Source organism: Geobacter sp. SVR, from assembly GCF_016865365.1.
GTDB lineage: Bacteria > Desulfobacterota > Desulfuromonadia > Geobacterales > Pseudopelobacteraceae > Pelotalea.
Map to the genome: position 1 here is coordinate 2,757,822 of NZ_AP024469.1, position 115,343 is coordinate 2,873,164.

General features: G+C 58.7%; 111 protein-coding genes, 1 pseudogene and 1 riboswitch (2 of these 113 cut by a window edge). Of the genes and pseudogenes, 62 read left to right on the forward strand and 50 right to left on the reverse strand.

Features of this window, described 5'->3' with window-relative positions; genetic code table 11:
- Positions 1-561, reverse strand: partial view of an AAA family ATPase gene (locus GSVR_RS12890; protein WP_305040927.1) — the start only. It extends 1,071 nt beyond the left edge of the window; 561 of the gene's 1,632 nt are visible here — the first part of the coding sequence; it begins with the start codon at positions 559-561; its stop codon lies off the left edge, out of view.
- Positions 562-850: 289 nt separating this feature from the next.
- Here GSVR_RS12890 and GSVR_RS12895 point away from each other — a divergent pair, with 289 nt between their 5' ends.
- The 7 genes from GSVR_RS12895 (at position 851) to GSVR_RS12925 (ending at position 10,115) form a co-directional block, all read left to right on the forward strand.
- Positions 851-2,857, forward strand: coding sequence for an ATP-dependent helicase (locus GSVR_RS12895; RefSeq protein WP_173199789.1), 2,007 nt, complete (start codon positions 851-853; stop codon positions 2,855-2,857).
- Between the two features lie 219 nt (positions 2,858-3,076).
- Positions 3,077-4,495, forward strand: coding sequence for a B12-binding domain-containing radical SAM protein (locus GSVR_RS12900; protein WP_173199787.1), 1,419 nt, complete (start codon positions 3,077-3,079; stop codon positions 4,493-4,495).
- 127 nt (positions 4,496-4,622) lie between these two features.
- Complete coding sequence (locus tag GSVR_RS12905) at positions 4,623-6,233, forward strand: methyl-accepting chemotaxis protein (protein WP_173199785.1); 1,611 nt, start codon at positions 4,623-4,625, stop codon at positions 6,231-6,233.
- A 189-nt stretch (positions 6,234-6,422) separates the two neighbouring features.
- Positions 6,423-8,498: a thioredoxin domain-containing protein gene (locus GSVR_RS12910; protein ID WP_173199783.1), complete on the forward strand. Its 2,076-nt coding sequence runs from the start codon at positions 6,423-6,425 to the stop codon at positions 8,496-8,498.
- A gap of 122 nt (positions 8,499-8,620) precedes the next feature.
- The gene (locus GSVR_RS12915) at positions 8,621-8,815 is read left to right on the forward strand and encodes a ferredoxin (protein ID WP_173199781.1); all 195 of its coding nucleotides are present in this window, start codon (positions 8,621-8,623) and stop codon (positions 8,813-8,815) included.
- Between the two features lie 68 nt (positions 8,816-8,883).
- Positions 8,884-9,246, forward strand: coding sequence for a hypothetical protein (locus tag GSVR_RS12920; protein ID WP_173199780.1), 363 nt, complete (start codon positions 8,884-8,886; stop codon positions 9,244-9,246).
- A 281-nt stretch (positions 9,247-9,527) separates the two neighbouring features.
- Positions 9,528-10,115 (forward strand): acyloxyacyl hydrolase, encoded by a 588-nt coding sequence (locus GSVR_RS12925; protein ID WP_173199778.1) that lies wholly within the window; start codon positions 9,528-9,530, stop codon positions 10,113-10,115.
- Between the two features lie 28 nt (positions 10,116-10,143).
- On the opposite strand, the gene GSVR_RS12930 is transcribed toward GSVR_RS12925, so the two are convergent.
- The 19 genes from GSVR_RS12930 to GSVR_RS13020 all read right to left on the reverse strand — a co-directional run bounded on the left by GSVR_RS12930 (position 10,144) and on the right by GSVR_RS13020 (position 28,295).
- On the reverse strand, positions 10,144-10,839 hold the full coding sequence (locus GSVR_RS12930; protein WP_173199776.1) for a lipoprotein insertase outer membrane protein LolB: 696 nt from the start codon (positions 10,837-10,839) through the stop codon (positions 10,144-10,146).
- Positions 10,840-10,931: 92 nt separating this feature from the next.
- Complete coding sequence (locus tag GSVR_RS12935; protein ID WP_173199774.1) at positions 10,932-11,534, reverse strand: outer membrane lipoprotein carrier protein LolA; 603 nt, start codon at positions 11,532-11,534, stop codon at positions 10,932-10,934.
- A gap of 1 nt (position 11,535) precedes the next feature.
- Complete coding sequence (locus GSVR_RS12940; RefSeq protein WP_239077322.1) at positions 11,536-11,943, reverse strand: 3-hydroxyacyl-ACP dehydratase FabZ family protein; 408 nt, start codon at positions 11,941-11,943, stop codon at positions 11,536-11,538.
- Positions 11,915-12,958 carry a beta-ketoacyl synthase N-terminal-like domain-containing protein gene (locus tag GSVR_RS12945; protein WP_173199772.1) on the reverse strand — a complete coding sequence of 348 codons (1,044 nt, stop codon included), beginning with the start codon at positions 12,956-12,958 and terminating at the stop codon, positions 11,915-11,917. The genes GSVR_RS12940 and GSVR_RS12945 overlap by 29 nt, the downstream gene beginning before the upstream one ends.
- Positions 12,955-14,160 carry a beta-ketoacyl-[acyl-carrier-protein] synthase family protein gene (locus GSVR_RS12950; protein ID WP_173199770.1) on the reverse strand — a complete coding sequence of 402 codons (1,206 nt, stop codon included), beginning with the start codon at positions 14,158-14,160 and terminating at the stop codon, positions 12,955-12,957. The genes GSVR_RS12945 and GSVR_RS12950 overlap by 4 nt, the downstream gene beginning before the upstream one ends.
- Positions 14,157-14,894, reverse strand: coding sequence for a 3-oxoacyl-ACP reductase family protein (locus tag GSVR_RS12955; RefSeq protein WP_173199768.1), 738 nt, complete (start codon positions 14,892-14,894; stop codon positions 14,157-14,159). Before GSVR_RS12955 ends, GSVR_RS12950 begins: the two co-directional genes overlap by 4 nt.
- 224 nt (positions 14,895-15,118) lie before the next feature.
- On the reverse strand, positions 15,119-16,534 hold the full coding sequence (locus GSVR_RS12960) for a lipid biosynthesis B12-binding/radical SAM protein (RefSeq protein WP_173199766.1): 1,416 nt from the start codon (positions 16,532-16,534) through the stop codon (positions 15,119-15,121).
- Positions 16,531-16,959, reverse strand: coding sequence for a thioesterase family protein (locus GSVR_RS12965; protein WP_173199764.1), 429 nt, complete (start codon positions 16,957-16,959; stop codon positions 16,531-16,533). The genes GSVR_RS12960 and GSVR_RS12965 overlap by 4 nt, the downstream gene beginning before the upstream one ends.
- Entirely contained in the window at positions 16,956-17,792 is an 837-nt protein-coding gene (locus GSVR_RS12970) for an ACP S-malonyltransferase (RefSeq protein ID WP_173199762.1), read from the reverse strand. Before GSVR_RS12970 ends, GSVR_RS12965 begins: the two co-directional genes overlap by 4 nt.
- On the reverse strand, positions 17,789-19,075 hold the full coding sequence (locus tag GSVR_RS12975) for a B12-binding domain-containing radical SAM protein (protein ID WP_173199760.1): 1,287 nt from the start codon (positions 19,073-19,075) through the stop codon (positions 17,789-17,791). The genes GSVR_RS12970 and GSVR_RS12975 overlap by 4 nt, the downstream gene beginning before the upstream one ends.
- Positions 19,072-20,508: a B12-binding domain-containing radical SAM protein gene (locus GSVR_RS12980; RefSeq protein ID WP_173199758.1), complete on the reverse strand. Its 1,437-nt coding sequence runs from the start codon at positions 20,506-20,508 to the stop codon at positions 19,072-19,074. The genes GSVR_RS12975 and GSVR_RS12980 overlap by 4 nt, the downstream gene beginning before the upstream one ends.
- A gap of 34 nt (positions 20,509-20,542) precedes the next feature.
- Complete coding sequence (locus GSVR_RS12985) at positions 20,543-20,800, reverse strand: phosphopantetheine-binding protein (protein ID WP_173199756.1); 258 nt, start codon at positions 20,798-20,800, stop codon at positions 20,543-20,545.
- A gap of 58 nt (positions 20,801-20,858) precedes the next feature.
- A complete protein-coding gene (locus tag GSVR_RS12990) occupies positions 20,859-22,238 on the reverse strand; it encodes a radical SAM protein (protein ID WP_173199754.1) in 1,380 nt (459 codons plus the stop codon).
- Between the two features lie 69 nt (positions 22,239-22,307).
- The gene (locus GSVR_RS12995; RefSeq protein ID WP_173199753.1) at positions 22,308-22,970 is read right to left on the reverse strand and encodes a glycosyltransferase family 2 protein; all 663 of its coding nucleotides are present in this window, start codon (positions 22,968-22,970) and stop codon (positions 22,308-22,310) included.
- Positions 22,952-23,785, reverse strand: coding sequence for a polysaccharide deacetylase family protein (locus tag GSVR_RS13000; RefSeq protein ID WP_173199751.1), 834 nt, complete (start codon positions 23,783-23,785; stop codon positions 22,952-22,954). The genes GSVR_RS12995 and GSVR_RS13000 overlap by 19 nt, the downstream gene beginning before the upstream one ends.
- A gap of 106 nt (positions 23,786-23,891) precedes the next feature.
- A complete protein-coding gene (cas6, locus tag GSVR_RS13005) occupies positions 23,892-24,791 on the reverse strand; it encodes a CRISPR system precrRNA processing endoribonuclease RAMP protein Cas6 (protein ID WP_173199749.1) in 900 nt (299 codons plus the stop codon).
- 144 nt (positions 24,792-24,935) lie between these two features.
- A complete protein-coding gene (locus tag GSVR_RS13010) occupies positions 24,936-25,694 on the reverse strand; it encodes a succinate dehydrogenase/fumarate reductase iron-sulfur subunit (protein WP_173199747.1) in 759 nt (252 codons plus the stop codon).
- Positions 25,694-27,607, reverse strand: coding sequence for a fumarate reductase/succinate dehydrogenase flavoprotein subunit (locus tag GSVR_RS13015; protein WP_173199745.1), 1,914 nt, complete (start codon positions 27,605-27,607; stop codon positions 25,694-25,696). The genes GSVR_RS13010 and GSVR_RS13015 overlap by 1 nt, the downstream gene beginning before the upstream one ends.
- A gap of 10 nt (positions 27,608-27,617) precedes the next feature.
- Positions 27,618-28,295: a succinate dehydrogenase cytochrome b subunit gene (locus GSVR_RS13020; RefSeq protein WP_173199743.1), complete on the reverse strand. Its 678-nt coding sequence runs from the start codon at positions 28,293-28,295 to the stop codon at positions 27,618-27,620.
- Between the two features lie 442 nt (positions 28,296-28,737).
- Between GSVR_RS13020 and tgt the strand changes: the two genes are divergently transcribed.
- On the forward strand, positions 28,738-29,859 hold the full coding sequence (tgt, locus tag GSVR_RS13025) for a tRNA guanosine(34) transglycosylase Tgt (protein WP_173199742.1): 1,122 nt from the start codon (positions 28,738-28,740) through the stop codon (positions 29,857-29,859).
- Between the two features lie 16 nt (positions 29,860-29,875).
- Here tgt and GSVR_RS13030 read toward each other — a convergent pair whose 3' ends face one another.
- Both GSVR_RS13030 and GSVR_RS13035 read right to left on the reverse strand, forming a co-directional pair.
- Positions 29,876-30,388, reverse strand: coding sequence for a tetratricopeptide repeat protein (locus GSVR_RS13030; protein ID WP_173199740.1), 513 nt, complete (start codon positions 30,386-30,388; stop codon positions 29,876-29,878).
- A complete protein-coding gene (locus GSVR_RS13035; protein ID WP_173199738.1) occupies positions 30,378-31,697 on the reverse strand; it encodes a diguanylate cyclase in 1,320 nt (439 codons plus the stop codon). The genes GSVR_RS13030 and GSVR_RS13035 overlap by 11 nt, the downstream gene beginning before the upstream one ends.
- 202 nt (positions 31,698-31,899) lie before the next feature.
- Between GSVR_RS13035 and GSVR_RS13040 the strand changes: the two genes are divergently transcribed.
- Both GSVR_RS13040 and mazG read left to right on the forward strand, forming a co-directional pair.
- Positions 31,900-32,808 carry a hypothetical protein gene (locus GSVR_RS13040; protein ID WP_173199736.1) on the forward strand — a complete coding sequence of 303 codons (909 nt, stop codon included), beginning with the start codon at positions 31,900-31,902 and terminating at the stop codon, positions 32,806-32,808.
- A 122-nt stretch (positions 32,809-32,930) separates the two neighbouring features.
- Positions 32,931-33,722 carry a nucleoside triphosphate pyrophosphohydrolase gene (mazG, locus tag GSVR_RS13045; RefSeq protein ID WP_173199734.1) on the forward strand — a complete coding sequence of 264 codons (792 nt, stop codon included), beginning with the start codon at positions 32,931-32,933 and terminating at the stop codon, positions 33,720-33,722.
- 518 nt (positions 33,723-34,240) lie between these two features.
- On the opposite strand, the gene murJ is transcribed toward mazG, so the two are convergent.
- Positions 34,241-35,806 (reverse strand): murein biosynthesis integral membrane protein MurJ, encoded by a 1,566-nt coding sequence (gene murJ / locus GSVR_RS13050; protein ID WP_173199732.1) that lies wholly within the window; start codon positions 35,804-35,806, stop codon positions 34,241-34,243.
- Between the two features lie 425 nt (positions 35,807-36,231).
- Here murJ and GSVR_RS13055 point away from each other — a divergent pair, with 425 nt between their 5' ends.
- Positions 36,232-36,735 carry a MucR family transcriptional regulator gene (locus tag GSVR_RS13055; protein WP_173199730.1) on the forward strand — a complete coding sequence of 168 codons (504 nt, stop codon included), beginning with the start codon at positions 36,232-36,234 and terminating at the stop codon, positions 36,733-36,735.
- 52 nt (positions 36,736-36,787) lie between these two features.
- Here the strand turns inward: GSVR_RS13055 and rsmA are convergent, their stop codons facing one another.
- From rsmA to GSVR_RS13080, 5 genes are all read right to left on the reverse strand, one after another.
- Positions 36,788-37,585, reverse strand: a complete 798-nt coding sequence (gene rsmA, locus GSVR_RS13060) for a 16S rRNA (adenine(1518)-N(6)/adenine(1519)-N(6))-dimethyltransferase RsmA (protein WP_173200005.1) — start codon at positions 37,583-37,585, stop codon at positions 36,788-36,790.
- 5 nt (positions 37,586-37,590) lie between these two features.
- Positions 37,591-38,613, reverse strand: coding sequence for a tRNA (adenosine(37)-N6)-threonylcarbamoyltransferase complex transferase subunit TsaD (gene tsaD / locus GSVR_RS13065; RefSeq protein WP_173199728.1), 1,023 nt, complete (start codon positions 38,611-38,613; stop codon positions 37,591-37,593).
- Positions 38,614-38,716: 103 nt separating this feature from the next.
- Entirely contained in the window at positions 38,717-40,033 is a 1,317-nt protein-coding gene (locus GSVR_RS13070) for a PhoH family protein (protein WP_173199726.1), read from the reverse strand.
- Positions 40,034-40,174: 141 nt separating this feature from the next.
- Positions 40,175-41,326 (reverse strand): aminotransferase class V-fold PLP-dependent enzyme, encoded by a 1,152-nt coding sequence (locus GSVR_RS13075; protein ID WP_173199725.1) that lies wholly within the window; start codon positions 41,324-41,326, stop codon positions 40,175-40,177.
- 20 nt (positions 41,327-41,346) lie between these two features.
- The gene (locus GSVR_RS13080; RefSeq protein ID WP_173199723.1) at positions 41,347-42,600 is read right to left on the reverse strand and encodes a right-handed parallel beta-helix repeat-containing protein; all 1,254 of its coding nucleotides are present in this window, start codon (positions 42,598-42,600) and stop codon (positions 41,347-41,349) included.
- 278 nt (positions 42,601-42,878) lie between these two features.
- Between GSVR_RS13080 and GSVR_RS13085 the strand changes: the two genes are divergently transcribed.
- The 12 genes and pseudogenes from GSVR_RS13085 (at position 42,879) to GSVR_RS13135 (ending at position 54,292) form a co-directional block, all read left to right on the forward strand.
- Complete coding sequence (locus GSVR_RS13085) at positions 42,879-45,110, forward strand: vitamin B12-dependent ribonucleotide reductase (protein WP_173199721.1); 2,232 nt, start codon at positions 42,879-42,881, stop codon at positions 45,108-45,110.
- A 403-nt stretch (positions 45,111-45,513) separates the two neighbouring features.
- Complete coding sequence (locus GSVR_RS13090) at positions 45,514-46,038, forward strand: TIR domain-containing protein (protein WP_173199719.1); 525 nt, start codon at positions 45,514-45,516, stop codon at positions 46,036-46,038.
- Positions 46,039-46,128: 90 nt separating this feature from the next.
- Positions 46,129-46,644, forward strand: a complete 516-nt coding sequence (locus GSVR_RS13095) for a toll/interleukin-1 receptor domain-containing protein (protein WP_173199717.1) — start codon at positions 46,129-46,131, stop codon at positions 46,642-46,644.
- A gap of 39 nt (positions 46,645-46,683) precedes the next feature.
- Positions 46,684-47,244: a TIR domain-containing protein gene (locus tag GSVR_RS13100; protein ID WP_173199715.1), complete on the forward strand. Its 561-nt coding sequence runs from the start codon at positions 46,684-46,686 to the stop codon at positions 47,242-47,244.
- Between the two features lie 314 nt (positions 47,245-47,558).
- The gene (locus tag GSVR_RS13105; protein ID WP_239077323.1) at positions 47,559-49,289 is read left to right on the forward strand and encodes a TIR domain-containing protein; all 1,731 of its coding nucleotides are present in this window, start codon (positions 47,559-47,561) and stop codon (positions 49,287-49,289) included.
- Between the two features lie 93 nt (positions 49,290-49,382).
- Positions 49,383-49,481 (forward strand): annotated as a pseudogene (locus tag GSVR_RS22415) (transposase); the annotation flags it as partial.
- 358 nt (positions 49,482-49,839) lie between these two features.
- Complete coding sequence (locus GSVR_RS13110; protein ID WP_173199712.1) at positions 49,840-50,307, forward strand: GNAT family N-acetyltransferase; 468 nt, start codon at positions 49,840-49,842, stop codon at positions 50,305-50,307.
- Between the two features lie 145 nt (positions 50,308-50,452).
- Positions 50,453-51,055 carry a hypothetical protein gene (locus GSVR_RS13115; protein ID WP_173199710.1) on the forward strand — a complete coding sequence of 201 codons (603 nt, stop codon included), beginning with the start codon at positions 50,453-50,455 and terminating at the stop codon, positions 51,053-51,055.
- Positions 51,030-51,497, forward strand: a complete 468-nt coding sequence (locus GSVR_RS13120; RefSeq protein WP_173199708.1) for a hypothetical protein — start codon at positions 51,030-51,032, stop codon at positions 51,495-51,497. The genes GSVR_RS13115 and GSVR_RS13120 overlap by 26 nt, the downstream gene beginning before the upstream one ends.
- A 198-nt stretch (positions 51,498-51,695) precedes the next feature.
- Entirely contained in the window at positions 51,696-52,646 is a 951-nt protein-coding gene (locus GSVR_RS13125) for a bestrophin family protein (protein WP_173199706.1), read from the forward strand.
- A gap of 349 nt (positions 52,647-52,995) precedes the next feature.
- On the forward strand, positions 52,996-53,598 hold the full coding sequence (locus GSVR_RS13130; protein ID WP_173199704.1) for a DJ-1/PfpI family protein: 603 nt from the start codon (positions 52,996-52,998) through the stop codon (positions 53,596-53,598).
- A 73-nt stretch (positions 53,599-53,671) separates the two neighbouring features.
- Positions 53,672-54,292: a PolC-type DNA polymerase III gene (locus GSVR_RS13135; protein WP_203978664.1), complete on the forward strand. Its 621-nt coding sequence runs from the start codon at positions 53,672-53,674 to the stop codon at positions 54,290-54,292.
- A 163-nt stretch (positions 54,293-54,455) separates the two neighbouring features.
- Here the strand turns inward: GSVR_RS13135 and GSVR_RS13140 are convergent, their stop codons facing one another.
- Positions 54,456-55,229 carry a hypothetical protein gene (locus tag GSVR_RS13140; protein WP_173199702.1) on the reverse strand — a complete coding sequence of 258 codons (774 nt, stop codon included), beginning with the start codon at positions 55,227-55,229 and terminating at the stop codon, positions 54,456-54,458.
- A 462-nt stretch (positions 55,230-55,691) separates the two neighbouring features.
- Between GSVR_RS13140 and GSVR_RS13145 the strand changes: the two genes are divergently transcribed.
- From GSVR_RS13145 to GSVR_RS13175, 7 genes are all read left to right on the forward strand, one after another.
- Positions 55,692-56,438, forward strand: a complete 747-nt coding sequence (locus tag GSVR_RS13145; RefSeq protein ID WP_173199700.1) for an SDR family oxidoreductase — start codon at positions 55,692-55,694, stop codon at positions 56,436-56,438.
- A gap of 214 nt (positions 56,439-56,652) precedes the next feature.
- On the forward strand, positions 56,653-57,459 hold the full coding sequence (locus GSVR_RS13150; protein ID WP_173199698.1) for a transporter substrate-binding domain-containing protein: 807 nt from the start codon (positions 56,653-56,655) through the stop codon (positions 57,457-57,459).
- A gap of 151 nt (positions 57,460-57,610) precedes the next feature.
- Complete coding sequence (locus GSVR_RS13155) at positions 57,611-58,489, forward strand: EamA family transporter (RefSeq protein ID WP_173199696.1); 879 nt, start codon at positions 57,611-57,613, stop codon at positions 58,487-58,489.
- A gap of 154 nt (positions 58,490-58,643) precedes the next feature.
- Positions 58,644-59,540 (forward strand): zinc transporter ZupT, encoded by an 897-nt coding sequence (zupT, locus tag GSVR_RS13160; protein WP_203978665.1) that lies wholly within the window; start codon positions 58,644-58,646, stop codon positions 59,538-59,540.
- A gap of 58 nt (positions 59,541-59,598) precedes the next feature.
- A complete protein-coding gene (locus GSVR_RS13165) occupies positions 59,599-60,504 on the forward strand; it encodes an AEC family transporter (RefSeq protein WP_173202213.1) in 906 nt (301 codons plus the stop codon).
- Positions 60,505-60,600: 96 nt separating this feature from the next.
- A complete protein-coding gene (locus GSVR_RS13170) occupies positions 60,601-60,915 on the forward strand; it encodes a YciI-like protein (RefSeq protein WP_173202212.1) in 315 nt (104 codons plus the stop codon).
- A gap of 54 nt (positions 60,916-60,969) precedes the next feature.
- Positions 60,970-61,563 carry a trans-aconitate 2-methyltransferase gene (locus tag GSVR_RS13175; protein WP_173202211.1) on the forward strand — a complete coding sequence of 198 codons (594 nt, stop codon included), beginning with the start codon at positions 60,970-60,972 and terminating at the stop codon, positions 61,561-61,563.
- A gap of 55 nt (positions 61,564-61,618) precedes the next feature.
- On the opposite strand, the gene GSVR_RS13180 is transcribed toward GSVR_RS13175, so the two are convergent.
- Complete coding sequence (locus GSVR_RS13180) at positions 61,619-62,545, reverse strand: YeiH family protein (RefSeq protein WP_173202210.1); 927 nt, start codon at positions 62,543-62,545, stop codon at positions 61,619-61,621.
- A gap of 108 nt (positions 62,546-62,653) precedes the next feature.
- Between GSVR_RS13180 and GSVR_RS13185 the strand changes: the two genes are divergently transcribed.
- Complete coding sequence (locus GSVR_RS13185) at positions 62,654-63,535, forward strand: LysR substrate-binding domain-containing protein (protein WP_173202209.1); 882 nt, start codon at positions 62,654-62,656, stop codon at positions 63,533-63,535.
- 91 nt (positions 63,536-63,626) lie between these two features.
- Here the strand turns inward: GSVR_RS13185 and GSVR_RS13190 are convergent, their stop codons facing one another.
- Complete coding sequence (locus tag GSVR_RS13190; RefSeq protein ID WP_173202208.1) at positions 63,627-66,101, reverse strand: FAD-dependent oxidoreductase; 2,475 nt, start codon at positions 66,099-66,101, stop codon at positions 63,627-63,629.
- Between the two features lie 180 nt (positions 66,102-66,281).
- The gene (locus GSVR_RS13195; RefSeq protein ID WP_173202207.1) at positions 66,282-66,566 is read right to left on the reverse strand and encodes a helix-turn-helix transcriptional regulator; all 285 of its coding nucleotides are present in this window, start codon (positions 66,564-66,566) and stop codon (positions 66,282-66,284) included.
- A gap of 139 nt (positions 66,567-66,705) precedes the next feature.
- On the opposite strand from GSVR_RS13195, the gene GSVR_RS13200 reads away from it, so the two are divergent.
- Positions 66,706-67,305 carry a transglutaminase family protein gene (locus GSVR_RS13200; protein WP_173202206.1) on the forward strand — a complete coding sequence of 200 codons (600 nt, stop codon included), beginning with the start codon at positions 66,706-66,708 and terminating at the stop codon, positions 67,303-67,305.
- Positions 67,306-67,355: 50 nt separating this feature from the next.
- Here GSVR_RS13200 and GSVR_RS13205 read toward each other — a convergent pair whose 3' ends face one another.
- Positions 67,356-67,913 carry a hypothetical protein gene (locus tag GSVR_RS13205; RefSeq protein WP_239077324.1) on the reverse strand — a complete coding sequence of 186 codons (558 nt, stop codon included), beginning with the start codon at positions 67,911-67,913 and terminating at the stop codon, positions 67,356-67,358.
- 214 nt (positions 67,914-68,127) lie between these two features.
- Here GSVR_RS13205 and GSVR_RS13210 point away from each other — a divergent pair, with 214 nt between their 5' ends.
- Positions 68,128-68,460 (forward strand): DUF3147 family protein, encoded by a 333-nt coding sequence (locus GSVR_RS13210; RefSeq protein ID WP_173202204.1) that lies wholly within the window; start codon positions 68,128-68,130, stop codon positions 68,458-68,460.
- 109 nt (positions 68,461-68,569) lie between these two features.
- Here GSVR_RS13210 and GSVR_RS13215 read toward each other — a convergent pair whose 3' ends face one another.
- Positions 68,570-69,556: an OmpA family protein gene (locus tag GSVR_RS13215; protein ID WP_173202203.1), complete on the reverse strand. Its 987-nt coding sequence runs from the start codon at positions 69,554-69,556 to the stop codon at positions 68,570-68,572.
- A gap of 510 nt (positions 69,557-70,066) precedes the next feature.
- Between GSVR_RS13215 and GSVR_RS13220 the strand changes: the two genes are divergently transcribed.
- The 7 genes from GSVR_RS13220 to GSVR_RS13250 all read left to right on the forward strand — a co-directional run bounded on the left by GSVR_RS13220 (position 70,067) and on the right by GSVR_RS13250 (position 76,237).
- Positions 70,067-70,423: a hypothetical protein gene (locus tag GSVR_RS13220; RefSeq protein ID WP_173202202.1), complete on the forward strand. Its 357-nt coding sequence runs from the start codon at positions 70,067-70,069 to the stop codon at positions 70,421-70,423.
- Positions 70,424-70,507: 84 nt separating this feature from the next.
- A complete protein-coding gene (locus GSVR_RS13225) occupies positions 70,508-70,846 on the forward strand; it encodes a zinc ribbon domain-containing protein YjdM (protein ID WP_173202221.1) in 339 nt (112 codons plus the stop codon).
- Positions 70,847-70,894: 48 nt separating this feature from the next.
- Entirely contained in the window at positions 70,895-71,650 is a 756-nt protein-coding gene (locus tag GSVR_RS13230) for a septal ring lytic transglycosylase RlpA family protein (RefSeq protein ID WP_239077325.1), read from the forward strand.
- A 109-nt stretch (positions 71,651-71,759) separates the two neighbouring features.
- Positions 71,760-72,545, forward strand: coding sequence for a TIGR04219 family outer membrane beta-barrel protein (locus GSVR_RS13235; protein WP_173202201.1), 786 nt, complete (start codon positions 71,760-71,762; stop codon positions 72,543-72,545).
- Positions 72,546-72,603: 58 nt separating this feature from the next.
- A complete protein-coding gene (locus GSVR_RS13240) occupies positions 72,604-72,936 on the forward strand; it encodes a cupin domain-containing protein (protein WP_173202200.1) in 333 nt (110 codons plus the stop codon).
- A gap of 294 nt (positions 72,937-73,230) precedes the next feature.
- Complete coding sequence (locus GSVR_RS13245; RefSeq protein WP_173202199.1) at positions 73,231-74,250, forward strand: sensor domain-containing diguanylate cyclase; 1,020 nt, start codon at positions 73,231-73,233, stop codon at positions 74,248-74,250.
- Positions 74,251-74,635: 385 nt separating this feature from the next.
- Complete coding sequence (locus tag GSVR_RS13250; RefSeq protein ID WP_173202198.1) at positions 74,636-76,237, forward strand: methyl-accepting chemotaxis protein; 1,602 nt, start codon at positions 74,636-74,638, stop codon at positions 76,235-76,237.
- 154 nt (positions 76,238-76,391) lie between these two features.
- On the opposite strand, the gene GSVR_RS13255 is transcribed toward GSVR_RS13250, so the two are convergent.
- Both GSVR_RS13255 and GSVR_RS13260 read right to left on the reverse strand, forming a co-directional pair.
- The gene (locus GSVR_RS13255) at positions 76,392-76,757 is read right to left on the reverse strand and encodes a rhodanese-like domain-containing protein (protein WP_203978667.1); all 366 of its coding nucleotides are present in this window, start codon (positions 76,755-76,757) and stop codon (positions 76,392-76,394) included.
- 79 nt (positions 76,758-76,836) lie between these two features.
- Positions 76,837-77,310 carry a VOC family protein gene (locus tag GSVR_RS13260; protein ID WP_173202197.1) on the reverse strand — a complete coding sequence of 158 codons (474 nt, stop codon included), beginning with the start codon at positions 77,308-77,310 and terminating at the stop codon, positions 76,837-76,839.
- Positions 77,311-77,518: 208 nt separating this feature from the next.
- On the opposite strand from GSVR_RS13260, the gene GSVR_RS13265 reads away from it, so the two are divergent.
- Entirely contained in the window at positions 77,519-78,994 is a 1,476-nt protein-coding gene (locus GSVR_RS13265; RefSeq protein ID WP_173202196.1) for a leucyl aminopeptidase, read from the forward strand.
- 146 nt (positions 78,995-79,140) lie between these two features.
- On the forward strand, positions 79,141-80,013 hold the full coding sequence (locus tag GSVR_RS13270; RefSeq protein ID WP_173202218.1) for an EamA family transporter: 873 nt from the start codon (positions 79,141-79,143) through the stop codon (positions 80,011-80,013).
- 296 nt (positions 80,014-80,309) lie between these two features.
- Here GSVR_RS13270 and GSVR_RS13275 read toward each other — a convergent pair whose 3' ends face one another.
- Positions 80,310-80,990 (reverse strand): response regulator, encoded by a 681-nt coding sequence (locus GSVR_RS13275; RefSeq protein WP_173202195.1) that lies wholly within the window; start codon positions 80,988-80,990, stop codon positions 80,310-80,312.
- Between the two features lie 25 nt (positions 80,991-81,015).
- Positions 81,016-81,309 (reverse strand): hypothetical protein, encoded by a 294-nt coding sequence (locus GSVR_RS13280; protein WP_173202194.1) that lies wholly within the window; start codon positions 81,307-81,309, stop codon positions 81,016-81,018.
- A gap of 87 nt (positions 81,310-81,396) precedes the next feature.
- Here GSVR_RS13280 and GSVR_RS13285 point away from each other — a divergent pair, with 87 nt between their 5' ends.
- Positions 81,397-82,242, forward strand: coding sequence for a hypothetical protein (locus GSVR_RS13285; protein ID WP_173202193.1), 846 nt, complete (start codon positions 81,397-81,399; stop codon positions 82,240-82,242).
- Between the two features lie 55 nt (positions 82,243-82,297).
- Here the strand turns inward: GSVR_RS13285 and GSVR_RS13290 are convergent, their stop codons facing one another.
- Entirely contained in the window at positions 82,298-82,549 is a 252-nt protein-coding gene (locus GSVR_RS13290; protein ID WP_173202192.1) for a hypothetical protein, read from the reverse strand.
- Between the two features lie 229 nt (positions 82,550-82,778).
- On the opposite strand from GSVR_RS13290, the gene GSVR_RS13295 reads away from it, so the two are divergent.
- A complete protein-coding gene (locus tag GSVR_RS13295) occupies positions 82,779-83,936 on the forward strand; it encodes an HD domain-containing protein (protein WP_370552080.1) in 1,158 nt (385 codons plus the stop codon).
- Positions 83,937-84,017: 81 nt separating this feature from the next.
- Here the strand turns inward: GSVR_RS13295 and GSVR_RS13300 are convergent, their stop codons facing one another.
- Both GSVR_RS13300 and GSVR_RS13305 read right to left on the reverse strand, forming a co-directional pair.
- Complete coding sequence (locus GSVR_RS13300) at positions 84,018-84,776, reverse strand: ABC transporter permease (protein ID WP_173202191.1); 759 nt, start codon at positions 84,774-84,776, stop codon at positions 84,018-84,020.
- Positions 84,773-85,699, reverse strand: coding sequence for an ATP-binding cassette domain-containing protein (locus tag GSVR_RS13305; protein ID WP_173202190.1), 927 nt, complete (start codon positions 85,697-85,699; stop codon positions 84,773-84,775). The genes GSVR_RS13300 and GSVR_RS13305 overlap by 4 nt, the downstream gene beginning before the upstream one ends.
- A gap of 208 nt (positions 85,700-85,907) precedes the next feature.
- On the opposite strand from GSVR_RS13305, the gene GSVR_RS13310 reads away from it, so the two are divergent.
- The 3 genes from GSVR_RS13310 to GSVR_RS13320 are packed head-to-tail and all read left to right on the forward strand — an operon-like array spanning position 85,908 to position 88,035.
- Positions 85,908-86,375: a hypothetical protein gene (locus GSVR_RS13310; protein ID WP_173202189.1), complete on the forward strand. Its 468-nt coding sequence runs from the start codon at positions 85,908-85,910 to the stop codon at positions 86,373-86,375.
- Between the two features lie 23 nt (positions 86,376-86,398).
- The gene (rsgA, locus tag GSVR_RS13315; RefSeq protein ID WP_239077327.1) at positions 86,399-87,352 is read left to right on the forward strand and encodes a ribosome small subunit-dependent GTPase A; all 954 of its coding nucleotides are present in this window, start codon (positions 86,399-86,401) and stop codon (positions 87,350-87,352) included.
- A gap of 5 nt (positions 87,353-87,357) precedes the next feature.
- A complete protein-coding gene (locus tag GSVR_RS13320) occupies positions 87,358-88,035 on the forward strand; it encodes a spermidine synthase (protein ID WP_173202188.1) in 678 nt (225 codons plus the stop codon).
- Between the two features lie 182 nt (positions 88,036-88,217).
- Here GSVR_RS13320 and GSVR_RS13325 read toward each other — a convergent pair whose 3' ends face one another.
- Together GSVR_RS13325 and GSVR_RS22420 are read right to left on the reverse strand one after the other, a co-directional pair.
- Positions 88,218-90,395: a Tex family protein gene (locus GSVR_RS13325; protein WP_173202187.1), complete on the reverse strand. Its 2,178-nt coding sequence runs from the start codon at positions 90,393-90,395 to the stop codon at positions 88,218-88,220.
- A gap of 228 nt (positions 90,396-90,623) precedes the next feature.
- Entirely contained in the window at positions 90,624-90,878 is a 255-nt protein-coding gene (locus GSVR_RS22420; RefSeq protein WP_370552036.1) for an FmdB family zinc ribbon protein, read from the reverse strand.
- 83 nt (positions 90,879-90,961) lie between these two features.
- On the opposite strand from GSVR_RS22420, the gene GSVR_RS13335 reads away from it, so the two are divergent.
- The 4 genes from GSVR_RS13335 (at position 90,962) to polX (ending at position 97,005) form a co-directional block, all read left to right on the forward strand.
- The gene (locus GSVR_RS13335) at positions 90,962-91,558 is read left to right on the forward strand and encodes a TetR/AcrR family transcriptional regulator (protein WP_173202185.1); all 597 of its coding nucleotides are present in this window, start codon (positions 90,962-90,964) and stop codon (positions 91,556-91,558) included.
- Positions 91,559-91,880: 322 nt separating this feature from the next.
- Positions 91,881-94,334 carry a multicopper oxidase domain-containing protein gene (locus GSVR_RS13340; RefSeq protein WP_173202184.1) on the forward strand — a complete coding sequence of 818 codons (2,454 nt, stop codon included), beginning with the start codon at positions 91,881-91,883 and terminating at the stop codon, positions 94,332-94,334.
- A 62-nt stretch (positions 94,335-94,396) separates the two neighbouring features.
- Positions 94,397-94,969: a PEP-CTERM sorting domain-containing protein gene (locus GSVR_RS13345; RefSeq protein ID WP_173202183.1), complete on the forward strand. Its 573-nt coding sequence runs from the start codon at positions 94,397-94,399 to the stop codon at positions 94,967-94,969.
- A gap of 302 nt (positions 94,970-95,271) precedes the next feature.
- Complete coding sequence (gene polX, locus GSVR_RS13350; RefSeq protein ID WP_173202182.1) at positions 95,272-97,005, forward strand: DNA polymerase/3'-5' exonuclease PolX; 1,734 nt, start codon at positions 95,272-95,274, stop codon at positions 97,003-97,005.
- An 85-nt stretch (positions 97,006-97,090) separates the two neighbouring features.
- Positions 97,091-97,177, reverse strand: a riboswitch (cyclic di-GMP riboswitch).
- A gap of 158 nt (positions 97,178-97,335) precedes the next feature.
- On the opposite strand, the gene mobB is transcribed toward polX, so the two are convergent.
- Both mobB and GSVR_RS13360 read right to left on the reverse strand, forming a co-directional pair.
- Complete coding sequence (gene mobB / locus GSVR_RS13355; RefSeq protein WP_173202181.1) at positions 97,336-97,836, reverse strand: molybdopterin-guanine dinucleotide biosynthesis protein B; 501 nt, start codon at positions 97,834-97,836, stop codon at positions 97,336-97,338.
- A 31-nt stretch (positions 97,837-97,867) separates the two neighbouring features.
- A complete protein-coding gene (locus GSVR_RS13360) occupies positions 97,868-100,444 on the reverse strand; it encodes a bifunctional diguanylate cyclase/phosphodiesterase (protein WP_173202180.1) in 2,577 nt (858 codons plus the stop codon).
- Between the two features lie 322 nt (positions 100,445-100,766).
- On the opposite strand from GSVR_RS13360, the gene moaA reads away from it, so the two are divergent.
- Positions 100,767-101,747 carry a GTP 3',8-cyclase MoaA gene (gene moaA / locus GSVR_RS13365; protein WP_173202179.1) on the forward strand — a complete coding sequence of 327 codons (981 nt, stop codon included), beginning with the start codon at positions 100,767-100,769 and terminating at the stop codon, positions 101,745-101,747.
- A gap of 97 nt (positions 101,748-101,844) precedes the next feature.
- On the opposite strand, the gene GSVR_RS13370 is transcribed toward moaA, so the two are convergent.
- The 4 genes from GSVR_RS13370 to GSVR_RS13385 form a co-directional block, all read right to left on the reverse strand.
- Positions 101,845-102,225 (reverse strand): desulfoferrodoxin, encoded by a 381-nt coding sequence (locus GSVR_RS13370; RefSeq protein ID WP_173202178.1) that lies wholly within the window; start codon positions 102,223-102,225, stop codon positions 101,845-101,847.
- 45 nt (positions 102,226-102,270) lie between these two features.
- Positions 102,271-102,849 (reverse strand): rubrerythrin, encoded by a 579-nt coding sequence (rbr, locus tag GSVR_RS13375; protein ID WP_173202177.1) that lies wholly within the window; start codon positions 102,847-102,849, stop codon positions 102,271-102,273.
- A 143-nt stretch (positions 102,850-102,992) separates the two neighbouring features.
- Complete coding sequence (locus GSVR_RS13380; protein ID WP_173202176.1) at positions 102,993-104,321, reverse strand: citrate (Si)-synthase; 1,329 nt, start codon at positions 104,319-104,321, stop codon at positions 102,993-102,995.
- Positions 104,322-104,584: 263 nt separating this feature from the next.
- Positions 104,585-105,781, reverse strand: coding sequence for a Xaa-Pro peptidase family protein (locus GSVR_RS13385; protein WP_173202175.1), 1,197 nt, complete (start codon positions 105,779-105,781; stop codon positions 104,585-104,587).
- Between the two features lie 277 nt (positions 105,782-106,058).
- Here GSVR_RS13385 and GSVR_RS13390 point away from each other — a divergent pair, with 277 nt between their 5' ends.
- A complete protein-coding gene (locus tag GSVR_RS13390) occupies positions 106,059-107,624 on the forward strand; it encodes a sensor histidine kinase (protein ID WP_173202174.1) in 1,566 nt (521 codons plus the stop codon).
- Between the two features lie 178 nt (positions 107,625-107,802).
- On the opposite strand, the gene GSVR_RS13395 is transcribed toward GSVR_RS13390, so the two are convergent.
- The gene (locus GSVR_RS13395; protein ID WP_173202173.1) at positions 107,803-109,233 is read right to left on the reverse strand and encodes a sigma-54 dependent transcriptional regulator; all 1,431 of its coding nucleotides are present in this window, start codon (positions 109,231-109,233) and stop codon (positions 107,803-107,805) included.
- Between the two features lie 406 nt (positions 109,234-109,639).
- Here GSVR_RS13395 and GSVR_RS13400 point away from each other — a divergent pair, with 406 nt between their 5' ends.
- From GSVR_RS13400 to GSVR_RS13440, 9 genes are all read left to right on the forward strand, one after another.
- Complete coding sequence (locus GSVR_RS13400) at positions 109,640-109,885, forward strand: hypothetical protein (protein WP_173202172.1); 246 nt, start codon at positions 109,640-109,642, stop codon at positions 109,883-109,885.
- Positions 109,886-109,932: 47 nt separating this feature from the next.
- Positions 109,933-110,319, forward strand: coding sequence for a response regulator (locus GSVR_RS13405; RefSeq protein ID WP_173202171.1), 387 nt, complete (start codon positions 109,933-109,935; stop codon positions 110,317-110,319).
- A gap of 64 nt (positions 110,320-110,383) precedes the next feature.
- Positions 110,384-110,635 (forward strand): hypothetical protein, encoded by a 252-nt coding sequence (locus GSVR_RS13410; RefSeq protein ID WP_173202170.1) that lies wholly within the window; start codon positions 110,384-110,386, stop codon positions 110,633-110,635.
- A 50-nt stretch (positions 110,636-110,685) separates the two neighbouring features.
- On the forward strand, positions 110,686-110,874 hold the full coding sequence (locus tag GSVR_RS13415; protein WP_173202169.1) for a hypothetical protein: 189 nt from the start codon (positions 110,686-110,688) through the stop codon (positions 110,872-110,874).
- Between the two features lie 9 nt (positions 110,875-110,883).
- Positions 110,884-111,438 (forward strand): cytochrome c3 family protein, encoded by a 555-nt coding sequence (locus GSVR_RS13420; protein ID WP_239077329.1) that lies wholly within the window; start codon positions 110,884-110,886, stop codon positions 111,436-111,438.
- Positions 111,439-111,515: 77 nt separating this feature from the next.
- Positions 111,516-112,433 (forward strand): 4Fe-4S dicluster domain-containing protein, encoded by a 918-nt coding sequence (locus GSVR_RS13425; RefSeq protein ID WP_173202168.1) that lies wholly within the window; start codon positions 111,516-111,518, stop codon positions 112,431-112,433.
- Entirely contained in the window at positions 112,430-113,791 is a 1,362-nt protein-coding gene (locus GSVR_RS13430) for a polysulfide reductase (RefSeq protein WP_239077330.1), read from the forward strand. Before GSVR_RS13425 ends, GSVR_RS13430 begins: the two co-directional genes overlap by 4 nt.
- A gap of 73 nt (positions 113,792-113,864) precedes the next feature.
- Positions 113,865-114,647: a cytochrome c3 family protein gene (locus GSVR_RS13435; RefSeq protein ID WP_173202167.1), complete on the forward strand. Its 783-nt coding sequence runs from the start codon at positions 113,865-113,867 to the stop codon at positions 114,645-114,647.
- Between the two features lie 33 nt (positions 114,648-114,680).
- On the forward strand, positions 114,681-115,343 hold the 5' portion of the coding sequence (locus tag GSVR_RS13440; RefSeq protein WP_173202166.1) for a cytochrome C. Its footprint extends 174 nt past the window's final position; only the first 663 of its 837 coding nucleotides appear in the window; it begins with the start codon at positions 114,681-114,683; the stop codon falls past the right edge of the window.

Genomic DNA, 115,343 nt, shown 5'->3' on the forward strand with positions numbered 1-115,343 from the left:
CGTCCGCGACCGCTTCTCGGCGATCATCTTGTTGACCAGGATCGCCCGCACATCGACCCCTTCCTTCTCGAACAGCGCCAGGATCAGGGCCAGTTCGTCGACCACGCTCCCCAGTCCGCCGCCGGTCACCAGCAGCACCGGGGCATCCAGGAGCTGCGCGATCCGCGCATTGGAGAGCTGCATGATCGAGCCGACCCCGGGATGACCGGAGCCTTCGATGACAATGAAATCGCAGCGTTTCTCCAGCTCGGCGCAAGCCTTCACGATTCTTTCCTGCAGATCGTCGGGAGAAACCAGCCCGTCGACCATCTGATGGGTCGTCTCCGGCAGGACCACCACCGGCGACATCAGTTCCAGGTCCCGGGACAGGTCGAACACCTCCGACATCAGCGCAACATCCTTGTCCACCACCATGCCGCGGTAGGTGACCGATTTGGCGCCAAAGGGCTTGATGTATCCGATCCGCGTGTACTTCTGGCGGGCCAGGTGCAGCAAACAGAGACTGGTGGTGGTTTTTCCGCTGTCCTGCCCAACCGCGGCGATGAATACTTTCTTGGCCATCGATCTCCCCTTCTGTGCTTCATAAGGTTTTCAAGGTCTTTTCAGTATAGCAAAAGCGGCGGATAATCGCTCGGCAGCGTGAGAAGGATTTCATTCCGAAATACACGAAACCCGCCAGAAAAAGCAATCGAATTTGCCGCATCGCAGACAGGTTCCTAATGCCGTGATATTTCCGCTCCCTCTCGGGCAGATCTCCCCGAGGCGTGCCGACACCGTTTTCCGGGTTCCGAAACAAATGTTCAAAACATTTTTGCACTCCCTGTCACCTCTGTGATAAAAACGACCCCCTATGAAAAAACTCAACCTGCCGCAGCAACAGGCGGTACAGCATACCGAAGGCGCCCTGCTGATCCTGGCCGGCGCCGGTTCCGGCAAGACCCAGGTCATCACCACCCGCATCGTTCATCTGTTGAGCCACAAACGCATTCCGGCCGAGAACATCCTGGCAGTGACCTTCACCAACAAGGCTGCCCGCGAGATGCGCGAGCGCGTCGCCGCCATGGCCGGCAAGGTGGCGGAAGGGATAGTCATCTCCACCTTCCACTCGCTGGGGGTGCGCATCCTGCGCCGCGAAATCCGCTCCCTGGGGTTCAAGCCCAATTTCTCGATCTACTCCTCCTCGGACCAGGCCGGGGTGCTGCGCCAGGCCATGCGCGACCGCGACATCGACCCCAAGCAGATCGAACCTGACCAGATCCTCTGGAAAATTTCCGGCCTGAAGAACCGCCTGATCGGGCCGCAGGAGTTCAAACCGGAAAGCTCGGACCGCGTCGATCTGGCCACAGCCGCAGTCTATCCCCGCTACCAGGAACTACTCAAAGGCTATAACGCCATCGACTTCGACGACATCATCATGTTGTCGGTCAGGCTCCTGCAGACGAATACCGCCATCCTGAGCTACTGGCAGGAGCGCTTCCGCTACATCATGGTGGATGAATATCAGGACACCAATGCCTCCCAGTACCAGTTGATCTCCCTGCTGGCGCACAAACACGGCAACATCTGCGTGGTCGGCGACGACGACCAGTCGATCTACGGCTGGCGCGGGGCAGAGGTGCAGAACATCCTCAACTTCGAGCACGACTATCGCGGTTGCCGAGTGATCAAGCTGGAACAGAACTACCGTTCCACCAGCTCGATCCTGGACGCGGCCAACAGCGTTATCAGGAACAATTCGGTCCGCACCGACAAATCGCTCTGGACCGCCGTCGGCAAGGGGCGCGAGATCGAGCTGATCGTGGCGGCCGGCGAGGAAGAGGAAGCTGCGCAGGTAGTGAACGGCATGATGCTGGAGCAGTTCAATCACAAGCTCTCCTGGTCGGACATGGCGATACTGTACCGTTCCAACGCCCAGAGCCGCGCCTTTGAAGAGCGGCTGCGCCAGGAACGGATACCCTACGTGGTGGTGGGGGGCCAGCAGTTTTACGAGCGCAAGGAGGTCAAGGATGCCATCGCCTACCTGAAGGTGATCGACAATCCCAGCGACGAAGCCTCCTGGCTGCGGATCATCAACTTCCCGCGCCGGGGGATCGGCGACGGCACCCTGCTGCACCTGAACCAATGGTCCCTGGAGCACGACGTGCCGCTGTTCGAGGCGCTGGGGCGGGTCCGGGAGATCCCGGAGATATCGGAGTCGTCCAAAAAGGCGGTGTCCGGCTTCCATGCGATGATGAAGGGGGTGATCGACGGCTTCGGCCGCACCGATCTGGGCAAGCAGGTCAATGCCCTCTTCAACCGCCTGAGGATCGAGGACGAACTCTACCGTACCCTGAACGATGCCGCCCAGGCCCGGAAAAGGATCGAGAACATCGAGCAGGTGGTCAACTCGCTGGCCTCCTTCGAGGAGCAGAACCCGCGCGCCACCCTGTCCGCCTTTCTGGAGCGGATCTCGCTGATGGACGAGGACAAGCCGTCGGAGGACGGCAAGGAGCACGGCCAGAACGCGGTCACGCTGATGTCGCTGCACTCCAGCAAGGGACTGGAGTTCAGCCATGTCTGGCTGGTGGGCATGGAGGAGGATCTGCTGCCGCACAAACGCTCGATCGAAGAGGACCCGACCGTGGCCGAAGAGCGGCGGCTCTGTTATGTCGGCATTACCCGCGCGCGGCGGCATCTGACCATCTCGCGCTGTCAGACCCGCAGAAAATACGGGGCTCTGGAACAGCGCATCCCCAGCCGCTTTCTGGCCGAAATACCCGAACACCTGCTGGTGAATATCTCAGGCGATGATGGAGACAACGAAACCAAATCGGTTGATATGGCTGCAGATTTTTTTGCACGCATGCTGGGAGAGTGACCCGGTGCACCATGGAACAACCCCCGAAAACGGAGGGCATGAAAACGGAATGGTGTCCTGCCGGATTGAACCATCCGGGACAGCAGCTCCGGCTGAATGGAGACAGGGAGAGCTCGCAGCTGCGGTTTTTTTTCTGGCTTCCCCCTCCCGTTTCTGCAAAAATGCGCCTGCATCGTGCAGCGTCAATGCCGTAGCTGCACGCATGGCAGGAGACTGACAGTGAAAATCCTCTTCCTACATCCCCATGGCAGCAACTGGCTCGGAACCCAGAAAGACATCAGCACGATCTTCAACCTGATGCCCCCCCTGGGCATGATGAGCATTGCAGCAGTGCTGGAGCGGGAAGGATTCGCCGTCGAGCTGATCGACTGCTACGGCGCCCCTGCCGAAGCGCCGGCACTGGCTGGGGAAATACTGCGCCGCAATCCCGATCTGGTCGCCTTTTCATGCACGACATCCTCATTCCTGGAAGGCAACCGGATCGCCGAACTGATCAAGGAACGCCGCCCGCAGGTGGCTACCGTGGTGGGGGGCGCCCATGCCTGCACCATCGGGCCTTCCCTGCTGGACTCCTTCCCGGCCATCGATTACCTGGTCATCGGCGAAGGGGAACGGACCATGCTGGAGCTGGTACGCTCCGGCCTCAGGAACCCGGAAGCCATCCCCGGAATCGCCTGCCGGATCGACGGCAAGGGCACCCTGACGTCACCACGGGAACTGATCGGGAACCTGGATGAGCTCCCTTTTCCGGCCTACCACCTGCTGCCGCGTTTTCCCGGGCGCTACAACCTGCCGCTGTTCAGCTATCCCAAGGCTCCCAATACCAGCATCATTTCCAGCCGGGGCTGCCCCTACCGCTGCTCCTATTGCGACCGCTCGGTATTCTCCCAGGGCTTCCGCTTCAATTCCCCCGAATACATCGTGGAACATGTGGCCATGCTCAACCGCGACTACGGCATCCGGCACGTATTCTTCTACGACGACCTGTTCACCTTCGACCGCAGCCGGGTGGCCGAGTTCTGCGACCTGAAGGAACGCCGCGGCCTGAAGGTCGGCTACAACTGCATCGCCAGGCTGGAACATATCGATGCGGAACTGCTGGCACTCCTGAAGCGCTCCGGCTGCTGGCAGGTCAACTTCGGCATTGAATCGGGGGATCCGGAGGTGCTCAGAAAGCATCGCAAGTTCTTCGGTCTGGATGAAGTCGGCCGGAAGCTGCAGATGGTCAGGGAGGCCGGCATGCGCGTCAAGGGGCTCTTCATGATCGGCTTGCCGGGCGAAGACGAGACCGCCATCCGCCGCACCATCGAATACGGACTTTCGCTGCCGCTGGACGAGATCAACATCACCAAGTTCACCCCCTTTCCCGGCGCCCCGATTTACCGGACCATCGGCGATTACGGCACCTTCCGGGAGGACTGGGACCTGATGAACTGCCTGAACTTCGTGTTCATTCCCACGGGCATGACGGAAGATCGGCTGCAGAGTCTCTACGACGAGTTCATCCGCCGCTTCTACCACCGCCGCCAGATCCAGCTCGGATACGCCTCCATGCTCTGGAAATCGCCCCATAGTTTCCTGATCTTCATGCGCAATCTTCCGGAAATCCTGACCTTCGCGCTCAGACAGGGATGGTAATGCCCCTGGTCACTGTTTCTGGTATCATTTTTTCCATAGATTGAGTGGTTGCCCGATTTCGACGGGCAGACCAAATCACCACAGTACTGCTGTAATGCTGTGCAATCCAAACAAGAGGTGCGTCGTCATGAAGATCAGAACCAAGCTGGTTATCGCCTTTCTGGTGGTAAACTTCCTCACTCTGCTGGTCGGTCTGTTTTCGATCCAGAAGATTTCCCAACTGCTGACAATCTCCACGGATATTGCATCCGCCCAGGTGCCGACCATCAGCGCCATCAAGGAGATAGACTCGCTGGTTGGCGGCTATCGGCGGTCGGAACTGTTGATGGTTTTGGCAAAAGAGCAGCAGGATATCGACAAATACGTCAAACGGGCCGATGAAGCGGCCGGGAAGCTGAAGACCAAGATGGCCGGCTACGAAAAACTGATCGACAGCGAGGAGGAACGCACCGCATTCGAGGTGTTCAAGAAGGAACTGGCGGAGTGGCAGGCCGTGCACCCGAAGATAGTGGCATTGGCTCTCCAGGGCCAGGATGGTGAAGCAACGTCATTGATCCTGGGTGATTCCAGCCGCCACTTCAATGCCGCCATCAAAAGCCTCGACGACAGCCTCAACGCCAACATCAAGCAGATCGGCACGGAAAGCAGCGAGAGCCTCCGGATCAATTCATCCGCCCGCCTGTGGATCGTGATCGCCCTGATCGTGACGATCATCCTCGGACTGGTAATCGCCCTGTCGACGGCCCGCAAGATCAGCACGCCGATTGCGGATCTGGCCCACCAGGCACGGCAGGTGGCGGACGGCAATCTGGCGGTGACGATCGAACAGAGCTCCAACGACGAGGTCGGCAGCCTGGCTGCATCGTTCGGACAGATGATCGGCAACCTGCGGGACATCATCGCCAATGTCGCCGCGACCTCCGGCCAGGTGGCCAGCGCTGCCAACCAGCTGAACAGCACTGCCGAACAGATCGCCACCGGGGCGGAACAGGTGGTGGGACAGACCAGCACCGTGGCAACTGCCACGGAAGAGATGGCCGCCACCTCGGGCGATATTGCCCGCAACTGTTCCATGGCCGCCCACAGTGCCCAGCAGGCCAATGTCTCCGCACTGGCAGGCTCATCGGTAATCCGCGGCACCGTGGAAGGCATGAATCGCATCGCCACCCAGGTGAAGGGCACGGCTGCATCGGTCGAGGGACTGGGGGCCCGTTCGGACCAGATCGGCGCCATTGTCGGCACCATCGAGGATATTGCCGACCAGACCAACCTGCTGGCGCTGAATGCGGCTATCGAGGCTGCCCGGGCAGGTGAACAGGGACGGGGCTTCGCCGTTGTGGCCGATGAGGTCCGGGCGCTGGCCGAGCGGACCACACGGGCCACGCGGGAAATCGGAGAAATGATCAAGGCCATTCAGCAGGAAACTAGAAGTGCGGTGGCCGCCATGAACGAGGGGGTCAGGGAGGTGGTGCGCGGCACCGAAGAAGCGTCCCAATCGGATGAAGCGCTGCAGTCGATCCTGGACCAGATCGCCACCGTGAACATGCAGGTGAATCAGATTGCCACAGCCGCCGAGGAACAGACGGCAACGACAAACCAGATCAGCAGCAATGTCCTGCAGATCACGGAGGTTGTCACCCACACCGCCGCAGGCGCCCAGGAATCGGCGGCGGCATCGGCGCAGCTGGCATCGCTGGCCGGAAACCTCCAATCCCTGATCAGCAGATTCAGACTGTAAACCGGGTGGGGCAGCTATCGCCCGAACAGGGAATACGCTGCCCCGCCCGTTTGAGACAGCCTGGCTGCCTCGCACAGGACACTGCAAGAACTGCTGCTGCCAGGCGGCGCAACCAATTGCTTCCCGCAGTGCGCGTCGCGGATTCAGAAATATGCACCGGACCGGCTCTTTCTACCTGAGGAGGTGGATATGATGAAAACACAAGACAGTGGCGCCTATATCGCCAATCTGATGCGCATCGACAAGACCACCCTGCCTGCCGACGGCGGCGAACGTTTCAACCGCCTGATCTTCGCCCGCAGTCCCTATCTGCTGCAGCATGCCGAAAATCCGGTGGACTGGTACGAATGGGGCCAGGAGGCATTCGACAAGGCCCGTACCGAAAACCTGCCGATCCTGCTGTCCATCGGCTATGCCACCTGCCACTGGTGCCATGTCATGGCCCACGAATCCTTCGAGGATGCCGAGGTCGCCGCACTGCTCAACGGCCGCTATGTCTGCATCAAGGTCGACCGCGAGGAACGCCCCGATGTCGACGACTTCTATATGACCGTTTCGCAGGTGCTGACCGGCAGTGGCGGCTGGCCTCTCAACATCTTTCTGACACCGGACCGGCGCCCGTTCTTTGCCATGACCTATCTGCCCAAGCTTGGGCGCAGCGGCACCGGCGGACTGATGGAACTTCTGGCGAATATATCGATTCTCTGGGAACAACAGCCCGACAGAATCGAGAAAAACTGCCGCGGGATCATGGAAGCCCTGGGACAGCTTTCACAGCAACCGGCCCAGGAAACCATCGAAATAACGGAAACCGTGGAACTGGCCTTTGAACAGCTGTCGCGAAGCTACGACCGCGACTATGGCGGTTTCGGCACTGCTCCCAAATTCCCGATGGCCGTCAATCTCGACTGGCTCATCGCACAGGGCACCGAGGGGAACAAGGAAGCACTGAAAATGGCGCTGCATACGCTGCGCAGCATACGCCAGGGGGGCATCTGGGATCAGCTCGACGGCGGTCTGCACCGCTATTCCGTCGATCAGGAGTGGCTCGTGCCGCACTTCGAGAAGATGCTGTACGACCAGGCCCAGATTGCCATGTCAGCCATCAGTGCCTACCAGGCCAGCCGCGACCCGTTCTTCAGGGAGATGGCGGACACGATCTTCGGATTTGTGGCCCGGGAGATGACATCCCCGGAAGGGGGCTTTTATTCGGCCCTGGACGCCGATAGCGAAGGAATGGAAGGGAAGTTCTACCTGTGGGACAAATCCGACGTGGACCGGATTCTGGGGGCTGACGCGGACCTGTTCTGTTCCTATTTCGACATCACCGCGGAGGGCAACTTCGAGGGGCGCTCCATACCGAACATTCCGGTCCCCCTGGAGGAATTCTGCCGCCAGGAAGACCGGAGCATGGCTGCAACGGAGCGCGCACTGGAGCGGTGCCGGACGACCCTGCTGGAACAGCGGGAGGGTCGCATCCGGCCGTTGCGGGACGAAAAGATCATTACCGCCTGGAACGGCCTGATGATCGCGGCCCTGGCCAGGGGGGGCGTGGTCCTCGACACTCCCGCCTATACCGAGCGCGCCGCCCGCGCCGCGGACTTCATCCAGCAGCGCCTGCAACGGCCCGACGGCAGGCTGCTGCGCAGTTACCTGAACGGGCCCGCAGATATCCCCGCCTTTCTGGAAGACTATGCCTTCCTGTGCCACGGGCTGATCGAGCTATTCGAAGCGACGCTGGACAATGCCTGGCTGGACCGTGCGCTGGGACTGGCCGACCAGATGGCGCGGCTGTTCTATGATCCTTCGGCACAAACATTCTCCAAGACCGGCCATGATGCAGAACAGATGCCGGTGCGTGCCTCCCTGGAGCATGACGGCGTCATGCCGTCCGCCTATTCCCTGGCTGCCGGCTGCCTGGTACGCCTGGGGCACGCAGCCGAACGTCCCGACCTGCACGACCTGGCTCACGTGCTGCTGGCCGGCACCCTTTCCGAAGCCGGTCGGCAGCCTGCGGTACATCTGGGGACCCTGGCAGCCTACCTGAGGCTGGAAAGCGAGCCGGTCATCGTACGACTGCAGGGGCGCCGCGATTCTCCGCAGGTGCGGGAGCTGCTGCGCACGACCAAGAGCAGCAGCGTGCCCCACCTGGTCATCCAGTTCTCCGAAGACGACCACCAGGGGCGAGCCTCTGTCTGCGCCCATGGCGCCTGCCATGCGCCTACCTCCGATTGCGGTACCCTTGAAAGACTGCTGGCGTCCTGAATGAATCGACCGTGCCGGAATCGGCTCCATCCTCGCCGATCCGTTCCGCTTGCGGGATTGCATTTGTGCGATAAACTATCGACAGGCATGCAGTCTGATCACTTCTCCAAAGGAGCACACATATGGCAAGGGAACCGTGGGTCGATGAGGATATCTGCATCAGTTGCGGGCTCTGCATCAGCAATCTTCCGGACGTCTTCAGATTTGCCGACAACGGCAAGGCCGAGTGTTTTGATCCGGAAGGAGCCTCGGAAGACGAGATTCAGAGCGAAGCGATCGACATCTGCCCGGTTTCGTGCATTCAGTGGAAAGACTGAAGGCTGGTTTTCCCCCTTTGCCCTTCCCATACCGCGCTACACCACCTTGAGATCAGGAGGTAAGGCAAATGAAAAAACCGTTTATCGCCATTCTTGCAGTATGCACGTTGTTCGCAGCGGCTCCGCTCATGGCAGATGAGGTGCCGGCCTCGCAAATGGGAGGAGCGCCGGGTTCGCAGGTCCAGACACCCGAATCGCAACCGGAGGGAGCGCCGGGGTCCCAGGTACAGTCACCCGAGCAGAAGGATGAATGCCTGCTTTACTCCAAGAGATGCCTGCAGACCGCAGAATCGCTGCAGCAAAAGATGAGGAGGCTGGACACCGAGATCAAGAAGGGCACCAAAGTCTACACGCCCGAGGAACTCAAACGACTGCAGGATAAATTGAAAGATCTGAACGACCTCATGGACAGAATGCTCGACAATCCGTAACTCGCCTGCCTCGGTATTCTGCCTGACATACTCCCCGCATGGTCTGAGACAAAAGCTTCTCGCCTGCAAAAAAGGGTGATCCTCCGGGATCGCCTTTTTTTTGCGCTCGCAGTACCGGTGATCGAAGATGATTGCAAATGTGGCTGCCAGTCATTAAGATACCTGCGCCTTGTGCCTACTCTGCTGCACGGATGTGCGGCGCAGGGCTCTCGCACGTACGCCATGGCAGCCCGGGCTGCGGCTGCCTCCCGGATCCAACGACAACCGTTAGAGGAAAAAACATGAAAACGATAGCAACGCTTGCAACTGTTGTCATGCTGCTGATCGCCATCCCGCAGGACTCGTCGGCCGGCAACCCGGTTTCCCTCGCCGACGGGGAATATGGATTTCTCACGGGCTACGGCATCTCGCACATCGGATTCGGCGCCACACAGCACCAGGTGCAGACCTGGGATGCGATCGCGCGGGCAGGTTTTTTCATGTCCGGGGAACTGGGGCAGGGGCACTGGTATCAGGGGCGGCACGAGACGGTTTTCGAACTGCCGTACCACATGGCAGTCGATCATGGGGGACGATCGATGGTAGGGTTCTACGTGTTGGGGCACTGGCGGTTCACCGGCCTGGAAAGCATGGCACCCTATGTGTTCGCCGGAGGAGGGCCGGTGTATGTCGACCTGGGGCTGCCGACCATGGGGACAAAGCTCTGTTTCAGCTATCAGGGGGGCACCGGGCTGCAGTATTTCCTCGATAGTTCAAAGGCACTGGACCTGCAGTACCGTTACCACCATATCTCCAACGCCGGCACCGCCGAACCGAACGAGCCGCTCAACTCCAGCAAAATCCTGATGGGAATTTCGGTGTTCTACTGAAATCCGCTCCCCGTTTTTCAACAACCTTCTAGGGAACTTTGATTTCGGACAGGGGCACTACCTTCATGCCCTCCAGCCGCGGCAGGAGCACCGAATCTTCGAGGGGCATATTGACCTCGGGCTCGTCGAGCACCAGCCGGAAGCGATCTTCGCGGGTGTTGCGCATCTCAACGACGGTGGCCACCGGCACACCGTTGAAAACCTTGTATTTTTCGTAATATACCTGGTCTCCGTCAGGCGAGACCTTGGAGGTCACCAGGCCGTTCTCGAAGGTGACCTTTTCCACAAAACCGAGCTTTCCGACCCGTTCCACCGTGCCGTTCAACTGCCGGTCAACAGGCGCATCCACCTCCATCACCCAGCGCATCAGGCGCCACCCCTGCAGCCCCCCCTGAGCGGGCAATTCGTCAAAATTTCCCACATAAGCCGTCATCTGGGAAGGATAGACCAACGTAATTTTGTTTCCCAGGCTGAAGGCCTCCATCAGGGTCGTGCCAAAGGGGGACAGCACCACCAGGTGGAGCTGGTCGGGCTTGCGGAAAACAAGGTACCCATGGCCGGACATGCCGCGCTCGGAGGACTGGATCGACAGGGACACCGATGATGAGAGCGTGTCCACCGTCGCGCCCGGCTGAAAATCGAGCAGCACCAGCGGCGTCGTGGCGCAGGCGGCGGTCAGAAGCACCGTTGTCAGCAACAGGAGTTTAAGTATGAGAGTTTTCATGGGAGTATGATGTTCTCCTGAGTCCTGAGATCACAACTACCGGAGCTCCTGAAAGGCGCCGGCTCCAGTGGTGGCGATCCGGAGGTCGGACTCTAATCCAGCTTGAAGTCTTTTTCGGTCAGGCCGGTGTTCCGGCGCATATTGCGAAAGGTCATCACCGCCCGGTCGCCGTTCTGTTCGACAATCACGAGCCGCTTCACCGTGCCGTCCTCCTGAAAGGATATCACCAATTCCCTGACTTGCCCCTTGCCCTGGGGCAGAATCGTGACGGTATAGGTCTGTCCGGTCCGGTCGGCCTGCACCGCTATCCCCTCCGGCACCGTAGTGACCGGAGTGGCGATTTTATCGAACCAGCGCTTGAGTCCCTGTTCCGGCGGCAGGACGATCCGGTTCCGGTCACCGTCGTTGCCCATGACCTGTTCTATCACGGTATCACGCAGCACAATGCGGCTGGCATAGGGGGCCGCGATCTGAAGATAGAACAGATCCGGCTTGCGGAAACGCACGCTGCCGGTCATGGTGATGGTGCGCTTCATCATCGACAGCCGTTTTTCCTGGGTCATCTCGGCGGAAAAATCGTTGGTGCCGGCAAAGGCCTTGCGCAGAGCCTCCAGCCCTTCAACCGGAGTGATCTGGCGGGCGTGGCCCGTCAATGGACACAACAGCATGATAATGATCAGAATCAGACGACGCATGTTACAGCCTCCCGATACCAAGTGTCATTCGGGCCTGAGCGAGGATGTTCCCCCCACAGGTGACCTCCCCTTCGATCAGGGCCAGCCTTCCGAACGATTTGACGACGCGGGCCGCAATCGTCAGTGTATCCCCTGCCAGAACCTGCCCACCGAACTCGGCATGGTCAACGGTCGCCAGGAATCCCCCCTCCCCCTGCTCTTGGGCCGCCAGGATGCCCCCCAGTTGCGCGATCGACTCGATCAGGTAGACCTGCGGAAATGCTTCGGGTGCATCGGTAACGCGGCGTTCGGCCCGGGCACTGACTCCCGGCTCAAGGGCCAGCAGCCGGTCAAGCATCAGGAAGGGATAGCGATGCGGCAGATATGCGGCAGGATCGGGGTTAAACAGGGCTGCCTCCCAGAATATCAATGGAGAAGCAGGGGCCTTCCGGTGAAGTAGCCATGTGCAGACCGCGGGCGCCTGCCGGCAGAGAAGCGATCAGCGTTGCCAGGGCCGTGCCCCCCATGGCCAGCGACCTGCCGATGGCGCGCCCCACATCCATGGTCGGGATACCGCCGACGGCGGCCATGACGCCCGGCATATCCGCGGCATTGCCGGAAAGCGAAACCAGCGAGCAATTCCTTTCAGGCCCGCACAGCAGCTCAAGCCCTTCCTGCTCATGCCCCGGTATCAGCATTCCGATGGTCCGCAGGTGGTCCACTGCTGCGCGTATGACCGCACCGCGCCGCCGGGCATGGTCGGCGCTTTCCAGCACGATCATTCCGCAGCCCTCGCCGAACGGCGCCGATGTTCCTCTTACTTGCCCCAGGGCGGCAAATCCTCTGACCAGAATCGGAATCAGCTCATCGGCCCCTCCGGTCAGCATGACATCGGCCCGCCCCTCCTCGATGTGACGGCAGGCCAGGAGAAAGGCAGATTCAGCCGAGCAGAAGCGCTGCACAACCGTGACGTTGGGACCGGTGAAGCCGTGTTCGATGGAAGCATTGCTGGCCGGGGCGTTGGGAACGGTATTGGGGAACAGCATCGGCATCAGCCCTTCCACCCCTCCGGTAAAATAACCGCTCAGGAATTCAGCCGAATTGGCCAAGCCGCAGAAACCGCTTCCCAGGGCAATTCCGACCCGTTCCGGAGCGGTTGCCTTCAGGTCGATGCCCGCCTCCTTGAGAGCCATCCCGGCCGCGGCAACGGCAAACTGGCTGCAGCGGTCCATTTTGCGCGCCTTGAGGGGGGGCATGAAATCGGAAACCTTGAAGGTGGTGGTCTTGCCCCAGGCAAGCCCCTTCCTGCCCAGCACTTCCGCCGGCATGGGGGTCAGGGCGTTCCCGCCGGTGCGGACCAGCTCCTGTATGGCGGCCGTACCGATGCCGGCCGCCGAAATGACCGCGGACCCGGTGATAACGATGTCTGAAATCGGAATGTTCATAGGGACAGGACCAGTGAGGTGATGTTGCCGCCGAAAGCGAAGGAATTGGACATGGCGATGCGGCAATCGCTGATTTTGCTGCCGGCATGGCAGTATTCCAGGTCACATTCGGGATCGAAGCCGCGAAAATTGAGGGTCTGGGGTATCAGCCCCTTATTGAGGGAGATCACCGTAGCCACCGCCTCGATGGCACCGGCCGCACCCAGGCAGTGTCCGGTCACCGATTTGGTGGAAACCAGCGGGACCTGGGGAGCGCGCTGGCCGAAAACCAGCTTCATGGCATTGGACTCCACCACATCGTTGAGCGGCGTGCCGGTGCCATGGGCATTGACCCAGCCGACCAACAGCGGGTCAACCGCAGCGAGTTCCAGCGCCCGGCGCATCACCCTGGCCGCCATGGCGCCGGTCGGCTCGGGAGCGGTCATGTGGTGCGCCTCGCCGGCCAGGGCATAGCCGAGGACAGCACCATAGATACGGGCACCGCGGGCCAGGGCATCGGCCTCATCCTCCAGCACCATGAAGGCAGCCCCCTCCCCCAATGAAATGCCCTGGCGGCCGAGGCTGAAAGGTGCGCACGGCTCCGGATCGACCACCTTGAGGGAATTGAAGCCGGCAAAGGTCAGCAGCGAAAGCGTATCGACACCGCCGGCCACCACCACTTTCTGGCGGCCGCAGGCGATCAGGTCGGCTCCCCAGCCGATGGCAGTGGCAGAGGACGAGCAGGCGGTGGTAATGGTGCCCTGGTAGCCCCCAAGGCGATAAATACGGGCAATATCGGTGGTGGTCTGGTCCGGCAGGATGCCGCGCAGCAGCGAAGGGCGTTCCTCTCTGCCTTCCAGCGCGGCCTTGAGCCAGGCTTCACCCTGGAACATGCCGGCAGCGCCGCCGCCGATGGAAACTCCCATATCGTAGGGAGAGTACAGCCCCAGCACGCCGCTGTCGCGCAATGCCTCTCCGGCGGCGATCACACCGAACTGGTCGGAACGGGACAGACGGCGTGACTCGCGCCGGCTGAAATGGTCGAGCGGATCATACCTCTTGACCTGCGAGCCGATCCGGGCCGGAAAGGGGGAGACATCGAACAGGTCCAGGGACCCGATACCGCTTCGTCCGCTGCTCAGCACCTCGCCGAATTCGGCGGCACTTTTGGCGGCTCCGCAGAAGACACCCAGACCGGTAATGACTACCCGCCGGGCGCTCACAGGATTCCTCCATCCACGACCAGCGACTGTCCCGTGACATAGGAGGCACGCTGCGAAGCCAGGAACAGCACTGCCGAGGCGACCTCCTCCGGTTTTCCGATCCTGCCCAGGGCGGCCCCTTTGACCACCCGGTCGACCACCTCCTGCTTGAGGCCGGCGGTCATGTCGGTATCGATCATCCCGGCCGCGACTGCATTGACCCGGATGCCCATGGGTCCGGCTTCGCGGGCCAGCGACCTGGTGAAACTGATGGCTGCCCCCTTGGAGGCGGCGTAGTTGGCCTGGCCCGAGGTGCCGAGCAGGGCGGAAACGGACGAGATATTGATTATGCAGCCTGAACGGCGGCCCATCATCTTGCGCAGCCCCCACTTGCAGCAGTGAAAGAGCGGGTTGACATTGGAGCGGATGACTGCATCCCAGTCCTCATCGGACATCATCGCCAGGTAGCAGTCGCGGATAATGCCGGCGTTGTTGACCAGCACGTCGATATGACCGGTGCCTGCAGCGGCATTGATCACCTCCTGGGCCCCGGCCGAGGTGGCGACATCGGCCCTGATCACCTCGACCGTCCCGGGAAGCTCGCCGGCATCCCGTACCAGCGCCCCGGCAGCTTCGTCATTGCTGAGATACGCCGCAACCACCCGGGCTCCTTCACGTGCGAACGCCAGCGTGATCGCACGGCCGATGCCGCGTGTACCGCCGGTTACAACCACCACTGAATCCTTGAACTCCATGAAAACCCCGGAAATAAAATAACACGCAGTATAACCGTGGCCCGCTGAAATGTCCAGAATTGGCGAGGCTTCGAATCCGGGGCTCCGGCCAGACCGGGTGACGAAAGAGCCGGGGGCTTCTCGTAATCGTCATATTGGCCGGCCCTTCCATAAACATTGGCACGGCCAGAAGGCCTTTCAGTCGCTCTGAAGGAAGCTCCAGGGATTCGGGATATGAGGCGGCATCAAGGTACGGATGGATCTGCAGGACCGTCAGGAAGATTGAGCGGCCGGTGGTGGCTGCGCCCCAGCTTCTTGATCAGTTTCCACAGGGGACCCTTGACCTGGAACAACCGAATGGCATCCAGCATGGCGGAACTGGTATTGACCTCCAGGCCGGGCACGACCCAGTTCCTGCGCTGCATGGCCTCGGTTGTGATCAGCTCGGAGAAGAAGCCGCGCACCTGCGGTGCAATGTAGAAGACCGGCTCCAGCATATCGGTCGCAGGCGTGACCACCCCTTCGGCCAGGGCGGTTTCATACAGGCGGGTATTGGGATAGATGCGGATGCCGGTCATGGCGATCACGGCGGTCGGCTCAAGTTCATCCATCAGGTGAAAGCTCTCCATGATCGTTTCGCGGGTTTCGCCGGGGCCGCCGAACAGGAGATAATGGGCGAAGTCGAGCTCCCTTTCGCTGCAAAGCTGCGAAGCACGCCGCAGGTCGTCGGCGGTGAAGGACTTGTGCAGATTGCGGAGCATGGCCGGTGAGCCGGAATCGCTGCCGAATTCGATCGCGTCGCATCCTGCTGCCAGCATGTGGTCCAGCAGTTCCGGCGTGATGAAGTCGGGATTGATGAAGGCCGACCAGTTGACCGGCAGGTGCGCCGCGGTCATGGCGCGGCAGAGCTGGGCGGCAAAATCGGGAGGGTAGTTGAAGATGTCGTCCACGAAGTACAGGTAGGAAACGCCGCAGTCATCCACCAGGGCGCGGATTTCGGCCACGATCTCGCCCACTGGGCGCAGCCGTACACGATGTCCCTCCAGCAGCGGATAGGTACAGTAGGTGCAGGAAAAGGGGCAGCCCCGCTTTGTCTGCACATTGGCCATCCCTCCGATACGATGGTAGTGGCCGACATTGAACAGCGTGCGCAGCGGCGTGCCGATCCGCTCGACCGGGCGGGGGGGAACGAACGAGCCGCTCCTCGGCAGGACTAAACCCGGTATCCCGGCGGGATCCCTCCCCTGCTCCAGACGCTCCAGCAACAGCGGCAAAGCCTCCTCACCCTCCCCTACCAGCCCGTAATCTGCGCCTGCCGCTTCCAAAACCTCCTGCGGCATCAGCGAGAATCCCGAGCCACCGACGATCACGGTGCTGTGCGGGCGGCAGATCGCCACGAGGTCGGCCAAGTCCGGCAGATAGCTGCGGCTGGCGGGCCAGGTGACGTTATCCAGGTTGCGCAGGGAAATCAGAACCGCCTGCGGACGATGCTCGGTCAGAGCCGCGGCCACGGCGGCCTTCGGTTCCTGCTCCAGGCAGAGGTCGATCGCAGCCAGGTTGTGGCCTGCCCGGATCAGGGGACTGGCCAGGAAAGCCAGCCCGATCGGAAAGACCGGATAGGGGTCGCGCTCGCGATTGGCCGAGATCAGCAGGATCTTCACGACACTTCGGCCTCCAGCCAGTCGGTCATGGCCCTGACGCGTTCTTCGACCTCCGGCGGCATCCGGAACTGCAGCACGCCGTTCAGGTCGGTCAGGACATGGGTGGTTACGCCACTGGCCAGTCTGCGGCCGGTGCCGGTAACGATCTCGTTGACGAAGATCAGTGTGGCGGTGTCACTGGGACGCAGACTGGTGCGCACGATGATCTCGTCCTTGAAGCGGGCCGGGCTGTGATATTTCACCTCCAGGCCGACGACCGGGCCAAGATACCCTGCCTCCGACAGTTGGGCTGCGTCAAGCCCGAAACGCCCCGCCAGATCGTTGCGCCCCACCTCCATCCAGGCCACATAGTGCCCGTGCCAGGCGACCTGATAAGCGTCGACTTCGTTGAAACGCACGGTGAGAAGGGTCTCGTGATATCTCATGATTGACTGTCGATCCATCGGTTGAATTTGCTGAGGGCGGCTCCCTGCCCGACCTCATGAAAATCGGTGGCGCCGAGGCGGCGCAGGGAGCGGTAGCTGCGTTCCCAGAAAACCGGGCGGCAGAGTTCTTCCAGCAGGAACTGCGGGATCTCTTCCGCCGAGAGCAGACGCTGCCGCAGGTGGTCCACCAGCGGGATCACCGGTTCGCTGAAGCCATAGTCGCCGATGATGACGCGCAGGTCCCCGGCGATCTGTTCGATCAGCGGGGTATGCAGCGGGGCATCGCAGGGGAAGACACCAACCGAGAAGGCCCCGGCTTCCCCGGCCTCGGCCGTTGCCGCCTCGATCCTGCGGCGTTCGCCCGCCAGCAGAAAATGGCGGGAGGTGTTATGGTTGGCGACATGCACGCCGTTGCGGCCGGCAATGTCTTCCAACGGATCCAGGGGCAGGCCGATCACGCTTCCCAAGGCATAGTCGCAGTGCGTTCCCATGCCTGCCAGGCAGCGGCCGATCCTGCCGGTCAGCTCCAGGGCATCGCCGCTGTCGATCGATCCGCAGGCAGCCAGGGCGGGATAGATGCCGAGGCTGTGCTCGGCCACGATATCCGGAAGTCTTCCCTGGCTCAGCAGGTGCTTGAAGCGATACAGGCTGACCGTAACGCCGAACAGCTGCAGCCGGACACTTTCCTTCAGCGCCGGATCGGCAAGGCTGTCATGGCGAGGATCGAAACCGGTACGGGTATGGCAGCACGCTGCCAGCTCGTCGAACAACAGGGAGTCCAGGGGCAGATCGGTGCGCGCCATGGGCTGCCCGGGAAACATGAAGCAGGTCATGCGCCCGGCACCTTGCGGCGGAGCGCACCACGGAACCCGAAATTCATCGGGCCAAAGACCTGTACCGAACGGTGCAGCTTGAAAATACGGCGGTACATGGAAGGGAAGGAGTAAAAGTCGCGGCAGAGCTGCTCGTAGCCCTGCTGCAACTGTTCCACGGTCATGCCGGACGGCCGGAAGGTGACATGCTCCATGTCGTAATCGCGCCAGTCGTTGGATAAAATGCGCCCCTCCTGTTCCAGGCGGCGCCGCACACTGGTGCCGGGATACGGGGTGAGAATCGGGAAGATGGCCGACTCCAAACGAGCCTGTTCGCAGAAGCGCAGGGTCTTCTCGAACACCTCCGGGGTATCGCCGTCGTAACCCAACACGAACGAGCCAAGGATACCGATGCCATGGTCGCGGAAGGCCCGGGCGTCCTCCAGGTATGATTGGGCGCTGTTGGTGGTCTTGCCCATGGCCGAGAGTCGGTCCTGGTCAAGGGATTCGAAACCGATGAACATGCCCAGGCAGCCCGATTCCCCGGCCGCCTTCATCAGTTCCGGATCGCGGGCAAAATCGATGGGAGAATGGGACAGCCATTTCAGGCCCATCCCTTTCATGCCCTGGAACAGCGCCAGCGAATAGCGGCGGTCGGCCACGATGTTGTCGTCCACGAAAAAGGCAAAGGAATTGCGGGCGCGCATCTGCTCCAGTTCGCTCAGAACCAGCTCGATCGGGCGTTTGCGGTATTTGCGGCCGTAGAAGGCGGTCACCGAGCAGAACTCGCAGTCGTGCGGACAGCCGCGGGTGGTCTGGAGGGTATTGGTCAGCAGATATTTCTTGTGGGTATAGATCTCGCGCCGGGCTGCCGGGACCTGGACCATGTCCATCAGTTGGCCTGCCTGATACCGCGGCTTGAGCCGACCCGCCGCCCAATCGGACAGCAGTTGGGGCCAGACCAGCTCCCCCTCACCGACCACCACCGCATCGGCATGCTCCAGGGCCTCGTCCGGCATGGTGCTGACATGGTACCCCCCCATCACCACGGTAGTACCCCGAGCGCGGAAGGCATCGGCGATCTCGTAGGCGCGATTGATCTGGGCGGTCATGGCGGTCAAGGCCACGATATCGGCACCGCAGGAATAATCGAGTTTCTCGAAGCTGTCGTCGCAGAAGTCGAGCTGCCACTCGGGCGGAGTTACGGCGGCGATGGCGGCCAGGGAAAGGGAGGGGAACTTGAAGGAAAGCTCACCCCACAGCCTGCCCTTGGGCCATCCGGGGGAGACGAACAACAGTTTCATAACGCGGAAGACTCCTTGGCAGTGGCGATGGGACGGGTGGAGCAATGCTCGCGCAGGTACTCGGCGGGCTTCATCATGCGCTGGGTCCGCCACAGCACCCGGATGATGTAGGGGATCTGGGCCGGCCGCACCTGGCGGATCCAGTCCATGATGCCCTTATCACCGGCGGTGTTGAGGATCGAGCGGCGCCAGGTTTCGGCGTACAGGTCGAAGAAGCGCTCCGCCCCCAGACGGGGCTCCCACAGCAGATGGTGCATATCGAAATTCGACCATTGCTGACCGGCGGTGCGGCTGCGAACCTGGTCAAAGTATTCCGTGCCCGGCAGCGGGGTCAGGATGGTGAAACCGGCCCGCTGCAGGCTGTACTGTTCTACAAATTGCCATAGCTGCTGAAAATCGGTCTCGTCCCAATCGGGGTCCACCAGAAAATTGCCGTTGATCCCGTATTTGAGGGAGCGCGCAATGCGGACCGCCTCGATGCTGTCCTCAAGACCGGCTTCCTTGTCGAGGTTGTTCAAGCCCTTGTCGCTGGCTGCCTCCAGCCCCAGGAAAATGTCGAAATCCTTGGCCAGCGGGCGCCAGGCCTCCATCAGGTCGGCGCTCTTGCGGATCAGGTCGGTACGGGTCTGCACCAGAATCCAGCGTTTGTAGATGCCGCGCCGTTTCAGGGCCCGGGCCAGCTCCAGGCTGCGGGGGGCGTTGTACCAGAACAGGTCGTCAGCCACGAACACGGCGTCACCGCTAGCGGCAAAATCATCAACCACCGCATCCAGGCTGCGTTCACGGCAGGAACGCCCGTACAACTGCCAGACCGAGCAGAAGGAACAGTGATGGGGACAGCCGCGGGCGGTTTCAATCAGCCAGACCGGCTTGAAGAGCAGGCAATGGTAGCCGGAGCGGTGCCGCTCCACCAGATCGCGGGCCGGCAGCGGTACCAGATCCAGGCTGGTGCGCTGCAGAAGGGGGGGAGTACTGATCCAGCCCTCTGCGGTTCTCAGCCGCAGGGCCGGCACCTGGTCGAGCCGCTGCCCCTTGTCGACCGCGACGGCAAGGGCCGGCACGACCTCTTCGCCGTCATCAACAACAATGGCGTCGATGGCGTCGCATTCCAGAGCAGCAGGATAGGCGGCAGCCGCATGCCCCCCTACCACGATGAATACCTCGGGGCTGGCACGCCGGACCTCGCGGGCGGTTTCGATCACCCGGTCAAACTCCAGGGCGTGCAGACAGCCGATGCCGACCATCCGGGGGCGGGTGCGCCGGACCCAGGTGGCGACTCCGGGGCGGAAGCGCAGATCGGCAAGCGTGACGGTGTGCCCCCCCGAGCGGAGTGCGCTGCCGAGATATTCCATTCCCAGCGGCTCCACGCAAAAGAACGGCCCCAGACCGAAGCGGTCGTTGCCGGGATGGGGACGCAGGAGCAGAATGTTCATGCGCGACACCCGTTCGCGTGGCCGCCCGAAAAACTCACGCCTGCTTTTCCCGGATGTAGGCCGCCATGCTACGGACCGAGGCAAAGACCTTGCTGCCGGTGGCAGCATCCGGCACAACAGTGCCGAACTCCTTTTCCATGGCTACCACCAGCTGAAGCGCGTCGATCGAGTCGAGTCCAAGCCCTTCCCCGAACAGCGGCGCGTCGCTGTCGATCTCTTCGGGAGCCATGCCCTCGATCCGCAGGCTGTCGATAATCATCTGCTTTACTTTCGGAATCAGCTCGTCTGACATTACGACCTCTCAGTGTGAAGATAGTGAATCGGCCCATCCGGATCCTGCGAAAAATGCATCATCCCCGGGTGCCGCGTTTTTTGGACTGGGCCGGGTGGTCCTTGAATTCGTTCTCCCAGGCTGCATCGGCGATCTCGGCATAGGCCCCGGCATAGGCATCCATTGTGTCGGACAGACCGGAAAAGATCTCCTCCGCCCCGTCATGGGTGGCATAGGCGCCTTCGCTGGCAAACAGCTCCCGTCCGGTTTCGGGATGGTCGATCAGCATGCAGGGGCGCAGTAGATTGTCATGCTCCCCCTGCTTCTGCCGGATCTTCCTGAAGAGCGGCGAACCGAGGGCCTCACGAATGGTGGTACGGCGGATGTTGTCCACAGCAAAGTGACAGAAGACGCACGGCTCGATGTCGCCGTTGGCGTTGACATGGAAGTACTTCCGTCCCCCGGCCAGACAGCCCGACACCATGGGGCCGTCGTTCCAGAAGTCGATGAACAGCATCGGCTTCTGGTCGCGGAAAGCGGCCACGCTCCGGCGCAGATGATCGCGCTGTTCAGGGGTCGGCATCAGTTCCGGGTCGGGTTTTCTGCCCACCGGTACGTAGGAAAACAGCCACAGGGCGAATACCCCTTTGGAAACCAGCATATCAATGTAGGCGGGATCGGTGATCAGGGCGCTGTTTTTGCGCGAATGGGTAAAGGAGCCGCAGAAGGAGAGCCCTGCTTCCCGCAGCAGATCCATGGCGTGCATGACCTTGTCGAAATGCCCTGCTCCGCGCCGTTCGTCGGTCTCCTGCTGGTACCCCTCCAGCGAGAAGGCCGGCATGACGTTGCCCACCTCGATCAGCTGGCGCACCATCTGTTCGTCGATCAGGCCGCCGTGGGTAAAGACCAGAAAAGCCATGTCGCTGTGCTTCCTGAAGATCTCGAAGATGCCCTCCATGTAGAAGGGTTCTCCGCCGGAAATGACGGCGAAGTAGATCCCCATCTCCTTGATCTGCATCAGGATCGAGTCCAGTTCGTCCAGGGACAGTTCCAGGGATTTGTTGTAATCGCCGGCATAGCAGCCGTAACAGGCCAGGTTGCAGCGCATGGTGGGACTGATCACCACCGTCGAAGGGGGGTAGAAGCCGTTCTGATCGCCCCACTCCTTGCGGCGGTTGGTGCCGTTCAGCAGATGGTTGACTGCCAGGTTGCTGATCCACTTGTCACGTTGGCCCGGATGCAACTCTCGCAGGATGCGGCGTGGAAACTCGATGGCGGGATGTTTGTCACGAATCAGCCCCCTGATCCAGCGGATGCGTTCCTTGTAGTAATCCTTCTTGGGGATCATCTCCATCAGATGCGTCATCCTGATCAGGGTTTCATCGGACGAACCGGTGGCCATCTCCAGGAGGTAGCTCAGGATTTTTTCCTTGGTATAGTTCTTCAACGACTGGATCATCGTGACTCCCTGTTTTCTGTTCCCACCCTGCCCCGCTCTCCGCAATTCCGGAACGTGGCGCGCCACATTCTACATGTGACGCAGAAATACCTTGCAAATACTCCAGGTGTCGCGAACCGGACGAAAATGGCTGGTGGCGCGGCCGTCTGCCACGCGGGCGGCCACCGGAAGCGAGGCGACCGTGAAACCGCTGCGCCAGGCTTTCATCAGCAGCTCCATTTCGAGATCATACCCCTCGGCCGACAGACTGACCGATCTGAGCAGCCGGCTGGAATAACACCGAAAGCCGGACTGGCTGTCGGTGATCTCGAATCCCGTCCGTTTGCGCATGCACCAGACCCCGAAACGGTTCCAGACCTTTCTCAACCCGGCCATCTCCTCGAACTGGCGGAAGCGCGATGCGATCAATACATCGGTGCCTGACTCCCTGGCAGCCAGGGCAAGCCGCGGGATGGCCGAGACATCGTGCTGTCCGTCGGCATCCACGGTAACGACCGCTTCGTACCCTTTTTCCAGGGCCCAGGTGAAACCGGTCATGAGAGCCCGCCCCTTGCCGCGGTTGCGATCATGTGACAACAGGGTGACCGGCAAGCCGGCGACGATACGGGCAGTGGCATCGGTGGAACCGTCGTCCACCACCACGACCGGCAATCCGAGCTCCTGGCACTCCCGTGTCACCTCAGCCACGCTCTTTTCGGCATTGAAAGCCGGAATCAGGATACAGGTTGCCACGATTCGACCAGGTCCAGCAGGGTTGTGAAGCGGAAACGCTCCAGCAGGGCCGCGATCCGTCCGGCAGCGTCGCTGCGGGGACCGTAGGTGGCAAAACTCCTCAGGGGATGCAGTTTGACCCGCGGACTTTCCGGATCAACCTCCCGCGGATGCAGATACAGAACCGCCGGCTGCTTCACGTCGTGGTAGCGCGCCACCGTTGCTGCGATCATCCGGAAGGGAAACAGGCGAAATCCCCAGCCTCCGCCGGTCGGGAGGTTGAAAAGGGGCATCGGCGTCACCATTGGTGGCACTTCCCACAGTTCCCCTGCTCCGGCCCGCACGCGTGAGGGATGAAGGGCCGAACCGCTGCCCGCCAGAAAGGGGAGCGGATTGCGGCTTGAATCATACAGATAGCCCCTCCGGACAAGAACGGCATCCACCCAGGGTGTCCGCATCGACACCGACCAGCGCGGCGCACGGAATCCGAAGGGTCGTTTTCCGGTCTGGTCCAGCAGTATCGCTTCGGTCCGCTCCAACTCGCATTCGAATTCTTCAACGGTCAGGTCATGCAGCAGGCGATGGGACCAGCCATGGGAAGCCACCTCGTGCCCCTGCCGTTCGATCATCGGCGCCAGCTCCGGTTCTGCCTCAGCCACGCATCCGAGCATGAAAAAAGTGGCTTTTGCACCGTGGCTGTCAAGCAGCGTCAGGATACGCTCGGTGGCCTGCCGCACCCGCCAGGCCGAGCGCGGAATTTCCGGCTGCTGCCCGGCGCACACATGAAACCAGTCCTCCACATCTACCGTCAGTGCATGTATCTGATTATCGGGCACTCACCCCTGCCTCAAAATAATTTAAAATAACAGCTCGCCGGTCTTTCCGTCAATAGCTGTTGTACCCCTTCTGCCGCACCAGGCGGGCTCAGAGGGGCTGTTCCTGCTATGCCAGGGTAAAGTTGCCCAGGCCGAAGGCAGCGGTCTTTCCGGCATTCAGGTAGGTGCCGAGCGCCAGAAAGGGCAGCAGTCCACTGAAGTCGCCGCTGAAACAGCCGTGGCCCGCGATGCCCGACAGGCGCCTTCCCCCGCCAGGCAGGCATGCGGTGACGAAATGATCCTCGCAGAGCGCGATCGCATCGGCCTGGCGGGACAGGTCCCGGAAATCGCAATCCGCCTGACAACCTCCGTAATAGTAGGCCAGGGATGAAATCCTCCGCAGCAGTGAACGGGCGAACAAAGCAAAACTGAAATGTGTCAGCTGCCGCCCCTCAGACAGGAGCTTGAGCGGGGTCAGCAGGCGGATTTCCTGCCACTCCAGGTTCCAGGCGCGGCTTTCCAGGATACCGACCGATGACAACACCACCAGGTTCTCCGGCCGGCTCAAACGGCTCCCATGCCCCAGCTGCAGTCGCGTCCCCTGGTAATCGCACGATTCGATCGACAGGATCTGGCACCGTCGCTGCTCCTCATCACCGGAGAGCAGGCTTGAAAAGCCCTCCAGCAACATGTCGAGACAGGCAATTGCCGATCCGGCCACCACCAGCCGGCACTCGATGGTGCCGGCCTGCCCCCCTGATACCGGAAATGAGAAGGCAAAAGGGAGTGGCGGCTTCTGATGACGTTTGAGCGCATCCGGATCCGGCGCAAGCTCCTGCCCGAATACCATATGCCAAGCGCATGCGCCCCTGCCGGAACAGCTCTGACAGCTCCGCGACGGCAATCGGCAGCCTGCCGGGCGGCAGACCGCCGCAAAGTCCGCACCCCTGCCGGTCAGCCAAAGGACAAATGCTGCCGGATTGCCGGCCCGGATAGTTATGCGAATGTCGATGAGATTGAATTCCATGATCTGCCGTAAACGCTTTACGATGAGACGCAGAGCCCGAAACGGGAGCCCTCAAAACCTGGACAGCTTCACCCATACGACAAAAAAAGGGCAGCCGGAGGGCTGCCCTGATTCTACCGCATTATAATCGAAAAACAATAGCCGTTAGCCGAATTGTGCCTTGAGGAATTCGCGGTTCATCCGGGCGATGAACTTGACGTTGATTCCCTTGGGACAGGAGGCCTGGCACTCGTAGTGGTTGGTGCAGTTGCCGAACCCGCAGTCGGCCATGGCCTGGGTCATGCTCCTGACACGCTGCTTGGCCTCGACCTTGCCTTGCGGCAACAGTGCCAGCTGTGAGACCTTGGCGCCGGTGAACAGCATTGCGGCGCCGTTGGGGCAGCCGGCAACGCAGGCACCGCACTGGATGCATTCGGCTGCGTCCATGGCCTCATCGGCAATGGGCTTGGGAATCAGGATGGCATTCCCGTCGGCAATACCACCGGTATGGCAGGAGGTGTAGCCGCCGGCCTGCTGGATCTTGTCCAAAGCGCTGCGGTCGACGATCAGGTCCTTGATGATCGGGAAGGCGCGCGCCCTCCAGGGCTCGATGTAGATGGTGTCGCCATCCTTGAACTTACGCATGTGCAGCTGGCAGACGGTGGTGCGCTCCTGGCCGCCGTGGGGGGCGCCGTTGATAACCTGGGAGCACATGCCGCAGATCCCCTCGCGGCAATCGTGGTCGAACACGATCGGTTCCTTGCCGGCCAGGATCAGGTCCTCGTTGACGCAGTCGAGCATTTCCAGGAAGGAGTGGTGCTCGGTGATGTTTTTGGCGGCATAGGTCTCGAACTTGCCCGGATCGTTGGCATTCTTTTGGCGCCACACGATCAGCGTCAGTGTCATGGTCTTGTGATCGCTCATTATTTGTAGCTCCTTACGGCGAGATGTACGTTATCGAACTTCAACGGCTCCTTGTGCAGCTCGGGCTCCTTGTCGACCCCCTTGAATTCCCAGGCGCCTACGTAGCAGTAGTTGGCGTCGTCGCGCTGAGCTTCGCCCTCGTCCTGGTATTCCACACGGAAGTGGCCGCCGCAGGACTCGTTGCGGTGATGGGCGTCGCGGCACATGAGTTCGGCGAACTCGAGGAAGTCGGCAGTGCGGCCGGCGTTTTCCAGCTGCTGGTTCAGTTCGGCGCCGGAACCGGACACTTTGACGTTCTTCCAGAATTCCTCGCGCAGGGCCGGGATCTTCTTGAGGTTGGTCTCCAGGGACTCCTTGGAACGGGCCATGCCGCAGTTTTCCCACATCAGGCCACCCAGCTCGCGCATGAAGTCGGAGACGGTGCGTTTGCCGTTGATGGAGAGGAACTTCTCGGTCGATTTGTTGACATCTTCTTCGCACTTCTTGAACTCGGCGTGATCGGTGTTGACCTGACCCGGCTTGACGGTGGCCAGGTAGCCGCCGATGGTGTAGGGAATGACGAAATAGCCGTCGGCCAGACCCTGCATGAGGGCCGAAGCGCCGAGACGGTTGGCGCCGTGGACCGAGAAGTTGGCCTCACCCAGTACGAAAAGGCCGGGGATATTGCTCATCAGGTTGTAGTCGACCCACAGGCCGCCCATGGAGTAGTGCGGGGCAGGATACATGCGCATCGGACGCTTGTAGGCGTCTTCGTCGGTGATCTTCTCGTACATCTCGAACAGGTTGCCGTAGCGCTCCTTGATGGTATCGGCACCAACGCGCTTGATGGAGGTGGAGAAATCCAGGTACACGCCGCGGCCGCCGGGGCCGACGCCACGGCCGTCGTCGCACTGTTCCTTGGCGGCGCGGGAGGCGATATCGCGCGGAGCCAGGTTGCCGAAGCTCGGGTACTTGCGCTCCAGATAGTAGTCGCGGGCCTCTTCCGGGATCTCGTTGGGGTGTTTGCCCAGGTCGGCCTTGTTCTTGGGAACCCAGCAGCGGCCGTCGTTGCGCAGCGACTCGGACATCAGGGTCAGCTTGGACTGGTAGTCGCCTGCCTGCGGAATACAGGTCGGGTGGATCTGGGTGTAGCAGGGGTTGGCGAAGTAGGCGCCCTTCTTGTGCGCTTTCCAGTTGGCGGTAACCGAGCAGCCCATGGCGTTGGTGGAAAGGTAGAACACGTTGACGTAGCCGCCTGTGGCCAGGCAGACCGCATCGGCCGCATAGGATTCGATCTGGCCGGTGACCAGGTTGCGAACCGTGATGCCGCGCGCTACGCCGTCAACGACAACCAGATCGAGCATTTCGCGGCGGTCGTACATCTTGACCGTGCCGGCCTTGATCTGACGGGACAGGGCCGAATAGGCACCCAGGAGCAGCTGCTGACCGGTCTGGCCGCGGGCATAGAAGGTACGGGAAACCTGGGCGCCGCCGAAGGAGCGGTTGTCCAGGTAGCCGGCGTAGTCGCGGGCAAAGGGGACGCCCTGGGCCACGCACTGGTCGATGATGTTATTGGATACCTGGGCCAGACGCCACACATCCGCCTCACGGGCACGGAAGTCGCCCCCCTTGATGGTGTCGTAGAACAGACGGTAGATCGAGTCGCCGTCGTTAGGGTAATTCTTGGCGGCGTTGATGCCCCCCTGGGCGGCGATGGAGTGGGCGCGGCGGGCGGAATCCTGATAGCAGAAGGCCTGTACGTTGTATCCCAGCTCACCCAGCGAAGCGGCGGCAGCGCCACCGGCCAGGCCGGTTCCGACCACAATGATGTTGTATTTACGCTTGTTGGCAGGGTTAACCAGCTTCAGGTCGAAGCGGTGTTTGTCCCAGGTCTGCTGAATTGGTCCGGTAGGACATTTTCCGTCTAGTATCACAATAACCCCCTTATTTCAGTATGTGGACGAGAATGGTGAATGGCACGGCAACATAGCCGAAGAACATGATCAGGGCGAGCAGCGTGCTCCCCTTGGTCAGGCACGGCTGGGTGCGATCATTGTTCCAGCCCATGGTCTGGAACGAGCTCTGGATGCCATGGGAGAGGTGCAGAAACAGTACGATCATCGCAACGGCATACAGGAGGGCAATGCCGACGTTCTGGAAGCCGGCCACAACCATGCCGAGAACATTGGGGTTGCCCAGGGCATCCGGATGGGCAAGGGCGGCGGTCGAAGGGTCGATCACCTGGAAGGTGAAGTGCAGCAAGTGATAGATGATGAAAGCGAGGATCAGCAGACCGGTCCAGATCATGGTCTCGCTGGCAAAGGTCGTTTTCTGGGTCGACTTGACCGCATAGGCCTTGGAACGGCCGCTGCGGTTCTCGATGGTCACCTGGATGCCGTACCAGATATGGAGGCAGGCGAATATCAGCAGGCCGAACCGGAATCCCATGATGATGGGAAGCGGCATGCTGTGGAGGTGATGGGCATAGGCGTTGAGGCCGCCTGTCAGCCATCCGAAGATGGTGGAGTTCCCGAGCAGATGAATGATGGCGAACAGGATCATGCACTGTCCTGTTATGGCCATCACGATCTTTCTGCCAATAGATGAGCTAAACAGTTGCATAGATTTCCTTCCTTTTCTGAAATTTTGTACTGGCATGGAATTGAAGTGCCGTTGGAGCCGGGGAAACAACCGTTGAAACCGAAGGGGGACCACGCCAGCGCATTCTGATAACAATCTGCATATCATCCTCCTCAAGTTTTATTGAGATGCGGCAGCCGTAAAAAACCGGCCATAAATTGCATGTGAAGCGCCTAAATTACTGGACACGAGATATTAAACGCCGTTGTATAAAAATGCAACTATTTTGTATACAGGATACAAAATGAGAGCCCTCCAAAAGCGTTCTACAGCGGGATTGCAATCAGGAAGGCAATCATGGTATTGATTGACGGGGAGTTCGATTCCGTTCCCCCGGCAAGGGTCCGGGCGAACGGTTTTTGTATTTCTCCCCTGACTGCCCCGGACACATCCGAATCCGCCCGATACTGAAAGGCATCGCAGTATGGAATTTACTCTGCTTAAAAAAGACCGCAATTGCTCCGCCCGCCTCGGCATCCTCAGCACGTCGCGCGGAGAGATCCAGACTCCGATCTTCATGCCGGTGGCGACCCATGGCGCCATGAAGCCGCTGACACCCGCCCAGATCGAGGAAACCGGCGCACAGATCATCCTCAGCAACACCTATCATCTGCACCTCCAGCCGGGCGAAGGGCTGGTGAAAAAAGCTGGGGGGCTGCATACGTTCATGGCATGGAACAAGCCGATTCTGACCGATTCCGGCGGATTCCAGGTCTTTTCACTGCCCAACAAGCGCATCACCGAGAATGGTGTTTTCTTCAGGCACGAGATCACCGGGGAGGAAATCTACCTCGACCCGGCCACGGCCACCCGCATCCAGCAGGATCTGGGGGCGGACATCATCATGGCCTTCGACGAATGCATCCCCTACCCCTGCGAGCGCAGCTATGCCGAACAATCCACCCGGAAAACCATCCGCTGGCTCAAGGAGTGCCAAAAGGCCATGGTCGACAACGGCCAGGCGCTGTTCGGCATTGTGCAGGGCAGCGTCTATGAGGATCTGCGGGCCATGTGCGCCAAAGAGATGCGTAAACTGGACCTGCCCGGGTACGCCATCGGCGGGGTTAGCGTCGGGGAAGGGCTGGAGCTGCTCAAAAAGGTGGTGGCCTGGACCGCGCCCCACCTGCCCGAGAACAAGCCGCGCTACCTGATGGGGGTCGGCCTGCCGGAGGACATTCTGGAGAGCGTCGAGCGCGGCATCGACATGTTCGACTGCGTGATCCCGACCCGCTATGCCCGCAGCGCCACGCTCTTTACCCGGAGAGGCAAGATCCGATTGACCAACAAGAACTACAAGCGCGACTTCTACCCGGTTGATCCCAGCTGCAGCTGCTACACCTGCCGAAACTTCAGCCGGGCCTACCTGCACCACCTGTTCGTGGCCAACGAGGTGGTATCGGCGGTACTGTCCGCCATTCACAACGTCCATTTTTACCTGACCATGATGGCCGAGATCAGGGAGGCCATTGCCGAAGGGCGCTTCATGGAATACAAAGGGAAATTCCTGGAGGGATACCGCCAGGGAGAACGGCGGAAGGAGCGCTGATTGCCTGCCCGGTGACTCAGCGCCTGATTTTCTGTTCCAGTTCGAGATCGAGGCTTTTCAGACGCTCCAGGGTCTGGCGCAGTTCCCGGTTGTCGCGGGTCAGGGAGAGATTCTGGTCCCGCAGGGACTTCAGTTCGCGTTGATAGCTCCGCGCACTCCTGCTGCCGGCCAGATAAGAGACCAGCGGTGCAGCCTGATACGTCCACATGCTGCGGGGAAACTCGTTCCGCAGCTGATCCAGCAGTGCCTGCGTTCTGCCCACCCCCTTGTTCCCATCTTCCCTCAGACTGAGCAGTGCCAGGCGGAACAGGGCCTCATCGGTCACCCCCTTCAGCGGCGGAGCTCCCACGACCCGCTCCAGCAGGAGGCGCGCCTCCTTTTCGCGTCCGTTCCCCAGTTGCTCCAGCGCCGCGCGAAAATTGCGTTCCTGCTCGCCCGCGCTGCTCGACATGGTCGTGATGCCGGAGAACGTGCTGCAACCCGTCAGAAGCATCGCGAAAAGCATGACAATCCCCAGCTCATGTCTCACCGGAATGCTCCTCCCGCACGATGATGTAATTGCTCCCCGACGTTTCCTTGACGCGATCCTTGACCTTGGCCGCTGCCGTGGCTATTTCCGCTGCCGTGGCATACCTGCCGGGCTGGCAGGTGAGCACGGCAATCGATATCGTGAGCAGCGGAAACACCCGCTTCACGCCGTAGCGGTCCAAACCTTCGATGGCCCCTGCGGCACGGTCTTCTTCGGAATAATATGAGGGGATCATGCCGTCGAAATCGCGGATGATCTCCTGACAGGCGGCCTTGGCGTGCCGGGCATCGATGATTACCACGAAATCGTCCCCTCCGATGTGGCCGACAAAGGCATCCGGGTCGTTCTGCCGCTTGACCGCTTCGTGAATCACTTCTCCGGTTTTCTTCAGGATATCGCTGGCCCGGATGTAACCGTAACGGTCGTTGTAGGATTTGAAGTTGTCCAGATCGATGTAGCACATGGCAAAGGAACTCTGTTCGCGCAGCCGCCTGTTGATGGAGCGCTCGATGGCGATGTTCCCCGGCAGGCGCGTCAGGGGGCTGGCATCCAGGCTCAATTGTTCCAGTTCCTTGAGCCGCACCGCCATTCTTATGAAATCCTGGGAAAGAGCGCCGACCTCATCCCCCGGCGGAATGAGGGGGTCGTGATCGAAATCGCCGGCCGCGATGCGATGGGTTGCCCTCTGCAGCTTGCCGATGGAGGTTGAAAAGGAATAGATCAGCAGCGCCGCCACCAGCAGCGACAGGGCGATACCGACCAGCGCCAGCCCCACCGCCCAGGCAGCGGTACGGGCTTCACGCTCTTCGGCCGCCGCCAGCTTCGACTCCAGCAGTTTCTGCTGTTCCGCCCGCACCTTCTCAAGGGCAATTTCGACCCGCTCCACGGCACGCCTGACCAGGGCGTCCTCCACTGTCCCACCTGCGAACATGCGATCGCACAGCTTCGTATAGGAGGCATAGGCGCCCTGCACCTCTGCCAGGCCGACTCCACCCGGTTGCCGCTGCAGCATGGACAGCGTCTGCCGGAACGAGGCCGCCTGCCGCAGATACAATTCCTTGAACTCCGGCTGCCTGAAGATGCGATACCGCCCTTCGGCCCGGTGCTGGGCCAGTATCGAATCCCTCAGGGCAATCGTCGCGGTGGCGGCGGTAAGATCATGGCGGGCGATATCGGCTGCCATGCGGTGCATGCTGTTCAATCCGACCACCGCATACACCAGGGCAGATATCAGGCAGACCCCGATAATGGAAAAGGTGACGATCAGTCTCTGGATCAGTGTCAGCCGGAGAGGTCCGGGGAAAGCCATAGTTTCATTCCAGGTGGCGGTTATCCGCGGTTGCAATAGGTTCGGGAACGATTCTCCATTGCATGGTAAAACAGGAAGACGAGGATTGCAAACTATCAGGGCCGGCCTCCGGGCACGGCACCGAAAAGCGTTGCATTTGTGCCGACGGCAGCGTTATATCAAAAGGCGTACATCACATCCCTACGCCAGAAGGTGCGTTCACATGACTCTTTCACATATCGCCATCACATCTGCAACGGCAATACTCGCCGCCTCCGTCCTTCTGGCGGTCTCAGCCGGACCGGGGCATGCCGAAGACGCCTGCAGCCCTGCAACGGCAGCCGCGGAACAGGTCGTGAAGCTGCGGCAGGAAAATGAAATACTGAACCTGAGAATCAGGCAGTCCGAAGCGAATGTGTTTCCCGAAGAACGTCTCCGCCGGAGAAAGGCCCTGCGGCTCAAGGAGATGGCTGCCGACGTCAGGACCCAGCGACAGATCACCGCTGATTTCGAGAAATTCGCTGCCTGGATGTGCACCAACCTGGCCGGCTACAACCGCTATATCCAGGCCGGCTCCCACGCCGCGGTCCTGGCGCGGTTCCTGCCGATTCCCTATGCCGGACAGGCCTCGGTTTTCACCAAATTTGTCTCGCAGTTCACGGTGGCGCTCAACTCGGCCTCGCTCTCGGTCAACGCCTACATGGCCTCATCGCAGAAACTGATTGCCATGAGCGACGCAATCGATCCGGCAGCGCCCAATGAGAAAAGTATAGCAGATACGGCCCAATTCGCTGACCGGCAGTTTCTGAAGGACATGCATGAAGCCCAGTCCAGGCTGGCGGCTGTGTCCGATCTTTCCTCCGGCGCCCTCTCCTTCCTGGTGGCGCTGAACAACTACGTCAGCGGCACGGACGAATACCTGAACAAGCTGAAGGGGATCATCAAGAAGGACGTTGACCCCAAGGAGAAGAGCTTCCTGAGCGAAAACATCGGCAGCCTCAAAGGCCAGGCCGACCGCTTCAACGGCAGGCTGCGCACTTTTGAGGAGCTGAACAACAAGGAGACAGCCGCTGTCAGGTCGCTGGCAGTGTACGACGAACTGCTGGTCGAACTCAAAAACACCAGCCTGTAACTCCTCAGCTTCCTTCGTAACTCCCTGTTCCCTTTAGGCCCTCTAGGGCCTCTTATCCCAAGAGGGAACGCATGATCGGATTTTTTCGATTACCTTATCCATTACAGAGAGGAACCTAATACATGAAAAACGCTGCTGCAGGCTTTGAAAAACTGCTGAACATCATGCACACGCTGAGGGCTCCGGGAGGCTGCCCCTGGGATGCGGAACAGACCCATGAAAGCCTTACGCGTTACCTGCTGGAAGAGACCTACGAGGTGATCGAGGCCATCGACAGCGGTTCCACGGAGCTGCTCCGGGAGGAGTTGGGGGACCTGCTGCTGCAGCCGGTGTTCCATGCCGCCATTGCCGAGGAGCAGGGACGCTTCGACATGGCGGATGTCATCCAGACCCTGTGCGAAAAGCTGATCCGCCGCCATCCGCACGTATTCGGCGATGCGGTGGTCCGCGACAGCTCCGCCCAGATAGAAAACTGGGAAAAAATCAAAAAGCTGGAGAAAGGGGAGGAGCGGCGCTCAGCCCTGTCCGGTGTGCCCGCGCATCTGCCGGCCCTGCTCAGGGCGCACAAAATCACCGAAAAAGCGGCGCGGGTGGGCTTCGACTGGGAACATACGGATCAGGTTGTTGCCAAGGTGCTGGAGGAGCTGCACGAATTCCAGGAGGCCATGGCCGAGGGGAAGAGCGAACGGATGGAAGCGGAACTCGGCGACCTGCTCTTCGCTATCGTCAATCTGGGCCGATTCCTGTCCATCGACCCGGAGGATGCGCTCCGGAAAACCATTGGCCGGTTCCAGTACCGTTTCCAGTACGTGGAGGACCAACTCCATGCCCAGGGCAAAAACTTGAGCAACACTTCATTAAACGAAATGGACCTTTTGTGGGAAGAAGCGAAAAAGCGGGAGGTTGCCGAATGATTACAGGCACATGTCGAGGAGGTTACATATTTATCAACAAAAGCTGTGGAAAAACTGTGCACAACCATGTTGATGAAAATCAAAAGTAATATTTTTACAAGAGATTTTTACATTTTGCCTGATTTTTATACACCAAGTTTTCATTGAAAAAACAACAACTTACATAACAACACCGGTATACTGCATATTTAAGAGAGCTACTCAGCGCAAACGTGTTAAATATTTTTTCATGCCAAATCGGATGTGAAAAAAATCTTTTTCGGCCCGTACCGGGTTTCCAGCCAATTCAGCATCTTTGCCTGCCGCATTAACGCTTCATTCTTATAAAACAGCGTTTAAACCACATTAAATTACACATACATTATTATTTTCAAAATGGGCGGCCGGACCACAGGTACTGCATATGGGCGGCAGCCGCCGCCAGGAATGTGGGTCGCGGGCATGGCGACCCTGCCGGGATATGCACAGAAAGACGAGAAAAGGGATACGAGCTGGCCGCTGATTCCTTAGGGGAAACTCTAGAACCGCAGCTTTTTTCTGACCATCCTGATCGCTTCAGCGGCCTCTTCGGAACCCAACAGGCCGACGAACAGCAGGTATACCGCAATTCCCGCCACGATCGTCCCCCCCAGAACGGCTCCCTTGATGAATTTATGCCCAACCAGGGACCAGTCGGCAAACCCGCTCAAAAACCACACGGCGGCCGCCATGGGCACTGAGGCTGCCAGAGACTTCAAGCCGGAGGAGACGATGCCCCTGCCGCCGAAGGGGCCGATCTTGCGGCGCAGGAACCAGAGCAGCAGCAGCATGTTTCCCAGGGCCGAAATGGTAGTGGCCAGGGCCAGGCCGCCGTGCTTGAGCGGCCCCATCAGGGCCAGGCTGAAGCCGAGATTGATCAGAAAGGCGCACAGGGCTGTCCAGACCGGTGTGACGGTGTCCTTGAGCGAATAAAAAGCGGGCGCCAGAACACGTGTCATGGCAACGAACGACAACCCCAGCGAGTAATACAGCAGCGCCTGGGCGGAGTTGACCGCCTTGGCATAGTCAAAGGCTCCCCCCATGAAGATCAGGCTGAAGATGGGGGTCGCACAGACCATCAGCCCCACCATGGCCGGTATGGTGATGAACAGCGTCAGACGCAGCCCGAATGCCAGCGATTCCTTCATGCCAGCCATATCCCCCTCGGCTGCCTGCTTGCTCATGGAAGGCAGTACGGCCTGGGCGACCGATACGGTGAAGATCCCCTGGGGAAACTCGAACAGCCTTTGGGCATAGTAGAGATACGAGACGCTTCCCTGCGGCAGCAACGAGGCCAGAATTGCGCCGACAGTGATGTTGAGGTAGTAGACCCCCACCCCGAAGACTGCCGGGACCATCAGCATGGCTATGCGCCGTACCTCCGGGTCATTGAAGGCGAAGCGGGGACGAACGGGAAAACCCATGCGCCACAGCACCGGCAATTGCAGCACAAGCTGTAAAATCCCGCCGATCAGCACGCCGGCCGCCAGGGCCGTAATGGGCACTTCGAAATAGTTTCTCAACAGGAGAGCAGCCAGGATCATGGCGATGTTCAGAAACACGGTTGAGATGGCCGGGGTGAAAAAATGGCGCAGCGTATTGAGAATGCCCATGCAGAGCGCCACCAGGCTGATGAAGAAGATGTAGGGGAACATCATGCGGTTGAGCAGTACGGTCAGCTCGAACTTGCCCGGCACGGCGCGGAATCCGGGAAACATCAGACCGACGATCCAGGGAGAAAAGAGGATACCGGCCAAGGTAACGGCGGCCATGACGATGGTCAGCAGCGTAAAGCAGGCGTTGGCAAGCTGTCGGGCTTCATCCTTGCCTCTCGTGGTCAGGGTTCCGGAAAAGATCGGCACGAACGCGGAGGTCAAGGCCCCTTCCGCAAAGAAGCGGCGCAGCATGTTGGGGACCTGGAAGGCCGCAAAGAAGGCATCGGTGGCGAATCCGGCGCCGAACAGCCGAGAAACCACCATGTCCCGCACCATGCCCATGATGCGGGAGAGTATCGTGGCACTGCCCAAAACGCCGGCTGCCCGGGCTATGTTACGTTTTTCAGACATCAGGTACGCATCCTCCGTCGGTGCAGAACTTATGCTCAGGATTCGAGAACAAAGTTTTTCAGTTTGTCAAGCTGCGACAACAAAATAAACCGGAACAGCCCAGGAGCAGCGGCTGGACAGTACATTCGATCCCGGTCACTCTCGTCAAAACCAATACTGTTTCAAGATCGGCAGTCGAGGCGATGAAGGCCACCACAGGGCTGCACTAGAAAGAACATTCATCGGCAGAACTAGTTGCTAGTTCCCTGGTATTACAGCTACAGCCGGACCGTAAATTATATCGTCAGACACAAGAAGAAAGCGCGATCAGTACTGAATCGGCTGATAAATATTCAGCCTGGAACAGTAAGGAAACCGATTATTCCCTTGATTTATAGATTAAAATGAGGTTTAATTCTATAAATTTAAATTCACAAGGAGGGTTTATGACCGCAACACTCGTAGAACTGACGGCAAGCATCGTTTCTGCCCATGCTGCAGGCAATGAACTGTCTAGCGACGATCTGATCCTGGAGATCAACAAGGTCTATACCACCCTGAAGAAGCTGGAAACCGAGGGTGTTGTCGAAGAGGCCGGCGCTGCCCCTGCGGTACCTGCCATCACACTGAAAAAAGCCTTTCAGAATGACCAGGTCACCTGCATGATCTGCGGCAAGAGCGGCTTCAAAACGCTGACCAGACACCTTAAGCAGGCCCATGACCTGAAACCGGGCCAGTATCGCAAGCAGTTCAACATCCCTGCCAGCCAGTCGCTGACCGCCAAGAACTACTCCGAGGCACGCCGCCAGGCAGCCAACGAAAACAATCTGGCCGCCAATCTGGAAAAGGCCCGGGCAGCCAGGGCCGCCAAAAAAAGCGCGCCTGCCAAAGCTGCCAAGCCGGCCAAACCGGCCGTGAAAGCCGCCAGAGGCGCGAAGGCCAGGGCATAAGCTTCGCATCACCACAGTAAAAAAAACCGCCAACGGCGGTTTTTTTTTGTGCCTACACCCCTGACAGTTGTCGTGAGAGACGGGCAAATTCGTCCAGCGACAGGGTCTCTCCCCGGCGCCGGCCGTCGATGCCGCACTGTTCAAGCAGTCTGTCGATTCCTTCCGGTACGGGCAAGTCGGCGTGTTTCAGGCAGTTTGCCAGGGTCTTGCGACGCATGGCAAAAGCGGCCTTGACCACCCGCCTGAACAACGCCTCATCCCCCACCTCGACCCGTGCCTGCGGCAAAGGCACGAATCTCATCACCGCCGAATCGACCTTTGGCCGGGGATGGAAGCAGCCCGGGGGAACGATGAACTCCCGCCTGATATCGAACCAGAGACCGAGCAGGACCGTGGTGATGCCGTAATCGCCGCAGTCGGGGGGAGCCACCAGCCGGTCCCCCACCTCTTTCTGCAGCATCAACACCATCTGCGACAGGCGCTCACGCACCTCCAGCAGCCGGAACAACACCTGGGTCGAGATGTTGTACGGCAGATTGGCGATGACCTTCCATCCCGACTGCCCTGCCAGAAGAGCGGACAGATCGACTGCCAGGATATCGCCATCCACTACCGTTACCGCCGGATTTTCCCGATACAGTTCGCTGTGCGCGGCAGCCAGGGCATGATCGTATTCGATCAGCAGCAGCCGTCCGGCCTGGCGGATCAACTGCTCGGTCAGGGCTCCCCGGCCGGGGCCGATCTCGAGTACGGCATCGCCCGGCACCAGGGCCGCGCTGCGCACGATCCTGTCCACGATGTTCTGGTCGACCAGGAAGTTCTGGCCCAGGGACTTGAGCGGTCCGCGCATGGTCTTCACGGTGCGGCCTCCCCGATGGAATCCATATCCCAGGTAGCGGTCACGTCGAGCGTCATGGGCGAGGCGGCCCCCTTTTCCAGGTAATAATTGCCTGCCACGGCCAGCATGGCGGCATTGTCGCCGCACAGCGACCGGTCCGGGATGTGCAGCTCCAGCCCCAGCGACTGGGCCAGATCGCGCATGCGCGCCCTCAGGCCGCTGTTGCAAGCCACCCCCCCTGCCACCACCAGCCGTCGGGCTCCTGTTTCGCGAAGCGCCGCCTCGGTTTTGGCTGCCAGCACATCACAGACCGCCCGCTGGAATGAGGCGCACAGGTCGTCGGCCGCTGCGCTGGGGATGCTGACCGGATGCTGGGCAACATGCTGCAGCACGGCGGTCTTGAGTCCGCTGAAGCTGAAATTGAGACTGCCGTCCCTCATGAGCGGCCGCGGCAACTTGACGGCATCAGGATTGCCATCCTGGGCCATGCGGTCGATCCTGACACCGCCGGGATACTCGAACCCCATGATCTTGGCCGACTTGTCAAAGGCCTCGCCGGCGGCGTCGTCCAGGGTTCTCCCCAGGGTCCGGTAGCGGCCGAAGCCCTCCACGAGATAGAGGTGAGTATGGCCGCCGGAAACCACCAGGGCCAGGAAGGGAAACTCCACCGGCTGTTCCAGGAACGCGGCAAAGATATGCCCTTCGATATGATGCACCCCTACAAAGGGGATCGCACGGGCGCAGGCAATGGCCTTGGCAGCGGACAGGCCGACCAGCAGCGCTCCTGAAAGTCCCGGCCCGCGGGTGACGGCAATACCCTCGATGGCGGACATGGCGACGCCGGCCTGTTGCAGGGCCTGGCCGATTACCGGCGAGATCATCTCCAGATGCTTGCGCGAGGCGATCTCTGGTACGACGCCGCCGTATTCGGCATGGACAGCCACCTGCGACGAGACCACCGAGGAGAGTATCCGGCGGCCGTCAGCCACCACCGCGGCAGCGGTTTCGTCACAGGATGTTTCGATAGCTAAAAGGAGCATAGTTTCTCACTCTAAAAAAGGACATAAGGGACTCAAACGACCCACAGGACAAAAGTCCTTGAAGTCCTTGACGTCCCTTATGTCCTTTGCAATTCAAATAAATCTACAGCAGGTTTGCAGCCAGCTCCGCCAGCTCCGACCGCTCCCCTTTGGTCAGGGTCACGTGGGCGGCGATCTTCTCCCCTTTGAACTTTTCCACCAGATAGGTCAGACCGTTGCTGGACGCGTCCACATAAGGGTTGTCGATCTGGTAGGGGTCGCCGGTCAGGATGATCTTGGTGCCGTCCCCCACCCTGGTCACGATGGTCTTGATCTCATGGGGCGAGAGGTTCTGGGCCTCGTCCACGATCAGGTACTGGTTGGGAATCGAGCGGCCGCGGATGTAGGTCAAGGGCTCAATGTCCAACAGCCCCATGGCCATCAGCTCCTTGTAGCCCTTGCTGTGGCGTTTTTCCGATTCGTGCCCTGAGATCAGCAGCTCCACGTTGTCGAAGATCGGCTGCATCCAGGGGGTCAGTTTTTCCTCGATGTCACCCGGCAGAAAACCCAGGTCCTTGCCCATGGGGAAGACCGGCCGCGAAACCAGCAGGCGATTGTAGACGCTCTCCTCGGCCACCTTGTGCAGACCGGCGGCAATGGCCAGCAGCGTCTTACCGGTGCCGGCCTTGCCAACCAGGGTTACCAGCTTGATGGAATCGTCCATCAGCACGTCCAGGGCAAAGGACTGTTCGCGGTTGCGGGGATACAGGCTCCAGATGCCCTCCTTGGGCACCTTCCTGACCGGCACGATGCGGCCGCTGGCGACATCGTTGCGGCAGATGGCAGTATGGGAGGGATTGACGCTATCGGCGATGGTGATGAACTCGTTGGGGGAAAGATCGGCCGGAGCATCCAGCCAGCCCTGCCCGTAGAAGCGGTCGACCTCGTCGGCGGCCATGGCAACGGTGCGCGTACCGGAATAGAGGTCCTGGATATCGATCTTGTCGGACTCGTAGTCCTCGGCGGTCAGGCCGATGACGTCGGCCTTGATGCGCAGGTTGGTGTCCTTGGTGACGAACACCAGCGGAATGTCGGCCTGGCGCTCGCGCACCTCCAGCGCCACCGCCAGGATGCGGTTGTCGCCGCTGTCCACCCGCAGGTCCACCGGCAGGTGTTTGAGATGCTTCTCGGAGAACATCTCGACCTGCAGCAGCCCCTGACCCGGCAGGGGCACGCCGCCGGAAAGCGAGCCCTTTTCCCGCATCGTGTCGAGGATACGCGAAATCTGGCGGGCATTGCGGCCGGTTTCGTTCATATCCTTCTTGAAGCGGTCGATCTCTTCGATCACTGTGATCGGGATGATGATGTTGTTTTCGTGGAATTTGAAAATGGCCTGGGGATCGTGCAGCAGAACGTTGGTATCGAGGATGAAATTTTTCACTGGAACCTTTCCGGTCTGGGAGATGGTCAGCCTGAGGCTGGTGGGGACAGTCTTTCAGAATCCGTGACGCTGTGAGCCTCCGTACGCCGGAAGCGTGTGCGGATTTCAATTCGGTTTTCGATGTTCCTCACGGGGGGGTGTTTACTGTCCAGCCGTTCGGATGCATTCTACAACGGCATCGCAGAAAAATGCAATCTCCGCGGTGGTGGAGAACCAGCCGGGGCTGAGACGGACCGTGCCCCCGGGGAACGTGCCCAGGGCGCGGTGGGCCAGCGGCGCGCAGTGCAGTCCCGCCCGCACGGCAATATCGAAGCGCTGGTCCAGTGCAAAGGCCAGGGCTGCCGAATCGAACCCTGCCACAGTGAAGGAGAGCACTCCCCCTCTCAGCAGGGGATCCGGGGGGCCGCAGATGGTCAGGCCGGGGATGTTGCCCAATCCCTGCCGGGCGGATTCGGCCAGGGACCGCTCCTTGCCCCCCACGACGCTCACCCCCTGATCGAGCACAAAGTCGATGCCCGCCGCGAGTCCGGCAATACCCGGCATATTATGGGTGCCGACCTCGAATCCTTCGGGGATGGCTGCCGGTTGCTCCTCCAGGGTGGAATGTCCGCCGGTCCCGCCGGCCATGAACGGCCTGAGCGCCACCCTGGGGGCCACATACAGAAAGCCGGTCCCCTGCGGCCCCAACAGTCCCTTGTGTCCCGGGGCAGCGAGAAGATCGATCCCGCTGCCAGACACGTCGATCGGCAAGCTCCCTGCCGACTGGGCCGCGTCGAGCAAAAACAGGGCACCCGCCTTGCGGGCAACGGTAATCATCTCCTCCACCGGCTGGATCGTGCCGGAGACATTGGAGACATGCCCCACGGCAACCAGACGGGTGTTGGGCCGCACGGCGCGGCGAACATCGGCCGGGTCGACCAGGCCGTCGCTGCCGGCATTCACGATGGTCAGCTCCACCCCCTGCCCGCGCAGGAGATACAGCGGTCGCAACAGGGAGTTATGCTCCATAGCGGTGGTGACGACATGGTCGCCGGCGGCCAGGGTGCCGCGTAGCGCCAGGTTGAGCGCCTCGGTGGCGCTGTGGGTGAAGATCACCCGCGACGAGTCGCGCGCCGACAGAAGCCGCGCCACCGCTTCCCGGGCCCGGAACAGCAGGCGCCCCGCCTCCAGCGAACGGCGGTGTCCTCCGCGCCCGGCAGAGGCCCCCACCTCGCGCATGGTCTGCATCACCGCCTGATAGACCGACTCGGGCTTAGGAAAGGAGGTTGCGGCATTGTCGAGATACAAGGACATGGATGGCACCTATAGCATGGTCAGGGGAGCGCCGCAGGGGTCTCACTCAGCCAGGGAAAATTCATCACCCTGCCCGAGCGCGGCTCAAGGGCTGCATCGAAAATCTTGGCGCTAATGGCTGCCTCGCGGAAACTGCCCCACCAGTTCAACACCGCGCTGACCTCTTCGCTGCCGGCATTGGCCAGGTGGTAGCCGGCGTTTCCGGTAAAAGCACTCTCCCAGACCGTCACGCGGCCGTCTCTCACCCGCAGGCCGTCCCCGGCGTTGTCGGCGATCAAACAGCGCTGCACCTTCAGCCGGGCATCAATGAGCCTCAGTCCCACTTCACGGTTGCGGACAAAGCGGGTCGTGGACACCCGGCCCTCGCCTCCCTGCAGAGACGCCCCGATAGCATTGCCGGAGAAGTCGCAGGCAGTGAATTTGAGCCGGCAATCCTCGGTGGTGATCCCCTCCCGTTCGCTGCCGGTAACCGATACCGACGACAGGGCCAGGCCGGAACGGTATGCCGCCAGCCCCTGCCGGTTGTCGGCCAGGGTGCTTTCCCGCAGGTCGAGTTCGCTGTCGTGCACCTCCAGAGCTGTCCCGCAGCCGCTGACACGCATCCCGGAAAGGGTCACGGTGCTGTCCTGCAACAGCAGCCCGGTTCCGGCGCCGCTGATCGCGCCCCCTTTCATGGTCAGGTTGGAAAACCGGGCCTCGAGCCCGGTCCCGGCCCCTTCGATGCGCACATGCTCCAGGTGGTTGCGCTTTTCGCTGGACAGAAGCAGAATGCCCCCCCAGCCACCCTTTTCGGGGGCCTGTGCAGCAGGGGCAAACAGAATCGGACGCTCGGGGATGCCGTTAGCCTGAATCCGGCCCATGACCACCAGGCGCGGCACCTGGAGGCCGGCGGACGGTTTCAGGAAGCGCACCGTGGTGCCCGGCTCGATCCGAACGGTCGCCTGTGGGGCAATCACCAGAAAGCCCCTGATCAGCACGGTTCCGCGCCAGGTGGTATCCTCGGTCAGGGTTGCGTTTTCATAGGCGGTTTCGCTGCGGAGGGTGTCCACTCCGGATTCATCGGAGCGGAAAGGCACGGCACCAGCCCCGGATGATGCTGATGGAACCACAGCCGGTGGCGGGCCTGCCTGCAGGGACAAGGGGCTGAACATGCTGCAGACCAGGATGGCAACGAGGGCGGCCTTGCGGATGGCTCCGCTTAAGGGAGTCGCCTGCCCGCACCTGCGTCTTGGATCGGAATACATGGTATAAAGGGCCTTGAAGATATCGGTCATCGTGTCACACTCCCACCTGCGTCCTACTGATTAGCATACTTTTCCCAGCGCTGCAAATTCGATTGCTGCGCCCATTTTTCCTCCTGCACTGATGTTGTCGGACATCTTCCCAAGTTCTTTCAAGAAGTTAGACCTGTCTTAAATATTTTATTGACACGGCATATATGTTGTGGTTAAGTCACGACCGCCACACAAAATGTAGTGGTCGCCATTAAAAACTCCAATTCCTTCCAATATATCGATTTGTCGAGACATTTCAAAAGCCAGGGAGAAACATCATGAAAAAAGACTCTGCCAACGACACCATTCCCGGTCTGTCCAAAAACGCCCTGACCGTGCTGGAAAAGCGCTATCTCCGGCGCGATACCCAGGGAAAGGCACTGGAAACACCGGCCGACATGTTCCGCCGCGTGGCCGACACCATTGCCGCTCCGGACAAGATATACGACAAAAAAGCCGATCTCAAGGCGATATCCGATAACTTCTACCGCATGCTGACCACCTTCGAGTTCCTGCCCAACTCCCCTACCCTGATGAACGCCGGCCGTGAATTGGGCCAGCTCTCGGCCTGCTTCGTGCTGCCGGTGGGGGATTCCATGGAAGATATCTTCGATGCGGTCAAGTTCACCGCCCTGATTCACAAATCCGGCGGCGGAACCGGCTTTTCCTTCTCGCGCCTGCGTCCGGCCAACGATGTGGTCAGCTCCACCACCGGCATATCCAGCGGTCCGCTCTCTTTCATGCGGGTATTCGACACCGCCACGGAAACCATCAAGCAGGGGGGCACGCGCCGCGGCGCCAACATGGGCATCCTGCGGGTGGACCACCCCAACATCATGGATTTCATCATGTGCAAGGCGGACCAGAAGCAGCTCAACAACTTTAACATCTCCGTCGGCCTGACCGAAAAGTTCATGCAGGCCGTCGAGCGCGACGACGAGTACGAGCTGATCAACCCGCGCGACAAGAAGGTAGTCGGCACCCACAACGCCCGCAAAGTCTTCCAGCGCATCGTCAAACAGGCCTGGGAAAACGGCGAGCCGGGCATCATCTTCCTGGACCGCCTGAACCGCGACAATCCCACTCCGCAGGTCGGCGAGATCGAATCCACCAACCCCTGCGGCGAGCAGCCGTTGCTGCCCTATGAGTCCTGCAACCTGGGCTCCATCAACCTGGGCAAGTTCGTCAAGGACGGCGTCATCGACTGGAACAAGCTTAAAAAAGTGGTGCACGACGCCGTGCACTTCCTGGACAACGTCATCGAGGCCAACAACTATCCCCTGCAGCAGATCCACGACATGACCCACGGCAACCGCAAGATCGGCCTGGGGGTCATGGGCTGGGCCGACATGCTGATTCTGCTGGGTGTGCCCTACAATTCCGAAGAAGCGGTCAAGCTGGGCAAAAAGGTGATGAAGTTCATCAACGACGAGGGGCATCTCGCCTCCCAGGAACTGGGCACAAAGCGCGGCTCGTTCCCTAACTTCAAGGGTTCGATCTTCGACAAGAACAGCGACTCTTCACCCATGCGCAACGCCACGGTCACCACCATCGCTCCCACCGGCACGATCTCGATCATCTCCAACGCCTCCTCAGGCGTTGAGCCGCTGTTCGCCGTGTCCTACATCCGCACGGTCATGGACAAGAACGTGCTGGTGGAGGTCAACCCGATGTTCGAGCAGATCGCCAAGGAGCGCGGCTTCTACTCGGAAGAGTTGATGAAGAAGATCGCTGAGCACGGCACGGTGCAGGATCTGCCCGAGGTGCCGGCCGATGTGCGCAAGGTATTCGTCACCGCCCACGACATCGAGCCCGAGGACCACATCCAGATGCAGGCGGCCTTCCAGCTCTACACCGACAACGCCGTCAGCAAGACGGTCAACTTCCCCAACACCGCCACCATCGACGATGTTGAGAAGGTCTACATGCTGGCCTACGAAACCGGCTGCAAAGGGGTCACCATTTACCGCGACGGTTCCCGCGACGAGCAGGTGCTTTCCACCGCCAAGAAGGAGGAAAAGGTCGAGGCGGTTGTGGTGGCCGAAGAAAAGACTATCAAGCGCGAGCGCCCCAAGGCACTGAAGGGCTGTACCCACCAGATGCAGACCGGCTGCGGCCCGCTCTACGTCACCATCAACGAGGACAGCACCGGGCTGTTCGAACTGTTCACCACCATGGGCAAGGCTGGCGGTTGTGCCGCCTCCCAGGCCGAAGCCATCGGCCGCATGGTATCGCTGGCCTGGCGCAGCGGCATCCAGGCCCGTCAGGTGGTCAAGCAGTTGCTCGGCATTTCCTGCCACTGCCCATCAGGCTTTGGCGACAACCGGGTGCTCTCCTGCGCCGATGCGGTGGCCAAGGCGATTCAGGCCCACATGCTGGCCAACGGTTATGACATCAACGCCGAGGCCGCCCGCCAGGACCGCGGCGCCTGCCCGGAATGCGGGGGGATTGTGGAACATGAAGGGGGATGTTCGGTGTGCCATGTGTGCGGGTATAGTGAGTGCGCGTAAGGGAATGTACCTTAATCGCATCGAATAGACGCTGAATGAACCGGCGCCACGGAGATACTCCGGGCGCCGGTTTGCGTTTGAGCGGCCAGGAAACAAGCCTGTAGGGTCCACGCTCCGGCTCTTGGTTTAACAGCTTCAATCTTAAGTTTTCGGTGTACGCTTACTGCCCATTCTCCTGAGTCGTCTGTACAACCCAAGAGTGTCTATAGAACTGAGGGCGATTTAGTAGTATGCCTGCAAAGTCGAGAACAAAAAATTCATTTGTCACTGTGGTCCATTGATGCTGACGAATGCTGAGAATATTCCTGAACTGGAAAGATGGCTAACAACGTGGCGGAACACGGACTTCGCTTCGCTCAGCGGTGCGCCTTGTGACGTTGGACTAAAATTAAGGAGACTCAAAATGGCTGAAATAAAACGAAAGGTTTTTATCAGTTACTACCACCATGATGATGAAGAATATCGTGACGAATTTGAGGAACTGTTTGGACACCTGTTCATCAACAAATCCGTCAATGACGGAGATATTGATTCCGATCTAGGTGCTAAATATATCAAGCGCTTGATTCAGGCTGGGTATCTTACTGACACCTCAGTGCAGGTCGTACTAATTGGGGAGAACACTTGGAAGCGTAAGTATGTTGACTGGGAAATATCCGCAGCTATTTCCACCAGGGTTGGCGGTGTTTCCGGCCTCTTGGGACTTTTACTCCCGACTTATCCTGGCTACAAAGAAAACAAGTATACAAGCAGCACCTTGCCACCTCGGTTCCATGACAATCTGGAGAGCGGCTATGCAAAACTTTACAAGTGGACTGAAAGTGAAACAAACATAACCAAATATATAAATGATGCTTTTGACCGGAAAAGCAAAAATTCTGATTTGATAAAAAACGGCCGGTTGCAGTTTGAAAGGAACCGTTCATGACGGATCTTGTACAGCGCACCCAGAATGCGGTGAAATTGCACTACAAATAAGCGACGTAACAATGTCAACTCAATCAAAAGGACGGTAACCATGCCAATCTTCATCTCGCATACTACTCAAGACGATGCACTGGCCAGGAGAGTTTACAGCCGCTTAAAAATCAACCACAACATTGACTGCTACATAGATGATATGGATAAAGAATTGGCAAGCAAACGAGGGACTTCACAGCTTACTCAATTGCTCGTAGACCGTTTGCGGCGTTGCGATACGGTTCTGGCAGTGGTCTCAAGTAATACAAAGAACTCATGGTGGGTTCCATTTGAAATTGGAACTGCACGTGAAATGCCTAGAATTATTACGAGTTTCACATCACTTCCTGATCGACTATCTTATACAGCTCAAGAATGTTTGCCTGAATATTTGTTGGAGTGGCCTCGATTTAGGTCAGATAGTGACATTGATTTGTTTGCCCGCCAGTACAAACAAAAATCGCTTATTCTCGAATCGGGACGTGTGAAAATTGCTGGCGCACATGCAGGCCTCCAGGATGTGAGAAATTTTGAGGCAAACGTTATGAAATCCCTTGGCCAACGGAATTTTTAATATTTATATGTTTCTATTCTGAGCAGGAGGAGATCGTCAATGCTTAACGTTACCCGCCGGAAGGTATTCATTTCTCACTACAAAGGTGATCGCGACGAAGTCGATGAATTCATCGACCATTTCGCCAACAGGCATCGAGTCTTTATCCCAAAAGTCTTAGGGGCGAATGATAACGACGACTTCATCAACAGCACCGATACAGATTACGTCATGCGCCGCATTCGCGAAAAGTATTTGGAAGACAGTACGGTAACTATTATACTCCTTGGTAGTTGTACACATAGTAGACGTTATATTGACTGGGAGATCAAAAGCTCTCTCCGACAAGGCCAATACACGCCCAATGGGCTTCTGGGAATCGTCCTTCCAAGTAGAAACAATACTGCCTTTTTGCCTCCAAGACTTGAAGAAAACTGGAACGCTGAGCACCGCGATTGTTATGCAAAATACTGGTCCTATCCCGGTTCGGCTAGCCAGCTTTCCGAGTGGATTGAAGATGCCTACTTGGCGCGAACAGCACGAGCGCATCTGATTTCTAATTCAAAAGAGATGGTGAAATACAACGCTCGCTGCAAAATGTGCGGAGTGACACACTTATGAGTGATCGATATCAGCCGCCATTAGCTGTCCATTTAGTATGGCATCCATCAGACAAGGATTCAGTCGATCCAATTCTAGAGACTATCTCAACCCATCTTACGAGAAATGTTGACCGGCCGTTTTCGCGGAATTTGAATATCCCCCTTTTTCTGTACAGTTCCAACAGTCCCAATATTGTGCCAGGCGCCGTCTCTCAGGAACTTGCGGCACGAAATGTCCTATTCGTTTTCACAAGCATCAACACCAGAGGCCGCGCCTCGTGGAATGACTACATTCGATCTCTTCCGTGTACAGGCTCGATGAGAGTTATCCCAGTGGCTTTGAGTCGCGAAGGACTTGGCCATGGTGAAGATGGTAGCCTCAAGAACCTCAACTTTCTCCGAGCATACCAATGGCCCAAAGGTGCTATACAGCAACATGCAATCCTTGCCATGGTTCATGAGATTTACCGCCATGGATTTGTTGAAATAATAGAGAGTGACAAAGGCAAGTCTTCGTCCATAAAAATGTTCCTAAGCCATGCGAAAAGTGGGGATACTGGTCGACTTCATGCTGAATCCATAAAGCGTTTTATTGAAAACACAAATATGTCGCACTTTTTCGACGCTACGGAAATTTCTCCGGGATTCAAATTTGACGATGAAATAATTACAAACATCAGAGAGTCAACAATGGTCGCAATTGTTAGCGACGCTTACTCTTCTCGCTATTGGTGCCAGCGGGAAATTTTGTGTTCCAAAGAACATAACAGACCAATGATTGCTGTTGATTGCTTGGATGATTATGAAGACCGAATTTTCCCTGCCGGATCCAATGTACCATGTGTTCACGTTTCGCCTAAGTCACCGCTGAGTGAGGCAGACATTCTAAGGATACTTATTGCCGCAATATTAGAAACAGTACGTTACCATCATGCATTAAAGTCGCTTGAGTACTACCAATCACAGGGGTGGGTAGACGCAGATTGCGTTTTATCACCTCGGCCACCTGAGATACGTCAGATGCTCACATTTAAGGATCTGGGCAAAACTAAGATTTGCTACCCTGAACCCCCGATTTACTCTGAGGAGGCGTGTTGGCATAGCCAAATTGGAATGGATTCTTTCACTCCTCTTTGGAGTTTAACGGAATCTTCCTTGCTTGATGGCCTGCGGATTGGTATTTCCATCTCAGATGTTCCTAGTAGTGGATTCAGTGAAAACCATATTCCAGAAAGCCAATCTGCAAGATTCGCTCAGGATCTAGCTCGTCATCTTCTTGCCAGATCAGCCACGCTTGTCTATGGGGGAGACTTGCGCAAGGATGGGTTTACTGAATTTATTCTTGATGAAGCAGTTGCACTGAAAAGTCGTTTAAACGCTGATCAAATTCATGTGGAAAACCACCTAGCTTGGCCAATTCATAAGACCAATATGGAAATCGTGGTATGGCGCGCCAGTTACAGTGGGGTCATGAAAACTATCGAACATAGCATTCCAGATGATATTGCGTGTGCGGTAGACAGAGACAATTTCCTCCCTCCATCAACGCCCCAGAACAAGTACTTTTGGTCACGCTGCTTAACAGAAATGAGGTTAAAATCTATAGATTCTTCACATGCACGCATTTGTGTTGGGGGAAAGCTTTTCGGATACAATGGCAAAATGCCAGGTGTCTTAGAAGAAATTCTCATTGCAATTGACAAGAACAAGCCTATCTACTTGATGGGAGCGTTTGGTGGTGTTGTTGGCGATATTTGTAAGGCGCTTCGTGGTAAGGCCTATCCCGACGCTCTCACTGAAACCTGGCAATTAACGCACAATGATGGATATGTTGATCTGCAAGAAATCGCACGTACGCATGATATGCATGCAGATTATGACGCAGTCAAAACAACCCTTGTAAACATCAATGTCCCAATACTAGCTGCAACTGCTGGTCTAGAAGAAGAATCCTATATACGGCTGATGGAAACCCCTTTTGTTGATGAATGTATTCACCTTATAATCCAGGGATTGAAGAATCTTTCGTCCAAAATGGTCAAAAAAGAGAGAGCGGGGTCTTAATTCTAAGGAGACCTATGGGGCCAGGCTTTGCATTTGGTGATTTAAGGTAAATAGTCACCGCCATGGCGCGCAAACCACGCATACATGCTCCCCGCCGACATTCCGCTTTCCCGAATCGTGCAAAACATCTCCTTCCGGTACACCCGCTGGGTCAACTGGCGACACAACCGGACCGGCCACATCTTCCAGGGAGGGTAGGAATCAATGAACTACTGGCGGCGATACTTAAGGAATATGGAATTTCTGCTGAAGACCTCACCAGACCCGGAAAAGACAATCACCGGGGAGAAGCGCGAGCAATGGCAGCATAGGTTATTCAGGATCTGCCGACGATCACGCTGACACAGCTTGGTAGGATCGCCGGTCGCGATATTTCCTCCCTGAGTGCAGCAGCCCGGCGTATGCAAAAGCGGGCGGGCTCGGAGCCTGAATTATCCAAAAGAAAAGCAGCATTGGCCTCAGAAATCACCAAATACAAAGCCTGACCCCGTACTTGTACAAAAGACGGCGGGTCCACGCCGACCCGTTAGGCTCAATAGGAAATTTAATTATGATAGTCGAAATAGTTGATAAAGAATCGGCTGATGAAATCGCAAAATTGGCAGTGTGCCTTACTAATGAAATAATAGAGCGCACTGGTATTAAACATTTTGACGTTGATGTGCCACTGGCAATTAAGCTCTGTGAAGAATATATGAAGAGTGGTCAATATTGCGTCGTGGCGGCAACTGATGAAGGCAGGATCATTGGTTTCGGCGCGTTATGTGAAAGCCATTCATTATATGCAGAAGGTACTTTCGGCATAATTCAGGAGTTTTATGTCATGCCGGAATATCGGTCGCACAAGGTAGGTCAGCAGTTGATTGACAAGATTGTAGATGTAGCAAAGAACAAAAGATGGAAACGATTGGAACTTTGCACTCCACCTATACCTGAATTCAATCGAACTGTTTCGTTTTATCAGGCAAACGGCTTTGAAATTACCGGCGGCTATAAAATGAAAAGGGTATTAGCCTAACACTCGGCGGCACACGGGCTTCGCTGGCACTCCGCCGGTGCGCCTCGGCCGTTGGGCAAAAGAAGAACAACTTGGAATGAACACCAATTTACAGCCTGCCTCGCACGCACGGATACCCAGACTTACCGGGAGAAATGGAGATATTATGAGATTGCTCAGAAAGCCGATTCTGCTCGTTTTTATCCTGCTCTTGACCGGATGCGCATCCCGTTTCACCAGGATTGAGCAGCCGAATACCGCCTTCGAGCGTCCGGGGTATACCGTCCACTCTCCGAAGCAAGATGGGTGGGTGTACGCGAAGTACGAAAACCCGGGTGAGCATGTCATCCTGTTCGGCAAGCCACAAAAAGAGGTCGACCATACCCTCTACGCCAGTGTCAAAGAGATTCCCTCGTTCGCGAAGTTCGAAAAACCGGAAGATTTTCTCGACTTTCAGAAGAAAGCATCCAAGATTGGGAATGACCCTCGGCGCTACAATTACCTAGATGAACAACTTACCCTCGAGCACACCTTCGGAGACTATACCGTTGCGTACTACGTGAAAGCGGAGGACCATGGGGCCGTCCAGAGTAGCGGCGCACCCTTCCTGGTCATGGAAACCTACGCTTACTATTTCATCCATCCGAGCATTCCGAATCTCATGGTCAATATTATTTACAGTGAAAGAGCAAAAAACGGCGAGTTACCCGACAATTTCAAAAGCACTGCACTGGAGTTTGTCAATGGCATCACGCTCAAGAACAAATAAATTCAGGAGATTCTTTTGGTACGGAATCTTAGTGGCGTCCCTGTGCAGTTGCACATTCCGCCACACCGATGTGTTCGACCCCGGCGTCTTGAAACGGAAGAAAGCCGTCTTCATTTATGGCATAGAAGATGATCTCAAGATTAAGGAGACCGTGCGGAAGGGAATGATACGCCGGGGATACACCGTGACAGAGGACAAGTCAAAGGCAGAGCTGACAGTAGACTTCAATTACCAGTGCCGTTGGGATGTCTTCCACTATACCTGTAGAAGGTTCAACTTTTACATTACCGATGCCATTTCCGAGAAAGTTCTTGTCCATTCGCGGTTTTGGGCTGACACGCCATTCGGAGTGGAAGAACAGGTTAATAACTTGCTCGAAAATGTCGATGGTGAATTGGACAAAACACAGGACAGTGGCAGCAGCCCGATCCGCCCAGATTAACCAGAAAGTAACGTCAAGCTTGAAGCGCCTTTCTGGGGCTTCATTTTCCATGTATGTGAGGAGAATTACGAGATGTCCCAGCCAGAAAGTTAGACACCGCCCGCCCGAAAAGACTGGGCTGGCGGGTCAACTGCCGAATCGTTATGCGCAAATGGATATGAAAACAGTGGATTCGAATTATGTAGAAAGGAGATTGCGATGATTATCAGGGAGCGCCCTTCAGGGTTGCGCCTTTTTTTCATAATCAAGGGATCGATATTGCCGAGGATTATCCGGCCGCTTGGGGCCACCGTGCTGCTTGCGATTATTGTAACGCTGACTCGCGGGATATTCTTCGGGCTGAAGATAACCATGACACCCACTCCGTTCAGCCTGATCGGGCTTGCGTTGGCCATCTTCATCGGGTTTCGCAACAGTGCGAGCTACGACCGCTACTGGGAAGGAAGGAAGCTTTGGGGGGAACTCATAATCATATGCCGGAATCTGACGCGGCAACTTTTTACCTTTGTTTCGCATGAGCAGAGATCGCCGTTAGCTCGCCCGCCGTTCGAGCGTCCCGCCCCCAGGTTCCGCATAGTCTATCTGCTCATAGCGTTTGCCCACGCCCTGCGCCATCATCTGCGGGATTCCGACTCATGGGAAGATGTGCGGGAGTATCTCCCTGATAGTGCTGAAGCTCCGTTCAAAACGGCTCACAGCAAGCCGAACTTCCTTCTTCTGATGCTGGCGCAGGAGCTGCGGTCCTGCCTGGAGAATGATCAGGTCGGTGAATACGTTGCCGTCAACCTTGATAGGAATCTCACGGCTCTTACCACCGTTCTTACCGGCTGTGAACGGATCAAAAATACCCCCATACCGTTTAGCTACAACCTGCTCCTCCACCGTACGGCTTATCTCTATTGCTTTCTCCTGCCATTCGGCTTGATCGATTCGATCGGGTTCATGACCCCCTTTGTCGTCGGTATCGTCTCGTACACCTTTTTCGGGCTCGACGCATTGGGAGACGAGATCGAAGAGCCGTTTGGCGTGCTTCAAAACGACCTTGCCCTGTCATCGATGTGCCGAACAATCGAACTGGATCTTCGTGCAGCGCTGGGAGAAAAGAATCTTCCGGAACCGTTGCGACCGGAGAATTATTGTATTCTGTGATGTCCACACAAAGAGCCGAGCAAATGACTGACGCCAACTTGCGGCACGACCAGCCGCCCGAAAAAAGATTGGGCTGGCCCGTTGGGCATCCCCCTGGAAGCCTCGCCTCGGACAGTTTACTGCGTACCATGTTCCCAACACCCCATTACCTTGACTAACGCATGACTTTACCCTACCCTCCTCTCATGCCAATGACACCCCACCAGCTCAAGTCCTGACCATTAAAAACGTGTGGATCACACTCGGAAGGACGCTGTTTGCCGGGTCCTGGGAGATCACCTCGGGCGGCTTAATGCGTATTCTGCCCGCATGTCTGTTATCATAACTCATGAACAAAGAGTATCGACCAATGCACATTGCCATTCTTACATTCCAAGGCTTCAATGAACTCGACTCGCTTATTGCTCTCGGCGTCCTGAACCGCATCAAGAAACCGGACTGGCGGGTGACGATCTGTTGCCCTGAGCCAGAGGTTACGTCCATGAACGGTGTAACCATACGCGCTCAGTCAACGCTTGAGGATGCCGCTTCAGCTGACGCCGTGATTATTGGGAGCGGGAGGCAGACACGACAGATTGTCAGCAGTCCCGAGTTGATGAGCCGACTCTCCCTCCAGCCCGAACGTCAACTTATTGCCGCGCAATGCTCAGGCACGCTGATTTTAGCCAAGCTTGGATTGTTAGGTGCCGTGGCGTGTACGGATCTGACAACAAAGCCGTGGGTAGAAGAAGCAGGCGTGGAGGTTCTGAACCAACCGTTCTTTGCTCAGGGCAACGTTGCGACCGCAGGCGGATGCCTCGCTTCATCGTACGTTGCTGGCTGGCTCATTGCGAGAACCGAGGGACTGGAAGCGGCTTCCAAGGCGCTTCATTACGTCGCCCCGATTGGAGAGAAAGAAGCTTTTGTTGCCAATGCACTCAAGCACATTGAGCCTTACTTACCCCACAGGTAGAATTCGGGAAGGTGAGTTGCCGGACAAAAGAAAAAATCAAACTGCCGAAGAGCAAGAAAGATTGGTAGGGCTTGTGGGAAATTTTACTGCCGTAGTCATTGACTTTGAAACAACAGGACTCTCTCCGGGATATGGAGACAGGACCATCGAAGTCGGTGCCGTCCTGGTTTCGGGCAACCGGATCGTCGACAGGTTTCAAAGTCTTATGAATCCGGGAATGCGGGTATCCGGTTTCATCGAAGAATACACCGGTATCACCAACACGATGCTCTCCACGGCCCCTGCCATCAAGGAAGTCATGGCTCAGCTCAAATCATTCATCGGGCAACACCACCTGGTTGCCCACAATGCATCCTTTGACTCACGCTTCCTGGATGCGGAGTTCAAGCGCATCGACCATCGGAGAACCAACGAGTTTGCCTGCTCCATGCTGGCATCCCGGAGATTGTACCCCGAAGCCCCCAATCACCGACTTGAGACCCTGGTTCACTACAAGAAGCTGAAGACTGATGGCGTTCATCATAGAGCCTTGGCAGATGCCGAAATGACCGCTCATCTGTGGCTGAATATGATAGCGGATATAAAAGCCACATATGGGGTACGGGATGTACCCTTCAAGCTGATGCAGCAGGTGACAAAGGTTCCCAAGAAAGGACTGCATGATTTTCTGTTGAAAAAGGCCACCCAATATTAGATGAATAATCAGCCCTCCAGAGACAGTGCCCTTCCAGCAAAAAGCAGCCTATCCCCTTATTCCCATACGTATTATGTTCCCCGAACAATCTTGTTGATGTAGTTAATAATCTCACCGGAATATATAGGTTTAAAATTGGTACTGACAATGGCATGCCGTGAATTCATGGGAAGGAAGTCATGTCTCCGCTTTTACCTGGAGAACTGAACCGTATTGAACTATTACCCATATAATCATTGCTCCCTACATGGATGAGCTGACTTTTGAGATCAAGCCAGATCTCGCCTCCGAGCCTTCTCCACCGCGTACAAAATGCGTAGTCTTCACTGATGTATTCACCGGTTCTCTCATCAATGAATGGGTCAAACAGAGCAAACAGATGCCGTTCGCTTGGAGCATCTTTTGTATTCGAGTGGATTCTCTGATATTTCAAGTGCGGATAGGCGAACATCAGCGTTTCAATTACACTGCGCTTGATCAATTGGAAACCACCACCTGCATATCGCGCCGTAGCAAAGCTGTCTTCAACTTTCAATTCACTGCCTTCGCACAATGTCCCTACATAATTCAACCCCGCGCTGACAATAGATTCTCCACGTGAATGACGCTCCGTAAACTGGTGCCAATCGAACTCCTTTATCGGATACATTGCAGCCACAAAATCCCTGTTTGCACAGAATAGCCGTGCAAATTGCGCAGGATTGAATCCGATATCACTATCGATAAACAGCAAATGAGTGGCTGACTCGTCATCCATAAATTTACCTATAAGCGTAGAACGAGCCCTGGTAATCAGCGCATCATTGCCAAGTAAGGCCAGAGATAAATCTACCTGTGTGCCATAGCTCGTCATCATGCTGATGATGGACTGCATATACGATTGGGTGAGTTGGCCACCAAAGCATGGTGTTGCAATAAATATTTTGGCTTTATTCATGGCAGGTGCCTTTCAGGTTATTGGTCCGGTAGTCAAAACATATGCATCAGCGACCGTAGATCTTGAAGTATCCACGTATGTAATAGCGTCGCATTTGCATGTTATGCGTTTTCTTGATGAGGTCTTCTCTTGACCCCGCCGGAATTTCGGAACTCCAGCCAAGCTATGACATCCTTGCCAGATGCACTGTGGTTATCCGGTATCAGAAAGGCCTTTGCTGCCGGCATTCTTTGCACTCAACGTGATGAACGCCTCTGAAGCCATGGTTTCTGAATATTCAGTTTATCGAGCAAAATTAAGGAAGAAATGTGGAAGAAATAAGAAAATGAAGCCATCCGGTATGATAGATGTTATTTTGCCATGCAAACCTGAACGTGGGCGGTCGCCCGGATGGACTCGCCTTTGTGGAAGTGCCCGAAAGGTAATATGACTCTCCAACCGTGGGAACAGGGGACAAGCGCTATGAAAAAAGTAATCCTCATAACCGGTGGCAGCAGGGGAATTGGCGCGGCAACCGCCCGCATGGCGGCAGCGAATGGCTATGCCGTCTGCATTGGCTATCACGCCAACAGAGAGGCGGCTGAAGGCGTTCTGGAAGACATTGTTGCCGCCGGTGGCGAGGCCATTGCAGTACAGGTCGATGTGGGCTGCGAACAGGAGGTCGTCCGTCTGTTCGACCGGCTGGACAATGAACTGGGACGCGTTTCCGCGCTGGTCAACAATGCCGGCATCCTGGAGGTCCAGGCACGGGTCGAGGACATGGATGCAGCCAGAATCCAGCGGATTTTCACCACCAATGTCAGCGGCAGCTTTCTCTGTGCCCGGGAAGCGGTGCGGCGCATGTCCACGAAGCACGGCGGCCGGGGTGGAGCAATCGTCAATGTTTCGTCAGGGGCCGCCCGCCTGGGTGCTCCGGGAGAATACGTCGATTATGCCGCCTCGAAAGGGGCCATAGACACGTTCACCGTCGGCCTGGCAAAGGAAGTGGCTGCCGAAGGAATTCGCGTCAATGCAGTTCGCCCCGGCATCATCTACACCGACATTCACGGCAGCGGCGGCGAACCCAACCGGGTGGAGCGTCTGAAGGATTCGGTTCCGCTGAAGCGGGGAGGCCACCCCGAAGAGGTTGCCAAGGCAATCCTCTGGCTGCTGTCCGACGACGCATCGTATTCGACCGGAAGCTTCATCGATGTAACAGGAGGACGATAAAACTTCAGCAGACTGCCGCAGGCCCACACCGGGAATCACTGATAATGAATTGCTCCTTGACTTGTGGGTGAAGCTTCAATTAATTTCCGCACATGGCCAAAATGATCGTGTATCGTGTATGGCCTCCGGTATTCCGGAATCTCGAAGTGAAGACAAAACAGCCGACATTCAATGATTTGTGGCACCACTACCGCGGTATTGAAGGAGGAAAACCATGAAGCTGCTGCTGACGTTGCTGACCATGATCCTGTTCCTGACGAGTGGTGCCGCTGCCGAATCGGGTAGTGACACGCTGGCATCCATCACCCGCAAGGGAGTGCTGGTCGCAGGGGTGAGGGAGTCGCTGCCCCCCTTCGGAAGCATTGACAAGAAGACCGGAACGTACAGCGGGTACGACATCGATTATGTCAACGCCCTTGCCCAGAAACTCGCGGTAAAGGTGAAATTCGTGCCGACAACGCCGGAAACCCGTATTACCATGCTGCAGAACGGCACGATCGACCTGATTGCGGCATGCATGACCCAGACCCGGGAGCGGGCAAAACAGGTGGATTTCAGCCATGTCTATTTCATAACCGGGCAACGGTTCATCGCACGGAAAGGGCAGTTCAAAAATCCCCGTGACTTCGCCGGCACGACCGTGGGGGTCGTCCAGGGCACTACTGCCGGAGAGACGCTGAAAAAGGAGCTGCCCACCACCGTTGCCAGGAACTACGGGAACTATCGGCAGGCGCTCGATGCGCTGCGCAAGGGTGAGGTCCAGGCCGTTTCGACCGATGAAGTCCTGCTGCTGGGGCTCTACCTGGACATGCCGGACAAGGAACAGTACGAGATCCCGCGGGCGCAGATATCCGGCGATGCCTTGGGGATTGCCGTCCGCAAGGGGGACCGCCGCCTGCACGCCTTCATAAACACGACCCTGCTGGAGATGGAAAAGAGCGGCCAGGCAGATGAAATTTTCAATAGATGGTTCGGCCCCGGCACCCCGTTCGAACGTCCCAAGAATTTCAATCGCCGGTAAGGTTTGAGCCAATCACGTGGGTGCCTTCGGAATTCCAGGGGAGGCACCCACGGGCGACTTTGATGCGTATTATGTGACTTCCTCGGCGGCTGAAATCCCACCAACGGAACACATCTGATTCTCCATCGCACATTGACTCAAAGGGGTAGTGATGCGTTTAGCTCACATTGCATTGGCGATGATGGTGGTTGCCATTTGGGGTTTCAACTTTGTTGTCATCAAGGTTGGCCTTAAAGAGGTCCCACCGATTTTCCTCTGCGCACTCCGCTTCTTTTTCGCCGCGTTTCCAGCGATCTTTTTCATCAAGCGCCCCGCTGTTCCCTTGCGCATGGTGATCGGCTTCGGGCTGGTGATGTTCGCACTTCAATTCACCCTGCTGTTTTCGGGCATGCACGCCGGTACGACGGCGGGGCTGGCATCTCTGATACTGCAGGTTCACGTGTTCTTCACCGTCTTGCTGGCTGTAGTGTTTCTGGCTGAAAAGCCGTCGATCTGGCAAATCGCGGGTGCCCTGGTTTCATTTTCGGGATTGGGCCTTGTTGCAGCACATCTTGGCGGCGAAATCTCGGCTCACGGCCTGATGTTGATCGTCGCTGCCGCTGCCTCGTGGGGGCTCGGCAATCTGATTGCAAAAAAACTCGGCACAATCGACATGCTTGCTCTTGTCGTGTGGGGAAGCCTCGTTGCCTGGCCGCCGCTTCTGGTTCTGTCGTATATTCTGGAGCAAAGCCGCTGGAGCGCTGGGGTCGTTTCGCATATTTCGTGGATCACGATAGGTGCCATCGGCTATATCGTGTATCCGGTCACCCTGCTTGGATTTGCCGTATGGAGTTGGTTATTGAGCCGCTATCCCGCTGCGACAGTGGCTCCGTTCACATTGCTCGTGCCGGTCTTCGGATTTACGGCGTCGGCATTGACCTTGGGGGAGCCTCTCTCGCACTGGAAGGTAAATGCCGCTGGCCTGATCGTTTCAGGATTATGCATCAATCTATTCGGTCCCCGCATTGGTGCCCGCATTCGTCCGACCTAGTCACACATCTGTGCCTTTCAGGGGCTCTCCCTTGGGAGGCAACTGCGGACGGCTTACTGTGTGTCATGTTCCCCTGCCCCCATTACCTTGACTATCGCATGACTTTACCCTACCCTCCTCTCATGCTTACGACACCCCGGACCAACTGCTGATCATGAAAAACGTATGGATTGCACTCGGGCTGACGCTGTTCGCCGGCATGGCCACTGCGATCGGCAGCGTCATCGCCTTTACCGCCAAGAGGACCAACTATCGCTTCCTCTCGGTAGCAACCGGTTTTTCCGCCGGGGTGATGCTCTATGTCTCGTTTGTCGAGATTTTCTTCAAGGGACTCCATGCCCTTACCCAACGTTACGGCGACTATTGGGGCAACTGGATCAACGTGGCCTCCTTCTTCGGCGGCATGCTGGTGATCGGCCTGATCGACAACCTTGTGCCGGCCGCCGAAAATCCTCACGAGACGCATTCGGAGGCGGAAACGATGCCGCTGCATAACCCGGCGGCCCCTCTCCCCGATTTCCGCGCCGTTCATAATGGCAGGGCAGCCACTGAAGGTCGCCACGATCACGGCCTCCACGACCGCAAGCTGATGCGAATGGGGCTGTTCACCGCCCTGGCCATCGGCATCCACAACTTTCCCGAGGGATTGGCCACCTTCCTGGCCGCCCTTCAGGACCCCAGCCTGGGGGTGGCCATTGCCCTGGCGATCGCCCTGCACAATATCCCCGAGGGGATCAGCGTGTCGGTGCCGATCTTCTATGCCACCGGCGACCGCAAAAAGGCCTTTGCCTATTCGGTGCTCAGTGGACTCGCCGAACCGGTAGGGGCCGGCATTGCCTACCTGGGCATGCGGCTGGTGTTGGGTGAGCACGGGGTGGTCCCTCCCCAGGTGATGGGCTTTCTCTTCAGCGGAGTGGCCGGCATCATGGTATACATCAGTCTGGATGAACTGCTGCCGACCAGCAGGGCCTATGGCAAGGGGCACGACAGCCTGTTCGGCCTTGTGGCCGGCATGGTGGTGATGGCGTTGAGCCTGCTGCTGATGAAGTAGCTCGCCCCTTGCTCACTACAAAAAGAGCACACTAAGACCATTCAGGAATAAACTACCGATGGAAAACTTCGTCATTATTGGGGTGTTCGTACTGCTGGGAATCCTTTTCCGCCACCTTGAGGCCTTTCCGAAAGACTCGGCCCAGGTCCTCAACATGTTCGCCCTGTACGTCTCGCTGCCGGCGCTGATACTTCTCAAGGCGCCACAGATCGCCTTTTCCCGCGAAATCGCCATTGCCGCCATCATTCCCTGGGGAATGCTGCTGCTTTCGGCATTGCTGGTGCTGGCCGGGGCGCGGCTGTGGCACTGGCAGCGGTCAACCGTCGGCGTGCTGCTGCTTGTCGTACCTCTGGGAAATACGTCATTCCTGGGGATACCGATGATCCAGGCCTTTTTCGGGGCAGCCGGGCTTTCCTACCTCATTATCTACGACCAGATCGGTACCATGATGATCATGGTAACCTACGGTTCCTTCATTCTCGCGACCTATGGCAAGAACGGCTCCACAAGACTGGCCCAGATCGTCAGGCGGGTACTCCTGTTTCCGCCGACGATTGCCTTGCTGATAGGCCTTGCCGTCCGTGCCTGGCCGTATCCGGAAAAACTGGCGCAGGCGCTGCAGAATGTTTCCCTCACCCTTGTCCCTGTCGTAATGACGGCAATAGGCATGCAGATGCGGTTTCGTCTGCCTTACAGGGTGCTGCCCCCCCTTGGGTTCGGCTTGGGAATCAAGTTGCTGGTTGCCCCTCTGCTGGCGCTGCTGGTGTGCAGGGTGGCGGGCCAGACCGGCATGGTGGCCGATGTTTCCATTCTCGAAGCGGCCATGCCCCCCATGGTCACCGCCGGTGCGCTGGCTGTCGTCGCCGGCATGGATGCCGATCTCGCCGTAGCAATGATCGGCATCGGGATTATCCTGGCCTTCGGCACTCTGCCGGCGATATTCTGGCTGACGAAGCTCGTATGATCCCTCTTGAAGATGACCGCAGACCTGAGCAGGAATGAGAGTGAGAGGAAGAAGGAGCTGTAGATCATTATTGCCTACGGGTAATCGGGAGGGTTCATGCACTATCTCATGTTTTACGACTTTGCAGCGGACTACCTTGAACGCAGAGGCCAGTTCCGGGCCGACCATCTCAGGCTTGCCTGGCAGGCACAGGAACGTGGCGAACTCGTTCTTGGCGGCGCATTGGCCGATCCGGCCGACCGTGGCATATTGCTGTTCCAGTGCGATTCGCCCGAGATTCCCGCACGGTTCGCAGAAACCGATCCGTATGTGATGAACGGTCTCGTGACACACTACGAGATTCGCCCCTGGAATACGGTAGTGGGAAATGACGCATTCTCGCCGATCAGACCCGATGCCATTTCCGGCTGAGCGGGAGACAATTATCGCGCTACCGGGCAATCAACGCTTCTCAAGATACCTGACATGAACCCTGAAGAACTCGGTAAAAAATACGACAAGATCGCCCAGTGGTGGCACGAGCGGCATCACGATTCCCGATATGGGATGAACCAGCTCGGCATGGCGCTCAAATTTGTGCCGAACGGAGAATCGGCACTCGATGTCGGCTGCGGCGCAGGTGGGAGAATCATTCGCGCATTGGAAGATCGGGGATTTGCCGTAACCGGCATCGACGTTTCCGAAGAGATGATAAAGCTGGCGCTTCGCAATCACCCGAAGGCATCTTTTCTCGTGCAGGATATCTGCACCTGGGAAACCGACCGGAAATTCGACCTTATCGTCGCCTGGGACAGCGTCTTTCATCTGCCACTGCAGATGCAGCGGCCGGTCATAGACAAGCTGTGCGGGTTGCTGAAAAAGAACGGTGTCCTCATGTACACCTTCGGCAATGCGACCGGTGAACACACCGACCGGTGGCATGAGGACGAGTTCTACTACAGTTCGATCGGCATCAACGGCAACCTGGCTGCGCTGATAGACAACGGCCTGACCGTAGTGCACCTGGAATTGGACCAGTTCCCGGAAAAGCATGTATATGTCATTGCCCAAAAGCCGTGAAAACAGGTTAGTGTAACTCAGGCCATTGCCGATAATGCCGATTCGCAGCAGCCGGTCAGTGTATGCCGACAAAGGTCAAGGCAACAAGGGTGAGCCCGCTCACCATCAGCCACAGCGTGATCCCTTGCAACAAAGGTCGTACTCCAACCCTTCCCAACACGTCCCTGTTCAATCCCGCGCCAACCAGAAAGAGCGTCACGACCAGGCACTCTTTTGCCAGAGCCGATAATTCACCCCAGTAACGTCCGTACTGCGGCAGGCATGTTCTTGCGGTGGCGGCCAGGACAAACCCGATGATGAACAGGGGAATCCCGGCTTTCTGCCCCGTTTTCCTGAGCACTGCCGTTCCCATGACCACAGGTGTTATCCAGATGGCCCGCGTAAGTTTCACGGTTGTCCCGATGGCCAATGCCCGTGCTCCGTAGAGGGACGTGGCGCCCACAACGCTGCTCGTATCATGGATGGCAAGTCCGGCCCAGGTTCCGAAAACAGCCTGATCGAGCCGCAACAGGTGTCCTATGACCGGGAACAGCAGCAAGGCCACTGAATTCAGGGTAAAAACGGTCGCCAGGGCAACGGCCGTCTCATCGTCCTGTGCATTCAGAACCGGTGCCATGGCGGCAATGGCGCTGCCGCCGCAGATGGCGGTTCCGAAGGTGATAAGCAGGGACGTATTCCTGTCGGTCTTGAACACTCTGCCGAGAAAATGCCCCAGCATCAGGGTGGAGCCTATGCCGACAACCGTGTACACGACAGAATCTCGGCCGGTGCGGATCACCTCATCAAGTCCGAGACCGAATCCAAGCCCGACAACGGAGAGTTGCAGGATGATTTTACTGAAACGCGCGGTCTTCCGCGGCCAGGGGTTACCGATGAGGAGGCTGAAGAACACCCCCATGACCAACGCTGTCGCAGTGCCAATCCAGGGTATGGCGCACAGGCATGCTGCGAACGCAATCCTCTGCCACCTCTTGCTGTTCATTGCAACCCCCTTTACCGATATTTGGGTTGCATGATACGGATTTCAGGGTATAAATAAAATTGAGTAATATTTATAAATTACACCAATACTACTTATGAAAGAGTCGCTATGACCATTACCCTGAGACAACTGGAAATTTTCGCGAATGTAGCGGAAGGTGGGCATGTAACACAGGCGAGCACCCGGTTGCTGCTGACGCAATCTGCGGTCAGCATGGCCATTGCCGAACTGGAACGACTGGCAGGCGCACCGCTTTTTGAACGGCAGGGCAGGCGTCTGTTTCTGAATGACCGGGGGCGACACATTCTCCCGGACGTTCAGGACGTGCTCACGAAAGTCCGGACCATAGAACGGTTCCTGGAGGAATCTGTCGGAGAGCCGAGCGGAGTTCTGCATGTGGGGGCCAGCACCACTATCGGCAACTATATGCTTCCTGCCATTATCGGAGAATTCTCGCGGCTCTATCCCCGGGCACAAGCGCTGCTTCATATCGGCAATGCCCAGCAGATGGAAAAAGCGGTGGAAAGTGGAGAATTGGACCTTGGACTTATCGAAGGGCTCCCCCACATCGGTTCGCTCAGCGTGACACCCTGGAAGCCCGATGAACTTGTCATCGTTGTCGGGAAAGAGCATGAATGGGCAGCGGGGAAACAGGCGTCTCCCGAGATGCTGGAAAATGGGCTCTGGATAATGCGGGAAAAAGGTTCCGGCACACGGGAGATATTCGAGGCAGCCATGGGCAGACAGGGGATCACCTTCTCTGTTGCCCTGGAGCTGGGGCATACCGAGGCAATCAAGAAGGCGGTGGAGGCTGGCCTGGGTAGTGGGTGCCTGTCGAGAATGGCTGTTCAGAGAGAGTTGGATAATGGCTGGCTCGTTGAAATCGCAAGCCCGCTCGACCTGCAGAGAACCCTCATAATCCTGACAAGAAAGAGTGAACACCAGACAACACTGTTGAAGGCATTTCTCGCGCTGTTGCTCCCCCGGTAACCGGTGAGGAGTTCCGGGGACTCCATCCTGTCCCCGGAATCTTAAGGTTGAACCTGAATCGGTAAGGCCTTCCTGGCTCACGGATTCAGGTTTAAATGAACAGGTTCGTATTCCCTTCCTCGGCAGCCGCGAGATAAGAGGCCACGCCGCCGCTCTCCACCCCTTCCACCAGTTCCTCCTGCTTGATCCCCATCAGGTCCATGGACATCTGGCAGGCCACCAGCTCGATCCCCATCGTCCGGGCCTGGGCGATCATGCTCTCCAGGGAAGCGACGTTCTTCTGTCCCATGATCATGCGGATCATTCGGGGGCCGATACCTGCCATATTCATCCGTGACAGGCCGAGCTTCGCCGCACCGCGCGGCATCATCATGCCGAACATTCTATCCATCAGTCCTTTACTGACCGTCACCCGCTCGGGCCGGCGCAGCACGTTCAATCCCCAGAAGGTGAAGAACATGGTGACCTTCCGTCCCATGGCAGCGGCCCCGGTGGCAATGATGAACGAGGCGATGGCTTTGTCGAGATCTCCGCTGAAGACCACGATCGTCTTGGAAGTCCCGGCCCGATGGGGGCCCCTTTCTACCGGCACCGCGGTGGCGGGCACCCCACACCGTATCCGGGCCATGATCCTGCCCGGTTCGCGCTCAAGGGCGAGCAGCGTATTGCCAGTCTTGGAGCACCACGCCTGCACATCGTTGGCAAAGCCGGGGTCGGAGGCGGTAATCTCCAGCACCTCCCCATCGTTCAACTGCTGCATGCTGTTATGCAGTTGCAGAATCGGCCCCGGACACTGGAGTCCGCAGGCATTGACCTTCACCATCTCCGCCGTCGGTATCCCCTCCCCCGCTTCGTTTTTCGGCGCGGCAGCGACTACACCCTTGTCCGCCGGAGCCTGCGACCGCAGTTCCTGCTCCTTGAGCACCGTTTGAAAGACCCGATACCCGCCGCTCAGGTTCTTTACGGATCGGAATCCGTTCTGCAGTAAAATCCGGGATGCAAGGTACGCCCGCAACCCGACTTGGCAATAGACGACGATTTGCCTGTCCCGCGGCAGTTCCTGCAAGCGCCCCCGCAACTCATTGAGCGGAATGTTCACCGCACCGGGAATGGCGCCCAGTTGGAACTCGACCGGCTCGCGGATGTCGAGCAGAAACCGTGCACTCGCTTCCTGCTCTCGCAACTGGTCCCAGGTGATGACTGCCATGTCGTCGTTGATGATGTTCGTGGCGGTGTAACCCGCGATATTGACCGGGTCCTTGGCTGAAGAAAAGGGAGGAGCATAGGCCAGTTCCAGGTCGGTCAGGTCGAAGACCGTCTTTTCGAATCGGATGGCTGTTGCCAGCACGTCGAGACGCTTGTCGACCCCTTCATGACCGGCCGCCTGAGCCCCCAGGAGCCGTCCCGTATCCGGGGCGAACAGGAGCTTGATGGTCAGGGTCGATGCCCCCGGATAATAGGATGCATGGGAGTTGGAATGGGTGATCGAAACCGCGTAGTCGATTCCCCGCTTCTTCAAGGCTTTTTCGCTCAATCCGGTCGAGCCGGCATGCAGGTCAAAGACCTTGACGATCGAGGTGCCCTGGGCGCCGCGATAAACGGCATCCCGCCCTGCCAGGATATCGGCCAGGAGCCGCCCCTGGCGATTGGCAGGCCCGGCCAACGGCACCCAACCCGGTGTTCCGGATACGATCTCCCGGATCTCCACGGCATCGCCCACGGCGTAAATATCGGGGTCGGAGGTCTGCAGCCGTTCATCGACCCGGATCGCTCCGCTGCTTCCCAGGCTTAAGCCCGCGTCTACAGCCAGCGTGGTTTCCGGGCGTACCCCTATCGCTAAAACAACCATTTCGGCGACGATTTTTGTGCCGTCATTCAGGAGTATTTCCAGGTTTTTTCCGTTTTCATGGATGGCCGCCAGTCCGTTCCCCAGTATCAGGTTGATTCCCCTGCCGCGCAGTTCCTGATGGACCAGGGTCGCCATTTCGTAATCGAGATTGTTCAGAACCTGATCGGACATCTCGACGATCGTCACCTTTTTACCGGCTTCTGCCAGGTTTTCCGCCATTTCGATGCCGATAAACCCTCCGCCGACAACCACGGCGGAATGCACTTCTTGTTCCGTCAGATACCCTTTGATGCGGTCGGTGTCGGGAACGGTACGCAAGGTAAAGACATTCGGCAAGCGGCTGCCCGGAACGTTCGGAACGATGGGGGACGAACCGGGTGACAAAACCAGTTTGTCATAGGCTACGGTATAGGTATTTCCCTGTTCCAGGTCCCTGACGACCACTTCCTTTTTATCACGATCGATCCTCACCACTTCACTTCTCACTTTGACATCGATGTTGAAGCGCTTTTTCATGGCTTCGGGAGTCTGCAGGAAGAGCGCGTCCCGGTCGCTGATGATGCCCCCGATATAATACGGCAGTCCACAGTTGGCGTACGAGATGGCATCCCCTCTTTCCAGGATGACGATTTCCAGACTTTCATCCAGGCGCCGCAGCCTGGCCGCTGTGCTTGCCCCCCCGGCGACTCCGCCGACGATCACGATTTTCTTTTTCATACTGTGTCACTCCTTTGCGAATATCGATCGACCGGCGAGAAGGATGCCGGCTCTTTCAAAACCATCTATCCATATATTACAATATAAGGATAAAATAGATTTAAAAAAAACTTCAAAACACCGGGAATCTGGTAAAACCGGATTCAAACCGCGCTTTGAAGCAGAATCTAAAATTCGTGGTTACCAAAAAAGAGCTGCAATCACCTTTTTCAGATCTTCGTTGACCACCTTGTAAAAAATCTCGACTCCCTGGCGGTTTCCTTTAATAATGCCGGCATCGCGCAGTTTTCCGAGATGCTGGGAAATGGTTGACTGAGGGATCTGGAGGCAGGACTGTATGGTATTGACATTGCACTCACCCTGTTCCAGAAGCCCCCGTACAATGCACAGTCTGACCGGATGGGCAACAGCTTTCAGAAGTTCGGCTTTGGATGTCAGCAATTCAAAATCGCCAGGATGTTCCATGGACCCGCTCCTTGTGTAACTAAACAATTATCATATTTCAATATTACGATATATGCAATTGGAAAAATCATCGTTAAGATACGCTGCGCTTGATACATCATCCCGAAACGAAATCAGAAATGAAATTGGAGAGCCCCCCATGTACCCTGAATCCGATGAATTGAACGACTACCTGGCTTCCGATGCCGTCATCGACTGGCAGACCCCCGCTATCCGGGAAAAGGCTCTGGAGCTTACCCGCTCCCTCCCGGACGAAATCGCAAAGGCCCGCTGCCTGTACGAATGGGTACGGGATGTTATCACCCACACCCATGATGCCGGCCTCGACGTCGTGACCTGCGCAGCCAGCGACGTGCTCCGTCACGGCACCGGGATCTGTTTCGCCAAGAGCCACCTTCTGGCCGCTCTGCTGCGGGCGGCCGGTATCCCGGCCGGTTTCTGTTACCAGGTATTGCGCAAGGATCCCCCCACTGATAACAGCCCGGTCCTGCACGGGTTCAACGCCATCTACCTTGCCGAACTCGACCGGTGGATCCGCGTGGATGCGCGGGGCAATACCGGGGGGATCGACGCCCAGTTCAGCCTCGCGAAAGAACGGCTCGCCTTTGCCATGGACCCTGCGGCGGACGAATTCATCTATGAGGCGATCTTTGCCGCACCGGTAGGCAGCGTGGTCGAGAGGCTGCAGATGTACGACACCCTGAACGAGCTATGGTGGGATCTGCCGGAGTGCCTTTGAGCCCCCCGAATTGCCCTCAAGGAAGTCCGGGCGCCAGGCATGACATTCTGTCACTTTACCAGCGACGCCTGAACCTCATCGCCAGCCTTCTGTGGAGACCGGAAATACCGCACCGCCATCGGCACCAGCAGCATCGCACCAAGCACGATCAGCATCGTGGTATTCGGGTCGCGGATGTATGAATTCAGTTGCAATGTCGAAACCGCGATGACGGCAAAATAGAGCATGTCACCGGTGATGGCAATGGCCCAGCCGGTCAGGAATCCATGCCCGACAGCAAGCGCCGAGGCGCGCCCGGTCATGGGATCGACGCCAAAGGCGATCATGATCAGCGCAACGGGACCGGCGCCGGTTCCGCTGAAATGAGACACACTGCGGGCGGTGGCTGCCCTCATGACCGCATTGATACGGGCCAGAAACGGGACTTTGCTGCAGATACGTGCCATAAGGCGGAGGAGCGGTTCGAAAACGATGGCCAGAATCACATCCGAAACCAGGTACAGACAGGCCATGACAAGCCAGGACAGGCCGCTGGAATGGGCGAGCATGACGCCGGCCGGGATGCCACCACCTACCGGAAGGAGGAACAGCTTCAGCACCGCAATCATTGCCGATGCTGATTGAGGCAAGCCGGAATACGGGCTAAAAATTGAGGAGAGGGCCATGTGGCTCCGATTGCGTCAGAGGTAGGTTTTTAACGTCACTCCAAAGCTGTCATGATGTGCTGAAGGTGTCAAGCAGGCTTTACCGTGACTCTCCCCCGATGCATTATCTCCCCCCACCCTGCATTATATCCGGAACCGGCATGGGAGCGGCCTGCGGATGCATATTCTTCTCAAAACGATAATCAGCATGGCGATCATTTTTTCTGCCACGGCAATCGGGAAGAGACTTCTCGCCACCGCCGGCCTCATTGGGGTCATGCCTCTGGCCGGTGCCCTTGTGCTTGTCTGGCTGCGCCTGGAAAGCAAGGGTGATGCGGCGATCGTGCAGGAGTTCACCAGAAGTGCCTTGTGGGGGATCGTGCTGAGCATTCTTTTTTACCTGGTAGCGTTCGTCTGCTTCAAGAAGCACTTGCCGCTACCTGTCGTCCTCGTATCGAGTTTCGGGGCATGGTCTGGGGCGGCGTTCGTTCATCAATGGCTATTGAAATAGGAAGTGGCGTCAATCAAATAGAGGGGGTAAAACAGAACCGGCGCCGCGGAATCATTCCGGGCGCCGGTTTGCTGCTGCTTCATCCCAGGTTTCATTTCACGGGTTGGCTTTATTCACAGATGAAATTACCCTGGATCCTTCTGTTCTGCTGCCTCCCGGCAGCGGTCTTGTTGCTGGCGATCGGTTGATCCTCGCCGAACCCTTTGGCGCTGATCCGATCCGGATCTATCCCGAATTTATCGACGAGATAGGTACGCACGTTTTCGGCACGTTGCTGTGAAAGCTTCATGTTGTGTGCACGAGTTCCGACATTGTCGGTATACCCTTCCACCGTCCCTTTGGCCTTCGGGAACTCTTTAAGGGCTTCGCCCCATTTATCCAGCTCGTCATAATACTGAGGCTTTATATCCGCCTTATCGAAGTCGAACTGAATGTCAATCACCGAGGGGGAACAGAGTTTTTCGGGCGAAAGCTTCTGCCGGACAACGGGAGCGGCAACCTCGACCTTCGCACTGCTCTGGGTGGTACCGCCGGCACCGCTGCAGCTCAGCGTATACGTCGTGTTTTCTTCAGGAACGACGGACATCGAGCCCTGCGGCTCCACAACGCCGATGCCGGGCTGAATGTCACAACGGGAGGCGTTCTGCGATGACCAGACAAGGGTAACCGGTTCCCCCTTGGTGACGGTTGCCCGGGTTACGGTAAAGCTGCTGATAGGTGGCGGAGGCGGAGGAACAGGTTTGGGCGCCGGAGCGACCACGGGCGGCGGAGTCGGTTTAGGCGGACAGAGCGCATTCGCTTTTGCCGTTGCCTGTTTCGCCAACGCGACCCCCTCTTCGGTGTGGCATGCCCTGAAGACGTCATAGGCATGATTTTTTGCATCTTCCGCTGCCTTGAATTCAGCCGGGCAGGCATCCGCCTTGCCTGACCGGCGTGCATTTTCGACAGCTCGATCCGCTTCCTGCATTTCAGAACGGATGTAGTAGCCGGGGATATCGCCGCGTCCCGTATTGACCTCGTAATGGGCGCAGCCGGATATGCCGCCAAATACCACTGTCAGCCAAAGAATAGGCACGAGCCGTGATAGTGGTTTCATAACACTCTCCTTCTGTCTTTTAATACCATCTGACACCTTAAAGCGTATCCAAACGGCAGTCAATGTCAAGTAACAGTGTTTCAACCATTTGGATGGTATATAACTTCTTGTCACCGGATTGCAAATAGTACTGTGTTCGGATAAATGCCGATACTCTTACCGGTAACTGTTCCTAGTTGGTATTCAGACACTACGCCACATGGTGTATCGGGAATTGCCATGTTTCGTTTGATTCTGCCCGGCATGCGGTCAGCCGCATTCTTCAGCAGCACCTTTGGAGGGGGCACTGGTTTTGGACCGCCAGCGCGAGGTTCGGGTACATGTTCCTGTTTCTGGTCTCCTATACCCTCTTCGCCAAAGGATGGCAGCATACAAGACAGCACTATACCGGCACTTAATCCCTTGACTACCGGACGGAAGTTACACTAACCTCCTGAGAGGCTGCGGTCCGTGCTGCAGCTGCCGGCTGTGCCGGTTCAAAACTACATCCACTACAGAAGGAGCAGATCAATGAACGTTTCGATTACTTACAGAGCACATATCGAAGACGGCGTGCTGGACGAGCTTGCCGGCCAACTGCCGGTAATCATCGCAAAGGTTCTGGAGGTGCCCGGGGGGAACCTGGCACGGCTCAAGCCGGACCAGATTTCCCTCTCCTTTTCCCAGGCCAGCCCCCGCGATACCGGAGCGGACATTCGAATCATAGCGTTCGCCAAGAGCAATTTCGCCCGCAAATCGACGGAAAACGACCTGGCACATCAAATACTGGAAAAGGTCACCGATGTGACCGGCACGAGCGCCCAAAAGTGCTCGGTCAACATCCGTCTGTACCTCATGGAGATCGGAACGGCAGAACAATCGGCCTGATGGCCGTAGATCGGTTTCCGGCGGGGCATTCACCACGCCCTGCGCCCCTCCGGTCACCGGTAACCACACATGACAAGGACACCAATGACCAGCCTGCCCAAATGCCCCACATGCAGCTCCGAATACACCTACGAAGACGGAGAACTGTACGTCTGCCCCGAATGCGCCCACGAGTGGGCAATAACGCCATCGGAGTCCGCCGAAGCCGACAGCGTGGTACGTGACGCCTTCGGCAACGTGCTCAGTGACGGCGACACGGTCACCGTCATCAAGGACCTGAAGATCAAGGGGTCGTCATCAGTTGTCAAGGTGGGCACCAAGGTCAGGAACATCCGCATCGTCTCGGGAGACCATGACATCGACTGCAAGATCGACGGCATCGGCGCCATGCAGTTGAAATCCGGGTTCGTCAAGAAGGCGTGATCCGCGGAATCTCTACCGCTTTGTAAATCCCCAGGACATGGTATTATTTTGATTAACGGCGAACGCATGTTCATCCTGGCGCTGGTTCTTGCCCTGCTGGCCTCCTGCGGCGCCCATGACCGGCAGGCCTACCGGGCAGAGCCCCCTTACCCCCGCACGGTCGGACAGAAGCCCTACACCATAAACGGCGAGCGCTACGAGCCACTTTCCAGCCATGCCGGTTTCGTGCAATCGGGCATTGCCAGTTGGTACGGCAGCGACTTCCACGGCAAGACGACCAGCAATGGCGATACGTACGACATGTACGCCATGACCGCTGCCCACAAGACACTCCCCCTGGGAGTGTACGTGAAAGTGCGCCGCCGCGATGACGGCCGTGAAACCGTGGTGCGGATAAATGACCGCGGCCCTTTCGTGGCCGGCCGGGTCATCGACCTCTCCTATTCCGCTGCCAAGGCCCTCGGCATCCTCGGGCGCGGGACCGCCCCGGTGACGGTCGAAGCGCTCGGCTATCTCGACGAAACCGTCAAAGGCCAGGTGGTCTATCGCGGACCTGCCAGCTACGACAGAGGCTCCTTCGGCATCCAGGTAGGCGCCTTCGGGAACTATGACAATGCCCGCAAGATGGCCGAGACGGTGAAGCAGCGTTACGGCACCTCATCCATCCGGGAAGCGGTTGTCAACGGTACCCGCTACTACCGAGTCAGGGCAGGAAACTATGCGTCTCTGAAGGAAGCGGAACAGGTGCGGGAACGGTCACCGGACAAAATGATTGCAGGAGGATTTGTGGTGGCTTTGGACTGAAATGGCGTGATGCATGGCGTGAATATCCCCTGCGGCAGCCCCTTTTTCATTGAACGGTAGAATTGTGAGAGCAGGACATCGAACACTACCCCATGGTAAGGAGGATTCCATGAAAACGCTGAAGAGCTGGATTGCGGGAGGTTTGCTGATGCTTGTCCTGACGCCTGCGGCCGCGTCCGCCATGGGGCTCGAGCTGTCGCTGGGGGCCTGGAACCAGACTCCATCAGGAGATGTCTCCTTCAACGGTTCCTCGGGAAACGACAACCTGAGCATCAAGGACAACCTGAGATACGATGAGCGAAGCCGGATCCTCGGCCGCGTTAAGTTCACCACCCCCCTGTTCCTGCCCAACATCTATTTCCTGGCCACACCGTCCAACTTCAGCGACAGTACCGGCAGCAAAGATACCTCCTTCCATTTCGGCGACTCTACCTTTGCCGCCAATGTTCCCTTTTCCTCGGAACTTAGGCTCGATCACTATGACCTGGATCTGTACTACGGCATACCGGGGCTCAAAACCGTGACAGCCCAGATACTCAACATCGACGTGGGGTTCGGAACGAGGATCTTCGACTTCAAGGTACGCCTGACCGGCCAGTCGACCAATGGCACGACTGTCACCGAGTCCCGGAGCCAACTCATCGCCATTCCGATGGCCTATGTCGGCCTCCAGATACGACCGCTGAAGTGGCTTGCCATCGAGGGAGAGGGGCGCGGGATCCTCTACCAGAAAAACCACTACTACGATGCCATCGGACGCCTGAAGCTCAAGCCGCTGGGCCCCCTCTTCGTTGCCGGCGGCTACCGCTACGAACGGTTCGAGACCGATGTGGACAATGTCAAGGCCAAGGCGATTTTCGATGGTCCCTTCGCCGAACTGGGACTGGAATTCTGAGGGGGCGCCCTCTTGAAACCGGGTAGCACCGGTGCCCCCGCGAACACAAGGAGAAACCATGACCGATCTTTTTCCACCGCCGATCCGGAATCTTCCGGCAGCGGACATTCCGCTCGAAGGGCTCAGGGCGTATCTTTCTCAGTCCGAATCACACCAGATAATCTTCATGGAGTTCGAGAAAGAGGTGGATCTGCCCGAGCATGCGCACGCCGCACAGGTCGGGATCGTTCTGGAGGGAGCGATCGAACTGACGATCGGGGGGCAAACGAAAACCTATGCCAAAGGCGACAGGTACTTCATCCCCGCAGGAGTGCCCCATTCGGGAAAGATCCATGCAGGCTACGCGGATATCACCTTCTTCGACGAGCCGTACCGCTACGCCAGAAAGTAGTCCTCCTACCCTGCAGCGTGGATGCCGGGGCTCCGGAGCAGACTCGGAGCGCGGCGCACTATCCTTCCCGGCGTACATAACCCCGTCATCGTAAACATCCCGACACAAGCCCCTCCACCACGGAGGGGCTTTCGCGCGCCGGTGCCGGCATGGTGCGAATTCTACCACTGCCGTCGAAATAGCTTTAATGAAAACGAAAAGTATGCTATTGAGCGTAGCTATTTTTAGACACGAGCCTGCAATGCCGATCCCGGCACCATGCAGCAACACTTCGCCCTTACACAGAGGTATCCCATGCTCGACCAGATCGGAAAATCGTCGGTACGTTCTCACCGGCTCCTCGAAGTCATCAGTTTCCAGACCGAAGTTGTACAGTTGGGCATAGACCTGGGCGCGGTCATGGCACTGGTGGCCGAACGCTCCCAGCTGATAACGGGCGCACATGGTGCGGTGGTTGAACTGGCGGAAGGAGAGGACATGGTCTATCGTGCCGCGGCCGGCATTGCCGCCCCCCAGCTCGGACTCCGGCTGAAGCGCAACACCAGTCTCTCCGGGTATTGCATCGGAGTGGGTCATTCGGTTTTCTGTGAAGATTCGGAGAACGACCCGCGCGTTGACCGCGAAGCCTGTCGCCGGGTCGGCCTACGCTCGATGATCGTGGTGCCGCTGAAACACCACGACGATGTGGTCGGCGTACTGAAAGTGATGTCGCCCGACACCAACGTATTCAACGATGAGGATGTTCAGGTGCTGGAACTGATGTCGGGGCTGATAGCCGCTTCCATGTCCAATGCCTCCAAATACGAATCCGGCGAATCCGGCGAATTGTTCTATCGAGCAACGCACGACCCCTTGACCGACCTGTCCAACCGGGCCCTGTTCTTCGATCATCTGCGTCAGCGCTTCGCCCAATCGCACCGTTCCTCCGAGCAGTTCGGTCTCCTTATTCTGGATATGGACGGTCTCAAATATATCAACGACACCTATGGGCACCGGGCCGGGGATGCGGCCATCAAGGAATTTGCAACACGCATCAGGCATGCATCGAGGGATGCCGACACGGTGGCGCGCCTTGGTGGCGACGAGTTCGGCATCATCCAGCACCGTATCAAAAGCCGGGAAGAAGCGGGTGCCGCGATTCCCCGGCTCATGCAGCGGGTCCGCCTGCCGTTCGAGTTCGAATGCAGGCCGCTCCCCCTGGCGGCAAGCATCGGATCGGCCTACTTTCCGGAGGACGGCATCGACATGAACCTGCTCGTGGAAAAAGCCGACCAGGCGATGTATGCGATGAAGCGCAGCCGTAAGGGAGCCTGACCGCGAAGGTCCCCCTCTTCCACCCGCCCCCGATCACCGGGGGCAATGAGCAGAAATTAGGCATCCTCCCTCTCCAAACCGTTTCCACCCCGGATAAATAACGGTCTGATTTACAACGACAAGCCCCTCCGCAGGCGCCGGCCGCTTTTAGGCCTGTCCGAAAAATGACCAGCAGCCGGCACTTTTACTCGTCGAAAACCTCCTGGAAGCCCCTGCAGACGCCATCCGCGGTCGACTCGCCCCCTGAATGAGATCATATCCCCCTAAAAACACAGGCTTTGTGCAGCATGGCACTCAGATTGCTAAACGAGACACATGCGGCCTTTAAAGCAGCGGCCGAATGCCATCGACTCAAGAGGGAGCTATGCGGAAGACGGGAATTTCGATGCGGACGCGATTGGTGTGGTTTTTGGCTGCAGGCATGGCCGCGGGTATCACCATAATGGTCGTTGCCACCGGCGGCATGATCGGCAGTAAAGTGCCGGGGGAAACGCTCGGCCGGCTGTACGCCTTTTATGCCCTGTTCGGTCTGACCTGGCTGTCAATCACGGTCATGGCCGGTTGTATCCTGCTGCGCCGCCCGATGAAAGCACTGGCCGAGATGACGGGGGAGATCGACAGGATGGCCGAGGGGCATTTCAACACCACCGCTGTCGTTACAGGCGCGGGGGAGATCGGTGCACTGGGGGAATCGCTGCAGCGCATGTGCCGATCCCTTGACAGGAGCCTGGGGGGGATCATCGTCACCTCGAACCGTCTGTTTGCATCGGGAGCGACACTTGACGGCAATGCGGAGCGCTTCGCCGCCAATGCCGCCGTGCAGACCGAACGGGCGCACCAGATCGCGACCGCGGCCGAAGAGATGTCGCAGACCATCGCCGACATCGCCAGAAACGCGGCCAATGTCTCGGATACTTCCCGGGATGCGGTGGAGATCGTCAGGGAAGGGAAAACGATCGCCGCCGGCGCCGTGGAAACGGCCGACCGTGTCCACACGGCAACGACCCAGCTTTCGGCCGCCATCACCACCCTCAACGCCAGCATTCTCGAAATCGGCACCTTTGTGACGGTGATCGAGGAGATCGCGGACCAGACCAACCTGCTGGCACTGAATGCCGCCATCGAGGCGGCCCGTTCCGGCGAGCACGGACGCGGATTCGCGGTAGTGGCCGACGAGGTGCGCAAACTGGCCGCACGGACCATACAGGCTACTGCCGAAATATCGAGCAAGATCCGGGCGGTCCAGAACGAGTCCACCCGCACCGCCACATCCATGCAGGACGCCTCCAGCGAGGTGGTCAGGACCTCTCAGGGAATCAGGCAGGTGGAGGTGTCGCTGGACCGGATCGTGGAGGCCTTTGACACGGTCAACGACAAGATCATCGGCATGGCGTCCGCAGTGGAACAGCAGTCCGCCACCACCCAGCAGGTTACGACCGGCATCGAGGACTGTTCCAAGCTGTCGGAGCAGATGGGATACATGGCCGGCGAGGTGGCCCAGGAGGTCAAGGTTCTGGGGGGGATCACCGACGAACTGCTGCTGGTGCTCGGAAAGCAACGATTGGCGGCCCATTTCAGGAGCGGGGAGATCATAGCCGAGATATCCGCGAACCGTGAACTGCTCAGCATGGAGCGCCGGCGCCAGGAGATCTGCCTGCGCCAGATGCTGCACACCCACCCTTTCATCGAACTGCTGTACGTCACCGATGCCCACGGCAGGCAGATCACCTCGAACATCGGCGGCGACAGCGACGGCTCGGCATCCTACGGCTCCGACGGATTCGGCATGGACTGGTCGAACCGGCCGTGGTTCACCGGCGCCAAGGGCAGCATGGGCAGCCACATCACAGACCTGTACCGCTCCATGGCTACCGACACCTTCTGCTTCACGGCAGCGACCATTCTGAAGGATGGACAGGACCGCTTCCTGGGGGTGCTGGGGGCTGACATCAATTTTCAGCGTTTCGTTCAGTCACAGGGGCTGTAGGGACACGGCAGTTCCCATTCTCTTTCGAAGCGGATACCGGCTCAGGCCGTCAGGCAGATCGCTTCGGACCATCGGCAATGCCTGCGGAATTGACGGGAGATTGTCACCGATGGTGGGGCAGATAGTGAAGCGGCTGAAGTTGGCCTGCAGGGGCTTACTTCACCACGTGCCGCTTCAACTCCTGGGAGGCCTTCTCCATGGTCTGCAGGTTGACCAGGTCCTGATACCCGGCCTTCTTCAACGCCTCCAATGCCAGCCCGGTTCTGCGGCCGGTGCGACAGTAAAGGTAGATACGGGTCTTCTTGTCCGGTGCAACGCCCGTGATCCCCTGCTCGATCCTGTCGTGCGGAATCAGTACCGCCCCTTCCAGATGGCCGGCCTTCCATTCCGCTTCAGTACGGACGTCGATCACAACCGTCTGGGGGGCCGCGACGCGCTGCTGCTCCCCGGCGGACGCGCCGAAAGCGATCTGCAGCAGAAGTGAGACAGACAGTGCCAGCATTGCAAGAATCTTTCTCATAGTTGCCCTTTCCCTCGTTGAATAGTGCAAGGGGACGGCTGCCGTATCAGCCATCCCCTTGCAGTTGCCGGCGTTTTTATCATTTCCCGGCCATTTTTGCAAAGGCCTCCTTGGCCCCTTCCCGGATCTCTTCCGGCGTCAGGTCCCGCGTATGCGTGGCCAGCATCCAGTTGTAGCCAAAGGGATCGTTCACCGAACCGGCGCGGTCACCCCAGAACATTTCCTCAACCGGCATCTGGACCGTGGCCCCCGATTCGACCGCCCTCCTGAAAGCCGCATCCACATTCTCCACATACAGGTAAAAGCCGACCGGCGAGCTGCCCAGGGTTTCCGCGCTTTTGCAGGCCTGTTGCGGATGTTCTTCGCCCATCATGATGATCGAATCGCCGACTTTGAGTTCGGCGTGCATTATGCCTGTGCCCTCCGGGCCCGGCATAACGAACCGTTCCTCGGCGCCAAAAGCGCGTTTGTAGAAATCGATGGCTTTGCGCGCATCCTTGAACACAAAGATCGGTGTGACACTGTGATAGCCTTCCGGAATTGGATGTGCCATGATCGTCCTCCCTGCGGGAGCCGGGCCGTCTCCCGTTCGTGTCGTTTCCGGCCTGTTCGATGATGTGCCCGTTACTGTATAATTATACAACTTCTTTTTTCCGGATGCCCCTGTTTATGACAGGTGAATTCCGTCGTGAATCTCCCCTGTTGGATGGTATTATTAGACCAGGCTGACCGCACTGCGACTCCGGCCGGAAAGGCACCCCATGAAAATCGACGTCATCTCCACTTCCCCGCTGAAATATGCCACTCCTGCCCTGGTGATCGGTTGTTTCGAAGACGGGAGCGACGAACTGTTTACCGCCTGCGATGCCGCCCTGGACGGCTGCCTCAGTCGTCTGGCCGCCACCAGGGAGTTTAGCGGCAAGCTCAACAGCACCCGCCTGATCCATACCCTGGGCAGACTGCCGGCCGAACGCCTGCTGTTGGTCGGGCTCGGAAAAAGGGATGCGCTGAACGACGAGCGGCTGCGCCAGGCTGCCGGTAATGCCGTCCAGGCGCTGCGTGCGGCGCGCGTGGCGAATTTCGCCTCGGCGCTGCCTCTGGCGGGGGCTGACACGGCCCTGGAGGCGGCCTGCGAGGGGGCTTTGCTGGGCAGCTACAGCTTCGACGAATATAAGACCAAGGACCGCGCAGAGCGCTTCCTGTTCGAAGGTATGACCCTGCTGCTGCCCGAGGGGATCGCCGGAGAGGGGCGCACCCGCATCGAAAAGGTCCGGGCCGTCTGCCGGGGCGTGAGCCTGGCCCGCGATCTGGTGTCACATCCGGGCAACGTGGCCACGACCGGGTATCTGGCTGCGACGGCCCGCGAACTGGCAGCGCGCCATTCGCTATCCTGCACGGTGTTGGAGATGCAGGAGCTGGAAAAGCTCGGGATGAATGCCCTGGTGATGGTCGGCAAGGGCTCAGTCGAGCCGCCGCGCCTGATCGTGCTGGAGTATCGCGGCAGCGACGACAGAAGCAAACCGCAGGTGCTGATCGGCAAGGGGATCACCTTTGACGCCGGGGGCATCTCGCTCAAGCCGGGGCCCGGGATGGAAGCGATGAAAACCGATATGGCCGGAGCAGCCGCAGTGCTGGGAACCCTGGAAGCGGCAGCCCTGCTGAAGCTGCCGGTCAACCTGATCGGAATCATTCCCACGGCCGAGAACATGCCCGACGCCAAGGCCTTCAAGCCGGGGGATGTGATCACCTCCCTGTCCGGGCAGACCATCGAAGTCACCAACACCGATGCCGAGGGTCGCCTGATCCTGTGCGACGCGCTGCACTACGCCCGGACCCACTACAAGCCCTCGGTGATGGTCGATCTGGCGACCCTGACCGGTGCCTGCGTAGTGGCTCTCGGGCATGAGGCCAGCGGACTGATGGGGAACGATCGTCGGCTGATCGAAAGCCTCAAACGGGCGGGCGAGCGCTGCGGCGAACGGGTATGGGAACTGCCGCTGTGGGACGAATACGGCGAAACCATGAAAAGCGACATAGCCGACCTGAAGAATGCCGGCAGCCGTGACGGCGGCAGCATTACCGCCGCCTGGTTCCTGAAACAGTTCGTGGGGAGGACTCGCTGGGCCCATCTGGACATCGCCGGCACTGCCTGGAGCGACAAGACCCGCCCCTGCTCGCCCAAGGGGGCCACCGGCGTGGGAGTGCGCCTGCTGATCGAATACCTGCGGGGACGGTGACAAATGCATCCCCGTTGCCGGTGCCGGAGATGCTTTCCGGCATCGGCAGAGGGGCATTCCGGCAGGTCTGGCGCCCTCGGCAGGAAAAAGGGGGCGCCTGTCAGAAATCGCTCTCAATCCCCTGCAAGCTCGTCTATAATCCCCCCATGTCGACCCTCGCCTTCACCCTGATCGTTATCTCGGCCGTAATGCACGCACTCTGGAACATGATGGTCAAGAGAAGCCGGCACAAGACCGTCTTCATCTGGTGGATGTTCGTTGCCTCGGCCGGCCTGTTTACCGTGATGCTGCCGCTGGCACCGGAACCGTTCGGGTGGCCCGCTCCCCGCACGCTGGCGCTGATCGCCACGGCAGCCGTCTGCTTTGTGCTGTATCACCTCTTCAACGGACGCGCCTACCGGACCGGGGATCTGTCGGTGGTGTATCCCCTCTGCCAGACCTCGATGGTCTACGTCCCGATCTGGGGAGCCGTGCTGCTGAGCGAACGCCTGACCCTGGCGGGACTGTGCGGCATCCTACTGGTGATCTTCGGCACCTACACGGTGCAGTTGCAGCGCTTGTCCGCACTCGAGCTGACGCGTCCCTTCCGCGATCTGCGCACCACCTCGGTTCAGGCCGCCCTGGCAGCCGGTTTCATCTATTCAATCGGGTCCATTGCCGAAAAAACCGGCGTTGGAAACTACTCTCCGCTCTACTTTACCTACCTGCTGGTACTGGCGATGCTGGCTCTGATGAGCTTCAACCTGCTGCGGCCCAAATACCGGGCGTTGATCATGGAGGAGTGGCGCGAACACTGGCGCCTCATCCTGTGCAGCGGACCGGTCATGATGGCCTCCTTTCTCACCTTCCGCTACGGCCTCAACCGGGCGCCGGTCAGCTATGCCGTGCCGGTGCGCCAGGTCAGCATCCTGGTGGGGGTGCTGATCGGCATCCTGTTTCTGGGGGAGTCGTTCGGCAGAATCAGACTGATGGCAGCCGCGCTGATTCTGGCGGGTGCCGTCCTGATCCGGCTGGGATGATTCCGAAGATTTTCGGGCCTGCCAGTGTACTCTTTTCAGGCCAGCACTGCTTTGAACGCGATGACGCCGTGAGGGTTATCCGACTGCCGGCAAGGGAAACGGGACTCTGTCGAGGATCCGACGCTGATTTTGGAAGCATTGCGCAACGGCATGACAAAGGAGAAACTCGGAAACGGGGGTGCGGGGTAAATCCGGGTGGGAGCTTGGCTTGGAGTTGCTTCTGGACATCTGCGGAAGCTGACATACGGAATCCGTATGGTACGCTCCGGATATGCCGAACCGGCGATGGCGCCGGCTCACGAATCGAGGGTATGCCTGATCTTTTTGAGAAGTTCGAGGGGTGACATCGGTTTCTGGATGAAGTTGAATTTTTCGACCCCACCCAGGCAATCGGCGGCATAGGCGCTCATCAGCACCACCTGGGCATCCGGCTGCAGTTCGAGTATCTCCTTGTAGGCCTTGACGCCATCTTTGCGCGGCATCATCACATCCATCAGAATCATGCTGATGCTCTGCATGTTGTTTTTGAAGGTTTCGACCGCCTCCTGGCCATCTTCGGCCAGCAGGATGTGGTATCCGAATTCTCTCAGCAGTTGGGACAGCATTTCGCGAAGCTGGATTTCGTCGTCCACCAGAAGAATCGTCTCATTTCCCCCGTAATCGGTACACTGGCTCAACATGCCCTCCCCCTGGTCGCTTATCCAATTGCCGTACACCAGTTTCTGATCGAGCTTCTGCAGCCTGGCGCTGTTGTACTTCAGCAGCAACTCGATCTCCGCAAGTATCCGCGATGCAGAGACATTCAGGGCGCTGGCCAGTTCGAAAATGGTGACAAGAGTCGGCTGCTGTTTTCCGCGCTCCAGCTGCGAGATAAACGCACGCCCGAGAGAACTTGATATGGACAGTTTCTCCTGGGAAAAATTGCGTTCCTTTCGCAGCCTGCGGATCACCAGGCCGAATGCTTCTTCAATGGTCAAAAAATCCTCCCGAAATTTATCTTTTTTAAATATCAAAAAAAATTGAAACAATCTGTTGTCTTTCAACAACATTCATTCGGAAAGCGTCACGAAATCCGCCCCGGATGATCGGCACCAGCCCCTTCTTCGGCCGTTGCAGAAGGTTGACTTCCGGGATTATGGAATTAAAATTTATAAATGCCTGACGATAACCCAGATACCGAACATTGGCAAAGAGTGGGGGATGGAAGGGCACAGGGCTCGCCTGGATGCCTGGTTGCCGGAAATCGTTGGAGTACCGGCAGCCCGGCATTTTTGCATCTGCGGAAAAGCCCGCCATTCCCGGGCACCATGAACCATGGACGGCGAAGCCGCGCCGGAGCGTCGGGTGTCGCCGGTTCAGCGGTGATTATTATCGGAGGATAGCATGAATAAAAAATTTCACAACGTGGCGGTTTTGGTGGAGTTCATTGCCGGTTCGGGACTTGCCATCTTCTTTCATTGGGTGCTGCACTACAAGGAAGCTGCCTACACAATCTTCGGCATCGGCATTCTCCTGTCCCTGGTCACCTACCTGATCAGGGAGGAGATCGAAAAGACGCGCGAGGACGTGCTGGAGAGCTATACCCATGCCCATGAGATCACGTTCGCCATAGCCAGAATCGAGGACCCGGAATGCCAGATCAGGGCGCGCGAACTCCTGTCTTCGTCCATGCGCACCATTTCGCTGCTTGAGCAGGGCTTCATCCCGCTGGAGGAAATGGAATATCATCTGGAAGGGGCAAAGCAGATGGAGCAGGCCTTTCACAGCGTCAAAACCGTTGACCCCCTGTCGAGCGGTCTGGATTTGCGGGGAGCGCTGGTCAATTTTTACCAGGCCGAGCAGCGCGCCAGGGAACGCGGAATCAGGGTCAGTCGCATCTTCATCGGCAGCCGCGAAGAACTGGCCATGCCGGAATTCCAGAAGATTCTTACTGCCCTGCATCATGAGAACGTCGGCGTGCGGATAGCATTTCGCGACGAGTTGCCGCCGATCGGCGCCATCGGGAAGAACGACACGGTGAATTCACTCGATTTCGCCATCTACGACGACCGCGTGGTGGTCGATGTCTACGGCAAAACCGGGAAGTATTTTGGCAAGAAGACCGCCCGCACCAGCGAAGTGGCCAAGTATCTCCATCTCTACGACCTGATCGAACACAGTTCCCACGCCGTCACCCTGGAGCAGGACAGGATCGTGCCGGCCAACGACTTCATGCCGATAGCCGCCTGAAGTCCGGACAAAAAAAAGACCGGCTGGTAGCCGGTCTTTTTTTTTTGCTGTTCGTCTAGCGACGCGTAATGGTCTTTTGAGCGGTCTGTTTCTCCGGCTTGGCCCGGCTCTTTTCGTTTTTTTCGGAACCCTTGGCCTTGTTCAGCGCTTCTTTTGAAATGGTCACCGTATCGGTCGTGGCCGTAAGAATCGCCTGACCGGCCCTCATGGAGGCCTGCGCCGATGCCTGCTGCTGGGTGGGGGGCGTCACCTGGTCCAATTCTCGCAGGCTTGTGGCCAGATTACTGCCGGAAACTACTGACACCATGGTATCCGCCTCCTTGCAAAGATTCAGACACAGGTCACTATAGTTTTATAAGTACCGTTTTCGCAAGCAAAATTTGGTATACTCCTCCGGGCGCCGTGGCCGAAACTCCCCCTGAACGCTTCGACGATGCCGGCATGGCTGCCTGCATTCCAAAGGGAGGACTATCCTGAATTCAACCATCGAAATCATACGGCAAGTATTCCCACCCCACTGTCACCGGCTGGTATTCCTGGTCGGCGGCAGCGTCCGCGACCATTTGCTGGGGCGCGAGATCAGGGACATCGACCTGGCCGCCGCACTGGCGCCTGCGCAGCTTCGTGCCGCCGGTTTCCGGCTGGTGGAGGGCAAAAGCACCGATCCGATCTGGTTCGCGAGCAACCCATCCTTCGGCACGATCGAACTGACGGCGTTGGCTGATACCCCTCTCCTCGATGCCGATCTCGTCCGCCGCGACTTCACCGTCAATGCCATGGCCATGGACCTGTCCGGCAGGCTGATCGATCCCCTGGGAGGACGCGGCGACCTGGAGGCCGGCCTGTTGCGGGCATGTACAAAACGCACCTTTGCGGACGATCCGTTGCGCATCTTCCGGGCCTTCCGCTTCGAGGCGGACGGTTGGCGCCTGAGCGACGATACGGGGGAGCTGATCCGCTCGCAGGACTGGTCCGGCAGCTTTGAAACGATTCCTGTAGAACGCTTCAGCCGGGAAATGGTAAAGGCGCTGTCAGCCCCCCATCCGGAGCGTTTTTTCCGGGACATGCTCGAATACGGTGTCGGCCGGCAGTACCTGCCCGAACTCTTCCGTATGGGCGGAGTCCCGGCCGGCCCGCTTGCCCACCATCCCGAAGGGGATCTCTGCACCCATTCGCTCCAGGTGCTCGAGCGGCTGTCGTCCCATTCCGACAGCCCTCTGGCCCGTTTCTGCGCCCTGTTCCATGACATTGGCAAACTCGCCACCGATCCGTCCGAATACCCTGCCCATCACCGGCACTGCCTGAGCGGCTTCGACATGGCCCGTCCCTTCAACCACCGTCTGCGGCTGCCGGCCGCTTTCGGCACGGCCCTGGCCTGGACCAGCCTGCTGCACGGGCACCTCAACAGATGGAGCGAACTCAGGGATTCGACCAGGATAACGACCGTTGAAAAGGCTGTGAAAGGGGGTATCGCCGGAATCCTGCCGTTGGTCTCGGCCGCGGACAAGGGGGCGGAGGGAGAACCGGCGGACTGGACTGAAATCATGCGGATCGTCCGGATGAACACAACCCGGCTCGGCATCGAGCCGGACCGGTTGACGAGCATACCGGCTCCCCAACGTCCGGACCTGATCCTGCAGAGGCGGATCGAGTACCTGCGCCGGCACCGCTGCGCGAACCAACCGGAGGGTTAATTCTGGGAACAGGGCGGAAAGCCGGGATCGACAGGGGTCCTCTCAGGCCGGCAGGATGAAGGTCCGGGGGGCGGTTGCCGGCTATTCCGACATCTTGCGACGGAAGATCCGCACGGCGGCAATGAACGTGATCAGGGCCATGACAGCCACCTGGGCTCCGAAGGCAGCCGAGAAGTCGCCATGCACCAAGGCATGGCGGGAGCCTTCGAACAGGGCGGTGGTCGGCAGCGCCTTGATCCAGGGCACCAGCGTGGACGGGTAGGAAGAGAGGGGGAAGAACAGCCCGGACATGAAGATCAGCGGCATGATCAGGATCGCTTCGACCCTGCCGATGGTTTCGGGCTTGTCCATGATCGTGCCGGAGATGACGCCGGCACAGGAGAACAGGGCTGAGCCGGGGATCAGGAAAGCCAGGTAGGCCAGCAGATTGGCGGGAGCAAACCTGAAGGGGGTGATGGCGAAGATCACCAGCGCAACGCTGAGCCCCTTGATGAGACCATGGGTGAAACCGGAGAAGATCTTCGCCACCACGATCTCGGATACGCTGATCGGGGTGACCCGGTAGGATTCGATGGTGAACTGCACCCTGCGGTGGAACCAGAGGCTCCAGACGCTTTCGCTGTAGGCGGCGTTGACCGCTGTCATCGTGATCAGGCCGGGGGCGATGAACAGACTGTAGGGCACCCCCTCCACCTCACCGATATAGCCCTTCATGCCAATGCCGAAGGCCAGGTAGATGGTGAGCGGATACGCCACCACCGCCACCAGCTCCGACAGGATACTGCGCCGGAGCACCAGCATGTCGCGCCGCCAGATTGCCACGGAACCCTGCAGCTTCATTCGCGCACCCCCGCGCCGGTCAGGCTGATGAACACATCCTCCAAGGTCCGCTCGCGCAATGAAATGCGCCTCAGCGGCGCCCCGTTCAGGGCAGTCACCACTTCGGACAGGCATTCCCAACTCTCCAGCGCCACCTGGACCGTCCGGCCAACTGCGCTGACGCCGCGCACGCAGGCCATGCCCCGCAACAGGTCCCTGTAGCGATCACCTTCCTCGCCGAACTCGATCTCGTACACCGTATCGCCGGTCAGGCGTTCCTTCAGTTCCTGGGTAGTACCCTGGACGATCAGGCGGCCGTGGTCCATGATGGCGATCCGGTCGCAGAGCTGCTCGGCCTCTTCCAGATAATGGGTGGTCAGGAAAATGGTCATGCTGCCGGCAATCGAGCGGATATACTCCCAGACCGCCCGCCGCGACTGCGGGTCCAGCCCGGTGGTCGGCTCGTCCAGGAACAGTACCTGCGGCTGGTGCACCAGTGCCCGTGCCACCACCAGCCGGCGCTGCATGCCGCCGGAGTAGGTATCGGGAAAATCCTTCTGACGATTGGCCAGCCCCATCAATTCCAGCAGCTCGTCGATCCGCTGGCGGTAGAGCCGTGCCTCCATGCCGTGCAGACGCGCGTGCAGTTCCAGATTCTCGCGGGCAGTCAGGTACCGGTCCAGGCTGTTCTCCTGGGGCACCACGCCGATCAGGCGCCGGATCTCGCGCCCCTGACAGCGGATGTCGAGCCCCTGAATCAGGGCCGTTCCGCTGGTCTGGCGCATCAGGGTGGTCAGGATGCGGATCAGGGTGGTCTTGCCGGCGCCGTTGGGGCCAAGCAGGCCGAAGATCGACCCCTGTGCCACCGTGAGGTCGAAATCCTCCAGGGCGGTCAGGCTGCCGTAGCGTTTGGTCAGCGACTGGGTAATGATAGCGGCGTGCATGAGAACCATACTAGCACACAAAACGCCGGAAATGAACCGCATCAGGGCCCCCCGCGGCTGCCCGGAAAATATCGGGACCCTGCCGAACAGCTTTGACACCGGCCTTCGAGTTCGGGTATACTGGCTCCAATCTGAAACGCACTCCGCACGGCCCGCGGCATTTCGGCGCGGGCTTTTTTTTTGGAAAATCCCCACGACAAGGAAAAGCATGAGAACCACCACGTTATCTGCAGGAGACATCATCGAGGCCCGCTGCACGCGGTGCCGTGACATATTGAATCATCGCATTGTCGCCATGGTCGGCGAAAAGGTGGTGCGGGTGGAGTGCAACACCTGCGGAGGAGTGCACAACTACTATCCACCCCCATCGGCCAAATCGGCCTCCTCCCCCCGGCAGGCTTCCCCGCGCACCGGTGCAACTGCCCGCGCAACCTCGACCGGTACGCGTTCCGTCAAAAAGGACCCGGTCGAGGCCGAGCAGGAAGAGTGGAGCGCGCTTCGTCCTGCCATGCAGGTCGAGCGGGCGCTTGCCTATGACCTGAACGGCAGATTTACAGCCAACACGCTGCTGAATCATCCCGCGTTCGGACTCGGCATCGTGAAACAGGTCATCCCCCCCAACAAGATGCAGGTGTTGTTCGAGGACGGAATCAAGCTGTTGCGTTGCCAGGCCTGAGGCGGTCCGGCACGGAGTGAGGCGTGAAAGACAAGCCCTTCAGAAGCGGAAGCACCAGGCCCACGAGCGGCGTATCCGGTAACGGTACGGAATGTGAGGGGCTGATCGTTGCCCACCACGGCGTCGCGGTGGAGGTGCGACTCGCGGACGGGTCCCGTCGCATGGTCCGCATCAAGCGCAACTCCGGGCATGTGGTCGGCGACAGGGTTACGGTCACGGGCGAAACGCTGCAGCGATTGCCGCGCAGCACCGAGCTACGCCGCGGTGATGCCCGGGGCGGCGTACATCTGGTGGCAGCCAACCTGGATGTGCTTGGCATAGTGGCTGCCCAGCTGACGCCGGCCGGATTCATCGACCGGGCCATCGTGGCGGCGCGTGCCGCAGGACTCGCCCCGTTCCTGGTGATCAACAAATGCGATCTGGAAGAAATGAGCCAGGTCAGCGCCGCTCTGTACAGTCTCTATACCGGCTCACTCCCGATCTTCCCCCTGAGCGCCCTCACCCGCACCGGACTTGCCCCTTTGCAGGAGTTCCTCAGCTCCGGGCACCGCGGAGCCTTCGTCGGTACGACCGGCGTCGGCAAAAGCGCGCTTCTGAACGCCCTCTGCCCCGACATCGACCTCAAGGTCGGCTCTGCCAGCGAATACAAGCACATGGGACGCCACACCACCACCGTTGCCACCCTGCACGCACTGGCCGGCGGCGGCGAACTGGTGGACACCCCCGGTTTCCGCGACTTCGGTCTGGTGGACATCACCGTGGACGATCTGGCAGCCTACTATGCCGGTTTCGAGGAACATGAAGGCTTCGCCTGCCGCTTCCGCAACTGCCGGCACCGTTCGGAGCCCGGCTGCGCTGTGGCCGCCCTGCTGGAGCAGGGGCGCATTCCGGCCGAGCGCTATGCCACCTATCTGGATCTCCTGAGCGAAGTGGAAGCCGGCGAGGAAGAGTCCCGCAGCAGGAACTGGAGGAACTGAGCACCATGGCACAACCCTGGAAGATCATCGACAGGATAGAAACGGACGAAGGTGCTTTGGAGCTGCGTCAACGGGGCGAACGCGACTTCCTGATCATGATCGGCAATCAGGTTCTGATGAACAGCCTGGCCAACCGCTCCGAGGTAGAACTGGGACGACTCGGTTGCCGCGGCCTGCAGGAGCGGGAGCGTCCGCGGGTGCTGGTGGGCGGGCTGGGGATGGGCTGCACGTTGCGGGGGGTGCTCGACAGTCTGCCCGCTGCGGCCGGCATTGTGGTGGCGGAACTCAACCCGGTGGTGCTGGAATGGTGCCGGGGACCGCTGGCGGAGCTGACCGGCAATGCCGTGGCCGACCCGCGCGTCGAGGTGCGGATCGGGGATGTGGCCGATCTGATCCGCCGCAGCGCCGCCGAGGGGGGAGAAGCGCGCTTCGATGCTCTCGTGCTGGACCTCTACCGGGGACCCCACGCGAAAACAGATCCTGTCGGCGACCCCCTTTACGGCAGCCGGGCCATCGAGAACATGCGGCGGGCACTCAGACCGGGAGGAACGGTGGCAGTGTGGGGCGAGCAGTACGACGAAGGCTTTGACCGGCGCCTGCAAAAGGCCGGATTTACGGTCAGCACCACCCGCCCCGGCCGGGGCGGGCTGCGTCACGCGGTTTTTCTGGGACAATTGAAATAACAACGGCAAACTATCGCTCACAGGGATGAACAGGATAAGACCTGAAAGGCCTGTGACCCCAAATTCTTCCGGTCCTGATTTTTACAATCCTTTCAACTCCTGTCTATCCCTTGATTTTTTTTTGAAAAGTTTTTCCTCTGTGCCCTCTGTGCCAGAGGCCTCTTAACGTCCCCTTCCCTGCTTCAACTCTCCCCCTGCGGTGCCTCCTTGATGGAAAGCGAGATCCGTTTGCGCTGCGGTTCCACTGCCAGCACCTTGACCTTGACCACCTGCCCGGTCTTGACGGCATCGTTGGGATCCTTGACGAAGCGCTTGGCCAGATGGCTCACGTGCACCAGCCCGTCCTGGTGGACGCCGATGTCCACAAAAGCGCCGAAAGCGGTCACATTGGTCACCACACCCTGCAACACCATATCGACCTTCAGGTCGCCGATCTCGCGGATGTCCTCCCTGAAGGCGGCGCTCTGGAACTGACTGCGCGGGTCGCGCCCCGGTTTCTTCAGTTCCGCGATGATGTCGTTCAGGGTCGGCAGGCCGATCTCCTCCGTCACGTAGCGCCGGGGATCGATGCGGGCGATCAGCGCCTGATCCGAAGCCAGCTGCGTCAGGGACACCCCCAGGTCGGCGGCCATGGCCTCCACCAGCGGGTAACGCTCCGGATGCACGGCGGTGTTATCCAGCGGATGCTCCCCTCCCCTGATGCGCAGGAAGCCGGCCGACTGTTCAAAGGCCTTGGCCCCGAAGCGCGCTACCTTCAACAGTGCCTGCCGCGAGGGGAACGGGCCGTTTTCGTCGCGATGACGGGTAATCGCCTTGGCCAGTGACGGTCCCAGACCGGAGACATAGGACAACAGCGCCCAGGAAGCGGTGTTCAGGTCGACCCCCACGTAGTTGACGCACGACTCCACCACACCGTCCAGGGACTTCTTGAGCAGGGACTGGTTGACATCGTGCTGGTACTGCCCCACGCCGATGCTTTTCGGATCGACCTTGACCAGTTCCCCCAGCGGGTCCTGCAGCCTGCGGGCGATCGAAATGGCCCCCCGCACGGTCAGGTCCAGATCAGGGAATTCCTCCCGGGCGATGTCCGAGGCCGAATAAACGCTGGCGCCCGCCTCGCTGACCGAAACCACCGGCAGGTGTCGTCCCGCACCGGCCAGGGTCTCCCGGGAAAAAATCTCCATCTCCCGTCCGGCAGTACCGTTGCCCACCGCAATCATCTCGATGCCGTGCGTCTCCACCAGGCGCAGGAAGTCCTGCCGGGCCTGGGGAATACGCCCCTCGCCGATGTGCGGATAGACCGTCACATGCTCCAGAAAGCGTCCGGTGGCATCCACTGCCGCCAGTTTGGAGCCGGTGCGGAAGCCGGGATCTATACCCAATACCCGTTTGCCTCCGGCCGGCGGGGCCAGCAGCAGGTCGCGCAGGTTGCGGGCAAAGATCGCGATGGCTTCCTGGTCCGCCCGCTCCTTTGCCTCCAGGCGCAGTTCCACCTCGATGGAGGGAGAGATCAGCCGCTTGTAGGCATCTTCCGCAACCCGTTCCAGCAATGGTGTGAAAACGCTCTCCTGCCGGATCAGGCGCGCCTTCAGGCCTGACAGGATCTGCTCGGCCGGCGCATCGATCGACAGATAGAGCACCTCCTCCTTCTCGCCGCGGCGCATGGCCAGCATGCGGTGGGAGGGGATCGCAGTCAGCGGTTCCCGGTAATCGTAATACATCTCGAACTTGGTGACCTGCCCCTGCTTGTCGGACGCCACCCGCGAGACCATCACCCCCTGCTCGCCGGTCAGGCGGCGCGCCACGGCGCGGCTATCGATATCTTCGGCCAGCCGTTCGGCCAGAATATGGCCAGCCCCTTCCAGGGCCGCAGCCGCATCGGGCACCTCCTGTTCCGGATCGACAAATGGCTGGGCTGCCTGCTCCGGGCTGCCCTCCCGCAGTTCCTGGGCCGCGATGATGTCGGCCAGCGGCTCCAGCCCCCGCTCGCGGGCAATGGTCGCCTTGGTGCGGCGCTTGGGCTTGTAGGGGAGGTACAGGTCCTCGACTTCGTTTTTCTGGCGCGAATTCTCGATGCGCTGCCTGAGCTCCGGAGTCAGCTTGCCCTGCTCTTCAATCGAGCGCAGCACGGTTGCCTTGCGCTCCTGCAGCTCGCCGAAATAGCACAGCTGCTCCTCCACGAGGCGGATCTGCACCTCGTCGAGTTCCCCGGTACGTTCCTTGCGATACCGGGCAATAAAAGGGGCTGTGGCACCTTCCTGCAGCAGTTCGACGGTATGTTCGACCTGAAACGGTTTCAGTCCGGTCGCTTCGATGATATACGGGACAACGATGCATGCCTGTTCTGCGGTCAATTTCATTACGGCTCCTGTATCGGTGATGTAAGGGAGCGGCATACTACTACAGATCCGCAAAAAAGACAAAAGGACGCAGGGGCAGTGCTGCCTGAAAGGTGGGAGTCAACGGGGAATTGGCGGGATGGACTGAGGAGCGCGCGCCCGATGGAAAATGAACGCAAAAAGGCCGGCACGCGTGGGGCCGGCCCGGGCGTTAGCGGGACAGGTATTGCCGGTTTCTCGACCGCTGCTTCAGATGCGGGGCTGTGGCAGACGCCGGTTCTCCCAGGCATGGGCTTCGCGATACTGCAGCAGCGCAAATCCCTTGTTGCACTGAGGACACACAACTCCACCGCGGCGGTGTTCACTGATCGTGGACACAACCTGGAACTTTTTGCCGCACCCTTCACAGCGGTATTCATAAATCGGCATGGCGATTATCTCCTTTTCCGGCCGGTGTGCCGTGACACGTCCCATTCTAACGAACGTTTGATTTATATGTACCATATCCCCGGCAGAATGCAATGAAACTTTGAAGCCCGATCATTTTTTTGTCGCGCATTCCGGGGGAGGTCTGATAGGGTACGCCCATGGACCGACAGGATTACCGCACCAGATTGGTTTCAACCGCTACCGCCCTCTTTGCGGAGCGGGGACTGCATGGCGTCAGCATCAGGGAACTCTCCACCGCCGCCGGCGTCAGTATATCGATGGTTTCGTACTACTTCGACGGCAAGGAGGGGCTGTACTGGTCGGTCCTGCAGGAACAGTTCGCCTGTTTCGATTACATCGACGACATCCGGGAAAAGGATGCCACCCCGCTGGAGAAGATCGAAGAATACATCCGCTGGTCGATCAAACGGCACCGCAGCAACCCTCTGCTGCTGCGTTTCTACACCAGCGAACTCACCACCCCTACCCGCGGCTTCGCCACCATCGTTCAACCCGCCATCCGCAAGGTGCTGCAGATCCTGATCGAGATTATCGAGCAGGGTATCGCGCAGCAGCAGTTCCGCCAGGGGCTGAACCCCGAGGACACCGCCCTTGCCATGGCCGGCATGGTCAACTATTACTTTCTCAGCACCCTGGCCACCCAGGAGTTCATCAACCACTCCCCCGAGCGGGACGAAGAGCTGATCCGACACTACATGGACATATTCACCACCGGCATCGTGCAACGCAGCTGAACGCCCGTAACGGGCTCGCTTTCCCCACCTTTGCGGTTCCATTTCCGCCCGCTGTCCTGCCCCTTTTTAGTGTAAACACAATCCGGCGAAGCGTCGGAACACTTTACACTCTCCGCCACCCTCAAACCAAATTACACAACAACATTAAATAATTAAAATTAGGCACCCTTATTGCTGTGATACGTCTCATTGCGGTTAGTCCAAACGCCGATGTCTCGGTCCGATTACAGCCGAGGCATCATGCGGCCATACTCCAGTGATGCCTTGGTGCTTGTCCTAAAATCAAGCGGCTAATCTCCAAAGAGAAAGGAGCACACACGACATGCATGACGGAACGGGATTCAAACGAAGGGCTGTCGCCCTGGGAGCGGGGCTGGTCCTGTTGACCCAGGGGCACATGACTGTTGTATCGGCCGCGCCGGTGCCGGGAGGCACGCTTGATCCGACCACCATCCCCAAATTTGCGACCCCCCTGGTCATACCGCCGGTAATGCCGAAAAGTACCGTCCAACCCGGCAATCCTGCAGCGGACTACAACATTGCCGTGCGCCAGTTCAGGCAGCAGATCCTGCCATCCGGTTTCCCGTCCACCACGGTCTGGAGCTACGGCCGAGCCCAAGATGTCCTGCCGGCGAATTTCGTGGCTCCGGCCCCGCTTTCCAGCGGCATTTCCTTCAACTACCCCGCCTTTACGGTGGAGAATACCTCCGGCAGCCAGACAAAAGTACGCTGGATCAATGACCTGAAAGATGCCAGCGGTAATTTCCTGCCCCACCTCCTGACCGTCGATCAGACCCTGCACTGGGCCAATCCGCCTGCCACCGGCTGCGCCGACGGCGGCAACCACACCGACTGCATGACCATGAATCCGGCTCCCTATACCGGTCCGGTTCCGCTCGTGACGCATGTCCACGGCTCCCATGTCAACCCCCAGAGCGACGGATATCCGGAGGCATGGTGGCTGCCGGCGGCGAACAACATTCCGGCCGGCTATGCCAAACGGGGGTCCAAGTTCGACCAGTTCGACAACACCAACACGGTTCCGGGATCGGCGTATTACGGGTACGAGAACAACCAGCCTGCCGCAACGCTCTGGTACCACGACCATGCCCTGGGCATGACCCGCAACAATGTCTATGCCGGACCAGCCGGATTCTGGCTGATCCGCGGAGGAATCAACGGCGACGGCCATGTCAGGGACAACCAGGGCAACATGGCCTATCTACCCGGCCCTGCTCCCAAGACAGCGGGGGGGGATCCCAACTTTACCCCCTCGGTGCGCGCCAAGATCCGCGAGATCCCCCTCGCGATCCAGGACAGATCCTTCAATGCCGATGGTTCCCTGTTCTACCCCGGCAACCGCGCCTTCTTCGAAGAGCTGAACGTTCCGGCGCAGCCCGAGCAGTTCCCCGGGGCCGGGGTACTGGACATTCCTTTTGTACCCGGCTCCGACATCGCCCCTATCTGGAATCCGGAGGCCTTTTTCAATACCATGGTGGTCAATGGCAACACCTGGCCGCAGCTGGAAGTGGCACCCGCCCTGTATCGCCTGCGCCTGCTGGACGGCTGCAACTCCCGTACACTCAACCTGGCCCTGTTTCAGGTTCTGAATCCCGGTACAGCCAACGAGACCCTCGGAGCGGAGCTACCCTTCTTCCAGATCGGGGCCGAGCAGGGCTTCCTGCCCAAGGTGGCCATGATACAGACCGGTTTTGCCGCCCAGCTGCCGGGCAACGGGACCCTGCCGACGGTTACCCCTGATCCCGCCAATCCGAGGGCGCTGTTGATGGGGCCGGCCGAACGGGCCGACGTGATCGTCGACTTCCGCAATCTTCCCACTGGTACCGTAGTCCGCATGATCAATACCGCGCCGGATGCCCCCTTCGGCGGTTTCCCGGATGATCCCTCCGATCCCGGCACCACCGGTCAGGTGATGCAGTTTGTGGTCAACAGCACCCTCACGCAGGCAACGGACGCCACTGCCACGCCTCCGCAAAACCTGGTCCTGCCGGCGGAAGGCCAGCTCGGGGCCACTACCAATACCCGCCAATTGACCCTCAACGAACTGGAATCGAATCAGGTATGCGTGCAGGAGGTCAATGGCTCGCTGGTGGCCATTCCGAATGTGCCTTTCACTCCCGATGATCCGTCGGTTTTCCTCAATGCCTGCGCCACTGCCGGCGGATTCCCGATGGGGCCCAAGGCAGCCCTGCTGGGTGTCCTGACGCAGGATGCCGGCAACAATCCGATCAGCATACCAAAGCTGTGGGCAGAACCGGTCACCGAAGCCCCGCTGCTGAATGCCGTCGAGGAATGGCAGATTTTCAACACCACCGTGGATGCCCATCCGATCCACCTGCACTTGGTGCGCTTCCTGGTCCTCGATCGCCAGGATTTCGACCCGGTCACCTTTGCCCCGCTCGGATCGCCGACCCCGGTCAATCCCAACGAGGAAGGCTACAAGGACACGGTGGTGGCAATGCCGGGGCAGATCACCCGCATCAAGGCCAAATTCGACATCCCCGGCGAGTATGTATGGCACTGCCATATCGTCGAACATGAGGACAACGAGATGATGAGACCATACATCGTTCGCTTCGACCCGAACTTCCCCGACTTCAACCAGGACGGCAAGGTCGACAATGCGGATTACGCCATCCTCCTGGCGGAGATCCGCAAGACAACGCTCCGCAATCCGGCCTTTGATCTCAATCGGGACGGCAAGGTCGACCTGCTCGACGCCCGCTTTTTCTACACCATAATGCAGGGTATCTAAGCGATGCATACGGCGGCCATCCGCAGCGATGACCGCCTCACCATTCATTCAAGGAGACCGTCATGAAGCGATTCATCCCGATGTTCATCCTGTTCTGCCTGTTCGCGCTGACCGGCCATGCCCTGGCCTACAGTGTCACGCTCTCCCCCAACTTCCAGTCGATCCAGACCGGCGGCAGTTCCCGGGTGGATGTAAACCTTTCCGTCACCCCCGGCGAACAGCTGTTCGGTTTCAACCTGGCCCTCACCTTCGACCCTGCCATCCTGCGCTTCGACAGCCTGCTGTTCAGCACCCCGATCACAAACGACTACCTGGCCGGCTTCACCCCCCCATCGGCCGGCAGCACCAACATCGTGACCTTCGACGCCGGACTGGCCTCCCTGAACGGGGTTACCAGCGATACTACGTTGGCCTCGCTGTACTTCACCGGCATCGGCGTCGGCACCAGCCAACTCGATCTCTCCGGCACCGTTCTCGACCTGGACCCTGCCACAGACCTGGTACCGGTCAGTGCTACCGGCAGCATCCAGTCAACCTCTGCTCCGGCCCCGGTTCCTGAGCCTGCCACCTGCCTGCTGCTCGGCTCGGCTCTGGCAGGCATGGTCGGACTGAGGAAAAAACTCCAGAAAGCATAAGCTCCCCCCAACGGCCCGTCTCCGGTGAGACGGGCCGTTGGGGGCATTGCGCCAGAGCCGTGACCGCCTCCGTCTCTGTTGGAGCAGGCGTTTACCTGGCACCCCCGTTGCTCCGCCACCTCCCTGACATACCTGTTCCTGCCGTGGACTACTCCCCTGCAAACCCTCAACCTATCCCGCTGAATACGTTCCGCACGATGTTTCATGGGCAAACCCGTCCGGCAGGTGATCGCCCTCTGCACCGTTCAACGCAGAGGGAGGCACGTTTCCGGAATGAAGCTATACTTCTAGAAGGTGACACCATGAAAAATATCGAGATCGCCCGCATATTTACGGAGATTGCCGACATCCAGGAATTCAGGGGATACGACATCTTCAAGATCAGGGCATACCGCCGGGCAGCGCTGAACATGGAGGGGCTTGCCCGGGATGTGGCCACGCTCTCGCACAAGGAACTGCTGGAAATCCCCGGCATAGGCCGCGATCTTGCCGCAAAGATCGAGGAGTATCTCGACACGGGCAGCATTGCGGTCCACGAACAGCTCAGGCAGGATGTGCCGCCCGGGATGCTGGAACTTCTGGCCGTCCCCGGTCTGGGTCCCAAGACTGCCCGACTGCTCTACGAAAAAGGGGGGATACGCAGTCTGGACGATCTGGAGCGGGCTGCATCCGAGCACCGGCTGGCAGGGCTGCCCAAGATCCGGAGCCAGGCCGAGCAGAATATCCTGAGAGGACTTGCCCTGGTGAAGCGGGGGCGGGAGCGCTTTCCCCTGGGACGGATGCTCCCCCTGGCCCATGAACTGGCGGAGGAGCTCAGGAAACATGCCGCTCTTGAGCGGATCGAGGTTGCCGGAAGCATCAGGCGCTGGAAGGATACCGTCAGGGACATCGATCTCGTCGCCACCTCCACCGATCCGGCGGCGCTGATGGCGGCCTTTGTGGCCCTGCCCCAGGTGGAGCGTCCGGTGAGCCATGGGTTGACGAAATCCACCGTGCTGGTGCGACACGGGGTCCAGGTGGACCTGCGGGTGGTCGGCCGGGAATCTTTCGGTGCCGCGCTGGCCTATCTCACCGGCGCCAAGAACCATAACGTGCGGCTCCGTGACATGGCGGTGCGTTTGGGGTTGAAGATCAACGAATACGGCATTTTCACCGAAAAAGGGGACCAGCGCCTGGGTGGCGAGGAGGAACAGGAGATCTACCGCATCCTCGGGCTGCCCTTTATCGAACCGGAATTGCGCGAAGACCGGGGAGAGATCGAGGCAGCCCTGGCAGGTGCGCTTCCCCGGCTGGTAACGAAAGCCGACATCCGGGGAGACCTGCATGTCCACTCCCGCAGGAGCGATGGTTCCCATTCGCTGGAAAAGCTGGCAGAGGCTGCCAGAGAGCGGGGCCTGTCCTACATTGCCCTGACCGACCACTCCCGCAGCCTGGCCATGGCACGCGGCCTGACGATCGAACAGCTGCTGGAACAGCACCGGGAGATCGAGGCATTCAACCGCAGCAATCCCGGCTTCACCATCTTGCACGGCACTGAGATGGACATCCTAGGGGACGGCAGGCTTGATTTTCCGGATGATGTGCTGCGGGATCTCGACTTGGTGATCGCCTCGATCCACTCCGGATTCAGGCAGCCGCGCGAGCAGATTACCGCCCGTCTCGTCGCTGCCATGCGCAACCCCTTTGTCTCGATCATCGGGCATCCCACCGGCCGGCTGATCGGCGAGCGGGAGCCCTATCCGGTCGATATGGAGGAAGTGCTGCGGGTGGCCCAGGAAACCGGCACCGCCCTTGAAATCAATGCCTATCCGCTGCGGCTCGACCTGAACGATGCTTCTGCACGGCGGGCCGGAGAACTGGGGGTGGCGGTGGCGATCAATACCGATACCCATGTCATCGACAACTTCGATGCCCTGCCCTACGGAATAGCGGTTGCTCGGCGGGGCTGGCTGGAAAAGGGGAACGTGCTCAATACGCTGGGAAAGGGCGAACTGCTGAAGAGGCTCAAGGGGGGAAACCGGATGAAGCGGAGCTAGGGAGGTAATCCTCCGCCCCTGCATTGACGGGGAAATGGGAAAAGCCGCCGGCAGGCCGGCGGCTTTCGAGATTTTCACCTGTTTCTTCGGCAGCGCGGCTACCTGTTATTTTCATAACGGGTCCGTCGGCTTTGTGTCCCCGAAATTTCTTCCGGGTTTACCTTTTTCGGAAACAGGCTGATTCAAGTGTACCGTATGGGTGCCGGATGTAAAGCAATGAGCTGAATTTATTTTCAAGACACTGATATGACAAGACTTTTCGTCACTGTTCCGCTTTAATGTTCCGAGAAATCGGCCGCCTCCACCCGGATGTGCCGGAACGCCGGTGAACTATCTGAGGAAGCGCTCCTCAATGAACGACGCCACCTGGGCCGCATCGTTCAGGTCGAGGACCGGCACGTCCAGTTCCAGCGGCTCGTCGCTGGCCACCGCAATGAGAGCGGGATCGTGCTCCTCTCCCCGGCACAGCAGAGCGGCGCTGCGCTCGCGGCGATGCAGCTCGATCTTCGGCAATGCGCTCTTTTTGAATCCCTCGGTCAGCACGATATCCATGTCCCTGAAATAATCGAGCAGCTCCTCGAGGGGGGGCGAGGCGGCATGCTTCTTCACCATGGCGAGCTTCTCGGGAGAAGAAATCAGCATGGTATCGGCACCGGCAGCGGTCAGGCGGTAGCTGTCCTTACCGGGATGGTCGATCTCGAAGCGATGGGCATCGTGTTTGATGACCCCGATCCGGTAGCCCCGCTCCTTCAGCAGGACGATTACCTTCTCGAGCAGGGTCGTCTTGCCCGTGCCCGATTTTGCCACAAACGATACTGCTTTTACTTCCATGGTTGTTCTCCCTGTACCGCTTTGCGGGTTCTCACTCTTTCCGCCCGGTCAGCAGGAGATCCGGTCCCGGCCTGCCGGTATGGTATCCCTGGGCCAGATCGATGCCCAGATCGCGGATCGCATTCAGCACCTCTTCGGTTTCGACATATTCGGCGATGGTCTGGATGCCGAACTCGTGGGCCAGCACCGCCAGGGTCTTCACAAAGGCCATGTCCTTTGCGTCGCTCAGCATGTTCCGCACGAAGATCCCCTCGATCTTGACGAAATCGATCGGCAGCCTGCGGATGTACTGGAACGACGAAAAACCGGAGCCAAAATCGTCGATGGCGAACTTGAAACCCTCCAGCTTCAGGTCCTGGACGAAGTTCTCCAGCAGGGTCATGTTCTTCACCGTTTCCCGTTCCGTAATCTCGAACACCACCCGGTCATGCCGGATCCGGTACTGGTGGGTCAGCCTGATGATTGAGGGGACGAAATCCTTCAGTATCAGTGATTTGGGGGAAAGGTTGATAAAAAGGTACCCCTCGTAGCCCGCCGCATGCGCCTTTTCAAAGACCTTTTCCATCAGGATGCCGTCCAGACGGCTGACAACTCCCAGCCGCTCGGCAACCTCGATGAACTCGGCTGCCGGCGTAATCCTGCCCTCCACCACCAGTCGGCAGAGCACTTCATGGCAGACAATCTCCCGGGTGTCGGTGGTAACGATCGGCTGGAAGAACGGTATGACCTGCCGTTCCTCCAGTGCCTGCAACAGGACCCGCGACATCTCGTTGCTCTTCTGGAACACCTCCACGACATCGTCGTTGGTGGGGATGGCAATGCAGTTTTTACCCAGCCCTTTTGCTTTGTAGGTCATGTTGTCGGCGAACAGGAACAGATCCTTGGCCTTGAGCGCGTGGGTCGGGTAGATGGCGAAGCCGATGGATCCGGTGGCGCGTATCTTGGCACCGTCCGGAGAGACCAGCGTCATGCCAGCCATGGCCTCCCTGATCCGGTCCGCCACCATGAACACCTGCTCCTGATCGGCTTCCGGCAGCACCAGCGCGAATTCGTCTCCGCCGTAGCGCGAAAGTATGTCGCCGGTACGGAGGCAGTCGTGTATGGTTTCCGCGATCTTTGCCAGGTACTTGTCTCCCACCAGGTGACCGTAGGTGTCGTTGATATGCTTGAAGTTGTCCAGGTCGATCACCAGCACGCCGAAATGATAGTTATGCCGCTCGGCGCGGCCGATTTCATAGCCAAGCAATTCCCAGAACACCCGCTGGTTGTAGAGGTTGGTCAGGGGATCACGGGTGGCGTAGTATTCCAGGTCCTTGGTGTATTTATAGATCGCCTTGATGGAACCGACCACATTCAGCAGGGTGGTCAGAATGCTGTTGATGACCAGCGAGCGGATCGGGTCCTTCATGATCTGCGACTGGACTCCGATACCTACAACGCCGCCGATCTGCGGCCGCTCCAGGTACAGCGACTTGGTTTCCAGCTCTATCTCCTGGACGGTGAGCTCCAGAGGCGCACGCTTCTCGTTGGCGATGTTGTGGGTCAGCTGGATGGAGACCCCATCATGCGACCGGAGATTTTCGCGCTCCGCCTGCTGGTGGATGATCTCTTCCATCACCTGGCGGGTCGCCGGCGACGGGGGAGCGGCCCAGAAAACCTCGATATCGTAGATCTCTTCCTCGATCTGGAAGATGCAGAACAGGGCATAGGCCGGCATTACCTTGTTGATTTCTTCCAGCAGGTAGCTGACCCGTTCCTTCCAGTCACGGATGGAGTCGCCGGTGATGATGAAGCGCTCCAGCACCTTGATCTCGAACTCCAGCATCTCCTTGCCGACCGCCATGTCCTTTATGCGCTGGACAAACGTGCCGAACCCGCCGTAGATCTCTTCCAGCTCTCCGAACTTGAGGGTTTCGGATTCGGCCTCCAGTTCCATGCCCACCTTGGTCAGGTCGGAAATCCTGGTGACGCTCTGCACCTTGTTGTTGAGCCTGGCGATCGCCTCGCCCAGATGGCGGTTTACGAAACGGGAGACCAGGGAGGCCATCAGCAGGGGAATCGGCAACAGCAGGTTGAAACAGAGGAAAGCGCGGTACACCATGGCATCGCTCACCTCGGTGATATCCTCCTTGATTTCCAGCACTCCCAGCACGTCTCCCGGTTTGACGCCGGGATGGCAGGCAATGCAGCCGGCCTCCGCCTTGAGGGGGAGCAGATGCTGAAACACGGGAAAGGAGCGCTGATGCAGCGGTTCGCCCTGGGCGAATACGGCCGCGATATCCGGGTCGTTTTCCGTTCCCTGGGGGGCTGCAGGATGCAGGGTGATGCTGAACTCTCCAGAAACCTGCTGACGGAAACCGCGCAGTATGTTTTCCATCTCGGTGCGCGAGAGACCGCGTTCCATGGCCTGAATCATCGAGGCCCTGATCTGGCGCGCGATGGCGACGGAGGCCCGCTCGGAATCCTCTTGGGCTTGCCGCAGCATGATCCAGGACATGATGCCGATCACCGAGACAAAGGTGATCGTCGAAACGATCATGGTCGCCGTGAAGATGAATCGTTTCAGCGTTATGGAGGTGAAGCTGAGGAATCTTTCAAGAAGAATCATGGTGCTCTCCCGTCTCAGGTGGCAGGGACGGCGGGCTGCCGCGGGGGAATTCGTATACGGACCCCTCTTATACAAGAGAATGGCCACGGAAGGCAATCACTTTAGGCTAATTAAAACCGGGCAAAAGCTGCTCCGGGGCCCATCCGGACCGTTTGTTCCGGTTCAGACGTTTCATCGCAGTTCTGCCCATGTGCCCCCCCTGCCCGGCCGGCGCCGGTCACTGCGGCCGAAGATGGCAGGAATGCTGATTCCTGGTTGCCAAATGGCCGTCATTGATCCAATATTGATAGCATATGTACCAGCCGGATAAAAGGACTCATACATGCAACTGATCGACTCCTTGGGGAGACACATAAATTACCTGCGCCTGTCGGTCACCGACCGCTGCAACATACGCTGCTTCTATTGCATGCCCAAGGAAGGGATCGTCAAAACGGGACACGACGCGGTTCTCTCGTACGAGGAGCTGCACCTGATTGCCGAGACCGCGGTTGGGCTGGGGATCGAGAAGATACGCATTACCGGGGGCGAACCGCTGGTACGGGCCGGACTGATCGGTTTTCTGGAAAGGCTGGCAGCCATCGGGGGGCTCAGGCATCTGGCCCTGACCACCAACGGACTGCTGCTGGAACAGATGTCCGAGGATCTTTTTCGGGCCGGAGTGCAGCGCCTGAACGTCAGCCTCGATTCGCTCGATTCCAAGACCTTTGCCGAGATCACGCGGGGGGGAGACATACAGCGCGTGCTGTCCGGACTCGAAGCAGCCGAACGGGCAGGTTTTCCTCCCCCCAAGATCAACGTGGTTGTCATGCGCGGGGTCAACGACTCCGAAATCCTCGACTTCGCCGAAATGACACGCGAACGCGGCAATTCCGTCCGCTTCATCGAATACATGCCGGTCGTAAAGGAACCGGGATGGCAGCGTTTCTGCATCTCCGGGAAAGAGATCCTGCAGCGGATAGCAGAGCGTTATCCCCTGGAGCAGGTGGACAAGGGGGCCTACGCCGGCCCTTCACGGGATTTCCGCATCCCCGGCGCCAGCGGCAGCATAGGCATCATCACTGCCGTGTCCGGCCACTTCTGCAGCGAATGCAACCGCATCCGGGTTACCGCAACCGGCCAGGCCAAGGGGTGTCTGTTTTCCGACGAGAGGACCGACCTGGTTCCGTTCCTGCGCCCCGCCGATCCTCAGCGGCTGCGGGAGGTGCTGAAGGGAATCGTGGCCGGCAAGCCGGAACGCCACGGCATGTCCTGCGACGGCTATGCGCACAGCAATTTCGCCATGTCGCAGGTGGGGGGATAGGGACGGAACAATAGATCCGGCTCTGATGCTGAATGCGAAAGGGGGGCGGCCTTGTCAGGCCGCCCCCCTTTCATGTGACAGGATCCGTCGAAATAAATCAGGCCTTGGCAGCCCACTGTCCGTGCAGGTTGCAGTACTCACGGGCAGTAAGGTTGGCGGCCTGGACCGGGAAAAAGGCCTCGGGAGTCTGCCCTGGCTTGAGGAACTGCCGATAGGCCTTGCCGTCGGCAACGATTTCGATCCACTCGATGTAGTGTTTTTCCTCCATCGGATGCACAACGCTTCCGACGGTAACCTTGACTCCGCCTTCCACCACCTCGATCACCGGAACATGTTTCTCCTTGGCCGCATCCACCGTGTTCTCGGCCTGCAGAGTCATGTTCTGGCCGCAGCAGACCAGATTGGATCCGCCGCCATGGACCACCTCGACGATATTGCCACACAGATCGCATTTGTATACTTCCAGAAGATTCGGCATGTTCTTTTCCTCCTTTTCAATAGAGTGGGCTGACAACAGCCCTGATTACCAGTTTTCACCCAGAAGCTCGAAATGCGCCTTGGGATGGACACAGGCCGGGCATACCTCGGGTGCTGCCTTGCCGTGGTGGACGTAACCGCAATTACGACAGCGCCAGGTGGTCTCCTCTTCGCGCACAAACACGCTGTCCGCTTCAATGTTGGCCAGAAGCTCGCGGTAGCGCTTTTCGTGCTGTTTTTCCGCTACGGATATGGCATTCCAGGCAGCGGCGATCTCGGGGAATCCCTCTTCCTTGGCCGTGGCGGCGAATTCGGGATACAGCTGGCTGTACTCCTCATGTTCGCCGTTGGCCGCAGCCAGCAGATTCTCCGCAGTGCTGCCGATCCTCCCCGCAGGGAAGCAGGCGGTGATCTCCACATCTCCCCCTTCCAGGAATTTGAAGAAACGCTTGGCATGCTCCTTTTCCTGGTTGGCGGTCTCCTCGAAGATGTCGGCGATCTGGACGTATCCCTCTTTCTTGGCAGCTGCCGCGAAATAGGTGTAGCGGCTGCGGGCCTGGCTTTCGCCGGCAAACGATTTGAGCAGGTTCTGTTCGGTCTTTGTTCCCTTGATGGATGCTCCCATTCTACCCCTCCGTGGTAATTCACCAAATGTAATACGACAAAGTTTGTCCTTTTATATAGATCTTCATGTCATTTTGCAAGCAGAAATGAAAATGGGGATGCGTTGCCGCATCCCCATCGGTGTGTCGTTTGCTGCGAGTCGGATCAGGACAGCTGACGGCCACCCTCTGCGGCCCACTTCTCCAGCATGGCGGTGGTAACGGACTTGGGACGCTCGATGGCATAGCCCAGACCGCGGTCCCAAGTGATGTTGGCCATGCAGCCCAGAGCACGCCCCACACCGAACAGCACGGTGTAGTAGTCGAACTCGGTGACGCCGTAGTACATCTGGATGACGCCGGACTGTGCGTCGACGTTCGGCCAGGGGTTCTTGGTCTTGCCGTGCTCGGTCAGAACGCCCGGTGCGGTTTCGAAAATCATGGAGACCAGCTTGAACAGCTTGTCGTCCTTCAGGCCCGGGGTAGCCAGGCAGAACTCGCGCTGAGCCATGTAGCGCGGGTCGGTCTTGCGCAGAACGGCGTGACCGTAACCGGGGATGACCTGGCCGGCATTGAGGGTATCCCAGAGAGCCTTGGTGATCAGTTCTTTGGTCGGCTCGATGTCTTTGCAGTACTTCTCCTGGAACTTGAGGGTCCAGTCGAGCACTTCCTGGTTGGCAAGGCCGTGCAGCGGGCCGGCCAGGCCGTTCAGGCCTGCGGAGTAGGCATAGTAGGGGTCGGACAGGGCCGAGTGCACCAGGTGAGTGGTGTGGGCCGAAACGTTGCCGGACTCGTGGTCGGAGTGCAGGATGAAGTACATGCGGGCAACGTCCTTGTACTCTTCCTTCTGGCCGATCATGTGGGCGAAGTTGGCGCCCATGTCGAGCGTGGGATCGATGGCGATCTGCTTGTCGCCCTTGTACTTGAGGTTGTAGATGAAGGCGGCGATGATCGGAATGCGGGCCACGATGTCGCTGGCGTCTTCATAGACGTATTCCCAGGCGGTCATCTTGTTGAACTTGCCCGAATTGTAGAAGCCGGCGAACTTGGAGTCCTTCTGCAGGGCCAGAAGACCAACCGACAGCATGACCATCGGGTGGCTTTCCTTGGGCAGGGCGCGGATGGCGTCAAATACGTACTGGGGCACGACTTGGCGGGTCTTCCACTCAGCCACGACTTCTTCGACCTGGGCCTGGGTTGGGACATCGCCGGTCAGCAGGAAATACCAGAAGGATTCAACGGTCGGATAGGCGGAGCCGGCAGCCTTGGGCAGGGCCTCGAAGGTCTCGGGGATGTTCTTGCCGCGGAAACGGATACCCTCCTGCGGGTCCAGATAGGAGATGTCGGTGACCAGGCTGCGGATGTCGCGGGCGCCACCGATGCACTGGTCAATGTTGACCTGGTCGATGATGACTTTGCCGAATTCCTTGACGAGCCTGGTGGTGCGGGGACGATGCTCCTCGATCTTCTGCTTCAGTGTCTCTTTCAATGCCATCTGGGTATTCTCCTTTCGTGGTGGGGTATACAGAGATAAACGTCGAGCCTGTTCAGCAGTGCTGCAGATATTTTATTTTCAAACCGGGGTGGAAGCCGGAAAACAAAGGCGTGCTCATTAGTCTGCCAGGGGTGTCCTGAAAAAGGATAGCAGAGCAATTGGTTGTGGCAAGCGAAAATCTTTTTTTAGGATACTGTATACAATCGAGTGCCGTAGTTATATCGACAGCGGCTTTAAATTGCAACAAAAAATTTAACGCCGCTTCAGCGGGGCAGAATCACTATTTTTTCGCTGGAATGGGTCAGCTGTTTGAGCCCGTCATGACTGAGATAGAAGGTGTTTTCGATGCCGATGGCCCCCTCCCCCGGAAAGACCAGCTTGGGCTCGAAGGCAAAGGCCATGCCCTCCTCCAGCACCATTTCCGAAAAGCCGCGGGCAATGAAGGGATATTCATCGATTTCGACCCCCAGCCCATGGCCTATGAAAGAGACCTGGGACCCGGCAGCGCCCATGAAGTTCCGGCCATGGCCGAGCCGCGTCGCCAGGGCCAGGCATTCGTCATAGATCGTGCTCCAGGGGGTGCCGGGCTTGGCCAGTTCCTTCATCAGTTCCTGCACCCTGAGCATGTCGTCATAGCCCCTGGTCAGATTGTCCGAGAGCCTGCCAATGGCGAAGACGCGGGTCTGGTCCACCAGATACCCGTCGGCGCAGGCGCCGAAATCGACCAGGATCGGCTCGTCCGGCTCGATCCGTTTCAAACCTGCGCCCTGGCCGAAGGAGGTGTTAAGTCCCAGCCCCCCCAGAGGGGTATCGGAGTAGGAGGGCACGGCGCTGTCCGTTCCGGAGAATATCTGGGCGTAGAACAGCTCGGAGTTGAAACTGCGCATGCGCACCAGCCCCTGATGTCCGAGCTTGCGGGCGGTGAACTCCAGCTCCGCAGCCAGTTCCAGGTCGGTCATTCCCGGGCGGATTACCTCGGCAGCCCTCTGCCAGACACGGTGGACCTGATCGGCTGCCTCCATCATCAGGTGGATCTCGTAGTGGGACTTGATCATGCGCACCCTGCGGATCAGCGGTGTGGCATCGCAATAGGCGGCATCGGGATAGACCGTGCGGTATCGCTCGAAAAAATTGACCGGCAGCACATCCAGTTCCAGCCCGATTTTCTTCGGCTGCGGATACCCGTACTCCGCCAGCTTGGCGGGAATGTCCCGCAGGGTGGAGAAGGGAATCACCTCTTTCAGTCCCGACTCCATCCGGGCCCGGCTCCACTCCTTACGCACCATGTACAGCGGCTGCCCCTGGGCCGGAACGTACAGGCTTCCACTCTGCACCGTGCCGGTGAAATAGAACAGGTCGGCGTTCTGCATGATGATGACGGCATCCAGGTGTTCCTCGGCCATCAGCTGCTGCAGTCTGCTGCAGCGATGCTCCAGTTCGGTGGCGGGGGTCAGGCGCACGTTCGATCCTCCTTGTGGACCAAGTCCGGAATTTAAGCGGTTTGGGTGGGAAAGCCCATTTTCTGTAGTAGAATTACAAATGGCCAATTAACAGCATATTCAACAATGCCGGGGGAGAATACCGCACTGGCGGGCTGATTGCAAGCCAGGCGGGCATTGCCGGCCGTTTGTAACGATATCGTCAAAAGAATCCGGCTGTTTTTCCGGCGCTTTGCCCCCTGCACAACGTCCCCTTTCGGAGGCTTCATACCATGCCGTTCGCCATAAGGACCTGACGATGCAGATTCGCCCGTCGCTGATCGTCAAACTGACTCTGGCTACCTCTCTGATCCTGATCGGATTCATGTGGCTCCTGGACCACGTCAATCTCAGGAACTTCCGAAAGGTCATGATCGATTACGCCGCCTCCAACGTGGACCAGATGGCGGAGATCATCAACCAGAGCGCCTACGACGCCATGATGAAGAACGATAAGGCCGGCCTGTACCAGTTGATCGACCGCATCGCCCAAAGTCGTAGCATCGAGCATCTGCGTTTGATAGATCGGTCGGGAAAGGTTGTCTATTCGAACATCGCCAAAGAAATCGGCACGATGATCGACAAGAAGGGCGAAGCCTGCAGCATGTGCCACGGCAGCGATAATCCGCGCCTGTCAGCATCTTCCATGAACCGCAGCCGGATCTATCAGAATACCGGCGGCACGGAGGGACTGGGATTCACCAAGGCCATCTACAATCAGCCCGGCTGTTCGGCGGGATCGTGCCATTTCCACCGTTTTGACGATAAGGTTCTGGGGGTGCTGGACATCAGCGTTTCGCTGGATTATCTGCAGCAGAAATCCCATGAGTACCGACTGCAGTTCATTGTCATGGCCTGCATGCTCCTGGTGCTGATCAGCATCCTGATGACCTATATGACCAAGCACCTGGTGGACCTGCCGGTACAGCGCCTGGTGCGGCACACCGCCCTGGTCGCTTCGGGGAATATGGATGCCCGGGTGCCGGTTACCACGACCGACGAGTTGGGGCATCTTTCCGAGGCGGTCAACCATATGACCGACAGCCTGGGCAAGGCCAGGAAGGAACTCAGGGAATGGGCCAGCAGCCTGGAACACAAGGTGGAGGAACGCAGTCTCGAGATCAAGCGCATCGAAGCGCAGCTCTACCGCTCCGAAAAATTGGCCTCGCTGGGCAAGCTGGTGGCCGGCATTGCCCATGAGATCAACAATCCGCTGACCGGCATACTGCTCTATTCCTCTATCCTGAGTAACGACCGGAGCCTTGATCCGATGCTCAAGCAGGATCTGGACAAGATCATCAGCGAAAGCAGACGCTGCGCCGATATCGTGCGGCAACTGCTCGAATTCAGCCGGGAAGCGGTACCACACAAGGAATCATCGCCGCTCGGAACGATCATCGACAAGGTGCTCAACCTGATCCAGCACCAGCCCACGTTTTTCGACATAGACATCGTCCTCAACCTGGAGCGGGAAGTGCCGGATGTGTACGTGGATCCCAACCAGATCCAGCAGGTGTTCGTCAACCTCTTCATCAATGCCTGCCATGCCATGCCGGATGGCGGCACCCTGACCATAACCACCTCCCTGTCCCCGGACGGCGCCTATGTCTCCACCGAGATCCGGGACACCGGGCATGGCATAGCCGAGGAAGACCTGCCACGCATCTTTGATCCCTTTTTCACGACCAAATCGGACGGCACCGGCCTGGGGCTGTCGATTTCCTATGGTCTGGTGGAAAATAACGCCGGGAAGATTGAGGTGAAAAGCACGCTGGGAGTCGGCAGCGCCTTTCTGATAATGCTGCCGGTTCATAGGACAGGTTGAGGCTGAGGTAAAAAGCTTGAGTTGAGGTTAAGGGGACTCCCCGCCCCTAACCCGACAGGTCGTTCAAAAATGGGCAGATCGTCGCACCCGCAGGAGGCCCCGCGGAGGCGTAGCAGCGCTACGCCGCACAAGCGGGCTGACGAGGACGGCGGCGAGATGCCCGTTTTTCAACGACCTGTTACAGCTCCATCTGGGTGCGGGACGAAATCCCCAGCCGCTTAAGCATACCCTGGAAATTGGTCCGCAGGATGCCGGTTTCCTCGGCGGCCTTAGTGACATTGCAGTTGTTGCGCTTCAGGGCGCTGATCAGGAACGCTTTCTCGATCTCCTCCACGGCCTGGCCGCGGATATGACGCTTCATTTCCTTCAGCTCTTCGGCAGTAACGGGAATCCGTGCGCCGAAGAATGTCTCTTCCCGACGTGGCTCATTACCACCGGCGCTGTCGAACTGGTCCAGGTCCTCCCTGCTGATGATATCCCCTTCAGCCAGCACCACTGCCCGCTCGATGATGTTCTCCACCTCGCGCACGTTGCCCGGATAGGCATAGGCCTCCAGCATGGCCATGGCATCGGGCGCCACACCCCGGATCTCCTTGCCGATTGCGACCGAAAAGCGCCTCAGGAAGTGTTGGATCAGAAGCGGCACATCCCCCTTGCGCTCGCGCAGCGGCGGCAGATCGATCGGAATCACGTTGAGCCGGAAAAAGAGGTCCTCCCGGAAAGCCCCTTCGCCGACCATGGTCCTCAGGTTCCTGTTGGTGGCCGCAATCAGGTGGATATTGATCGGAACTGGCTGGGTCCCGCCGATGGGAGTAATCTGGCGTTCCTGAAAGGCTCTCAGAAGCTTGGCCTGGGTAGAAAGACTGATGTTGGAAACCTCGTCCAGGAAGAGCGTGCCGCCGTCAGCCACCTTGAACAGTCCAACCTTGGTCTGGACCGCTCCGGTAAACGACCCCTTTACATGGCCGAACAGCTCGCTCTCCAACAGGTTCTCGGCCAGGGCCGAACAGTCCACCGCCACGAAGGGCTGTTCCCGCCGGGGACCGTTGTCATGGATGGCGCGGGCCACCAGCTCCTTGCCGGTGCCGCTCTCCCCGGTGATCAGCACCGTACTGGTGGTTGCCGCCACCTGGATGATCCTGCGGTACACCTTCTGCATCTCCTTGCTTTCACCGACGAATCGGTTAAAGCCGTGGTGGCTGCTGATCTCCTTTTTCAGGTACATTTCGTCCAGCAGTTGATGGCGCTGTTCCAGCGCACGCTCCAGCTTTTCCAGGAACTGCTCCGGGGTAAACGGCTTGGTGATATAATCGACCGCCCCGCATTTCATGGCCTCCACGGCAGTATCCACCGAGGCATAACCGGTGATCATGATGACCGGCACATCGGGCTGGAGCGTCTTTACGGCAGTGAGCACCTCGATGCCGTTCATGCCCGGCATTTTCAGGTCCGTGACGATCAGGTCGAACTCATGCTCCTGCAGGAGCTCGATCGCCCGCTGACCGCTCTGGCAGGCTTCCACGGCAAAGCGCCCGCTGTCGAGGATACGCTTCAACCCCTCCCTGATCACCGCCTCATCGTCAACCACCAATATGCTGATCCGTTCCATCCCGTGTCCCTCTCTGGATTGCAGACATTGAATACAGGTCCTCAAGATTAAAATCCTATCATCACACCCCCTCAAGTCAACTGTCCCGGGTAAAAAAGACCGGTAACAAGCCGTACAAATACTGTATCGATTTCATATACAGTCGCTCCCGACTGGACACGCAGTGCAAAACAGTCGAAAAATTAAAAACTTACAATCAAGAGCCAGAACATATCCTCCGGTCCGAGCGTATCGCTTTTCTATACTCCCCCTTCGGCACAGACGCACCCCCACCAAAGTAAGTATTTGATTTTAAAACACAAATTATACACAAAACAACATGGCACGCCCCATGCTAATCACAGGGCAAGGACCACGGCAAGCGAAGCTGGTCATCACCCTCATCCGCACCAAAAAGGAGAACGTCATGAAAACTGCATCAGCAACCATACTGTCCCTGGTGATAACGGTCACCCAGGCGCTGGCATCGGGAGGAGGCGACAGCGAAGGGCTCAGCCTCCTGGCAACCTTTTTCATCGCCTTTGGCGTGCTGATCGTCCTGTTCCAGTTCATCCCCGGCATCATGCTGTTCGGCGGCATGCTGAAAGGGCTCTTTTCCTCCGCCGACAAAAAGACCAAAGCATCTGCCACCGGCAGCAACGGCAAACAATGAAGCCGGCCGGCGGGAGAGCCACCACCGGGGCAAGCGAGGGGGCGATCATGCAAGGACTTCTTATCGTCGATGAAGACATGGATTGCCGGAAACAGATGGCGGAGATGTTTATCGAAGCCGGCTATAACGTCGTGGTAACCAATTCGGTGGCCAATGCCCTGTACGGCATCCTCAAGAAAACGGCGCAGGTGGTGCTGCTCGGCACCAAGTTCGACGAAATGACCGCCGTGGAGCTGATTCCGCTCCTCAAACAATGCAACCGCAAGCTGACCATCATCCTGGTGGCGGCGGACGCAACCCTGCCGCTGATCAGGAAACTCCGGAGCGAGGGCATTTTCTATCACGCCCTGAAACCGGTCAACGCCGAGGATCGCGAAGAGATCCGCCAGGCAGTGAGCTGCGCCTTCAAAAACCTGCGCCTCGATCCGGCCTGATCCGGAGGAAGCGGCGCGTATCACGAGCGGTCCCGGACCGCATACCATCACAAGGAGGCACATCATGAACGGCAAGTACAGTCTGATGACAATCGCACAAAGCCTGATGCTGGTACTGATGGGTACCGGCGCAGCCCACGCCGCATCGACCAACAAAGTCTACATGAGCGGCACCCTGATCCTTCTGTTCCTCGGATTCTGCGCCCTGGTGGTGGTAATCCAGCTCATGCCGGCCATCGCCACCCTGTACGGCATGATCAAGGGAGCCCTGAGCGGCAGCAAGCAAAAGGCCGAAGCCACCTCCCGGAACCGGTGAACGAACCAATCCAAGGCATGAGGCGGACTTTATAAAAGGAGGCAATGGCCATGTTCGATCAAATGCTTAACTCGATGGGAGAAATCAAAGAGGTGTTCACGCTGGTGGATTACTACCAGTACATCAAGGGGGTCGAGTACCTGATCTGCGTGGCATTCTTCGTCGGGTTCCCCATGTTTTACCGCTACCTGCACGGCAAGGACGAAAGCAAAGACCTCACCGGCACCCAAAAACACTAAGGGAGCGTCATGAACGCCCGACAGAAAGGAGACATCACCATGCGCGCTTACAGGTTCCGGCCTTCCCCGGCTCTCATGATCCTGCTGATGCTCGTCCCGGCGGTCTGCCTGGGAATCAGCATACCGGATACGATCACCCTGAACGACAAGGGCACCCTGTACGAGCCCTTCCCGTTCAACCACGCCAAGCATGTCCGGGACGCCAAGGAATGTTCGGACTGCCACCACCACACGACCGGCACGCTGGTGGAAGATCCCAATTGCGTCCGTTGTCACCGGAACAGCGGTGAAGCGAAAACCGTCACCTGTCGGGGATGCCACTCCCGCAGCCCCTTCTCGGTAGCCAGCCTGAAGGAGCTGAGCAGCAACGAGAAAATCTACCATCGCGACAAGCCGGGGCTCAAAGGAGCCATGCACCAGGCCTGCATCGGATGCCACAGCAAACAGGCGGCAGGGCCGGTGGGATGCGAAGACTGCCACACCCGCAAGAAGGCCGGGCACGCCTTGTACAACAGCGGGGAATTCACCCCGAAAACCAGGACCGCCACGGGGCACGGACACTGACTCTCAGCATGGGGGGAGCGAGTAAGGGACCTGCCCCCGCAAGGATAGAAGACTTTCCCAATCACAAGGAGAACACCATGAAACGGAGAGATTTCCTGAAGGCCTGCCTGGTGAGCGGGGCCACCGCCTCACTCGGCATGACCGGCAAAGCCTGGGGCAGCGGGTCCTTCGAAGGGTACCCGGACGGCATGGGGGTACTGGTGGATACTACCCGCTGCATCGGCTGCCGCAGTTGCGAAGCGGCCTGCAACAAGGAGCAGAAACTGCCCGAGCCGGCCTCCTCCTTCGACGACAAATCGGTCTTCAAAGAGACGCGCCGCACCGACGAGAACGCCCTGACAGTGGTCAACCGCTATGAGCCCCAGGAGCAAGGCAAAGGACCGGTGTATCGCAAACAGCAGTGCAACCACTGCAACGAACCGGCCTGCCTGACCTCGTGCTTCGTGAATGCCTACACGAAGACCAAGGAAGGGGCGGTCATCTACAATTCAAAGATCTGCGTGGGGTGCCGCAACTGCATGATCGCCTGCCCTTTCAACATGCCGGCCTACAGCTACTCCAGCGCCTTCAACCCGGTGGTCAAGAAGTGCATCTTCTGCTACGACACCCGGCTCAAGGTCGGCCGTCCCCCTGCCTGCGTCGAGATCTGTCCGCAGGAGGCGCTCACGTTCGGGCACCGCAAGGACCTGATCAAGGTGGCCCACGAGCGCATCAGGGAGACCCCGGACCGCTACCACGACCATGTTTACGGCGAAAAGGAATGCGGCGGCACCGGCTGGCTCTATCTCTCCAGCCTCTCCCCGGAACAGATCGCCCTGGATACTTCTCTGTCCAACGATCCGATCATCTCCAACGTCAAGGATTTCCTGGGCACCGTTCCAATGGTGCTGACGATCTGGCCGGCCCTGTTCAGCGGCATCCATCTGCTGGCCACCCGCAACAAGGACCACGGCCATGAGCACGCCAACCACGGACAGGAGGACAGTAAGCCATGAAATCATTGACCGCACTCGGTGTCGAAACCGTAAAATCGATGGAAAAGGAGCCGGGACGCAAGTGGACCCTGATGGAGAAGCTGTTGCTCGGCCTCTCCCCCCAAATGTATATGCTCCAGGCCCTGCGCAACCCCTTCAACTGGTTTCTGGCGTTGGTATTCGCCATCGGCATTCCGATCATCCTGGGGCGTTTCGCCTTCGGCCTCTCCTGGGTCACCCACAGCTCCAACGACTATCCCTGGGGTCTGTTTCTCGGCTTCGGACTGTTCGGCATGGTGCCGCTCTCCTCATCCGGCTTTCAGCTCGGCACGGCTTGCGAGGTGTTCGGCCGGCACGACCTGCAACCTTTGGAACGGCTGGGGTTGCTGAACGGCCTACTGGGCTACTTCTTCGCCGTGATCTATCTGCTGTGCGACCTGGGCCAGCCCTGGCGCCTGCCCTACCCCATGGTGGTTTCCTTCGGTCCGGCGGCGGTGCTGTTCCTGGTGGCCTGGCATGTCTCCACCTACCTCTCGGTCCAGATCGCCGAAGTTTCCACCAGTTTCTTCGAGTGGATCGGCTTTCAGGCCGGAAAGCGTGCCGTGCGCCGCATCACCCTCGGCCTGACCGTGTCCGGCATCATCCTCTCCACCCTGCACCAGGGGGCTCTGGGAGCGCTGTTCACCTATGCACCGGGCAAAGTGCACCCGCTGTGGTACTCGGCCTCGTTCCAGTGGCTGCATTTTTTCGTCTCCTCGCTGCCCGGCGGGCTCTGCATGGTGATCGTGGTCAGCACCATCGCCGCCAGAATCATTACCTGGCGCTGCGATGAAAATTATCTCGCCAATCTCGACCGGGTTACCCTTTCGCTCGCCAAGGGCGCCAGCATGGGGCTGGCCACCTACCTGACCATCAAGCTGATCGGCGTGGCGCACGACAACAAGTGGAGCTATCTGTCCACCGGCTGGGGCATGTGGTACCTGCTCGAACTGGGGGTGGGCGTGCTCCTGCCGCTGACCCTGTTCGGCTACTCCATCCGTCGCAAGATGATGGGACTGGTCCGTACCGCGGCCTTCCTGACGGTCTTCGGGGTCGTGCTGAACCGCGTCAACACCGCACTGATCACCTTCAACTGGAAGCTGCCCCATCGCGAAATCCCGCACTGGCGCGAGGCGATCATCAGCCTGACGATCTTCTGCATCTACATCGTGGTCTACCGCTTCATTCTCTACCGCCTGCCGATCCTGTACCAGTGGCAGACCCAGGAGCAGCCGGCAACGGTGCCGGTTCATGCCCGCGAACATGCCGGCCTTGCCGAGCAACCGGCCCTGGCCGCCGCCTTCCGCACCTCGCTGGTCGCGGAGACCGAGAAGCGCTGATTCCCGATTCATCAGCACGTTGGCCGCAACCGCCGCTGCACATGCACTGCGAGATTCTTGACAGGAGACGACCATGAAACTGCCGATTTTGACCCTATCCCTCCTGCTGGCGATCGGATGCCTCTCCTCGCCGGGGACAGCGCTGGAGATCAAGGATGTGACCTTTACCACCGAAAATGCGGGGAAGGTGGTCTTCAAGCATTCGAGCCACATGAAGAAGAAGAACGACAAGTCCCCCAACGTCAGTTGCCGGTCGTGCCATAACGAGAACATGAAAAAGAATGTGCGCTACACCATGGCGGACATGGAACAGGGCAGGTCGTGCGGCCAGTGTCACAACGGGAAGCAGGCCTTTGCCCTGGAGCAGTGCACCGGCTGCCATAAGGTCAAGGACGTCACCATCAAGGTAAAAGAGACCGGGCCGGTCATCTTCCGGCACAGCGTGCACCTGAAAAAGCAGGAGTGCTCTTCCTGCCATAACGCTCTGTTCAAGACTTCCGGCAATCCGAAGGTCAGCATGGTCGAAATGGAACAGGGCAAATCGTGCGGGGCCTGCCACAACGGCAAAAAGGCCTTTTCGATCTCGTCCTGCATCGGCTGCCACCCGGTCAGGGACGTGGTCTTCACCATCAAGGATGCCGGCCAGACCACCTTCAGCCACGCCTCGCACATCAAGATGTACGGCTGCAGCAATTGCCATACCCGCTATTATCCGCTCGGCCGCACCAAGGCCAAGGTGACCATGGTCGAGATGGAGGCGGGCAAATCGTGCGGGGCCTGTCATGACGGGAAGATAGCTTTCACGGTCAAGGAAAACTGCGCCACCTGTCACAAAGTAAAGTCGGCGGCAAAGTAGCCGTCATTCGAAGCGTACGAGGGGAGAAGCGCCATGTTCAAGTCACTCGCAGGAAAGGCATTGGTACCCGTCGGCCTGGCAGTCACCGGTTTCGTGGTGGTATGCTTCCTGCTGCTCTACACCATGGTCAAGAACGTCGTCACCCGCGACGCAGTGGGGCATGCTGCCAATCTGGCCGACACCGTTCTCAAATCCACCCGCTACGCCATGCTCAAATCGGACCGGGAAATGCTGACCACCATCGTGCATAACATTGGTGAGCAGCAGGGGGTCGAGCATGTCCGGATCTTCAACAAGAAAGGCGTGGTGAATTTTTCTTCCCGCCCGGATGAGACCGGGCACCAGGTGGACAAGAAGGCCGAGGGATGCGTGGGGTGCCATGCCGGGGCGACCCCGGCCAGCACCCTGGGCAGGATGGAGCAGGCGCGCAGCTTCAGGAACAAGGCCGGCACCGACGTACTGGCCATCACCGCGCCGATCTACAATGAACCGGAATGTTCCAATGCCGCCTGCCACGTGCACCCTGCCAGCCAGAAGGTGCTGGGAACGCTCGACATCGGTCTTTCGCAGGAGATGATGCTCTCCTCGCTGGCCTCGATCCGCAACCAGATGATCATCTTCACGGTGATGGTGCTGGCGCTGACAGTGGGTGGAGTGACCGCCCTGCTCAGGCGGAGCGTATTTCTCCCCATGCAG

Coding starts and splice junctions, on each gene's coding strand:
- GSVR_RS12895 (WP_173199789.1), top strand. CDS start 851: ATGAAAAAACTCAACCTGCCGCAGCAACAGGCGGTACAGCATACCGAA.
- GSVR_RS12905 (WP_173199785.1), top strand. CDS start 4,623: ATGAAGATCAGAACCAAGCTGGTTATCGCCTTTCTGGTGGTAAACTTC.
- GSVR_RS12910 (WP_173199783.1), top strand. CDS start 6,423: ATGATGAAAACACAAGACAGTGGCGCCTATATCGCCAATCTGATGCGC.
- GSVR_RS12915 (WP_173199781.1), top strand. CDS start 8,621: ATGGCAAGGGAACCGTGGGTCGATGAGGATATCTGCATCAGTTGCGGG.
- GSVR_RS12920 (WP_173199780.1), top strand. CDS start 8,884: ATGAAAAAACCGTTTATCGCCATTCTTGCAGTATGCACGTTGTTCGCA.
- GSVR_RS12925 (WP_173199778.1), top strand. CDS start 9,528: ATGAAAACGATAGCAACGCTTGCAACTGTTGTCATGCTGCTGATCGCC.
- GSVR_RS12930 (WP_173199776.1), bottom strand. CDS start 10,839: ATGAAAACTCTCATACTTAAACTCCTGTTGCTGACAACGGTGCTTCTG.
- GSVR_RS12935 (WP_173199774.1), bottom strand. CDS start 11,534: ATGCGTCGTCTGATTCTGATCATTATCATGCTGTTGTGTCCATTGACG.
- GSVR_RS12945 (WP_173199772.1), bottom strand. CDS start 12,958: ATGAACATTCCGATTTCAGACATCGTTATCACCGGGTCCGCGGTCATT.
- GSVR_RS12955 (WP_173199768.1), bottom strand. CDS start 14,894: ATGGAGTTCAAGGATTCAGTGGTGGTTGTAACCGGCGGTACACGCGGC.
- GSVR_RS12965 (WP_173199764.1), bottom strand. CDS start 16,959: ATGAGATATCACGAGACCCTTCTCACCGTGCGTTTCAACGAAGTCGAC.
- GSVR_RS12970 (WP_173199762.1), bottom strand. CDS start 17,792: ATGACCTGCTTCATGTTTCCCGGGCAGCCCATGGCGCGCACCGATCTG.
- GSVR_RS12975 (WP_173199760.1), bottom strand. CDS start 19,075: ATGAAACTGTTGTTCGTCTCCCCCGGATGGCCCAAGGGCAGGCTGTGG.
- GSVR_RS12980 (WP_173199758.1), bottom strand. CDS start 20,508: ATGAACATTCTGCTCCTGCGTCCCCATCCCGGCAACGACCGCTTCGGT.
- GSVR_RS12985 (WP_173199756.1), bottom strand. CDS start 20,800: ATGTCAGACGAGCTGATTCCGAAAGTAAAGCAGATGATTATCGACAGC.
- GSVR_RS12990 (WP_173199754.1), bottom strand. CDS start 22,238: ATGATCCAGTCGTTGAAGAACTATACCAAGGAAAAAATCCTGAGCTAC.
- cas6 (WP_173199749.1), bottom strand. CDS start 24,791: ATGGAATTCAATCTCATCGACATTCGCATAACTATCCGGGCCGGCAAT.
- GSVR_RS13010 (WP_173199747.1), bottom strand. CDS start 25,694: ATGAGCGATCACAAGACCATGACACTGACGCTGATCGTGTGGCGCCAA.
- GSVR_RS13020 (WP_173199743.1), bottom strand. CDS start 28,295: ATGCAACTGTTTAGCTCATCTATTGGCAGAAAGATCGTGATGGCCATA.
- tgt (WP_173199742.1), top strand. CDS start 28,738: ATGGAATTTACTCTGCTTAAAAAAGACCGCAATTGCTCCGCCCGCCTC.
- GSVR_RS13035 (WP_173199738.1), bottom strand. CDS start 31,697: ATGGCTTTCCCCGGACCTCTCCGGCTGACACTGATCCAGAGACTGATC.
- GSVR_RS13040 (WP_173199736.1), top strand. CDS start 31,900: ATGACTCTTTCACATATCGCCATCACATCTGCAACGGCAATACTCGCC.
- mazG (WP_173199734.1), top strand. CDS start 32,931: ATGAAAAACGCTGCTGCAGGCTTTGAAAAACTGCTGAACATCATGCAC.
- murJ (WP_173199732.1), bottom strand. CDS start 35,806: ATGTCTGAAAAACGTAACATAGCCCGGGCAGCCGGCGTTTTGGGCAGT.
- GSVR_RS13055 (WP_173199730.1), top strand. CDS start 36,232: ATGACCGCAACACTCGTAGAACTGACGGCAAGCATCGTTTCTGCCCAT.
- rsmA (WP_173200005.1), bottom strand. CDS start 37,585: ATGCGCGGACCGCTCAAGTCCCTGGGCCAGAACTTCCTGGTCGACCAG.
- tsaD (WP_173199728.1), bottom strand. CDS start 38,613: ATGCTCCTTTTAGCTATCGAAACATCCTGTGACGAAACCGCTGCCGCG.
- GSVR_RS13075 (WP_173199725.1), bottom strand. CDS start 41,326: ATGTCCTTGTATCTCGACAATGCCGCAACCTCCTTTCCTAAGCCCGAG.
- GSVR_RS13080 (WP_173199723.1), bottom strand. CDS start 42,600: ATGACCGATATCTTCAAGGCCCTTTATACCATGTATTCCGATCCAAGA.
- GSVR_RS13085 (WP_173199721.1), top strand. CDS start 42,879: ATGAAAAAAGACTCTGCCAACGACACCATTCCCGGTCTGTCCAAAAAC.
- GSVR_RS13090 (WP_173199719.1), top strand. CDS start 45,514: ATGGCTGAAATAAAACGAAAGGTTTTTATCAGTTACTACCACCATGAT.
- GSVR_RS13095 (WP_173199717.1), top strand. CDS start 46,129: ATGCCAATCTTCATCTCGCATACTACTCAAGACGATGCACTGGCCAGG.
- GSVR_RS13100 (WP_173199715.1), top strand. CDS start 46,684: ATGCTTAACGTTACCCGCCGGAAGGTATTCATTTCTCACTACAAAGGT.
- GSVR_RS13110 (WP_173199712.1), top strand. CDS start 49,840: ATGATAGTCGAAATAGTTGATAAAGAATCGGCTGATGAAATCGCAAAA.
- GSVR_RS13115 (WP_173199710.1), top strand. CDS start 50,453: ATGAGATTGCTCAGAAAGCCGATTCTGCTCGTTTTTATCCTGCTCTTG.
- GSVR_RS13120 (WP_173199708.1), top strand. CDS start 51,030: ATGGCATCACGCTCAAGAACAAATAAATTCAGGAGATTCTTTTGGTAC.
- GSVR_RS13125 (WP_173199706.1), top strand. CDS start 51,696: ATGATTATCAGGGAGCGCCCTTCAGGGTTGCGCCTTTTTTTCATAATC.
- GSVR_RS13130 (WP_173199704.1), top strand. CDS start 52,996: ATGCACATTGCCATTCTTACATTCCAAGGCTTCAATGAACTCGACTCG.
- GSVR_RS13140 (WP_173199702.1), bottom strand. CDS start 55,229: ATGAATAAAGCCAAAATATTTATTGCAACACCATGCTTTGGTGGCCAA.
- GSVR_RS13145 (WP_173199700.1), top strand. CDS start 55,692: ATGAAAAAAGTAATCCTCATAACCGGTGGCAGCAGGGGAATTGGCGCG.
- GSVR_RS13150 (WP_173199698.1), top strand. CDS start 56,653: ATGAAGCTGCTGCTGACGTTGCTGACCATGATCCTGTTCCTGACGAGT.
- GSVR_RS13155 (WP_173199696.1), top strand. CDS start 57,611: ATGCGTTTAGCTCACATTGCATTGGCGATGATGGTGGTTGCCATTTGG.
- zupT (WP_203978665.1), top strand. CDS start 58,644: ATGAAAAACGTATGGATTGCACTCGGGCTGACGCTGTTCGCCGGCATG.
- GSVR_RS13165 (WP_173202213.1), top strand. CDS start 59,599: ATGGAAAACTTCGTCATTATTGGGGTGTTCGTACTGCTGGGAATCCTT.
- GSVR_RS13170 (WP_173202212.1), top strand. CDS start 60,601: ATGCACTATCTCATGTTTTACGACTTTGCAGCGGACTACCTTGAACGC.
- GSVR_RS13175 (WP_173202211.1), top strand. CDS start 60,970: ATGAACCCTGAAGAACTCGGTAAAAAATACGACAAGATCGCCCAGTGG.
- GSVR_RS13180 (WP_173202210.1), bottom strand. CDS start 62,545: ATGAACAGCAAGAGGTGGCAGAGGATTGCGTTCGCAGCATGCCTGTGC.
- GSVR_RS13185 (WP_173202209.1), top strand. CDS start 62,654: ATGACCATTACCCTGAGACAACTGGAAATTTTCGCGAATGTAGCGGAA.
- GSVR_RS13190 (WP_173202208.1), bottom strand. CDS start 66,101: ATGAAAAAGAAAATCGTGATCGTCGGCGGAGTCGCCGGGGGGGCAAGC.
- GSVR_RS13195 (WP_173202207.1), bottom strand. CDS start 66,566: ATGGAACATCCTGGCGATTTTGAATTGCTGACATCCAAAGCCGAACTT.
- GSVR_RS13200 (WP_173202206.1), top strand. CDS start 66,706: ATGTACCCTGAATCCGATGAATTGAACGACTACCTGGCTTCCGATGCC.
- GSVR_RS13205 (WP_239077324.1), bottom strand. CDS start 67,913: ATGATTGCGGTGCTGAAGCTGTTCCTCCTTCCGGTAGGTGGTGGCATC.
- GSVR_RS13210 (WP_173202204.1), top strand. CDS start 68,128: ATGCATATTCTTCTCAAAACGATAATCAGCATGGCGATCATTTTTTCT.
- GSVR_RS13215 (WP_173202203.1), bottom strand. CDS start 69,556: ATGAAACCACTATCACGGCTCGTGCCTATTCTTTGGCTGACAGTGGTA.
- GSVR_RS13220 (WP_173202202.1), top strand. CDS start 70,067: ATGAACGTTTCGATTACTTACAGAGCACATATCGAAGACGGCGTGCTG.
- GSVR_RS13225 (WP_173202221.1), top strand. CDS start 70,508: ATGACCAGCCTGCCCAAATGCCCCACATGCAGCTCCGAATACACCTAC.
- GSVR_RS13235 (WP_173202201.1), top strand. CDS start 71,760: ATGAAAACGCTGAAGAGCTGGATTGCGGGAGGTTTGCTGATGCTTGTC.
- GSVR_RS13240 (WP_173202200.1), top strand. CDS start 72,604: ATGACCGATCTTTTTCCACCGCCGATCCGGAATCTTCCGGCAGCGGAC.
- GSVR_RS13245 (WP_173202199.1), top strand. CDS start 73,231: ATGCTCGACCAGATCGGAAAATCGTCGGTACGTTCTCACCGGCTCCTC.
- GSVR_RS13250 (WP_173202198.1), top strand. CDS start 74,636: ATGCGGACGCGATTGGTGTGGTTTTTGGCTGCAGGCATGGCCGCGGGT.
- GSVR_RS13255 (WP_203978667.1), bottom strand. CDS start 76,757: ATGAGAAAGATTCTTGCAATGCTGGCACTGTCTGTCTCACTTCTGCTG.
- GSVR_RS13260 (WP_173202197.1), bottom strand. CDS start 77,310: ATGGCACATCCAATTCCGGAAGGCTATCACAGTGTCACACCGATCTTT.
- GSVR_RS13265 (WP_173202196.1), top strand. CDS start 77,519: ATGAAAATCGACGTCATCTCCACTTCCCCGCTGAAATATGCCACTCCT.
- GSVR_RS13270 (WP_173202218.1), top strand. CDS start 79,141: ATGTCGACCCTCGCCTTCACCCTGATCGTTATCTCGGCCGTAATGCAC.
- GSVR_RS13280 (WP_173202194.1), bottom strand. CDS start 81,309: ATGGCGGGCTTTTCCGCAGATGCAAAAATGCCGGGCTGCCGGTACTCC.
- GSVR_RS13285 (WP_173202193.1), top strand. CDS start 81,397: ATGAATAAAAAATTTCACAACGTGGCGGTTTTGGTGGAGTTCATTGCC.
- GSVR_RS13290 (WP_173202192.1), bottom strand. CDS start 82,549: ATGGTGTCAGTAGTTTCCGGCAGTAATCTGGCCACAAGCCTGCGAGAA.
- GSVR_RS13300 (WP_173202191.1), bottom strand. CDS start 84,776: ATGAAGCTGCAGGGTTCCGTGGCAATCTGGCGGCGCGACATGCTGGTG.
- GSVR_RS13305 (WP_173202190.1), bottom strand. CDS start 85,699: ATGCACGCCGCTATCATTACCCAGTCGCTGACCAAACGCTACGGCAGC.
- GSVR_RS13310 (WP_173202189.1), top strand. CDS start 85,908: ATGAGAACCACCACGTTATCTGCAGGAGACATCATCGAGGCCCGCTGC.
- GSVR_RS13320 (WP_173202188.1), top strand. CDS start 87,358: ATGGCACAACCCTGGAAGATCATCGACAGGATAGAAACGGACGAAGGT.
- GSVR_RS13325 (WP_173202187.1), bottom strand. CDS start 90,395: ATGAAATTGACCGCAGAACAGGCATGCATCGTTGTCCCGTATATCATC.
- GSVR_RS22420 (WP_370552036.1), bottom strand. CDS start 90,878: ATGGTACATATAAATCAAACGTTCGTTAGAATGGGACGTGTCACGGCA.
- GSVR_RS13335 (WP_173202185.1), top strand. CDS start 90,962: ATGGACCGACAGGATTACCGCACCAGATTGGTTTCAACCGCTACCGCC.
- GSVR_RS13340 (WP_173202184.1), top strand. CDS start 91,881: ATGCATGACGGAACGGGATTCAAACGAAGGGCTGTCGCCCTGGGAGCG.
- GSVR_RS13345 (WP_173202183.1), top strand. CDS start 94,397: ATGAAGCGATTCATCCCGATGTTCATCCTGTTCTGCCTGTTCGCGCTG.
- polX (WP_173202182.1), top strand. CDS start 95,272: ATGAAAAATATCGAGATCGCCCGCATATTTACGGAGATTGCCGACATC.
- mobB (WP_173202181.1), bottom strand. CDS start 97,836: ATGGAAGTAAAAGCAGTATCGTTTGTGGCAAAATCGGGCACGGGCAAG.
- GSVR_RS13360 (WP_173202180.1), bottom strand. CDS start 100,444: ATGATTCTTCTTGAAAGATTCCTCAGCTTCACCTCCATAACGCTGAAA.
- moaA (WP_173202179.1), top strand. CDS start 100,767: ATGCAACTGATCGACTCCTTGGGGAGACACATAAATTACCTGCGCCTG.
- GSVR_RS13370 (WP_173202178.1), bottom strand. CDS start 102,225: ATGCCGAATCTTCTGGAAGTATACAAATGCGATCTGTGTGGCAATATC.
- rbr (WP_173202177.1), bottom strand. CDS start 102,849: ATGGGAGCATCCATCAAGGGAACAAAGACCGAACAGAACCTGCTCAAA.
- GSVR_RS13380 (WP_173202176.1), bottom strand. CDS start 104,321: ATGGCATTGAAAGAGACACTGAAGCAGAAGATCGAGGAGCATCGTCCC.
- GSVR_RS13390 (WP_173202174.1), top strand. CDS start 106,059: ATGCAGATTCGCCCGTCGCTGATCGTCAAACTGACTCTGGCTACCTCT.
- GSVR_RS13395 (WP_173202173.1), bottom strand. CDS start 109,233: ATGGAACGGATCAGCATATTGGTGGTTGACGATGAGGCGGTGATCAGG.
- GSVR_RS13400 (WP_173202172.1), top strand. CDS start 109,640: ATGAAAACTGCATCAGCAACCATACTGTCCCTGGTGATAACGGTCACC.
- GSVR_RS13405 (WP_173202171.1), top strand. CDS start 109,933: ATGCAAGGACTTCTTATCGTCGATGAAGACATGGATTGCCGGAAACAG.
- GSVR_RS13410 (WP_173202170.1), top strand. CDS start 110,384: ATGAACGGCAAGTACAGTCTGATGACAATCGCACAAAGCCTGATGCTG.
- GSVR_RS13415 (WP_173202169.1), top strand. CDS start 110,686: ATGTTCGATCAAATGCTTAACTCGATGGGAGAAATCAAAGAGGTGTTC.
- GSVR_RS13420 (WP_239077329.1), top strand. CDS start 110,884: ATGAACGCCCGACAGAAAGGAGACATCACCATGCGCGCTTACAGGTTC.
- GSVR_RS13425 (WP_173202168.1), top strand. CDS start 111,516: ATGAAACGGAGAGATTTCCTGAAGGCCTGCCTGGTGAGCGGGGCCACC.
- GSVR_RS13430 (WP_239077330.1), top strand. CDS start 112,430: ATGAAATCATTGACCGCACTCGGTGTCGAAACCGTAAAATCGATGGAA.
- GSVR_RS13435 (WP_173202167.1), top strand. CDS start 113,865: ATGAAACTGCCGATTTTGACCCTATCCCTCCTGCTGGCGATCGGATGC.